At 69.3% G+C, this 109,678-nt stretch carries 107 protein-coding genes and 18 pseudogenes (1 of these 125 cut by a window edge); 55 read left to right on the forward strand and 70 right to left on the reverse strand.

Going from position 1 to position 109,678, the window contains the following annotated elements:
* A protein-coding gene (locus ACZ49J_RS25270) for a hypothetical protein (RefSeq protein WP_467451724.1) crosses the window boundary here: on the reverse strand, positions 1–125 show its 5' end (the start). The gene continues 277 nt to the left of window position 1, outside the view; the window shows 125 of its 402 coding nt (coding positions 1–125); its start codon is at positions 123–125; its stop codon lies beyond the left edge, outside the window.
* Positions 126–367: 242 nt separating this feature from the next.
* On the opposite strand from ACZ49J_RS25270, the pseudogene ACZ49J_RS25275 reads away from it, so the two are divergent.
* Positions 368–616 (forward strand): annotated as a pseudogene (locus ACZ49J_RS25275) (hypothetical protein); the annotation flags it as partial.
* 168 nt (positions 617–784) lie between these two features.
* On the opposite strand, the gene ACZ49J_RS25280 reads toward ACZ49J_RS25275, so the two are convergent.
* The 10 genes from ACZ49J_RS25280 to ACZ49J_RS25325 all read right to left on the reverse strand — a co-directional run bounded on the left by ACZ49J_RS25280 (position 785) and on the right by ACZ49J_RS25325 (position 13,305).
* The gene (locus ACZ49J_RS25280; protein ID WP_467451723.1) at positions 785–2,326 is read right to left on the reverse strand and encodes a sensor histidine kinase; all 1,542 of its coding nucleotides are present in this window, start codon (positions 2,324–2,326) and stop codon (positions 785–787) included.
* Positions 2,323–3,066 carry a response regulator transcription factor gene (locus tag ACZ49J_RS25285; RefSeq protein WP_467451722.1) on the reverse strand — a complete coding sequence of 248 codons (744 nt, stop codon included), beginning with the start codon at positions 3,064–3,066 and terminating at the stop codon, positions 2,323–2,325. The genes ACZ49J_RS25280 and ACZ49J_RS25285 overlap by 4 nt, the downstream gene beginning before the upstream one ends.
* Positions 3,067–3,117: 51 nt before the next feature.
* Complete coding sequence (locus ACZ49J_RS25290; protein ID WP_467451721.1) at positions 3,118–5,349, reverse strand: ArnT family glycosyltransferase; 2,232 nt, start codon at positions 5,347–5,349, stop codon at positions 3,118–3,120.
* 17 nt (positions 5,350–5,366) lie between these two features.
* Positions 5,367–6,656, reverse strand: a complete 1,290-nt coding sequence (locus tag ACZ49J_RS25295; RefSeq protein ID WP_467451720.1) for a bifunctional glycosyltransferase family 2/GtrA family protein — start codon at positions 6,654–6,656, stop codon at positions 5,367–5,369.
* A gap of 152 nt (positions 6,657–6,808) precedes the next feature.
* Positions 6,809–7,645 (reverse strand): fumarylacetoacetate hydrolase family protein, encoded by an 837-nt coding sequence (locus ACZ49J_RS25300; RefSeq protein ID WP_467451719.1) that lies wholly within the window; start codon positions 7,643–7,645, stop codon positions 6,809–6,811.
* 30 nt (positions 7,646–7,675) lie between these two features.
* Positions 7,676–9,247 carry a sensor histidine kinase gene (locus ACZ49J_RS25305; RefSeq protein WP_467451718.1) on the reverse strand — a complete coding sequence of 524 codons (1,572 nt, stop codon included), beginning with the start codon at positions 9,245–9,247 and terminating at the stop codon, positions 7,676–7,678.
* A complete protein-coding gene (locus ACZ49J_RS25310) occupies positions 9,244–9,990 on the reverse strand; it encodes a response regulator transcription factor (protein WP_467451717.1) in 747 nt (248 codons plus the stop codon). Before ACZ49J_RS25310 ends, ACZ49J_RS25305 begins: the two co-directional genes overlap by 4 nt.
* Positions 9,991–10,076: 86 nt before the next feature.
* Positions 10,077–11,816: a CotH kinase family protein gene (locus ACZ49J_RS25315; protein ID WP_467451716.1), complete on the reverse strand. Its 1,740-nt coding sequence runs from the start codon at positions 11,814–11,816 to the stop codon at positions 10,077–10,079.
* Positions 11,816–12,493: a DUF4956 domain-containing protein gene (locus ACZ49J_RS25320; protein WP_031480877.1), complete on the reverse strand. Its 678-nt coding sequence runs from the start codon at positions 12,491–12,493 to the stop codon at positions 11,816–11,818. The genes ACZ49J_RS25315 and ACZ49J_RS25320 overlap by 1 nt, the downstream gene beginning before the upstream one ends.
* Positions 12,490–13,305, reverse strand: a complete 816-nt coding sequence (locus ACZ49J_RS25325) for a VTC domain-containing protein (protein ID WP_467451836.1) — start codon at positions 13,303–13,305, stop codon at positions 12,490–12,492. The genes ACZ49J_RS25320 and ACZ49J_RS25325 overlap by 4 nt, the downstream gene beginning before the upstream one ends.
* Positions 13,306–15,038: 1,733 nt before the next feature.
* Here ACZ49J_RS25325 and ACZ49J_RS25330 point away from each other — a divergent pair.
* Complete coding sequence (locus ACZ49J_RS25330) at positions 15,039–15,170, forward strand: acyl-CoA dehydrogenase family protein (protein WP_467451715.1); 132 nt, start codon at positions 15,039–15,041, stop codon at positions 15,168–15,170.
* Between the two features lie 8 nt (positions 15,171–15,178).
* Here the strand turns inward: ACZ49J_RS25330 and ACZ49J_RS25335 are convergent, their stop codons facing one another.
* The 3 genes from ACZ49J_RS25335 to ACZ49J_RS25345 all read right to left on the reverse strand — a co-directional run bounded on the left by ACZ49J_RS25335 (position 15,179) and on the right by ACZ49J_RS25345 (position 18,289).
* A complete protein-coding gene (locus ACZ49J_RS25335; protein WP_467451714.1) occupies positions 15,179–16,030 on the reverse strand; it encodes a nuclear transport factor 2 family protein in 852 nt (283 codons plus the stop codon).
* Between the two features lie 156 nt (positions 16,031–16,186).
* Positions 16,187–16,789, reverse strand: coding sequence for an ATP-binding cassette domain-containing protein (locus ACZ49J_RS25340; RefSeq protein ID WP_467451713.1), 603 nt, complete (start codon positions 16,787–16,789; stop codon positions 16,187–16,189).
* 129 nt (positions 16,790–16,918) lie between these two features.
* The gene (locus ACZ49J_RS25345; protein ID WP_467451712.1) at positions 16,919–18,289 is read right to left on the reverse strand and encodes an ABC transporter substrate-binding protein; all 1,371 of its coding nucleotides are present in this window, start codon (positions 18,287–18,289) and stop codon (positions 16,919–16,921) included.
* 1,179 nt (positions 18,290–19,468) lie between these two features.
* Between ACZ49J_RS25345 and ACZ49J_RS25350 the strand changes: the two genes are divergently transcribed.
* From ACZ49J_RS25350 to ACZ49J_RS25365, 4 genes are all read left to right on the forward strand, one after another.
* Complete coding sequence (locus ACZ49J_RS25350; RefSeq protein WP_467451711.1) at positions 19,469–20,533, forward strand: sporulation protein; 1,065 nt, start codon at positions 19,469–19,471, stop codon at positions 20,531–20,533.
* 153 nt (positions 20,534–20,686) lie between these two features.
* A complete protein-coding gene (locus tag ACZ49J_RS25355; protein ID WP_467451710.1) occupies positions 20,687–21,142 on the forward strand; it encodes a tellurite resistance TerB family protein in 456 nt (151 codons plus the stop codon).
* A gap of 77 nt (positions 21,143–21,219) precedes the next feature.
* Positions 21,220–21,555 (forward strand): hypothetical protein, encoded by a 336-nt coding sequence (locus ACZ49J_RS25360; protein WP_467451709.1) that lies wholly within the window; start codon positions 21,220–21,222, stop codon positions 21,553–21,555.
* Positions 21,556–21,870: 315 nt separating this feature from the next.
* Positions 21,871–22,065, forward strand: a complete 195-nt coding sequence (locus ACZ49J_RS25365) for a hypothetical protein (protein WP_467451708.1) — start codon at positions 21,871–21,873, stop codon at positions 22,063–22,065.
* A gap of 18 nt (positions 22,066–22,083) precedes the next feature.
* Here ACZ49J_RS25365 and ACZ49J_RS25370 read toward each other — a convergent pair whose 3' ends face one another.
* Together ACZ49J_RS25370 and ACZ49J_RS25375 are read right to left on the reverse strand one after the other, a co-directional pair.
* Positions 22,084–23,019 (reverse strand): M56 family metallopeptidase, encoded by a 936-nt coding sequence (locus ACZ49J_RS25370; RefSeq protein ID WP_467451707.1) that lies wholly within the window; start codon positions 23,017–23,019, stop codon positions 22,084–22,086.
* Positions 23,020–23,025: 6 nt separating this feature from the next.
* On the reverse strand, positions 23,026–23,415 hold the full coding sequence (locus ACZ49J_RS25375; protein ID WP_019753563.1) for a BlaI/MecI/CopY family transcriptional regulator: 390 nt from the start codon (positions 23,413–23,415) through the stop codon (positions 23,026–23,028).
* Between the two features lie 181 nt (positions 23,416–23,596).
* Here ACZ49J_RS25375 and ACZ49J_RS25380 point away from each other — a divergent pair, with 181 nt between their 5' ends.
* The 6 genes from ACZ49J_RS25380 to ACZ49J_RS25405 all read left to right on the forward strand — a co-directional run bounded on the left by ACZ49J_RS25380 (position 23,597) and on the right by ACZ49J_RS25405 (position 26,640).
* Entirely contained in the window at positions 23,597–23,863 is a 267-nt protein-coding gene (locus tag ACZ49J_RS25380) for a GlsB/YeaQ/YmgE family stress response membrane protein (protein ID WP_467451706.1), read from the forward strand.
* A gap of 134 nt (positions 23,864–23,997) precedes the next feature.
* On the forward strand, positions 23,998–24,573 hold the full coding sequence (locus ACZ49J_RS25385) for a TerD family protein (RefSeq protein ID WP_467451705.1): 576 nt from the start codon (positions 23,998–24,000) through the stop codon (positions 24,571–24,573).
* Between the two features lie 108 nt (positions 24,574–24,681).
* On the forward strand, positions 24,682–25,308 hold the full coding sequence (locus ACZ49J_RS25390; protein WP_467451704.1) for a hypothetical protein: 627 nt from the start codon (positions 24,682–24,684) through the stop codon (positions 25,306–25,308).
* 38 nt (positions 25,309–25,346) lie between these two features.
* Positions 25,347–25,931 carry a TerD family protein gene (locus ACZ49J_RS25395; protein WP_467451703.1) on the forward strand — a complete coding sequence of 195 codons (585 nt, stop codon included), beginning with the start codon at positions 25,347–25,349 and terminating at the stop codon, positions 25,929–25,931.
* A 64-nt stretch (positions 25,932–25,995) separates the two neighbouring features.
* On the forward strand, positions 25,996–26,301 hold the full coding sequence (locus tag ACZ49J_RS25400) for a twin-arginine translocase TatA/TatE family subunit (RefSeq protein ID WP_467451702.1): 306 nt from the start codon (positions 25,996–25,998) through the stop codon (positions 26,299–26,301).
* 75 nt (positions 26,302–26,376) lie between these two features.
* Complete coding sequence (locus ACZ49J_RS25405; RefSeq protein WP_467451701.1) at positions 26,377–26,640, forward strand: GlsB/YeaQ/YmgE family stress response membrane protein; 264 nt, start codon at positions 26,377–26,379, stop codon at positions 26,638–26,640.
* A gap of 196 nt (positions 26,641–26,836) precedes the next feature.
* Here ACZ49J_RS25405 and ACZ49J_RS25410 read toward each other — a convergent pair.
* From ACZ49J_RS25410 to ACZ49J_RS25435, 6 genes and pseudogenes are all read right to left on the reverse strand, one after another.
* Positions 26,837–28,006, reverse strand: a pseudogene (locus ACZ49J_RS25410) (DNA polymerase III subunit alpha); the annotation flags it as partial.
* Between the two features lie 27 nt (positions 28,007–28,033).
* Positions 28,034–28,705, reverse strand: coding sequence for a DUF6928 family protein (locus tag ACZ49J_RS25415; RefSeq protein WP_467451700.1), 672 nt, complete (start codon positions 28,703–28,705; stop codon positions 28,034–28,036).
* A 314-nt stretch (positions 28,706–29,019) separates the two neighbouring features.
* Positions 29,020–29,154 carry an Imm52 family immunity protein gene (locus ACZ49J_RS25420; RefSeq protein WP_468350327.1) on the reverse strand — a complete coding sequence of 45 codons (135 nt, stop codon included), beginning with the start codon at positions 29,152–29,154 and terminating at the stop codon, positions 29,020–29,022.
* Between the two features lie 19 nt (positions 29,155–29,173).
* Positions 29,174–30,700, reverse strand: a complete 1,527-nt coding sequence (locus ACZ49J_RS25425) for a flavin monoamine oxidase family protein (RefSeq protein ID WP_467451834.1) — start codon at positions 30,698–30,700, stop codon at positions 29,174–29,176.
* A gap of 152 nt (positions 30,701–30,852) precedes the next feature.
* Complete coding sequence (locus tag ACZ49J_RS25430) at positions 30,853–31,074, reverse strand: hypothetical protein (protein WP_467451699.1); 222 nt, start codon at positions 31,072–31,074, stop codon at positions 30,853–30,855.
* A 37-nt stretch (positions 31,075–31,111) separates the two neighbouring features.
* Positions 31,112–31,525, reverse strand: coding sequence for a hypothetical protein (locus ACZ49J_RS25435; RefSeq protein ID WP_467451698.1), 414 nt, complete (start codon positions 31,523–31,525; stop codon positions 31,112–31,114).
* Positions 31,526–31,562: 37 nt separating this feature from the next.
* Here ACZ49J_RS25435 and ACZ49J_RS25440 point away from each other — a divergent pair.
* Positions 31,563–31,787, forward strand: a pseudogene (locus tag ACZ49J_RS25440) (helix-turn-helix domain-containing protein); the annotation flags it as partial.
* A gap of 30 nt (positions 31,788–31,817) precedes the next feature.
* Here the strand turns inward: ACZ49J_RS25440 and ACZ49J_RS25445 are convergent.
* Positions 31,818–32,207 (reverse strand): annotated as a pseudogene (locus tag ACZ49J_RS25445) (XdhC family protein); the annotation flags it as partial.
* Between the two features lie 239 nt (positions 32,208–32,446).
* On the reverse strand, positions 32,447–33,259 hold the full coding sequence (locus tag ACZ49J_RS25450; RefSeq protein WP_467451697.1) for an alpha/beta fold hydrolase: 813 nt from the start codon (positions 33,257–33,259) through the stop codon (positions 32,447–32,449).
* A gap of 61 nt (positions 33,260–33,320) precedes the next feature.
* Here ACZ49J_RS25450 and ACZ49J_RS25455 point away from each other — a divergent pair, with 61 nt between their 5' ends.
* Complete coding sequence (locus ACZ49J_RS25455) at positions 33,321–33,740, forward strand: MarR family winged helix-turn-helix transcriptional regulator (RefSeq protein ID WP_467451696.1); 420 nt, start codon at positions 33,321–33,323, stop codon at positions 33,738–33,740.
* A gap of 37 nt (positions 33,741–33,777) precedes the next feature.
* On the opposite strand, the pseudogene ACZ49J_RS25460 reads toward ACZ49J_RS25455, so the two are convergent.
* Both ACZ49J_RS25460 and ACZ49J_RS25465 read right to left on the reverse strand, forming a co-directional pair.
* Positions 33,778–33,884, reverse strand: a pseudogene (locus ACZ49J_RS25460) (IS5/IS1182 family transposase); the annotation flags it as partial.
* Positions 33,885–34,088: 204 nt separating this feature from the next.
* Positions 34,089–34,961, reverse strand: a complete 873-nt coding sequence (locus ACZ49J_RS25465; RefSeq protein WP_467451695.1) for an alpha/beta fold hydrolase — start codon at positions 34,959–34,961, stop codon at positions 34,089–34,091.
* 124 nt (positions 34,962–35,085) lie between these two features.
* Here ACZ49J_RS25465 and ACZ49J_RS25470 point away from each other — a divergent pair, with 124 nt between their 5' ends.
* A complete protein-coding gene (locus ACZ49J_RS25470) occupies positions 35,086–35,505 on the forward strand; it encodes a MarR family transcriptional regulator (protein ID WP_071279751.1) in 420 nt (139 codons plus the stop codon).
* 21 nt (positions 35,506–35,526) lie between these two features.
* Here ACZ49J_RS25470 and ACZ49J_RS25475 read toward each other — a convergent pair whose 3' ends face one another.
* Positions 35,527–36,402: an IS5 family transposase gene (locus ACZ49J_RS25475; RefSeq protein WP_467451694.1), complete on the reverse strand. Its 876-nt coding sequence runs from the start codon at positions 36,400–36,402 to the stop codon at positions 35,527–35,529.
* 319 nt (positions 36,403–36,721) lie between these two features.
* Positions 36,722–37,318, reverse strand: coding sequence for an SRPBCC family protein (locus tag ACZ49J_RS25480; RefSeq protein ID WP_467451693.1), 597 nt, complete (start codon positions 37,316–37,318; stop codon positions 36,722–36,724).
* A gap of 640 nt (positions 37,319–37,958) precedes the next feature.
* Here ACZ49J_RS25480 and ACZ49J_RS25485 point away from each other — a divergent pair.
* The 3 genes from ACZ49J_RS25485 (at position 37,959) to ACZ49J_RS25495 (ending at position 41,035) form a co-directional block, all read left to right on the forward strand.
* Positions 37,959–39,386, forward strand: coding sequence for an amidase (locus tag ACZ49J_RS25485; protein WP_467451692.1), 1,428 nt, complete (start codon positions 37,959–37,961; stop codon positions 39,384–39,386).
* 390 nt (positions 39,387–39,776) lie between these two features.
* The gene (locus ACZ49J_RS25490) at positions 39,777–40,193 is read left to right on the forward strand and encodes a hypothetical protein (RefSeq protein ID WP_467451691.1); all 417 of its coding nucleotides are present in this window, start codon (positions 39,777–39,779) and stop codon (positions 40,191–40,193) included.
* Positions 40,193–41,035 (forward strand): endo alpha-1,4 polygalactosaminidase, encoded by an 843-nt coding sequence (locus ACZ49J_RS25495; protein WP_467451690.1) that lies wholly within the window; start codon positions 40,193–40,195, stop codon positions 41,033–41,035. Before ACZ49J_RS25490 ends, ACZ49J_RS25495 begins: the two co-directional genes overlap by 1 nt.
* A 176-nt stretch (positions 41,036–41,211) precedes the next feature.
* Here ACZ49J_RS25495 and ACZ49J_RS25500 read toward each other — a convergent pair whose 3' ends face one another.
* From ACZ49J_RS25500 to ACZ49J_RS25530, 7 genes and pseudogenes are all read right to left on the reverse strand, one after another.
* On the reverse strand, positions 41,212–41,589 hold the full coding sequence (locus tag ACZ49J_RS25500; RefSeq protein ID WP_467451689.1) for a toxin Doc: 378 nt from the start codon (positions 41,587–41,589) through the stop codon (positions 41,212–41,214).
* The gene (locus ACZ49J_RS25505; RefSeq protein ID WP_467451688.1) at positions 41,589–41,828 is read right to left on the reverse strand and encodes a hypothetical protein; all 240 of its coding nucleotides are present in this window, start codon (positions 41,826–41,828) and stop codon (positions 41,589–41,591) included. The genes ACZ49J_RS25500 and ACZ49J_RS25505 overlap by 1 nt, the downstream gene beginning before the upstream one ends.
* A gap of 313 nt (positions 41,829–42,141) precedes the next feature.
* The gene (locus ACZ49J_RS25510) at positions 42,142–43,686 is read right to left on the reverse strand and encodes a type VI secretion protein (RefSeq protein WP_467451687.1); all 1,545 of its coding nucleotides are present in this window, start codon (positions 43,684–43,686) and stop codon (positions 42,142–42,144) included.
* Positions 43,686–45,011, reverse strand: a pseudogene (locus ACZ49J_RS25515) (SCO6880 family protein). Before ACZ49J_RS25515 ends, ACZ49J_RS25510 begins: the two are co-directional and overlap by 1 nt.
* Positions 44,999–46,606, reverse strand: a complete 1,608-nt coding sequence (locus ACZ49J_RS25520; protein ID WP_467451686.1) for a hypothetical protein — start codon at positions 46,604–46,606, stop codon at positions 44,999–45,001. Before ACZ49J_RS25520 ends, ACZ49J_RS25515 begins: the two are co-directional and overlap by 13 nt.
* Positions 46,603–47,028, reverse strand: coding sequence for a hypothetical protein (locus ACZ49J_RS25525; RefSeq protein ID WP_468350338.1), 426 nt, complete (start codon positions 47,026–47,028; stop codon positions 46,603–46,605). Before ACZ49J_RS25525 ends, ACZ49J_RS25520 begins: the two co-directional genes overlap by 4 nt.
* A 22-nt stretch (positions 47,029–47,050) precedes the next feature.
* The gene (locus tag ACZ49J_RS25530) at positions 47,051–47,185 is read right to left on the reverse strand and encodes a hypothetical protein (protein ID WP_467451684.1); all 135 of its coding nucleotides are present in this window, start codon (positions 47,183–47,185) and stop codon (positions 47,051–47,053) included.
* Between the two features lie 53 nt (positions 47,186–47,238).
* On the opposite strand from ACZ49J_RS25530, the gene ACZ49J_RS25535 reads away from it, so the two are divergent.
* Together ACZ49J_RS25535 and ACZ49J_RS25540 are read left to right on the forward strand one after the other, a co-directional pair.
* Positions 47,239–47,748 carry a M23 family metallopeptidase gene (locus ACZ49J_RS25535; protein ID WP_467451683.1) on the forward strand — a complete coding sequence of 170 codons (510 nt, stop codon included), beginning with the start codon at positions 47,239–47,241 and terminating at the stop codon, positions 47,746–47,748.
* Between the two features lie 209 nt (positions 47,749–47,957).
* Positions 47,958–48,644 (forward strand): hypothetical protein, encoded by a 687-nt coding sequence (locus ACZ49J_RS25540; protein ID WP_467451682.1) that lies wholly within the window; start codon positions 47,958–47,960, stop codon positions 48,642–48,644.
* 693 nt (positions 48,645–49,337) lie between these two features.
* Here the strand turns inward: ACZ49J_RS25540 and ACZ49J_RS25545 are convergent.
* On the reverse strand, positions 49,338–49,502 hold the full coding sequence (locus tag ACZ49J_RS25545) for a hypothetical protein (protein WP_467451681.1): 165 nt from the start codon (positions 49,500–49,502) through the stop codon (positions 49,338–49,340).
* Between the two features lie 584 nt (positions 49,503–50,086).
* On the opposite strand from ACZ49J_RS25545, the gene ACZ49J_RS25550 reads away from it, so the two are divergent.
* Positions 50,087–50,998, forward strand: a complete 912-nt coding sequence (locus tag ACZ49J_RS25550) for a helix-turn-helix domain-containing protein (RefSeq protein ID WP_467451680.1) — start codon at positions 50,087–50,089, stop codon at positions 50,996–50,998.
* Between the two features lie 154 nt (positions 50,999–51,152).
* Entirely contained in the window at positions 51,153–51,977 is an 825-nt protein-coding gene (locus tag ACZ49J_RS25555) for an SMP-30/gluconolactonase/LRE family protein (RefSeq protein ID WP_467451679.1), read from the forward strand.
* A 514-nt stretch (positions 51,978–52,491) separates the two neighbouring features.
* Here the strand turns inward: ACZ49J_RS25555 and ACZ49J_RS25560 are convergent.
* A pseudogene (locus ACZ49J_RS25560) lies at positions 52,492–52,743 on the reverse strand (LuxR C-terminal-related transcriptional regulator); the annotation flags it as partial.
* Between the two features lie 652 nt (positions 52,744–53,395).
* Between ACZ49J_RS25560 and ACZ49J_RS25565 the strand changes: the two are divergent.
* Both ACZ49J_RS25565 and ACZ49J_RS25570 read left to right on the forward strand, forming a co-directional pair.
* On the forward strand, positions 53,396–53,749 hold the full coding sequence (locus ACZ49J_RS25565) for an SCO4225 family membrane protein (RefSeq protein ID WP_467451678.1): 354 nt from the start codon (positions 53,396–53,398) through the stop codon (positions 53,747–53,749).
* 185 nt (positions 53,750–53,934) lie between these two features.
* Positions 53,935–54,138, forward strand: coding sequence for a cold-shock protein (locus tag ACZ49J_RS25570; RefSeq protein WP_067275720.1), 204 nt, complete (start codon positions 53,935–53,937; stop codon positions 54,136–54,138).
* Here ACZ49J_RS25570 and ACZ49J_RS25575 read toward each other — a convergent pair.
* The 6 genes from ACZ49J_RS25575 to ACZ49J_RS25600 all read right to left on the reverse strand — a co-directional run bounded on the left by ACZ49J_RS25575 (position 54,060) and on the right by ACZ49J_RS25600 (position 58,573).
* Positions 54,060–54,566, reverse strand: a complete 507-nt coding sequence (locus ACZ49J_RS25575; protein ID WP_467451833.1) for a hypothetical protein — start codon at positions 54,564–54,566, stop codon at positions 54,060–54,062. The two genes, ACZ49J_RS25570 and ACZ49J_RS25575, sit on opposite strands and share 79 nt — an antisense overlap.
* Positions 54,567–54,628: 62 nt before the next feature.
* On the reverse strand, positions 54,629–54,841 hold the full coding sequence (locus ACZ49J_RS25580) for a hypothetical protein (RefSeq protein ID WP_467451677.1): 213 nt from the start codon (positions 54,839–54,841) through the stop codon (positions 54,629–54,631).
* A gap of 156 nt (positions 54,842–54,997) precedes the next feature.
* On the reverse strand, positions 54,998–56,203 hold the full coding sequence (locus ACZ49J_RS25585; protein ID WP_467451676.1) for a CU044_5270 family protein: 1,206 nt from the start codon (positions 56,201–56,203) through the stop codon (positions 54,998–55,000).
* Positions 56,204–56,235: 32 nt separating this feature from the next.
* The gene (locus ACZ49J_RS25590) at positions 56,236–56,784 is read right to left on the reverse strand and encodes an RNA polymerase sigma factor (protein WP_467451675.1); all 549 of its coding nucleotides are present in this window, start codon (positions 56,782–56,784) and stop codon (positions 56,236–56,238) included.
* Positions 56,785–57,253: 469 nt separating this feature from the next.
* Positions 57,254–57,856, reverse strand: a complete 603-nt coding sequence (locus ACZ49J_RS25595) for a helix-turn-helix domain-containing protein (protein WP_467451674.1) — start codon at positions 57,854–57,856, stop codon at positions 57,254–57,256.
* A 336-nt stretch (positions 57,857–58,192) separates the two neighbouring features.
* On the reverse strand, positions 58,193–58,573 hold the full coding sequence (locus tag ACZ49J_RS25600; RefSeq protein WP_467451673.1) for a hypothetical protein: 381 nt from the start codon (positions 58,571–58,573) through the stop codon (positions 58,193–58,195).
* 591 nt (positions 58,574–59,164) lie between these two features.
* Between ACZ49J_RS25600 and ACZ49J_RS25605 the strand changes: the two genes are divergently transcribed.
* Positions 59,165–59,629, forward strand: coding sequence for a cupin domain-containing protein (locus tag ACZ49J_RS25605; RefSeq protein ID WP_467451672.1), 465 nt, complete (start codon positions 59,165–59,167; stop codon positions 59,627–59,629).
* Positions 59,630–59,644: 15 nt separating this feature from the next.
* Here ACZ49J_RS25605 and ACZ49J_RS25610 read toward each other — a convergent pair whose 3' ends face one another.
* Together ACZ49J_RS25610 and ACZ49J_RS25615 are read right to left on the reverse strand one after the other, a co-directional pair.
* Complete coding sequence (locus tag ACZ49J_RS25610) at positions 59,645–59,767, reverse strand: hypothetical protein (RefSeq protein ID WP_467451671.1); 123 nt, start codon at positions 59,765–59,767, stop codon at positions 59,645–59,647.
* A 445-nt stretch (positions 59,768–60,212) separates the two neighbouring features.
* Complete coding sequence (locus tag ACZ49J_RS25615; protein WP_467451670.1) at positions 60,213–60,536, reverse strand: hypothetical protein; 324 nt, start codon at positions 60,534–60,536, stop codon at positions 60,213–60,215.
* A 758-nt stretch (positions 60,537–61,294) separates the two neighbouring features.
* Between ACZ49J_RS25615 and ACZ49J_RS25620 the strand changes: the two genes are divergently transcribed.
* Positions 61,295–61,873, forward strand: a complete 579-nt coding sequence (locus ACZ49J_RS25620) for a TetR/AcrR family transcriptional regulator (RefSeq protein ID WP_467451832.1) — start codon at positions 61,295–61,297, stop codon at positions 61,871–61,873.
* A gap of 202 nt (positions 61,874–62,075) precedes the next feature.
* The gene (locus tag ACZ49J_RS25625) at positions 62,076–62,957 is read left to right on the forward strand and encodes an alpha/beta fold hydrolase (RefSeq protein ID WP_467451669.1); all 882 of its coding nucleotides are present in this window, start codon (positions 62,076–62,078) and stop codon (positions 62,955–62,957) included.
* Between the two features lie 615 nt (positions 62,958–63,572).
* Here ACZ49J_RS25625 and ACZ49J_RS25630 read toward each other — a convergent pair.
* From ACZ49J_RS25630 to ACZ49J_RS25655, 6 genes are all read right to left on the reverse strand, one after another.
* Positions 63,573–64,322, reverse strand: coding sequence for an SDR family NAD(P)-dependent oxidoreductase (locus ACZ49J_RS25630; protein ID WP_467451668.1), 750 nt, complete (start codon positions 64,320–64,322; stop codon positions 63,573–63,575).
* Between the two features lie 97 nt (positions 64,323–64,419).
* Positions 64,420–65,868 (reverse strand): aldehyde dehydrogenase family protein, encoded by a 1,449-nt coding sequence (locus ACZ49J_RS25635; protein WP_467451667.1) that lies wholly within the window; start codon positions 65,866–65,868, stop codon positions 64,420–64,422.
* Positions 65,869–66,290: 422 nt separating this feature from the next.
* Positions 66,291–66,446, reverse strand: coding sequence for a hypothetical protein (locus ACZ49J_RS25640; RefSeq protein ID WP_467451666.1), 156 nt, complete (start codon positions 66,444–66,446; stop codon positions 66,291–66,293).
* Positions 66,447–66,690: 244 nt separating this feature from the next.
* Positions 66,691–67,626 carry an alpha/beta hydrolase family protein gene (locus tag ACZ49J_RS25645; protein ID WP_467451665.1) on the reverse strand — a complete coding sequence of 312 codons (936 nt, stop codon included), beginning with the start codon at positions 67,624–67,626 and terminating at the stop codon, positions 66,691–66,693.
* A gap of 39 nt (positions 67,627–67,665) precedes the next feature.
* On the reverse strand, positions 67,666–68,286 hold the full coding sequence (locus ACZ49J_RS25650; protein WP_467451664.1) for a TetR/AcrR family transcriptional regulator: 621 nt from the start codon (positions 68,284–68,286) through the stop codon (positions 67,666–67,668).
* Positions 68,287–69,039: 753 nt separating this feature from the next.
* Positions 69,040–69,378, reverse strand: coding sequence for a zeta toxin family protein (locus ACZ49J_RS25655; protein WP_467451663.1), 339 nt, complete (start codon positions 69,376–69,378; stop codon positions 69,040–69,042).
* A 66-nt stretch (positions 69,379–69,444) separates the two neighbouring features.
* Between ACZ49J_RS25655 and ACZ49J_RS25660 the strand changes: the two are divergent.
* Positions 69,445–70,296 (forward strand): annotated as a pseudogene (locus tag ACZ49J_RS25660) (ISL3 family transposase); the annotation flags it as partial.
* Between the two features lie 3 nt (positions 70,297–70,299).
* Here the strand turns inward: ACZ49J_RS25660 and ACZ49J_RS25665 are convergent.
* Positions 70,300–70,392: pseudogene (locus ACZ49J_RS25665) on the reverse strand (helix-turn-helix domain-containing protein); the annotation flags it as partial.
* A 95-nt stretch (positions 70,393–70,487) separates the two neighbouring features.
* Between ACZ49J_RS25665 and ACZ49J_RS25670 the strand changes: the two are divergent.
* Entirely contained in the window at positions 70,488–71,048 is a 561-nt protein-coding gene (locus tag ACZ49J_RS25670; protein WP_467451662.1) for a GNAT family N-acetyltransferase, read from the forward strand.
* A 221-nt stretch (positions 71,049–71,269) separates the two neighbouring features.
* Positions 71,270–71,341, forward strand: a pseudogene (locus tag ACZ49J_RS25675) (helix-turn-helix domain-containing protein); the annotation flags it as partial.
* A 193-nt stretch (positions 71,342–71,534) separates the two neighbouring features.
* Here ACZ49J_RS25675 and ACZ49J_RS25680 read toward each other — a convergent pair.
* Together ACZ49J_RS25680 and ACZ49J_RS25685 are read right to left on the reverse strand one after the other, a co-directional pair.
* Positions 71,535–71,741: pseudogene (locus ACZ49J_RS25680) on the reverse strand (hypothetical protein); the annotation flags it as partial.
* A 383-nt stretch (positions 71,742–72,124) separates the two neighbouring features.
* Complete coding sequence (locus ACZ49J_RS25685; protein WP_467451661.1) at positions 72,125–72,976, reverse strand: LysR family transcriptional regulator; 852 nt, start codon at positions 72,974–72,976, stop codon at positions 72,125–72,127.
* A gap of 80 nt (positions 72,977–73,056) precedes the next feature.
* Between ACZ49J_RS25685 and ACZ49J_RS25690 the strand changes: the two genes are divergently transcribed.
* A complete protein-coding gene (locus tag ACZ49J_RS25690; protein WP_467451660.1) occupies positions 73,057–73,590 on the forward strand; it encodes a cupin domain-containing protein in 534 nt (177 codons plus the stop codon).
* Positions 73,591–73,714: 124 nt separating this feature from the next.
* Positions 73,715–74,065: a DoxX family protein gene (locus ACZ49J_RS25695; RefSeq protein WP_467451659.1), complete on the forward strand. Its 351-nt coding sequence runs from the start codon at positions 73,715–73,717 to the stop codon at positions 74,063–74,065.
* A 392-nt stretch (positions 74,066–74,457) separates the two neighbouring features.
* On the opposite strand, the gene ACZ49J_RS25700 is transcribed toward ACZ49J_RS25695, so the two are convergent.
* On the reverse strand, positions 74,458–74,760 hold the full coding sequence (locus ACZ49J_RS25700) for a hypothetical protein (protein ID WP_467451658.1): 303 nt from the start codon (positions 74,758–74,760) through the stop codon (positions 74,458–74,460).
* A gap of 600 nt (positions 74,761–75,360) precedes the next feature.
* On the opposite strand from ACZ49J_RS25700, the gene ACZ49J_RS25705 reads away from it, so the two are divergent.
* Positions 75,361–75,507, forward strand: coding sequence for a hypothetical protein (locus tag ACZ49J_RS25705; RefSeq protein ID WP_467451657.1), 147 nt, complete (start codon positions 75,361–75,363; stop codon positions 75,505–75,507).
* 212 nt (positions 75,508–75,719) lie between these two features.
* Here the strand turns inward: ACZ49J_RS25705 and ACZ49J_RS25710 are convergent, their stop codons facing one another.
* Positions 75,720–76,595: an alpha/beta fold hydrolase gene (locus ACZ49J_RS25710; RefSeq protein ID WP_467451656.1), complete on the reverse strand. Its 876-nt coding sequence runs from the start codon at positions 76,593–76,595 to the stop codon at positions 75,720–75,722.
* A 107-nt stretch (positions 76,596–76,702) separates the two neighbouring features.
* On the opposite strand from ACZ49J_RS25710, the gene ACZ49J_RS25715 reads away from it, so the two are divergent.
* On the forward strand, positions 76,703–77,209 hold the full coding sequence (locus ACZ49J_RS25715; protein ID WP_467451655.1) for a CGNR zinc finger domain-containing protein: 507 nt from the start codon (positions 76,703–76,705) through the stop codon (positions 77,207–77,209).
* 374 nt (positions 77,210–77,583) lie between these two features.
* On the opposite strand, the gene ACZ49J_RS25720 is transcribed toward ACZ49J_RS25715, so the two are convergent.
* Complete coding sequence (locus ACZ49J_RS25720) at positions 77,584–78,180, reverse strand: class I SAM-dependent methyltransferase (RefSeq protein ID WP_467451654.1); 597 nt, start codon at positions 78,178–78,180, stop codon at positions 77,584–77,586.
* Positions 78,181–78,365: 185 nt separating this feature from the next.
* Between ACZ49J_RS25720 and ACZ49J_RS25725 the strand changes: the two genes are divergently transcribed.
* Positions 78,366–78,653 carry a helix-turn-helix domain-containing protein gene (locus tag ACZ49J_RS25725; RefSeq protein ID WP_467451653.1) on the forward strand — a complete coding sequence of 96 codons (288 nt, stop codon included), beginning with the start codon at positions 78,366–78,368 and terminating at the stop codon, positions 78,651–78,653.
* Between the two features lie 89 nt (positions 78,654–78,742).
* Here the strand turns inward: ACZ49J_RS25725 and ACZ49J_RS25730 are convergent, their stop codons facing one another.
* From ACZ49J_RS25730 to ACZ49J_RS25740, 3 genes and pseudogenes are all read right to left on the reverse strand, one after another.
* Entirely contained in the window at positions 78,743–79,723 is a 981-nt protein-coding gene (locus ACZ49J_RS25730; RefSeq protein WP_467451652.1) for an alpha/beta fold hydrolase, read from the reverse strand.
* Between the two features lie 437 nt (positions 79,724–80,160).
* Complete coding sequence (locus tag ACZ49J_RS25735; RefSeq protein WP_467451842.1) at positions 80,161–80,451, reverse strand: MarR family winged helix-turn-helix transcriptional regulator; 291 nt, start codon at positions 80,449–80,451, stop codon at positions 80,161–80,163.
* A gap of 37 nt (positions 80,452–80,488) precedes the next feature.
* Positions 80,489–80,950, reverse strand: a pseudogene (locus ACZ49J_RS25740) (DODA-type extradiol aromatic ring-opening family dioxygenase); the annotation flags it as partial.
* Between the two features lie 533 nt (positions 80,951–81,483).
* Here ACZ49J_RS25740 and ACZ49J_RS25745 point away from each other — a divergent pair.
* Positions 81,484–82,029: a hypothetical protein gene (locus ACZ49J_RS25745; RefSeq protein WP_468350356.1), complete on the forward strand. Its 546-nt coding sequence runs from the start codon at positions 81,484–81,486 to the stop codon at positions 82,027–82,029.
* Positions 82,028–82,827 (forward strand): annotated as a pseudogene (locus ACZ49J_RS25750) (IS701 family transposase); the annotation flags it as partial. The gene ACZ49J_RS25745 and the pseudogene ACZ49J_RS25750, both read left to right, overlap by 2 nt.
* A 454-nt stretch (positions 82,828–83,281) precedes the next feature.
* Here the strand turns inward: ACZ49J_RS25750 and ACZ49J_RS25755 are convergent.
* Positions 83,282–84,820: a glycosyltransferase family 39 protein gene (locus tag ACZ49J_RS25755; RefSeq protein ID WP_467451649.1), complete on the reverse strand. Its 1,539-nt coding sequence runs from the start codon at positions 84,818–84,820 to the stop codon at positions 83,282–83,284.
* 127 nt (positions 84,821–84,947) lie between these two features.
* On the opposite strand from ACZ49J_RS25755, the gene ACZ49J_RS25760 reads away from it, so the two are divergent.
* From ACZ49J_RS25760 to ACZ49J_RS25780, 5 genes and pseudogenes are all read left to right on the forward strand, one after another.
* On the forward strand, positions 84,948–85,628 hold the full coding sequence (locus ACZ49J_RS25760; protein ID WP_467451648.1) for a response regulator transcription factor: 681 nt from the start codon (positions 84,948–84,950) through the stop codon (positions 85,626–85,628).
* The gene (locus ACZ49J_RS25765; RefSeq protein ID WP_467451647.1) at positions 85,615–87,087 is read left to right on the forward strand and encodes a sensor histidine kinase; all 1,473 of its coding nucleotides are present in this window, start codon (positions 85,615–85,617) and stop codon (positions 87,085–87,087) included. Before ACZ49J_RS25760 ends, ACZ49J_RS25765 begins: the two co-directional genes overlap by 14 nt.
* A gap of 138 nt (positions 87,088–87,225) precedes the next feature.
* Positions 87,226–87,396, forward strand: a complete 171-nt coding sequence (locus ACZ49J_RS25770; protein WP_467451646.1) for a DUF3500 domain-containing protein — start codon at positions 87,226–87,228, stop codon at positions 87,394–87,396.
* Positions 87,397–87,443: 47 nt separating this feature from the next.
* Positions 87,444–88,069, forward strand: a pseudogene (locus tag ACZ49J_RS25775) (integrase core domain-containing protein).
* A gap of 283 nt (positions 88,070–88,352) precedes the next feature.
* Positions 88,353–89,051, forward strand: coding sequence for an IS3 family transposase (locus ACZ49J_RS25780; RefSeq protein WP_467451645.1), 699 nt, complete (start codon positions 88,353–88,355; stop codon positions 89,049–89,051).
* A 2-nt stretch (positions 89,052–89,053) separates the two neighbouring features.
* On the opposite strand, the pseudogene ACZ49J_RS25785 reads toward ACZ49J_RS25780, so the two are convergent.
* Positions 89,054–89,191: pseudogene (locus ACZ49J_RS25785) on the reverse strand (alpha/beta hydrolase); the annotation flags it as partial.
* Between the two features lie 170 nt (positions 89,192–89,361).
* Between ACZ49J_RS25785 and ACZ49J_RS25790 the strand changes: the two are divergent.
* Together ACZ49J_RS25790 and ACZ49J_RS25795 are read left to right on the forward strand one after the other, a co-directional pair.
* Entirely contained in the window at positions 89,362–90,264 is a 903-nt protein-coding gene (locus ACZ49J_RS25790) for a S1 family peptidase (protein WP_467451644.1), read from the forward strand.
* Complete coding sequence (locus ACZ49J_RS25795; protein ID WP_467451643.1) at positions 90,255–90,944, forward strand: trypsin-like peptidase domain-containing protein; 690 nt, start codon at positions 90,255–90,257, stop codon at positions 90,942–90,944. Before ACZ49J_RS25790 ends, ACZ49J_RS25795 begins: the two co-directional genes overlap by 10 nt.
* Before the next feature lie 200 nt (positions 90,945–91,144).
* Here ACZ49J_RS25795 and ACZ49J_RS25800 read toward each other — a convergent pair.
* Positions 91,145–91,610, reverse strand: a pseudogene (locus tag ACZ49J_RS25800) (transposase); the annotation flags it as partial.
* A 254-nt stretch (positions 91,611–91,864) separates the two neighbouring features.
* Between ACZ49J_RS25800 and cseB the strand changes: the two are divergent.
* The 5 genes from cseB to ACZ49J_RS25825 all read left to right on the forward strand — a co-directional run bounded on the left by cseB (position 91,865) and on the right by ACZ49J_RS25825 (position 96,199).
* Positions 91,865–92,647, forward strand: a complete 783-nt coding sequence (cseB, locus tag ACZ49J_RS25805) for a two-component system response regulator CseB (RefSeq protein WP_467451642.1) — start codon at positions 91,865–91,867, stop codon at positions 92,645–92,647.
* 1 nt (position 92,648) lies between these two features.
* Positions 92,649–93,887 carry an ATP-binding protein gene (locus tag ACZ49J_RS25810; protein WP_467451641.1) on the forward strand — a complete coding sequence of 413 codons (1,239 nt, stop codon included), beginning with the start codon at positions 92,649–92,651 and terminating at the stop codon, positions 93,885–93,887.
* Positions 93,888–94,263: 376 nt separating this feature from the next.
* Positions 94,264–94,788, forward strand: a complete 525-nt coding sequence (locus ACZ49J_RS25815) for a D-alanyl-D-alanine carboxypeptidase family protein (protein ID WP_467451640.1) — start codon at positions 94,264–94,266, stop codon at positions 94,786–94,788.
* 82 nt (positions 94,789–94,870) lie between these two features.
* Positions 94,871–95,782, forward strand: coding sequence for an endonuclease/exonuclease/phosphatase family protein (locus tag ACZ49J_RS25820; protein ID WP_467451830.1), 912 nt, complete (start codon positions 94,871–94,873; stop codon positions 95,780–95,782).
* Positions 95,783–95,971: 189 nt separating this feature from the next.
* Positions 95,972–96,199, forward strand: coding sequence for a hypothetical protein (locus ACZ49J_RS25825; RefSeq protein WP_467451639.1), 228 nt, complete (start codon positions 95,972–95,974; stop codon positions 96,197–96,199).
* 138 nt (positions 96,200–96,337) lie between these two features.
* Here ACZ49J_RS25825 and ACZ49J_RS25830 read toward each other — a convergent pair.
* Both ACZ49J_RS25830 and ACZ49J_RS25835 read right to left on the reverse strand, forming a co-directional pair.
* A pseudogene (locus ACZ49J_RS25830) lies at positions 96,338–96,457 on the reverse strand (integrase core domain-containing protein); the annotation flags it as partial.
* A 431-nt stretch (positions 96,458–96,888) separates the two neighbouring features.
* Complete coding sequence (locus ACZ49J_RS25835; RefSeq protein ID WP_467451638.1) at positions 96,889–97,521, reverse strand: TetR/AcrR family transcriptional regulator; 633 nt, start codon at positions 97,519–97,521, stop codon at positions 96,889–96,891.
* Between the two features lie 92 nt (positions 97,522–97,613).
* On the opposite strand from ACZ49J_RS25835, the gene ACZ49J_RS25840 reads away from it, so the two are divergent.
* The 4 genes and pseudogenes from ACZ49J_RS25840 to ACZ49J_RS25855 all read left to right on the forward strand — a co-directional run.
* Positions 97,614–98,354 carry an SDR family NAD(P)-dependent oxidoreductase gene (locus ACZ49J_RS25840; RefSeq protein ID WP_467451637.1) on the forward strand — a complete coding sequence of 247 codons (741 nt, stop codon included), beginning with the start codon at positions 97,614–97,616 and terminating at the stop codon, positions 98,352–98,354.
* A gap of 305 nt (positions 98,355–98,659) precedes the next feature.
* Positions 98,660–99,025 (forward strand): ester cyclase, encoded by a 366-nt coding sequence (locus ACZ49J_RS25845; protein ID WP_467451636.1) that lies wholly within the window; start codon positions 98,660–98,662, stop codon positions 99,023–99,025.
* 115 nt (positions 99,026–99,140) lie between these two features.
* Positions 99,141–100,535 (forward strand): tetratricopeptide repeat protein, encoded by a 1,395-nt coding sequence (locus ACZ49J_RS25850; protein WP_467451635.1) that lies wholly within the window; start codon positions 99,141–99,143, stop codon positions 100,533–100,535.
* A gap of 752 nt (positions 100,536–101,287) precedes the next feature.
* Positions 101,288–101,959 (forward strand): annotated as a pseudogene (locus ACZ49J_RS25855) (cytochrome P450); the annotation flags it as partial.
* Between the two features lie 16 nt (positions 101,960–101,975).
* Here ACZ49J_RS25855 and ACZ49J_RS25860 read toward each other — a convergent pair.
* On the reverse strand, positions 101,976–103,091 hold the full coding sequence (locus ACZ49J_RS25860) for an ArsR/SmtB family transcription factor (RefSeq protein ID WP_467451634.1): 1,116 nt from the start codon (positions 103,089–103,091) through the stop codon (positions 101,976–101,978).
* Between ACZ49J_RS25860 and ACZ49J_RS25865 the strand changes: the two genes are divergently transcribed.
* Positions 103,090–103,260, forward strand: coding sequence for a hypothetical protein (locus ACZ49J_RS25865; RefSeq protein ID WP_467451633.1), 171 nt, complete (start codon positions 103,090–103,092; stop codon positions 103,258–103,260). The genes ACZ49J_RS25860 and ACZ49J_RS25865 overlap by 2 nt on opposite strands.
* Before the next feature lie 147 nt (positions 103,261–103,407).
* On the opposite strand, the gene ACZ49J_RS25870 is transcribed toward ACZ49J_RS25865, so the two are convergent.
* Genes ACZ49J_RS25870 through ACZ49J_RS25885 form a run of 4 tightly spaced genes read right to left on the reverse strand, consistent with a single transcriptional unit; the run spans position 103,408 to position 108,267 of the window.
* Positions 103,408–105,060 (reverse strand): glycoside hydrolase family 13 protein, encoded by a 1,653-nt coding sequence (locus tag ACZ49J_RS25870; RefSeq protein ID WP_467451632.1) that lies wholly within the window; start codon positions 105,058–105,060, stop codon positions 103,408–103,410.
* A 42-nt stretch (positions 105,061–105,102) separates the two neighbouring features.
* Complete coding sequence (locus tag ACZ49J_RS25875) at positions 105,103–105,945, reverse strand: carbohydrate ABC transporter permease (RefSeq protein ID WP_467451631.1); 843 nt, start codon at positions 105,943–105,945, stop codon at positions 105,103–105,105.
* A 4-nt stretch (positions 105,946–105,949) separates the two neighbouring features.
* On the reverse strand, positions 105,950–106,867 hold the full coding sequence (locus ACZ49J_RS25880) for a carbohydrate ABC transporter permease (RefSeq protein ID WP_467451630.1): 918 nt from the start codon (positions 106,865–106,867) through the stop codon (positions 105,950–105,952).
* A 5-nt stretch (positions 106,868–106,872) separates the two neighbouring features.
* Positions 106,873–108,267, reverse strand: coding sequence for an ABC transporter substrate-binding protein (locus ACZ49J_RS25885; RefSeq protein ID WP_467451629.1), 1,395 nt, complete (start codon positions 108,265–108,267; stop codon positions 106,873–106,875).
* Between the two features lie 299 nt (positions 108,268–108,566).
* On the opposite strand from ACZ49J_RS25885, the gene ACZ49J_RS25890 reads away from it, so the two are divergent.
* The gene (locus ACZ49J_RS25890) at positions 108,567–109,586 is read left to right on the forward strand and encodes a LacI family DNA-binding transcriptional regulator (protein ID WP_467451628.1); all 1,020 of its coding nucleotides are present in this window, start codon (positions 108,567–108,569) and stop codon (positions 109,584–109,586) included.
* Positions 109,587–109,678: the final 92 nt, after the last annotated feature.

Below are 109,678 nucleotides of genomic sequence, written 5' to 3' on the forward strand. Positions count from 1 at the left end.
TCGGCCAGGGCCGGGATGACGGACGCGAGCAGCTGCCGCGCGTCGGTGTCGTACGCGTTCACGCCCGTGGCGGACAGATGCACCAGACCCACCAGCCGCCCGTGCCGGCGCAGCGCCCCGGTCACTCCGTCGCGGAAGCCCGCGGGCCGTACCCGCTCGGCGTGGAACCATCCGCCACGACGCCCTCCTCCAGCCCGGCGAGCGCACCGGGTTCGCGGTCCGGTTCCCGGCCGGCCACCAGGCGCAGATGGCGTTCCTCCTGACCCGCTACGCCGGCAACGCCTTTCTGGTCGCCGCGCTCTTGGGCACTGGAGTGCCTACGGTGCGCCGCCACTGCCGTGGGTGGCCGGCACCGCCCGGGCTCCGGCTGCGCCGGGCACTGCGCTGCCGTGTCGTGGACCTCGTGTGCCCGCGGTGCGTGTCCGGTATCGCGCGCACCATCCCGGAGAAAACCGACCAGCAACGGCACCGGCTGAGGCGCGGACGCCACGGCGGCCGACCGCCAGGGTTCGACCGGGAGACCTATCGGCGGCGCAAGATGATTGAGCGCTGCTTCAACAGGCTCAAGGGCTTCCGCGGGATCGCCACCCGATACGCCCGTGCGGCCGTTCGGTTTCCGTACGCCGGCTCTGTCAGATCCCTCCGGTACGGTGCGAGCAGCCGGGCCCTCGCAGCGGCACATCAGAAGAAGGTGGCGTGGGAGCCACGTCCCGCCGCAGGCCGGCACGCCGACGAATTCGCCCTCTGATTCTTCCGAGCAGTGGGGCGCTCGGGCAGCAAGGCATCAACGTCGACGGCCCTGCCCGAAGTCGGCTGCGGGGAGGACCAGGCGGAAGGTGCAGCCCTCGCCCGGGACGGTGTCGAGTTCGAGACGGCCGCCGTGGCCCTGGGCGATGGCCGCGGCGATGGCGAGGCCGAGGCCGCTCCCGCCGTGGCTGCGGGAACGGGCGGGGTCGGCCCGGTAGAAGCGATCGAAGACGTGCTCGGCGTCGACGGGGGCGAGGCCCGGTCCTTCGTCCGCCACCTCGATCACGCTGACCGGGAGGCGCTCCGGGAGTGGCGGCGAGGCCGAGGTGCGTCCCGGCCGGTCGGTGCCGCCGGTTCCGGGTCCGGTCTCTGTCGTGCCCACACGTACGTGGACACGGGTGCCCGGCGGGGTGTGGATGCGGGCGTTGGACAGCAGGTTCTCCAGGATCTGGCCCAGTCGGCGCGGGTCGCCGACGGTCTCGGCCACGTCGAGTTCCTCGGTGCCGCCCGGATCGGCCGGAGTGAGCAGCGGACCGAGGTCGACGGGGTGGGACTGGCTGTGGACGGCGGCCGCGCTCACCGCGTCCGCCGCGAGCGCGAGCAGGTCGACCCGTTCTTTGCGGTAGGAGGGTTCGCGGTCCAGGGTGGCGAGCAGTTGGAGGTCGTCGACGAGCAGGCTCATGCGCTCCGCGTTCTGCGCGATGAACCGGTTGGCCTCCCGTAGCTCACGCTCCGGACGCCGCTCCGGACGCAGTGCGAGCTGGGCGTACCCCTGGATGGCGGTGAGCGGAGTGCGCAGTTCGTGCCCGGCGTCCGCGACGAACCGGCGCAGCCGTGCCTCGGAGGCCTCTCGTGCCAGCAGGGCGGACTGCAGCCGGTCGAGCATGGAGTTCAACACCCGGCCGAGCCGTCCGATCTCGGTGCGCGGGTCGGTGTCCGGCAGTCGCAGGTCGAGTCGGCCCGCGGTGATGTCCTGGGCGGTTCGTTCCGTCCTGGTCAGTGGCAGCAGTCCCAGCCTGACCACCCACCGGCCCAGGGCGAGCAGGCCGGCGATCGTGACAGCGAGCAGCACGGCGTTCAGCCACAGCAGCTTCGAGGTGGCGCCGTCGACGGTGTCGAGCGGCAGGGCGACCACCGCGCTCATGCCGTCCGGGCCGGGATTGAGCAACACCCGCCAGTGGCCGTCACCGCTGGTGGCGGACACGGTTTCCGGGTACCCGTCCCGCAAGCCGAGGTCCTGTGCCTGATCGGCCAGCCGAGGCCCCGGCTTTGCCTCCGTGCCGAGGGAGTTGTTCAGGCGATGCCCGGAGGAGTCGTAGAAGTAGACGTGGAAATCCGACGGCAGTACGTCCAGACGCTCGTCCGACGCGGGGAAAGCGCCACGGAGGGCGTCATAGAAGGCCGGGGTCGGGGGGTGGAACTCCACCAGCTGCTGGTCCACGCGATCGAGCAGCCAGGAGCGGAGCACCACGTAGCCGATGGCCTGGGAGGTCAGAACCGCCGCCGTGGCGAGGACGGTGACGCCGAGGATCAGTCGTTGGCGCAGTGAGCCGGGTGGCCGGGGCAGGCGGGGGATCACTGCTCCGGCGTCCCCTCGTGGTCGCGGGGCAGCCGCAGGCAGTAGCCGACGCCGCGCACGGTCTGGATGAGCGGCGGCTCGAAGCAGTCGATCTTCCTGCGCAGGTAGCGGACGTACGTCTCGATGATCCTGGCGTCACCGGCGAAGTCGTAGCTCCAGACGTGGTCGAGGATCTGGACCTTGCTCACCACCTGGCCGGCGTTGGACAGGAGGTAGGCCAGGAGCTTGAACTCGGTCGGGGACAGGGCGATGTACTGTCCCGCGCGGTGCACTTCGTGAGCGCCCTCGTCGAGTTCGAGGTCGGCGTAGCGCAGGACGCTCGGTGGTGGCAGTGCCGCCTCCACCGGTGCCGTGCGGCGCAGGATGGCCTCGATACGCAGCAGCACCTCCTCGATGCTGAACGGTTTGGAGACGTAGTCGTCGCCGCCGACGCTCAGGCCCTGGATGCGCTCGTCGGTGCCGGTGCGGGCGGTCAGGAACAGGATCGGACATTCGTCACCGGCCGCCCGCAGCCTGCGGGTCACCTCGAAGCCGTCCAGGTCGGGCAGCATCACGTCGAGCAGCACCAGGTGCGGTCGCAGGCGTTCGACCTCGACGAGGGCGGACTGTCCGGTGTCGGTGCTGCTCACCTCGTATCCGGTCAGGCGGAGCGTCGCCTCCAGCAGGGTGCGGATGCTGGGCTCGTCCTCGACCACGAGAAGCCGATGTCGCGGACGAGGCGTTGCGGACTGCTCGGTCATGACGTGATGCTGGTCCGTTCTCCCGGGTGGTACCCGTTGCTCCGGCGTCGCCTACGTGGCGGCGCAGTCGTACAGCACGTCGGCTCCTGCTCCGAAGCCCATCGCACTACCGCTGCTCTCCTTCGACGACGTGCCGCCGTACGCCGATGCCGGAACCTTGGTGCAGTTGTCGGCGATCCAGTCGGAACGCTGCTTGCTGTAGTTGCGGGACCCGGTCATGCCCGGCCTGCCGCCGCTGTTCGTGTCGGAGCCCAGGACGTAGCGTAGCTCCCCGCTCTTCGTCCACTCCTTCAACTGGTCCACCGACGGCGCGTTGTCGCTGCTGGTGAAACCGCCCATGCCGATGACGGTCTCGTCGGAGCCCAGGATGAAGGAGCTGGCCGCCATGGCACCGCCTTCGACGGCGAGCTTGATGCGGGCGTGAGGTGCGTGCTCTACGGCGTAGTCGAGGATCTTGCGCTGCTCGTTGGTGAGTTCCCCGCCGCCGAAGCCGCCGCGTCCGCTGGGGGCCTTCCCGGAACCGCCGCCGGGGAACGACGGCATGCCGCTGTCTCCCGAAGTCCAGCCTCCGGGCATGCCGTTCGCTCCCCCTGTGGGCATACCGGACGGCATGCCTGACGGCATTCCCGAAGGAACATCGCCGGAGGAGGGCTGACCGGACTGTCCCGAAGGGGCGTCACCACCAGGGAAGCCCGACGGCATCCCCGACGACGGAAGGTCGCCGTCGCTCCCGCTCTGCCGGGGCATCCGGCCGCCCCCGCCGAACGTCATCGGACCGGCCGTCGGGTTGGAGCCGCCCATCGCGGATGTCGAGCCCGGTACGCTGACCGCCCACGCTCCCGGGGCCACCAGGACCGACGCGACGGCGGCACCCACGGCGACCGTCAGCAGCCGGCCGCGCCGCCGCGCGAGGAGCAGCAGGACGACCGCGGCGCAGCCGAGCAGCAGGACCGGCCACACCAGCCAGCCGTTCCAGTCGGAGTCGCGGCGGACCAGTGCCACCGCCCAGACCGCGCTTACCACGACCGCGGCCACGCCCGCCAGGGGCGCCCAGCGCACACCGGCACGGTGGACACGGGCCAGGGCGGCGATCAGTCCGCCGCACAGGGCCGCGATCGCCGGAGCGAGCTGAGTGGTGTAGTAGGGGTGGAAGATGCCCTTCTGTGTCGAGTACACGGCCGCGCAGACCACCAGCCAGGTCCCCCACAGCAGCCAGCCGGAGGCCGGCAGCAGGGCGTCGGCGGACAGCAGGCCGCGTCGGCGCATCACCACGCCGACCAGGGCGACGGCCAAGGCCAGTGCGCTGACCGGCAGCAGCCAGCTGATCTGGCCGCCCACCTGCGCGTTGAACAAACGGCCCAGGCCGGACTCACCACCGAACCCGCCGCCGAACCCGCCCATGCTCTGGGACATCCCGTCGCTCGAACCGAAGACACGCCCCAGCCCGTTGTAGCCGACCACGAGATCCCAGGCCGAACCGTCCTTGCTGCCGCCGATGTAGGGGCGGTCGCCCGGCCACAGGGCGACCATGGCGACCCACCACAAGGAGGACGCCGCCAGGATGGCCCCCGCGCCCAGCAGACGCCGCACTAGCGGTATCCAGGGGCCGCTTCCTCCCACGAGCCAGGCGAGAGTGAACGCGGGAATGACCATCCAGGCGGCGAGCATTTTGGTGAGGAATCCGCACCCGATCAGGAAGCCGCTCGCACACAGCCACCAGGTCGCGGTCCTGCCCTCGGCCTGCAACGCGCGGGTGAGCGCGTACGCCGCGGACACCAGCAGCAGGACGAGCAGCGTGTCGGGGTTGTTGTCCCGGTTGATGGCCACGGTGATGGGCGTGAGAGTGAGCACCAGCGCGGCGACCAGCGCCGCCCCCTCCCCCGCCCAGCGCCGCACGGTGCGATGCAGGACGAGGACCGCGGCCACGCCCTCGATCATCTGCGGCAGCACCAGCGCCCAGCCGTGCAGCCCGAAGATCTTGCTGCTGATCACCTGCGGCCACAGCGCGGCCGGCGGTTTGTCGACCGTGACCACCCCGGCCGGGTCGTACGAGCCGAAGAGGAAGTTGGTCCAGCTTTTCCCCATCGACTTCACGGCCGCGGAGTAGTAGCTGTTGGCCCATCCCAGAGAGCCCAGTGACCAGCCGTACAGGACGGCCGCGAGCACGAGGATCGCTCCGAGTGCGGCCGGTGCCGCCCAGGCGGGCAGCGAGCGGACGAACGCAGGCGATTCGTCGGCTGTTGAGGCGGTCGGTACGGGCTTGAGGTGCGTGGGATTGCTCATGTCGGAAGTCGCTCTCGTCAACGGGTACGGCGGGGGGCGCTGGTAAAGACGGCCAGCCGCAGCACGGCGAAGCGCACGCAGGTGACCGCGACGGATGCCGTGGCGAGGACCGCGGTCTCCGCGGCTGTCGAGGCCCCGGGATCGAGCCACTTGAACCACAGCACCGCGCTGGAGGTGACCAGGTACCCCAGGACGAACAGGCCCCCGGCGCCCAGGTGCGCTCGCGCGGGCGGAGCAGTGGAGTACCGGAAGGTGAGGCGTCGGTTCGCCTCCGTGTTGAGGACGGTGAGGACGAACAGCGAAACCAGGTTGGCGACAGCCGGGCTCCACCAACCGCGCAGCAGCCAGTACAGCAGGGCCTGCCCGACCGTGGAGACGACACCGATCGCCAGGAAGCAGCCGACCTCCCAGGACAACGCGCCACGTCGGGTGGCGGGTGCGAGGACCGCGTCGGGGTGCTCGGCGGCCGGCGCGGGGCGAGACGGTACGTCGACCCGGGCGCCGCCGGATGCCTTGAACCGCGCCATCCGCCACAGCCCTCGCAGGTCGTCCGTGGCGGTGCCCACGATGTCCACGCGGGTATCGACGTCCTCGACCCAGTCGACGGGGACCTCGTGGACCCGCAGTCCGTTGTGCTCGGCGAGCAGCAGCAGCTCGGTGTCGAAGAACCACGCGTCGTCGCGGGTCACCTGCAGCAACGGCTTCAGCACCTCGGTGCGGGCCGCCTTGAATCCGCACTGGGCGTCGGTGAACCGGACGCCGTGCGTGAGCCGGATGATGCCGTTGTAGCAGCGGGAGATGAACTCGCGCCGCGGTCCGCGCACCGTGCGCGACCCAGGTGCCAGCCGGGAACCGATGGCGAGGTCCGAGTGACCGCTGGCCAGGGGCGCGACCAGCGGCAGCAGCCCGTCGAGGCCGGTGGACAGGTCCACGTCCATGTACGCGACGATGTCCGCGTCGCTGGCGCCCCAGACGGTGCGCAGGGCGAGGCCGCGGCCCTTGCGGTCGAGGTGGACGACGCCGACGCCCGGCAGTTCGTCGGCGAGGCGACGGGCGGTGGCGAGGGTCTCGTCGGTGCTGGCGTTGTCGGCGACCGTGATCCGCCACGGAAAGGGGAAGTCCGCCGCCAGTCGGGCGTGGAGTGTGCGCAGGCAGCCGGGCAGGGCGCGTTCCTCGTTGTAGACCGGCACGACGATGTCGACCGTCGCGGTACCGGCCTGAGCGTGAAGGGACCGCTCGACTTGCTGGAACGGGGCCAAGCGCTCCGGGCGGGCGGTGGTCTCGGTGAGGTGGGGGGTGGGAGTCATGGCTTCCTCAGGCGTGAGGGGACGGCAGACTGCGGCTCTGAGGCCCTGGTCCGGGCCGCGGCCTCACTGTTGCCGCCCTGCCTGTGGAGGCGGGGAAAGAACGCTGAGAACTGACGGTGAGTCAGATCTATGGCCGAAAGCGCTCCCACGGTTCACTGCGAACCCGACCGCACCACGGAGTTCCTGAGTTCCCCGACACCCTTGATCTCGGTGACCATGTCCACACCGGGGTACAGAAGGACCTCGGGTTCGCCAACGGTGCCGGGTCCGGCCGGTCTGCCCATCGTGATCAGGTCTCCGGGCAGCAGCGTGATCGTGGTGCTGACATGGGCGATGACGGTGGCGGCGTCGAAGATCAGCTGTGAGGTGTTCGCCCTCTGGCGGACCCGCCCGTCGATGACACAGCTCATCGTCAGACCCCGGCCGCCCATCGGCACGTCGTCGGTGGTGACCAGGGCGGGGCCCACCAGGGTGACGTCGGTGGACAGGCCCGGCGCGGGGGCGCTTCCCGAGTCGCTGCGCGCGGCCACGCCGTTGACGACGGTGTACCCCGCGACATGGCGCAGCGCAGTCCGGGCGGTGACCCCACGGGTCCGGCACCCGATCACCAGGCCCAACTCCACGCCCCAGTCCACGTTCCGTCCCTCGGCCGGCAGGCAGATGGCGTCGCGGGCACCGGCAACGCCTTGGCCGCCTTGCCGCACGGAGAACACCGGAACGGTGGGGAAGGAGGTGCCCGTCTCCCGTACCCGTGCGGCATAGTTGGGTCCGAGACGAACGATCTTGCTCGGCCGGGTGATGAGGGGCGCGTAGGAGATGTCGTCCAGCCGGTGGCGTTCACCGCTTTCCTCAGCGGCTCGTTCCCGCCAGTTCTCGCCGGAGGCGATCAGCGCCCCGACGTCCGGGTAAGGCAGCACCACGCAGTGCTTCTTCTGCAGACGTGCGGCGGCTGTACGGCCTTGTCCCAGTCGTACGGTGCTGAGCTTCACCGGTGGCACTCCTTTTGTAGCGATGCGGTCCTATACGCAGGTGTGGGGAGCCGGGGCAGCCGTGGCTGCAGCGGCGGGCTGATACGGCAGGAGCAGACGGAAGGTGCAGCCTTCACCTGGCCTGGCCTCGAGTTCCAGACGGCCGCCGTTGGCCTCCGCGGCGCCGGCGGCGATCGCAAGCCCCAGGCCGGACCCCGCTGCCGCGGCCCGCTCGGCCGAATCGGCGCGGTAGAACCGCTCGAACACCCGCCGCGCGTGCGACTCGGCAAGGCCGGCCCCGTCATCGGCGACCTCGACGACACAGACCTGAGTGCCGAGTGTGAGCGGCGCGTTGGCGCTGGTACGGCCCGGTCCAGTCGTGCCCGGCCCGTATGGGCGGACTCGGGAGGTGCCGACGCGCACCTGGATGTGTGTCCCGGTCGGAGTGTGGACGCACGCGTTGGTGAGCAGATTCGACAGGATCTGCGCCAGCTGATGCGGGTCGCCGACGGCGTCGACGACGTCCAGCTCGTTCACGCGGGCGTCGTCCTCGGGGTCGGCGAGAGTGCCAAGTCCTATGCTGCGCCCGGGGTGTCGCACGGCGACGGCAGCGATACCGTCGGCCACGAGAGAGAGGAGGTCGACTGGTTGCCACCGCGTCGCGGGTACCTCACCGAGCTTGGCCAGTTGGGACAGGCTCTCGATGAGACGGCTCATCCGGTCGGCGTTCCGCACGATCAGCTGCTGTGCCTCCTGGCGTCGTTCCAGGCTCATCTCCGGCTCCTGCACCAGGAGTTCGGCGAAGCCCTGCAGAGACGTGAGGGGAGTTCGCAGTTCATGGCCGGCGTCCGCCAGGAAGTGGCGCAGCCGTTGCTCCGACGCCTCGGTGCGACGCAGCGCGGTGCGCAGCCGGTCGAGCATCGTGTTCAGGGCACGGCTGAGGTGGCCGACCTCGGTGACCGCATGCCGGTCCGAAACGCTCAGTTCCAACTCACCTTCGGCGATGCGCCTGGCAGTGCGCTCGACTCCGACCAGCGGCCGCAGTCCCAGCCGCACAACCAGGGTGCCGAAGAGGACGACCCCCGCTGCGACGGCCACCCCGATAGCGAGGCTGAACCACAGCATCCGGGAGGTCGCCTCGTCCACCTCCTTCAGAGGCAGCGCCACCACGACCCGGGTGCCGTCGGTGCCGGACCGGGCGATCACCCGCCAGGTGCTGCCACCGTCGGTCGCGGCGACCGTGGCGGGTCGGCCGTTCTCGAGGCCGAGTTCCGCCTCCGACTTCGGGAGTCGCGGCCCGGCACTCCCCCCGTCGCCGCTCAGCGACACGGCAATCCGGTGGCCGCCTCTGTCGTAGAAGTACACCCGGTAGTCCGAAGGGAGGCCGCCCGTCCTGCCGGGCGCCCCTGCCGCCGTCCGGCCGTCGGCCACGTCCTGATACAGCTGGGGCACCAGCTGGAAACGGGTCAGTCGCCCGTCGACCTGGTCCGTCAGCCAGGAGTGGAGCAGGGCGAGCGATGCCGCCTGACAGAGCAGAACCGCCGAGGTGGCCAGCAGCGTGACGCCGAGCACCAGGCGGGCTCGCAGCGAGCGCGGTTTCAGCCGGCGCAGCCACCGCCTCACAGCGCCGCCGCCCCCGGTCCGGGGCGCGCGGCCCGCAGGCAGTAGCCGACACCGCGGACCGTCTGGATGAGCTGGGGTTCGAACCGGTCTATCTTGCGCCGCAGGTTGCGTACGTAGGTGTCGACGATGCGGGCGTCACCGGCGAAGTCGTAGTGCCAGACCTCGGACAGGATCTCCTTCTTGCCCACTACCCGTTCCGGCTGCGCAAGCAGGCAGACCAGGAGCCGGAACTCGGTGGGCGACAGCTGGATGGGCAGACCGGCCCGGCGCACCTCGTGGGTCTGCTGGTCCAGCACCAGATCCGCGTACCGCAGCGGCGGCGTCCTGGTCCCTCCGCCCGGTGGCATGTCGCTGCGCCGCAGGATGGCACGGATGCGCAGCAGCACCTCCTGCACGTGGAACGGCTTGGTGACGTAGTCGTCGCCGCCGGAGCTGAGGCCGATGATGCGGTCCTCGACGTCCGTACGCGCCGTCAGGAACAGCACCGGCGTATAGACGCCCTCAGCCCGCAGATGACGGGTCACCGCGAAGCCGTCGATGTCCGGAAGGCCGACGTCCAGCACGATCAGGTCGGGTTGACCGCGGCCGGCCTCGAACATGGCGGTCTGGCCCGTGTCGGCGGTGCTCACGGAGTAGCCGGCGGCGTGCAGGGCGGAAGTGAGCAGGGTGCGGATGCTGGGGTCATCTTCGACGACAAGCACATTGTGCTGGGGTGGCGCGAGCGCCGAGGGCGCGACGGGCATGGACCTTCCTTTGCTCGTGAGGCGTTCGCGGTGTGCCGAACGCCCGGACGGCGCCCCACGGGGGACTGCCGTCCGGGCGCCGGTGATCAGCCGGTCACCTCCTTGTTCTTGGCCAGCGCCGCGGTACGCTCGGTGACCGTCTTTCGCAGCTTCTCGACGGCGGAGTCCAGCTCCTTGCCGTCGGCACCGGCCTTCCCCGCCTGCTCGGCGATGGCGTTCAGCGCCTTCAGGGCGGTCCCGGAGCCGTAGAACTTCTGGTACAGCTCCTTGTACGCCTTCTTGTAGACGGGATCGAAGGTGTCCGAGTCCAGGAAGCGCTCCTTCAGCGGGTGGCCCATCATGCCGGCGAACCCACCGCCTTCGCCCTCACCGCCCTGACCGCCTTGGCCGTTCTGACCGCCCGGTAGACCGGAAGGCATTCCGGACGGCATGCCTTCCGGCAGATTCTCGGGCATCCGCGAAGGCATTCCTTCGGGCATTCCTGACGGCATCCCGGAGGGCGTGTTCTGTGCGGCCTGGCCACCTGTGCCCTGGCGGCCCTGCCCAGTGGCATCTCCAGCGCCACCACCGAAGGCACCACCCATGCCCGTGTCGTCGTCCGGGCCCGAGGTCGCGTCACCGCTGAAGGTGAGGTTGTAGTCCCATCCCAGGACCGAGAACTTCTTGGTGTCCAGGTCGTACCACAGCAGGTAGTTCTTGCCGGGTCCGGCCATGTCGTCGAAGTTCAAGAGCAGGTTCTGCGCGGCGAGATACGTCGCCAGGGACTCGACGTCCACGTACTGGTCGAGTTCCTTCTCGAACTCCTCGTCCGACGCCTCGTTTGCCCATTTGATGAGCTTCATGACCGGCTCCAGGTCCTGACTACCCACCTTGTTGAGCTGCTCGAACGACTCCTCATAGTCGGTCGGGTCGTCGCCCTTGTACTCGAAACTGCCGCCCGCCCGCGCCTTGTAGAGCACGCCGTTGCCGTCAGCGATGGACTCCGCGTACTCCGTGTCCGGGCTCTCGACCATCAACCGGGTGGCGACCGGGCGGGTGTTGACCTTTACCGACGTGAAGGCGTATCGCTCGTTCTTCTGACCGGTGGTGTCCGTCAGGCTCAGCGCGAGGGCCTCGTTCACCGGAACCTGGCCGTTGCTTCCGGGGCGCAGCGAGATCTCCCGCTCGCCCTGATAGGCGCGGCCCTCGACGAACTCGTCGATCTTGATGAGCCAGGGCAGTTCCTCGGGCTTCTTCTCGGACAGGTTGTAGTTCGTCATCAGGCCCCCCATGCCGCCGGCCCCGCCGGGACCGCCGCCATTGGCCTGGCCGCGGTCCCGGCCCCCGGTGGCGCCGTCCTGCTGCGCCTCCGGGGCGCCCTGCTCGGCGCCTTCGGGCATGGTCCGGCCGCCACCGGGCATGCCCTGGCCGCTTCCGCGCAGGGACGACAGTGTGGAGTTGCCCTTGAGGCGGATTCCAACGTCCTCGAGGTAGACCCCGTCGATGGTGAGGTCGGCCTCGATGTAGTCCTTGGTCCCGTCCTCGCGGAACTCCTTCATCATCTTGGTGAAGTCGGTCTGGTCGTATTCCAGTTGGATGGAGTGGGAGACCGAGGTGTCGTACAGGTCGACCGTGCCCTCGACGTTCTGCGTGATGGCGTCCGCCTCCACGCGGGAGGAGGAGGTGACGTACGGCGAGATTCGGGCGTCGCCGAAGAAGTAGACCATCACCACCAGTCCCGCGCAGAGGGCGCCGGCCGGCTTCCAGTGGTGCCGCAGCCGTACGGGGATCCGGTCGCGGAGCCGCCGCGGCCTGCGCCGGGGAGCCGCCTCGCTGCCGCCGGCCATCACAGGTCGGTCGAGTCGTAACCGGTGAGCACGGTCACCCGCTGGCCCGATGTCCGCTCCTGCAGCGCGGCCACCAGGTCGCCGGGCTCGGTGCCCTTCTTCATGCGCACCGTGTAGAACACCTCCGTCAACGCCCCGCCGCGGATCGTCTCGGTGCTCACCAGCTCGAACTCCGTGGTGTACCGGATGAGGACGTCACGGATGGCCGAGGTGTAGTCCTCGCCCGCGGGGACCTGGACCTTGACGACCTGGCGCTGGACGCTCAGGGCGAACCAGTTGAACTTGAACATCACGACGACGACCACGGAGATCACCACGGCCGCGACGGCGGCGAGGGTGTAGAAGCGGGCACCGCAGGCCATGCCGATGGCCATGGCCAGGAAGACGAAGCCGACGTCCCTGGTCTCCTTGATGGCGTTCCGGAACCGGATCACCGACAACGCGCCGACCAACGAGAAGGCCCGTGCCAGGTTCGATCCGACCACCAGCATGATCAGGGCGACAACCATCCCGACGATGATGAGCGTCTGGACATAGGACTGGCTGTAGGAGACGTTGCGGTGCGTGTACCGGTACACGTGGCCGATCAACGTGCTCAGAATGAACGACAGCGCCATGGCGACGACGACGTCGGTAACGCTGAACGTACCGCTGAGTTCCTGCAGATCGAAGTTCACTGTGCTCCTGCTTTCAAGGGCGCTTCGTGCGCCGCATACGTGTTCGGCGGCTGGTGGTCCGCCTCGTGGATGTGGAACACGGACCGGGGTGCCAGACCGAAGGCCTCGATGGACTGCACGTACTTGGAGACCCGGATCAGGTTGAGGTTCCGACGCGCCGCGAGGTCCGTGATCCAGTACGGCGTGCGCTCGTTGACCTTGATCTCCATCACCGACAGGTGCGGCGGGATGGTGAACCGGTTCTCGGGGGTCGGTGTCCCGAAGTGGAAGTCCCGGTCCCGGCCACGGATGCGCCGGTCGAAGGTCACCCGCAGTCCGGTGTCCGCGTCTCGGCCGACCAGGGCCTCGCGCTGGTAGCCGGTGATCGCGGTGGGTTGGAGATTCAGCCGTACGACGAGTTCGAGCACCTCCTGGATGAAGGCGCTCTCCTTCGCGGAGTGCTCCACCATCTCCCGGCCGTCGCACAGCTGGCGGGCGACGCCGTACGGAAGGGTGATGCGGCGCTTCTGTGTGACCCGGTTGACGCGCTGCTTGATCTCCACGCACACAGGGGCCTCGTCGGTGACCCCGTCCAGGTTGCCGTAGTGGCGGATGCGCAGCTTTCGCCGGAACTTCAGGCCCTCGATCTTCTCCCAGTAGAACCGCAGCTGCGGGGTGTCGTAGTACAGGCTCCACACGCCGTACCCGCCGACCGGGCTGTTCAGATCGCGGTCCATTCGCTCGGCCAGCTCGTCCCGGATCTCGGCCGCCTCCTCGACCGGTACGAGGTACTTGAGCTCGAACCGGTTGAACGAGTGCAGCCTGCTGGCCACGTGCAACGGATGTTCCTCTGCCGGGCCCTGCTCCTCCTCCCGGCTCTCGGATTTCCGCCACGTGGTCACCGGTAGTGCCACCATGCGCCTCCTTCGTCGTACGGCCCGATCGGGCCACGCAGGACACGAAACCGGTGGGATGTGAGAAGCAGCTGAGAATTGCGGGGTAATTCCAGGAGTACTTGAGATGTCCAATGGATGAACTGCGCGCGTTGACGCGGCGTCCTCACGGTCCGGGACAGCTCTTGTCGGTGCGGACCGTGATGGAGGAAGTGATCGGCTCTGCTTCGACGTGCCTGCCGTGCAGTGCGGTCTGCTCCGCTTCACGCGCTCATCGCGACTCGGATGCGGAGCAACTTTCAGGCGACAGGCCCGGACGCCGAAGTGGTGGGATGCAGCTACTGCGACCTCGACCCGCTCCGGGCGGCGATGCAGGACGTCGAGGGCGTCCACATGATCACTCCGGCCCTCGACAGCATCCGCACCGGTGCCTGGCTGACCGGGACGCCACTCGCGAGCACCCGCACCTCCCGCTTCAGTCGCCTGAGCCCCGGACAGACAACGCCGCATTCGCCTACGGAGTCCTGCAGGGGACCCGACCTGCTTCGCAGCCCTTGTCGGTCTGTTCCTTTCCTTGTGGCCTCAACACGGCCGCAATGAGGCGCATTGCGCCCGGAACGAAGGCAAGGGTGGACGGTCACTCCAGCTCGCGAGCGGGCGTCGAACCCTGTCCGCAGCGGATTCCCCTTCCAACGCGCAGAGGCCCCGCCTCCGGTGTCGGGGCGGCGCCTCTGCGGCCGTTTCCGCAGGCCGAGGTCTGCGGCGCTGGTTATCGCTCAGCGGCGAGCGGCAGGCAGTGATCTCCGAGGTGCGTCCGGGCCGGGCCACCGAGATTCAGGGCAGTCGGCCCCGGTCGTCGGTGAGCGCGATAGGACCGCCCGCCCCGCCACCCGGGCGAGAGCCGGGGCGACGGCGGTTTCCGCCGCGGCCCGGTCCTGCTCGGGCAGCCGGTTCAGCGCCCGCTCCGCGATCACCAGTTCTCCCACTCGGCTGGCCTGGACCTCCTGTCGGCTGCTTGGCCGACTCCGCGGCGTGCACGTCCAGTTCAGTCCGGGCGAGTTTGTGATCCGCTCCAGCCCCCGCATACCGACGCTCCCCGCGACACCCCCCCTACCGCCCCGGTGACGGATGGTAAGAGCGGCACGGTCCTCGGCACGGCAGAACCCGACAACGGCAACGGCCGCCACGGCAGACGATCTTCGCCGTGGACACCCGCCGACGACCAGCATGAGTATCCGCTCGCCCCTCGCACCAGACCTTTGACCTGCGAACTTCACGTCGCACGGGCCTCACTGGAAGTTCGCGGATCTCCCGGGAGGGCATGACGGCGTCATCTCCGCCTCAGGCCCAGCGCGATCCTGACGAAGCTGCGGGCCCATCGCGCTGATGCAGGATGTCGCCGTCGCGGTGCTCGTGGCGCTGTTCACCCTGGCCGAGCGCACCCGCGACCGTCGCTCCTCGCGGTGTGCGCCGCCCTGTCCGCCCTCGCGAGCAGCACTCCGTAGCCCTTGCCGAGGTCGACCGGACCATGAAACTGGTCTTGTTCGCGTACGGCCTGGCCACCAGCGTGGCCCGGTTCCCTTCGGCCGGCTCCTGCAAGCGCAACGGGACTTGGCACGGCGGCTTGTCGAGGTCGAGGAGGCCGGGGAGCACGAGCGGGCCCAGCACAGGCCGTGGCGGCGAAGGCGCTCCAGGTTCACGGTGGATACGGCTGCACCCAGGACTTCGCCGTGGAGAGGCTGTTGCGCGACGCGATGTCCCTATGGGCAGCCACCGGGGTCAAGCGCGCCGCTACGGCGGCGTGATCGTCACGTCACTGCCCAGCATCGAGGGAACCCGGTCTGAGTGCCGGGATGTCCCAGTGCTCCACGATCCGGCGATCGACCAGTCGGAAGATGTCGACACCGAGGCCGGTCAGATTTGCGACGCGGACGCGTTCGAGGAACCAGACCAGGTCGCCTTCAGCGACAGTGGCGACCACCGTGAAGCTCGGCCTGAACTCATCCGGAAGGCCGCCGATTTCCTCCAGGGAGCGACGGATGGCCTCAGGACCGTCGGGGATGTTCTCGTTGTGCTGGAGGTAGACCTCGCCCCAGTGATCAGCCACGACGGTGTGGTCGAACTCGATGAATCGGGCGAAGGCCGCCGACGCCACCTCGCGGTTGATCGCCGTCATCGCGGCTTTCCCGTGGCCCGTACCGTGAGTGCGCTGGTAGGCATCGCTGAACACCGACCTTCCGCTGATGGTGCTCGACGGCACGGCGACGTGGAGCTGCCAGTGCTCCGCGACCTGGTCGCCGACGAAGCGGAAGAATTCACACCAGGACTCGCCGCTGAACTCGTCACGCGGATCCGTTGAAGCCTGCCAGTGCACGGCCACGAACTCATCATCAGAGACGGTTCGCTTCACCGTTGCGACGACTCCGGGAAGGCGAGTCTGCAGCTCGAGGTAGAGCTGACGCGCTCCGGCCGGCCCGTCGCTGAGCGGCTGGGAGGAGCGGTGATGGCGGGCCTCTGGCGAGAAGATCGTCTCAAGGACATCGCCACTGTCGACATGGAGGCGTCCGGCGGTCAGGGCGTCGTAGATGCGCAGTACCGACTGACGTCGGCGTTCGGATTCGAGCATGAGCTGTGATTCTCCGGTCGTAATCTTGAGGTGCGGCACGAGGACTCCCGCCGTCGTGTCCGCGGCGGCGTCATAGCAGTGGCATGCAACGTGTCCGCCGTCGGCCGCGAGGTGGACCGGCGGCTGCTCGACCCGACACCGGTCCTCCGCGAACCCACACCTGGGTGTGAAGGGGCAGCCTCCGCCCCGCGGTGGCTAGGGGCGAGGACCACGCGCGGGGCGCAGCTGATCTGGCTTCGCCGGCCGGTCGAGCTGAGGCGATGCCGCGACCAGGGCCTGGGTGTAAGGATGGTGTGGGTGGCGGGCAACCGTCTGCGCGGGCCCGTCCTCGTCGAGCACCTGGCCACGGTAGAGCTCCACGGTCCAGTCAGACAGGTAGCGCACGACGTCGAGGTCGTGACCGATGAAGCAGTAGGTGAGCGAAGTGGCACGCTGCGCGTCCTTGAGGACATTCAGCACCTGTGCCTGGACTGACACGTCGAGCGCGCTGACCGGCTCATCGGGGGCGAACGCTTCGCTCCTCACGCGCCGACTCGTGGGCACCTCCTCGGCGACGCTGACTGCGACCGGCAGCGACGGATTGAGCGAGCTGTACGGGTCCTGGAAGATCGCCCCAATCCGGTCCGGTTCCTGGCGCCGACGACGATGGGCGTCGCTGCTGACGTCCTGCCTGTCGAACGGGATACGTCCGGCGCTGATGGGCCCCAGCCCGAGGATGGCGTGACCGATCGTCGTCCTTCCCGAGCCGGACTCGCCCACCAGGCCGAGTGTCTGGCTGGCTCGTATTGTGAAATGCACGTCCAAGACCGCGGTGGCCCGGTGGATGCCGCGTCGGTACTCGATCGCCGGGTCGGAGACCTCGAGTTGAGGGACTCAGACACGTTCCGACACTTCCTTCCTACGCAGCGCAGACGGGGACACCCGGTGTCACTTCGCCGGACGCCAGGCCTCGTTCGTGACGGGGCTGAACGGGTTCATTTCGATGGTCCAGAACTTCTCGCTCACGTTGGCGACCTTCGAGCTGATGGCCTGCAGGGTTGGAATGCTGGCGATCGGGACTGCGTAGACCAGCTCGTCAAGGCGCGTCGTGGCCGCCCTCATCTTCACCTCCTCATCCTGAGGGTCTGCGGTAGTGGCAGCTGCCTTCATCAGACTGGTCAGCTTGGGGTCGAGGGGGACGCCCAGCGGGTTCGCCAAACCCCTCGGCCGGAACATGGTGAAGACCGCCTCGGAGAGGCCGTTCGCGCCGGTGGTCATGATCACCGCGTCGTACTTGCCCATCTTTTGGGCGACAACTCCCGGGGACGCGTTGCTGGGCACGATTTTGAGCGTCACGCCGACTTTTTGATAAGCGGCCTTGAGAGCCTGACCAATGGCGCTTGAGGGATCGAAGAAGGCGGGGTCGAAGACCTGGATCTTCAGTCCTTTTGCGTACCCTGCCTCTGCGAGCAGCTTCCGCGCTTTCTGCGGGTTGTACTCGACCCGGTTCACGTTGCCGGCGTCGTAGCCCTCCGCGCCGTCAGCAATGTAGGAACTGGTCGGAACCGCGTCGGTCCCGAAGATCGCCGTGGCGATGTCCTGGCGCGGAGTCGCGTAGGCGAGGGCCTGGCGAACCCGCTCGTCGGCCAAGGGGCCGTTCGCGCGCTTGACCAGCGCCATCGAGGCAAATGATCCGAGCGGACCGCGAGCAATCGAGGCGCCGCTCTGCTTGACGGCGGACACATCTGTCGGGGCGATGTTGAGGGCCCAGTCCACCTCGCCCGACCTGATCGAGTTCAGCCGGGTCTGCGGGTTCATCACGGGCTTCAGGACGATCTTTTCGTACTTGATCGCGTCCTGGTTGTGGTACTGGCGATTCGGGAGGTAGACGTACTTGACCGACTTGATGGTCTGGGTGGGATCAAGCTTGTAAGGCCCGATGCCGTCCGTGTCCGCGAGCAAGTGTTTGCGGTCGGCGGCGCTCTTGGGACCCACCACATATCCGACACCACTCTGGCCGGCGAGCAGGTAGAGGGCGTAGTGGGTGGAGACGGACTCCGCGAACTGCACGTCGACCTTGTCGGACCCGGCGGCCTCAGCCTTCTTCAGCGGGTAGCTCAGGCTGGCGAACGGCCCAGGCGCCTGGAGGTACGAGTTCAGCGACGCAGCCGCGGCCTGGCCGTTCAGCGGTGTGCCGTCACCGAACTTCGCCCCCTGACGAAGCGTCAGGCGGAATCTGCGGTGCTCCTTGTCGGCCCACGCCCAGGAGGTGGCCAGACCCGGCTCCAGCTCGCCAGTGGAGGGAGAGATGTGGATCAAGGAGTCGTACGCGACGCTGCAGAAGACCAACGGGACGCAGGGCACTGACCAGATCCCCTCGACCGGGTCGAGCTCCCCCTGCGCGAGGACGCGGCACTGATCACCGACACCGGCGTGGCTCTCACCGGCCGACGGCCCTCCCGCGCAGGGGCTCGGTCGTGGGCAACAGCCTCGAGTAGCACTCCGATGGCTGCTGCCCAGCCGACGGCCGGGGAAACGGGCTCCCAGGGTGTCGCCGAGCGTGTACCGGCCGATGCCGCGCAACGGTTGGGCCCCCCGAAACCGCCAAGACCCTGCAAAACCGCCTGGCCTGGACCGGGTCACCGAGTCGGCGGAGGCGGCGTCCGGCTCGGCCGCCGGTGCCGGTCAGCCAGGACTTCCAGTCGCTCCAGGGAGTGGCAGTCGTGTTCGGCCTCGTGGTCCGAAGCCCAGGAACGACAGGCCTACGGCGAACTGCAGGCCCAGACCACCAGCAACTGACTCAACAACCAAGATCAGCCGTTGAATGGACGGACCCGGGCCTGGCAGTCGAGGGTGCGATGGTGTAGCCGTGCTCGGCCATGAGGGGCTGGACGGGGATCCCGCTCCAGGTCTTCACCCCGGTCGACGAGGACCGCGAGGTCCCCCTCGGGATCGTGGCGGGGTACGTCGGCGGCTGGGCCGACCGCGTCGTGGAGTCCGGCTCGGCAGCGCAGACATCTAACTCCACTCGTAGGTGCGGGGCAGGTTGAGGAGAAGGTGCCCGTTGAGCCGGGTCCCGTCTGGCAGAACCGCTTGCCGCACCGGAGGACGGCCCCGGCCACACGGAAGCTTCGATTGCTACAAGCTGATTCGGTTCTTGCATGGTCTGCTCCTTGCGTCGTTTCATCACCACGCAGTTGCCCGCAGCCAGCGCCGGCCCCAGCTTCCAGCGCGGGGAGGATAGCGGCCGCTGCGGCTGTGACGGCGACGCAGCAGGGTGGCCGACCCAGGGCCGGGCCTCATCGGAGCCCTCATGATCTGCGTCCGGCGAGTGCGGCAAACCGGAAGAAGCTGCACAGTTCTTCGGACGGCATCCCCGCCGCAAGCCGGACTCCCTCTTCGCCGAAGCAGAGCGTGGCAACGGTACCGGCAACACGTGCGGTGCGGTAGCGCCGCAGGTGACGCGGGACGGCCAAAGCCGCCCTGCGGTGAGACCATGTGGGCAGCGTCGCCGGCGAGCATCACGCGGCCGCTCGCTGGCGCAGCAGCCGGCCACCGCGGCCGGCCGGCTTCCGGGTCAACCTCGCCGATCTCCGGCTCGGGCAGAGCCGCTCCGCGACCAGCCCCGGTAACCCGACGTCGCCAACGACCGGCCAGGTCCATCTCAAGGGTGGAGATGCCGACTTCGACATCGAGCACACCACCCTGGAGCTGGTGGCTCGGGTCGAGGCCGAGCGCAGCGAAAACGAGAGCGAGGGCGTCGTCGCCTTCGAGCGGTTCACCGTCGGTGGCGGTTTCCGGCTGGGCGCGGATCGGCACCACAGCATCCCGTTCACGGTGACGCTGCCGTGGGAGACGCCGATCACCGAGCTGTACGGGCAGGCCCTGGGCATCGTCCTGGGCGTGCGCACCGAGCTGGCGGTGGCCGGCGCCAAGAACAAGGGCGACCTGGACCAGCTGAACATCGCACCACTGCCTGCCCAGGAGGCCATCCTGGAAGCGCTCGGCCAGCTCGGCTTCGGCTTCAAGTCGGCCGACCTGGAGTACGGGCGCATCGGTGGCACCGGGCAGCAGCTGCCCTTCTACCAGGAGATCGAGCTGACCCCGGCGCCGCAGTACGCGCACCAGGTCAACGAGATCGAGGTGACCTTCCTGGCCAACCCGGGCGGTATCGAGGTCGTCCTGGAGGCCGACAAGCGCGGCGGCTTCTTCTCCGGCGACCACGACGCGCTGACCCGCTTCACCGTCGGCCACCACGACTCCCGCGACTGGAACACGGAAGTCGACGGCTGGATCCGGCAGTTGGTCGAGCGCCGGGCGTCGCAGGCCTCCCACGGCGCCTACGGCCACGGTGACCCGTACGCCGGGCACGGGCACGGCGGGCACTACGGGCACGGCGATCACCACCACGACGACCACCGCCGTTCCGGATCTGGCATGGGCACCGCCGTCGCCGCAGGCGCCGCCGGGCTCGCGGTCGGCGTCGTCGGCGGCATGGTCGCAGCCGAAGTCGTCGACGAGGTCGGGGACTTCTTCGAAGGCGACGGGGAGGACGAGGGCTGAGAGCGGGGGCCGACAGACGGTAAAGGATGCATCAGCCGGGGGCGTGGAGACGCACATCTCCCCGCCCCGGCTGATAACTTTTACAGTGTTGTAGAAGAAGCGCTGTCCGGAGCACCTCGGTCCGGGCATCCTCCCGACACGTACGGAGTTCTCATGGCCCTGTGGGACCGCCTCAAGGAGTCCGCATCAACGATGCAGACCCAGCTCATGGCGAAGAAGAACGACCTCAAGAGCGGCGCCTTCCGCGACGCCAGCATGGCGATGTGCGCCCTCGTCGCCGCCGCCGACGGCACAGTCGACCCGTCCGAGCGGCAGCGCGTGGCCCAGCTCATCGCCACCAACGAGGTGTTGCAGAACTTCCCCGCCGACGACCTGCGCCGCCGCTTCGAGAACAACCTCAACAAGCTCACCGCAGACTTCGACTTCGGCAAGGTGAGCGTCATGCAGGAGATCGCCAAGGCGAAAAAGAAGCCCGCCGAAGCACGGGCCGTCATCCAGATCGGAATCGTCATCGGCGGCGCCGACGGCGACTTCGACAAGGACGAGCAGGCCGTGGTCCGCGAAGCGTGCTACGCCCTGGACCTGCCGCCCCACGAGTTCGACCTCTGACCGACCCCGACCGTGCGGCGGGCCGCGCGCCCTTTCGGTACTGGCCCGCCCCACCACCGGTGAGAGCTGGAGTAGTGATGCCGGACATCGGCCGGCCCGAGAGGCAAAGCTCACTGCGGCATCTGCGCACGGCCGCGGTCCTGGCCAGCGCCGGAATGGTGGTCAGCATCGTGCTTTCGGCCCTGCCCCAGGAACCCATCCCGCTGCCGTTCAGCGCCGGGCACCACCAGGACCGGCAGCCGGGCACCGCGACCGTCACCGACGAGGCCGAAACCGTCTTCCGCCTCGTGGAGGGGGCAGGGCTCCCCGTCGAGCACGTGGTCCTCTACGCCCAACGCGAAGAGGACCCCGACGGTCTCCTGGGGGCGCATGACGGCTACCGCAGCAGGCTGACCACCCGTCCCTTGAGGTAGGTGTGCTCGGCGTGGGCCGGTGAGATCCATGTAGAGATAAGGAGGAAAGGGCGGGTGTCTCACCTCGACCGGAGTCCGCGTGGCCGTAACATCCTTGGCTCCGCACGCATGCAGGACACGGAAGCCTTGAGGGACTGGGCGTGAGCAGCACCAACGACGCGCGGACGGCAGTCGGAGAGTCGGCGCGGGCGTTCGGGGAACGGAACCGGGCGGCGAAGGTCAGTGCGTTCTCCGCGCTCGGCGGAGTCGCCTTCCTCGCCAACTTCGCCACCGGCATCGCCTGGATCAACCCCCGGCATCTTCCTCGGCCGGACCATGCTGGGCGCTCTGATCGCCATCCCCGCCGGGCATGTGGGCCGATTGAGGGGCCGGCGGATGGGCGGGGACGGGCGCGGGCTGACCTTGGCGGGCATCCTGGCGGGCTGGCTGGTGTTGTTCGTCTGCTTGCTCGCGCTACTGGCCTTCGCGGGGCTCGTCGCCGGACTCGCCGCGCTCACCGACCATGCCTGACGCCCCACCTCGCCCGGATCAAAGGGGCGTGGCCGCGTGCAGGATGAAGACCATCGTCACGGCGGAGTTCGCCGACGACATCGCCGACACGGCAGCCCCCAACGCCGCGCCCCACGTCGCCACACCCACCGACGTGAACAGCGAAGGCCAGCTGCGCACCGCCGGAGCGGGTTCGAGCAGAGCCGCCACCCGGCGCGGCACCGGTCCCGCCGCGGCCAAGGCGGCCAGCGTCGCCACCGGGGTACCTCGGGATACCAGGGCCGCCTTGCCGATCGCGCACGCCACGGCCCGGCGGCTACCGACCGTCTGGGCCGCATCCTCGTCCGCCCACCGTTCCGCCGTGTACGCCACCGTCGTACGCAGCGGACGCAGGAACGGGTTGGCCCGCGCGGCCAACTGGACCGCGAGAAGGAAGCGGTGGTGGCGCGCGGCCAGATGGGCCCGCTCGTGGGCGAACAACGCCCGGCGCTCGGCCGGTTCGAGGCAGTCCAGCATGGCCGTGGTCACCACCACACGATCCCGCCGACCGCCTCCCGGCAACGCGTACGCGTAGGGAACGTCATCCGGAAGGACGGCCACCTCCGTCTCCCGCAGCCCGGCCAGCGCACGGTGGGCCCGACGGCGCACCCGCCCGTGCCGCCACAGCGCCCGGCCGCACGCCACCAGCACCACAACGAGCGCAGGAATCGCGACCTTACCGACGACCTCGTCGTACGGGACCGCCGCCCGCGCCTCGGGGTCCGACCATCCGTCGGGCAGCGGGTTTCCGGGAAGCTGGGCGGTGCCGACCATCATCGCCAGGCCGAGGCACAGCGTGCTGCAAGCCGCCATCACCGCGGCCACCCCGGTCAGCAACCGCGTCGCGGTCCGTGGATGGAGATGCTGCTCGGCCAGGCGCCCGATCGGCCACGCTGTCAAGGGCAGCACCAGCGGCAGAAAGACGAACACCCCCATGAGGCTTCAGTCTTCCCCTTCGTTCCTCGACTGACCCAGCAGCTCGCGCAGCAGCCGCTCGTCGTCCGGGCCGAGGCCGGTCACGAAGCTGGCCAGCACCGCCTCGCGGTCACCCTCGGAGTCCAGCACCCTGCGCATCTTGTGGGCGGCCAGACCCGCCTGATCCGACGCGGACGTCCAGGCGAAGGACCGGCCCGCGCGCTCCCGCGTGACCGCTCCCTTGGCCAGCAACCGGGTCAAGATGGTGATGACGGTCGTATAGGCGAGGTCGCCGCCCAGGCGCTCCTGCACCCAGCCAGCCGTAGCCGGGCCGTCCGCCTCCCTCAGCGCCGACAGGACCAGCGCCTCCAGCTCACCCTGCCCCCGCCGCCGGGGACGCTGCCGCTGCTCAGTCACGCCCTGTCTTCCTTCCGCCGCCGTCCGTTTCCCAAGCGGACATCGTATAGACGCCCCCAGGGCCATCACGCCGCCCGACGAGCCCCGAAGAGCCCCGCCACACCCTCTACAAAATTGTAGAAGCTCGCTGCCCCCACGGCATGCCCACACACAAGAGGGACCAGGAAAGGAGCGTTGGGGCATGGGTGTCATCGCGTGGCTGGCGCTGGGACTCCTCGCCGGAGCGATCGCCAAGGCCATCCTGCCCGGACGCGATCCGGGCGGTTGCGTCGGCACGACGGCCATCGGCATCGCCGGCGCCTTCCTGGGCGGCTGGCTGTCGGCGCATTTCCTCGACCGGCCGGCGCAGCGGGATTTCTTCGACGCCGCGACCTGGGGCTCGGCCATCGCGGGTGCACTCGTGCTGCTGATCACCTATCGCCTGTTGTTCGGCAACTCACGGGCCTGACGCGGGACATGGCACGGCCGTGCTGAGCCCGAGGCACGGTCGCGCCACCCTCCACCTTCTCTACAGTGATGTAGATTCATGAGCCTGGGCCCGTGCCACGGGCCTCGACCGCACCTGCCGAGAAGGAGTACGCAGTGGGAGTTTCCCTGTCCAAGGGCGGCAACGTCTCGCTCAGCAAGGAGGCACCGGGCCTGACCGCCGTCCTGGTCGGTCTGGGCTGGGACGTCCGTACCACCACCGGCACCGACTACGACCTCGACGCCTCCGCGCTGCTCCTCGACACGTCCGGCAAGGTCCTGTCCGATCAGCACTTCGTCTTCTACAACAACCTCAAGAGCCCCGACGGTTCGGTGGAGCACACCGGCGACAACCTCACCGGTGAAGGTGAGGGTGACGACGAGGTCGTCAAGGTGAACCTCGCGGGCGTACCCGCCGAGGTCGACAGGATCGTGTTCCCGGTGTCCATCCACGACGCCGAGAACCGCGGCCAGAGCTTCGGCCAGGTCCGCAACGCATTCATCCGCATCGTCAACCAGGCCGGCGGCGCCGAGATCGCCCGCTACGACCTGTCCGAGGACGCCTCCACCGAGACTGCGATGGTCTTCGGCGAGCTCTACCACAACGGCGCCGAGTGGAAGTTCCGCGCCGTCGGCCAGGGCTACGCCTCGGGCCTGGCCGGGATCGCCTCCGACTTCGGCGTGGGCGTCTGACACCCCACGGAGGCGGCGCCGGACCGGCCCCTTCCCGGAGCAGGTCCGGCGCCGCCTCCGCACTGCTCCGAGACCGACACCGAAGCCTTCCACCCGTCAGGAGACCATGTGGCCGACCCACTGCGCCTTCGCCAGGAGGACAGGCCGGACTTCGAAGCGGTACTGCACCTGGCCCTCACCACCACGGACATACAGGCGGCCCTGAACGCCGACCCCACCGGCCAGGCCACGGCACGCCTGCGTCTCCGCGCACTCGGGGACGCCGACGAGATAGCCGCCACGGCACGCGCGGAATACGGCACGTACCTCGCCTTGCGTACATCGGGGGAGTCCGACCCGCCGCCACACCGCGCCGCCGGCAGCCTGCTGCCGGCCCTGGCGGTACTCACCCCGCTCATCGCCGCCACATCCGCCGCGGTCCTGCTCGTCCTCGGCTACCTGCTCCAACTGACCGGCACGGAAGACCCGCTCCCCGGCTCACTGATCACCGCCGGATGGGTCCTGACGCTGACCGCCGGCACCAGCGCCCTCCTCGCCTTCGCCGCGATGCTGAGAACGGCGATACGCGGCGGCGACGGACCCACACACGAGGCACGCGTGCAGCAGGCACGGCAGAACTGGCAGCGGGCCCTGCTGGAACGGGGCATGCTGCCCCACCTGCGGCGGTGCCTCCACGAGGATCCGTCCCTCCCGCCCCACCCCGACCCTGGGCGTCCGTACCACCCACTTCCATGACTCCCGCACCGCCACCAACCCGAAGGAGCACCCCTCTCATGTCGGTCAACCTGAGCAAGGGCCAGCAGATCAGCCTCAGTAAGTCCGACGGCACCGCCTTGACGTCCGTCCGCATGGGCCTCGGCTGGCAGGCCGCCCCCCGCAAGGGCTTCCTCGCCAAGCTCACCAGGACGCGCGAGATCGACCTGGACGCCTCCGCCGTCCTCTTCGCCGCCGGGCAGGCCGCGGACGTCGTCTTCTTCCAGCACCTGGTCAGCGACGACGGCTCGGTCCGGCACACCGGCGACAACCTCACCGGCGGCGCGGGCACGGGAGGCGACGACGAGGCCGTCCTGGTCGACCTGGCCCGCGTGCCCGCCCACATCGACCAAATCGTCTTCACCGTCAACTCCTTCACCGGCCAGACCTTCGCCGAGGTGCAGAACGCCTTCTGCCGGCTGGTCGACGAGACGACCGGCGCCGAACTGGCCCGCTACACGCTCACCGGCGGCGGCGCTCACACCGCCCAGATCATGGCGAAGGTCCACCGCTTTGGCGGCGGCTGGCAGATGAAGGCCATCGGCGCACCCGCCACCGGCCGCACCTTCCAGGACCTGCTTCCCGCCGTCACGCCCCACCTTTGAGCGCCACCGCCGCTACGCTCGCGCCGTCCAGGCCCGGGTCCCGGAGAAGAGAGAGCAGGACACCATGTTCGGACTGAGCGAACTCGCCGTCATCCTCATCGTGGTCATAGCCGTCATCCTCGCCAAGAAGGGCCCCGAGCTGGCCCGCTCCGCAGGCAAGTCGGCCCGCATCCTCAAGGCCGAGGCCCACGCCATAAAGAAGGAGGAGGAGAACGAGACGGCGGCAGACACGCCTCCCCGGGCCATCCCGGGTGAGACCGCCGTACCGGGCACCGGCGCGACCGCCCCCGGCACGGAGCGACCGTCGGCCCCGGCACCCGAACGGACCGAGCGCGCGAGTGGTACGCCGCCGCAGGACAGCAGGCCATAGACCGTGCCCCCCGGACTGATTGCCTTTCGAACGGGCACTCGCATGTCACCAACGACTGAGGGGTGACAACCGGCCATGGAGATCTCAGGCATCATCAGCGCGATCGTCATCGGCATCGTGATCGGGGTCCTCGGCCGACTCGTCGTCCCCGGACGCCAGCGCATCGGCGTCCTCTGGACGATCCTGATCGGCATCGTCGCCGCGTTCATCGGCACGGCCATCGCCTCCGGCTTCGGCGTCGCCGACACCCACGGTGTCGACTGGATCGAGTGGCTCTTCCAGATCGCCCTTGCCGCCCTGGGCGTAGCAGCGGTCAGCAAGGTCAAGCTGCGTCGCTGAGCCGCCGCTTGGCCGGGCCTGCTCCTAAACGCAATGTCAGCCGAATGCCTGCGGAGCGGTGCACTCTGCTGATCTTCAGTCGCCCCTCCGCTGCCAAGCTCTCGTCTTCGAACAACTCCGGAAGAGAACCCTGCTCGGCCCCACTACGGCCATGCCGATCGCTGGTCGAGCTCGACACGCTGGACTTGACAGGGAACCGCAGGGCATGCCGCGCCCTGTACGTCTCGGGCATACCGGTGACCGCGGTCCGCTCCCGTCCGAACCGCTCGATGATCGCGTCGTACACCTCCAGGCGCCGCTCGGACTCCACATCGAGGTCGATGTCCGGCAGCGACGTCCGCCGCTCCGAGAGGAAACGCTCAAACAACAACCGGTGCTCAAGAGGGTTGGCGGTGGCCACGAACAGCGCGTGGTTGACCATGGAGCCCGCACCAGCCGCGCGCGGGGCCCGGGTACCCAGCGCCCGGGTATCCGCCACCACCTGGGCCACGGCCAGGAAATACCCCTCGTAGCCCAACCGGCCGATGACGTCCAGTTCGTAGTCGAGCTATCGTACAGCATGCTCATCCCGGTCCAGGCCGCGGGCGACCATGCCGGCCTCGCAGCGCTGACGCAGCAGCCGCATCGCCGAACCCGGCTTGCCGGTGGCGCCCACGACGGACGGCTCGGGGAAGTGCGGCCTGCCCAGTCCGAGATCGGCCGGGGTGAGGGTGCAGGACTGGCCGGTGTCCTCGGTCTCCGCCAGCAGGCGCACGGCCCGGGCGGAGTCGTCACTGACGGCACGGGCGATCCGCTCGGCGGCCGCGGCCATGGCGGCCGGGCCCTTCAGCCACCGCTCGCCGCCGTCCAAGTACCGGCGATCGACGGGACGCAGCAACCGGGCCGCATCCAGGACGTCCGCCAGCCGGTGCTGGTCGGGGTCGGCGTAGCGGACCGCGTTCGTCAGCACCACGCCCACGCCGAGATGGTCGGCCAATCCCACGGTGCGCGCGGCCAGCCGCAGCGAGCCGGCGCCGGTGCCCTGCCGCCCGAGATACACGGCTTCGAACAGCAGCCGTTCCCCGGCCAGCTCCCGCCACGGCGCGAGCAGCCGCTCGGCGATGTCGGGGCGGCCGGCGGACAGGGCCCGCACCGGTTCGGAGGCCGGGCCGAGCAGCACCACCAGGCCCCGGTCGGCGCACGCGCGCAGCGTGGGCCAGCACACGACCGGCGCCGCGCCGTCGGCCTCGGCGTGCGCGGCGGACACCAGGCGGCACAGCCGTGCCCACCCGGTCGCGCTCTGCGCGAGCAGGGTGATCCGCAGCGGCGGCTCCACGCTGCGAGGGGATTGACAACCACACGTGATCGACGGATGCCTGAGTGCCACCGGGCTGTCCTTTGACAGCCTCCCTGGTCAGTTCTTTTCGTCAGGCGGCGTCACTCGAAAGCCCTGCAGTTCGACAGCCCAGACGTCCACCACCGGCTCGGCGGCCTCATACCCAGCCATGCAGCCTTCGACATAGAAGCCGAAGAACTCCATCATCGCCCGCTCACCCAGCTCGAGTGGATGGAACGGCAGCGGATAGGGCTCGTCGTCCTCACCAGGGGCGTCGGGCTGCGCTCGGTGCCGACCCTCCCAGTAGGGCAGCTCGAACGGCAGCCTTTGGCCGATATCCTCGATGATTCCGGTGTCCGGGGACAGACTCAGCGAACGCACCAGTCGGCCATCTTCCCAGATCGCGAGGGCCAGCCAGTCAACGACACTGTGCATCGCGTGGAGGTAGAGGCGTCGACCCCGGCTGGCGGCAACGAGGTACTCAGCGAGCTGCGACGGGCGATCGATCATGAACTCCTGATCGCAGACCAAGTCGAGTCCCGGGACCGACAGAGCGCACACCGTCCCCATCGGCGGGTACACGGCTTCCGCCAACTCCCAGAGCTCCTCGCCGTCCTCCTCAATGCACTGACCTGGGCGAACCCGAGCCACCAGAGCGGCAGCGCGATCGTGGTCACTCTCTGGCGAGGCCTGAAGGATGTCCGCCACGGCGACATCCGCGTAGGCCAGCACGGCTGTCTTCGCCCCCATACGAACCATCCTCCTCTGCCCTGTGGACTGCTGCCGGAGACTACCGATCAGGACTGACAAGCGGAGGAGTGGGCCAGCCAGCGCCTCAAAGAGCCAGCTGCACCGACATCACGAGTTCAACTTCAGTAGCCCCGCAGGTGCTGCTGAACGAGACTGGGACAGGGTTCTTGTTCCACAGTGATACACGGAATCCGAGTTCGTTGATGACGTGACCGTCGATATCTGTGCGGTTACGCCCTCCAGTCAGGAGGTATTCCAACGCATTCGCGTTGGTGTCTACTGAATTCACAGAGGCTGCGGACTTGCTCTTGCCCTTATGGAACCACGTCGCCAGGGGCGGGGTGCGCTGCCGCAAGATTACTCAGGCAGCCAGACAGCCGTTGGGCGCACTCAGTGGCTGATTCAGCGCGTGGCCCCCAATAGGCGCCTACATAGAACATGTCCGCCATGCTTTCAAATGTGTCTGTGCTAATCCGATAGCACACGCGTGTGCAGGGCGGTCACGGCCTTGCGGGCCGAGGTGAACGCACCGTGCATCCAGGCGTCGGTGTAGCTGAGCCAGTCACCGGCGAAGTGGACCCGCCCGGAGGGCTCGTTCAGCGGCTTGTAGCGCGGGGCGTCGGGGCCGCCGGGCGTGTCGTGCCAGGCGGCCTCCAGGTGGGGTGTCTGGCGCCAGTGGTGGGAGAAGGAGGAGACGAGGTCCGTGCGGTACTTCTCGCCGTAGATCTTCACGCCGGCGGCCACCGCGCGCTTCTCGCGCTCCTTGGGGGCGAGCTTGGCGTACGAGTCGGCGTCGTCGCCGTAGTTGTAGTAGCCGATCATGATGCCGCGCTCGCTGTGGAAGCCGTACGAGGGGTGCCAGATGTGCACGACGTCCTGGTCGGTCTCGGTGATGCCGCCGTAGATGTTGTGGTCCAGTTCCCACCAGCGGGAGCGGTACTCCAGGCCGATCTTGGCCGCGGACGAGGGGGTGATGGCCTCCAAGGCGCTCTGCACGCCGGAGCCCAGGTTGTGCGGGATCTTGGCGAGGATGTTGGGCGGCATGGCGGCGACGCAGTAGTCGGCCTCGACGACCTTCGTACGGCCGCCCTGGGTGTAGGTGACGGTGACGCCGCTGCCCTTGTCGGTGATTTTCCTGACGGCCGCCCCGGTACGGATGCGGTGGGCGCCGACGGCCCTGGTCAGCGCTCTCGGTATCTGGTCCATGCCGCCGACCGGCTGGAACATCAGCATGGCCTGGTCGAAACCGAACTCGAAGGAGAAGTAGCGGCCGACGCCGCTGGCGAAGACCTGGGAGGCGGTCGGGAGGTCGCCGAGCAGGACGCCTGGAGTGCCGGCGGCTGCCGGGACGGCGGAGTATCCGCGGCGTTCGCCGCCCTCGTACGTCAGCTTGCCGCCGAGTTCCCCCCAGTCCTGGAGGAAGTCGACGAGCCGTTCCTGGTCCTCGGCCGTCAACTCCTTGTCGAGCGCGCCCTTGTTGGTGGCCTTGGCGAGCAACTCGGAGACATAGCCGTAAACATCGGCTTTCGCGGTCCGGTACCGCACGGGCTTCGTCATTCCGGCCGACTCGTTGAAGAGGTAGGCGTCGGCGTTGACGTTGGTGAACACCTCGATGGGAACGCCGAGTTCACGGCAGTAGTCCAGGGTGACCATCCACTGCGGGATGCGGGCGGGCCCGGCGTTCATGTAGTGGCCCTCGGCGAAGCGGGCGGTCTGCCGGTTGCCGTACAGGTCGGTGGTTGAATCACCGCCGCGTACGGTGAAGTTGCGGCCGCCGGTGCGGTCTCTGGCCTCCAGGACCGTACAGTCGTAGCCGGCCTTGCCGAGTTCGTACGCGGTGGTCAGCCCGGCGATGCCGCCGCCGAGGACGACGACCTTGGCGGCGCTGCGACCGGTGAGGGTGAAGTCGCTCGCCCTGAGGGCACGGAAAGGCTCTTCGTGCTGCGCGGCCTGTGCGGTCGGGGCGAGGCCCAGGGCGCCCATGGTGGCGAACATGGCGCCGGCACCGCTGCTGAGACCGACGTTGCGCAAGAACGAACGCCGACTGGTGGTGGTCCGGCTGTGAGGCTGTGCCATTGCGTGAGGGCTCCCTCCGTCGATCTTGAACGACTCGGGAAGCCTTCCAACTGCCGGTTACAGTCCGTCGGTTACTCGTGTATCCACATGGTTTCTGCAACCGCCCCCGTCCAGCGGGCTGGACGTCCGCGGGTGGACAGACCGAGAGCCCGCACAGAGGGGATGCGGGCGATGTCGGTGATGACCTCCACCCGCTCGATCCGGGCGAATCCCTCGCCGTCCGGCACGCCGTCGACTGCCATCCGTTCCGAAGCGATCTGGAGGTAGTCCCCCGGGTGAGGCGCGGTACTCACGTGCGGAACGGTCATTCCCTACCTCCGGTGCGCCGCCTCACAGTGCGGTGGTCTGTGATCTCCTCAGCGCGGCCAGCAGGACGCCCCCGACCTCGTCCAGAGCGAAGGAGTCCGCGCACGGATCGGCATCGGCCGCCAGGTCCGTGACGGGCAGGATGATGTCCTCAGCCAGCCGCAACAACAGGATGGTCGGCGCCGGAACGGCCCTCGTCCGATCGACGACGGTGGCAGGGCCGTGCTCGCTCCGGTCCTGTATCGCCAGCACGTACCCGAAGGCGAGCTCCACCTCGTACGTCAGCTGCCGGTGGGTGACGTTCCTGCCCGTGACCTGGGTGAGGATGACGGCGATGTCGCCGTACCTCAGCGCCTGCGGTCCGCCGGCTCCGTGTTCGTGGGCATGGGTCCTCCGTCCCGCACGATGCGGACCCTGGGTCCGTTTCGCTTTCGACAATGCGGACCCAGGTCCGCTTTGCAAACGGAGGAACCGCATGCCCGAACGCAGGCCACGTAAGGACGCAGTACGCAACCGGGCGGCTGTCCTCGCGGCGGCCGACAGTCTCTTCGCCCGCTGCGAGAGCCCGGAGTCCGTCACCATGGCCGACATCGCGGCGGAAGCGGGCGTCGGCAAGGCAACGCTCTTCCGTGCCTTCGGTGATCGCACCGGCCTGATCCACGCGCTGTACGCGGCGCGGCTCGAACCGATCCGAAAGGCCGGCTGCCGCGCTCTACAAGGCCGCCGCGAGGAGCCCCACGGGCGCGCTGAGCCGTGCCAGCCGGGCATCCGTCAGGCCCGTGGCCCGCAGTGACGTCTTGCGCTGCTCGACGCTACGGCGCGAGCCCATGGCGCCGACGTAGCCAAGATCCATCCGCAACGCGGCCGCCAGCAGCGGGACCTCGAACTTAGGGTCGTGTGTGAGCGAGACGACGACGGTGCGGGCGTCCACGCGTCGCGCCGCCGCTTCGGCGGTGAGGTGGCGGTGGGGCCAGTCCACGACGACCTCGTCGGCGTCCGGGAAGCGCTCGGGGGTGGTGAAGACGGGGCGAGCGTCGCACACCGTGACCCGGAAGCCGAGCAGAGCGCCCTGGCGGGTGAGGGTCGCGGCGAACTCGCCCGCGCCGTACACCAGCATGCGCGATCAACCCATGGACCATCCCCCTTCAGGTCAACCTGACAGCCCCTCAATCCTCACCCTATGAAGATCAACAACGGCCACGCTTGTACTGCAGCGCCACCTCGGTGGAACATCAGCGCCATCCCAGGGACAGGGGTGCCGTGATGACGGATGCGCGCCGGCGAAGCCGTCAAGGTGCGTTGTCGACGGACGTGTGGTCGCTGGGGAACCACCGCGTCCGTCGGCGCTGCGGAAGCCTCTCATCGCGCGTGTGCGCTGACGGGCCGGTGGGTGGTGTCCGTCTGATCGAGGTAGGCGTCGATCAGGGCGAAGGTGGCGGCCGGCTGTTCGATGTGCGGCAGGTGGCCCGCTTCGGGGATGACCTCGAGTCGGCCGTCGGTGAACGCGTCGGCGTACGTCGCGCCGTAGGCAGGAGTGACGATGCGGTCGCTCTCCCCCCAGAGCAGGAGCGTGGGAAGGCGCACGCGCCCGAGCCGGCGGAGCAGCTTGGGATCGTGCATGTAGGGGTTGCCCGCGAGTACGCGCATGGTGGCCATGTTGGCCTGCCTCTGCGCGAGTTGGTCGGCCGGGACGTCCGCGGGATCGAGGTAGTGACGCCGTGAGTCGTGCCACGCGTACTCGGCGACATTGCGGGCGTCGAGGGCGAAGAAGTCTCGGATCGGTTCGCTCTCGACGTGCACGCCCACGGCGTCGATGAGGACGAGGCCGGTGATGATTCCCGCGGTGTCCCGTACGGCCATTTCGGCGGCGGCCCAGCCGCCGAGGGAGGAACCGACGACGAGAACGTCCCGTAGCCGGAGGTCGTGCAAGCAGTGCAGGTAGGCGAGAGCGAGATCGTCGATACCGGTGAGCCACGGGGGGCGGTGGGTGCCGTCCCAGCCGGGGTGCACGGGCGTGATGGTGTGTGTCGTCCGGGAAAGATGCTCTGCGAGGCCGGCGACCGTGGCGCGGCCCCCACCGCCGTGCAGGAGCAGGGCCGGCCTGCCGCTTCCGGCTTCGGACACAGCGATGGACAGGTCTTCGTACAGGGTGACTTCGTGGTCTTCGGGCATGGCACCCACTCTAACTAAAGATGTTTAATTAATCTAGCTTAGTTTGAGGTAGGCTCTACCCATGCATGGTGAGCTGCAAGTTCTCGGAAGAGCGGTCAAGCAGGTCCAGTACCAACAGCACCGGGCGCTCGAGACCCGCCTTTCGGCGATCGGTACGACGCTCGCTCAGTGGGATGCGCTCAGGGCGATCAGCCGGTCGCCCGGGGCGTCGGCCCGTGCACTGGCCGCGGCGACTTTCCAGAGCGAGCAGGCTTTCGGAACGCTCGCCGGCCGGCTGGTGGCCCAGGGCCTGGTCGAGCGCCGGCCGGGACACGGCCGGCGCATCGAGCATCACCTCACGTCCTCGGGCGAGGAGATCCTGGGGGCTGGACACCGAGTCGCCGACGAGGCGCTGGCCACGTGCTACTCCGCCTTGTCCGAAGAAGACCGCACCACCTTGCTGGATCTGCTCCAACGCCTCACCGCGGGGGAAGACGGCTGAAGGTCGCCCATGGGCGCCGGAGAGCCTGGGCGTTCGCGTGCGGGATGAGTGCGCCGGGTCCCTGGTGGCCACCGCGGCGACAGCGGGCGCACCGCGGCAGGGCCGGTCGACACCTGACTCGGTGAACGCGCGGCTCTCGTTCCGGACGGGCTGAACCCGGGTGCACGTGCACCCGGCACGGGGTGGCGTTCGCCCACCGCACGCGCACGCCGTCGGTGGCAGGCGCTGAGGGCCTGCCGTTTGGATCATGCCTGGGCGGACAGGCCCTAGGCCGTGTATCGGAAGTGCTATCAGCGGAGCTAAACGAGGGTTGATTTTCAGGGTGCGGTGCCCGGGGCGGGCTGAGACTCAGTTACCGGACCGTTCCAGGAAGCCGGCGAGGCTACGGTTCGCCCCGGGCGGGATGGCGTGCGGAAGCGCGTGATGGGACACATCCCGCAGCACGGTCGTTGCGACGCGTGGCAGCAGCGCCTCGGCGCGGGCGGCCACCTTGGAGGGGTCATGGGCCCTGCTGCTTCCGGCGAGGAGCAACAGGACCGGCAGGTCCAGGCCGCGCAGGGCGTCCGGTGCCGGGCGTGGCCCGGTTACGGGTCGGAGAGAGGGGAAACCGGCGGCCGCCTCTTGGAGGGCGAGCCAGTCGGGATCGAGGGCGGAGCCTTTGGTCTCCCACCCCAGGAAGGCGCGGACCCGGCGGGGTGTGTTCCGCAGCAGCATGGGCAGTGCGTGCAGCAGGTAGGCCGGGCTGAACCCGGCGAAGCACTGGGTCGGGTCCAGAAGGGCCAGGCGGCGTATCCGGTCGGGCGCGCGCATGGCGTGATGCAGCGCGATCCAGGCGCCGTACGAGTGTCCGCCCAGGTCGGTCTCGGCCACTCCGAGGCCGTCGAGTAGCGCGTCCAGCCAGGCCGACAGGTCGGCGACCGTACGGGGGCGGCGGTCGCCGTCGGGAGTGCTGCGTCCGGGGGCGCCGATCAAGTCGACGGCGAACACCCGGTGGGTGCGGGACAGTTCGGCGGCCTGCGCGTACCAGGACGCGGAGGTTGCGCCCCCTCCGCCGGGCAGGAGGATGAGCGAGGGCCTGTCGGCCGGGCCGCATACGTTGACGTGTGTCGTGCCGAAGGGCGTGGGAACGGTCGCCGTCTCGCGAGCGGCAGGCCACTTGGTCATGACCTTGTCGTAGGCCATGAGGAAGTTGTCGGCGTCGTACGTATCGCGAGCGTTCATGAACGGCGACTCCTCTATTATCTCGCTCAGCAAGATACTTGTTGGGCGAGATAATACGTGGAGGTGGTCCGTGCCCGATCAGGAGGGTGAGGAACTCGTCGAACGAGCCGAGCCGGGGCCCGAGATGGAGATCGTCCACCTGCTGCGCGCGGTGGCTGTCGACCTGGGCAGGCACAGCACCCGGTTCGCACAGCGCAACGGCATGCACCCCACCGACGTGCGTGCGCTGATCGCCCTGATGGACGCCGCCCGCGCCGGCGAGGAGACCACAGCAGGGCACCTAGGCACCGCTCTCGGGCTCAACTCGGCAGGAACCACAGCACTGGTCGACCGCCTGGAACGGGCCGGGCATGTGCGGCGGGTGCGCGATGCGCGGGACCGCCGCAAGGTCACCATCGAAGTGGACGAGCGGGCGGTCGCCCTCGGCTGGTCCCACTTCGGACCGCTCATCGATCGGGCGGTGGACCTGCTGCGGGGATACGACGAGCGAGAACTGGCCGCGGTCAGGGGCTTTCTGACTGGGATGCGGAAGGCAGCGGTCTAGGATGTATCTCGAATATGCTGGTTACAGCCACTCGTTGATGGCCGCGACGAGAACGGTTGCCTCGTAACGAACCGCGAGTTTGTCGTATCTCGTGGCCACGGCACGATGCCTTTTGAGGCGATTAATGCCGCACTCGACCGCGTGGCGCTCGCGGTAGTCGACCGGGTCGAACTTCGGCGGCCGACCGCCGCGGGAGCCGCGCTGCTTGCGGTGACGCGCATGGTCGGCCTTGTCCGGGATGGTGCAGCGGATACCTCGTCTACGCAGGTGGGCGCGGTTCTTGCGGGAGGCGTAAGCCTTGTCAGCGCGCACGCGGTCCGGGCGAATGCGTGGCCGGCCCACCCCGACGCGGGGCACGCGAATCTTCTCCAGCACGGCCTCGAACTGTGGCGAGTCGCCGCGCTGCCCGGCCGTCACCACGATCGATAGAGGCTTCTGGCCCTGCTCGACAGCCAGGTGCAGTTTGGTGGTGAACCCGCCGCGCGAGCGGCCCAGTCCGTGATCACGAGGCTCGGTGAGGACACCGCCCTGCGGTTCCTTCTGCAGGTCACCGTGCTTTCGGGCCCCGGCCGCATGCTGATGAGCGCGACACACCGTGGAGTCGACGCTCAGGTCCCACGAGATCGCCCCCTGTGCGTCGGGCAGAGCCTGGAGCCGGGTGAGAACCCGGTGCCAGATGCCATCCCGCTGCCACCGGCGGAACAAGTCGTAGATCCGGCCCCACGGCCCGTACTCGACGGGCACATCCCGGCACGGAACACCGGTCCGGACACGGAACCGTATGCCGTCGATCAGCTGCCGCCGCGGCCAGACGGGCGGCCGCCCCACCTTCGTCCCCGTCGGCAACAACGGCTCCAGCACAGCCCACTGTTCATCCGTGAGATCTCCCCGCCCCATGAAACACGATCATTCATAGGTCAAGATCCACTTTCGATACACGGCCTAGTGGACCAAGCCGCAGGCGTGGACCGCGAACAGGCAGTACCGGACGGGGATCGACATATCCGCGTTCGAGGAGCCGCGGGGGAGCAGTGAGGCCAACGGCGAGGTCCGCGTCCGCGCGGGCGTGGCCGCGGCCCTCGTTGTTCGGCGCCCGCCAAGGCCTCAAGGGCGCCCGCAGGAGTTCGCCTCCTTCCTGCTGCGACGGGCCCACCAGAGCCAACGTCGTCCACACCGACCGCGACGATCTGGTCCGCGCCGTCCCGCAACGCGGGCTTCACCCGTCTTCCGCGGGCGCGTTCGTCTGAGGTGCCGCCTGCCGGGGAAGGTGTGAGGACTCCGGAACAGGGCTGCGCGGGGTGCGCAGTGGCCGGCCTTGTTCAGCAACCCATTGGGCCAGGGAGACCAGAGTCATTTCGACGCTGTTCGCCATGTAGTCGCGGAGCGCGTCGAGGTCGGCACGGGTGGTGCCCAACACCGGGTCGGTGCGCAGGAGTTGCCAGGACTGCTGGACGACGGTTCCCCGCCCCTGAGGGTGGAAGGTCCAGCTCCATCGCACGATGCCCTCCTCCGCGCCACCGACCACGAAGCTGAAGGCAGTACCGGGTTCGGCCTGCACCACCTGGGAGCGGCTGGTCCATTCCTTGCCGCCCTTGCGGTTGAGGCCGCTGAACCATGCGCCGACCCATGGGCCGGCGCCCGGGTCGAAGGTGACGTCGGTCGCGTTCGGGCTCCATCGGCCCACCGCGGACACGTCACTGACCAGCGTGTACACGAGGGCGGGTGCGGCGTCGACCCAGACGCGTCTGGCGAAGACGAAATCGGAGGCGTCCACCATCTCGACGGGATCGTGTTCGCTGGCCGTGGCGCTCAAGGCATCCTCCGTGGGTGAGAGCGGCATGTTCGGGCGCCGGGTCGGCAACGCCCACTTCACCGGCTGTCTCGCCGGGAAGCCAGACCCGCTGATGACTACCCCCGGCAGAGGCAGGTTGGGTGGCGCGGGTCGCCCGACGAGCGCGGCACGCGCTGCCTCTTCCCGGAGCGGCCCACGGAGCGGGAGCGACCGCCCGCGGTGTCCGCACCCGAGTGACCTTGCGGTCGCCGCCGGACCACGGTCGGGAACGAGGGTTCCCCTTGGGCCGCCGCACGGGAGTTGGGGAGCCCGGTCAGCCACCTCGCGAAAGCGGTCCGGGGCTTCGAGCGTCACCGATCGGTGCTCCCCACGTCGAATGTCCTGGTGACCGCTGTCCTGGTGAAAGCGGCAGTCCCCGCGGACCGCATGGCGCCCGTGATGGATGGCGGAACGGCTTCGCGGTGATCAGAAGGCGACTTCGACCGCGGCTCGATTATGCGAATGGAGCGGGTGCCCGAGCCAACAGGCGCCCCGTCACAGCCCCTTCGAACGACGTCAGAGCTGGAGGAACTCAGCGGGTCGCGTCCAGAGGCGGCTCCTGTGGGGCGGGGAGCCGCTCTGTAAGGTGTCGGCAGTGCACGGGTGACGTCGTGGGGGAGTGATGACCGTTCTGAACGCTCTGGACGCGACGGAACTGGCACAGTGCATCCGGGCCCGTGAGGCGTCCTCTCGTGAGGTGGTGCAGGCCCATCTCGATCGCATCGCGGCAGTGGATCCGGACATTCGCGGTGTGATCACCCTCCTCGGTGAACGGGCTCTGGCCGCGGCGGACGAGGCGGACTCCGCCGTCGCGCGCGGCGACGACCTCGGTCCGCTGCACGGAGTCCCCTTCACGATCAAGGACTCGCTCGACACCGCCGGCGTGCTGACCACGCGGGGATCGCGGCTGTTCGCCGACCACGTCCCGGCGGCCGACGCGACGGCCGTGGCGCGGATGCGTGCGGCCGGTGCCATCCCACTCGCCAAGACGAGTCTGCCGGAGTTCTCCTACTGGACGGAGACCGACAACCTCCTGGTGGGCCGTACTCGTAACCCCTGGGATCCGCGGCGGACTCCGGGTGGGTCCAGCGGGGGTGAGGCGGCGCTGATCGCGGCCGGTATGTCGCCGCTGGGCCTGGGCAGCGACGTGGCCATCTCGGTCCGTGGCCCCGCGCACTTCACGGGCATCGTCGCCCTGAAGGCCACACACGGCCGTATTCCGAACACGGGGCACTGGCCGCCTGTACTCCGTCGCTACTGGCACGTCGGCCCCATGGCCCGCACCGTCCGTGACATCGCGACCGCCTACCGGATCCTCGCCGGACCTGACGGCATCGACGGATACGCAACCGCGCCGTGTGACATCCCTCAAGGCGCAGCCGACGGCCAACCGCTGCGCGTCGGCGTGCTGCTGTCGTCGGAATTCGGCCCCGTCGACACCGACATCGTGGCCACGGTCCGGGCCGCGTCCGACGCCCTCACCGCGTCGGGGCTCACCGTCGAGCCGGCCCGGATACCCGTCCTGGAGGAGTACAACGCCACCCACCTCAGCGCCACCCTGTACACGGCCGAAGTCCTCCCCTTCCTACGGACGTTGACCGCGGAACACGAGGACAGCCTGCACCGGGCCACGCGCGCCACCTTGCGAGCCACCGAGCCCTCGTCGGCCGATGTGGTCAAGGCCCAAAGCGTCGTGGAACGCATGCGGGACGAGTTCGCGGCCTGCTTCAGCCGCTACGACGCGCTGCTGTGCCCGGTGGTGCCGTTCCCCGCGCCGCTGCCGGCCCAGTCCCGTCACGACCTCGACGGGGTCGAGATCCCGGCGCGGGACGTCATGCGGGCCACCGTCCCGTTCAACCTCACCGGTCTGCCGGCGTTGTCGCTCCCGTTCGGCGCCACCGCGGACGGCTTGCCGACAGGCGTCCAGCTCGTCACCACCTGGTACGCCGAGGACTCGCTGCTGCGGCTGGCATCGCTCCTGGAGTCCGCGAGCCCGGTCCTCGGACGCCGCCCGTCGATGACAACCACCGCGGCGGCCACCGACTCCTGACGCCGAGCCGTTCCGGGAGCGAGCAAGCACGGGGCCGAAGTCCTTCCAGCGGCACGGTCGGCCGCCCCTCCGACGCCCTCGCCGCCAAGCGCGCCACCCAGAACGCGTACTCCTCGCTTGATCTGCGGGTGGTCACCTGGAACGCATTGCGTGCCCGGAACCATCCGGTGGCGTGACACCGACAGGACTGCGCGAGTGGGAGCGACAGGCCGTGAACAGCGCACAGCGTACTGAGCCGGGTGCCGCCGGAGAGCGAAGGACGTTCGCCGTGGACGTCACCGCCGCGAGCGTGAGGCGGGACGGCTTCGACGTCTTACGGCACGAGTGGGACGCACGGGCCGGCGGCGTCTGCCCGCTGCCCCGGGCCCGGCCGATGCCTTCCCATTCCGTGTGCGTGCCTCCAAGCTGGACGACGCGTTGATCGAGGACGTCTATGGCGAGTCGCTTGTCGGCAGGCCCCGCAATCCCCACGACCGGGTGATGATGCATGTGATTCAGCGCGGCAAGTGTCACTTCGCCCGCGAACGGGCTGAAACCACCGTTGTGGCCGGGCAGTTCATGGTCCGGCGCAACGGCCCGCCGTCGCAGTTCAAGGTGGGGCCCCGCTCGGCGACGAAGCTGCTGGCCCTGCCTGCTTGGCCCCGGCGTCTGCTGCGCGGGCGCCGGCCGGCGCCCGCGTGGAGGAACCCGCTGTGCCCGAGGCCCGTCATCCAGTGCGCACCGGCGACGGCGGCCCCCGGTGGGGACGCTGCCGCACCCCTGGAAATTGGTCTGGAAACTGTTCGACGACCCGAAAGGCCTGCCTGATGAGACGCGTTTTATTCCTGCTTCCCCTGTTCGCCCTGCTTCTGCTGCTCCCGGGCCTCCCAACGGACCCGTCATCCTCCCGGAACGACGACGGCACGGCCGTGACAGGGGTCATGGACACCACCTCCGCCAGCGCGAGCGGCCGCCGCTGGCAGCCGCGCCCCGGCCTCACCTGGCAGTGGCAGCTCACCGGCAGGCTGGACACCTCCGTCGACGTCCCGGTCTACGACATCGACGGCTTCGACCACTCCGCGAGGACGGTCGCCGCGTTGCACCGCAAGGGCCGTAAGGTCATCTGTTACATCTCCACCGGTGCCTGGGAGGAGTTCCGCCCGGACGCGAGGAAGTTCCCCAGGTCGGTGCTGGGGAGGGGCAACGGCTGGGAGGGGGAGCGCTGGCTCGACATCCGCCGCATCGACGTCCTGAAGCCGCTGATGGCGGCCCGCTTCGACATGTGCCGCGACAAGGGCTTCGACGCGGTGGAACCGGACAACATGGACGGCTACCGCAACACCACCGGCTTCCGGCTGACCGCCGCGGACCAGCTCCGCTACAACCGGATGATCGCCCGCCTGGCCCATGAGCGCGGCATGTCGGTGGGCCTGAAGAACGACCTGGACCAGATCCCGCAGCTGGTGCGGGACTTCGACTTCGCGGTCAACGAACAGTGCGCTCAGTACGACGAGTGTGAGGCCCTCAAGCCGTTCATCGCGGCCAGGAAGGCCGTCTTCCACGTCGAGTACGAGGTGCCCACCCGTCGCTTCTGCCCCGAGGCGCGCCGGCTGAAGCTGAGCTCGATGCTCAAGAAGTACGAACTGGGGGTCTGGCGGCGGCCATGCTGAGCCCGAGGCGCGAGACCGCTGTCGGCTGACCGCGGCGACGGCCCACGCTGACGCGGCGGCACCTTCTCGGCGCCCGTGCCGACCGCGCCCTCCACGGGTGCGTCCACGGGATCGAGACCTCGTGGGGGGCGGGCGGGAGGCCACCGGGCATCCGGCCCGGTGACGGCGTCGAGCAGTCAGACCCGCCAGGAACGCAGCTGTTCCGCGATGGCCTGGACGCCGAGACGGGTGTCGCGGACCTTTCGTACGAGATCGGAGAGGGCGCCGTAGGGCGGATCGATGCCCTCGCCGGACTGATCCATGTACTGGGCCGCGACGAACGCCGCGTACAGGCTGTTGCGGTGAGGGAGCGGCTCGAGGCGCACGATGGTGTGCAGGAGCGCGGCCGCACGCCAGGAGGCGTCCGGGTCGGCCGCGGCGAGGGTCGGCAGCTTGGTCTTGTGGCGGGCGACGGCCGCGACGAGTGCCGAGTAGTCGGAGACGGTCATGTCTTCCTGGCCGAGGGCGGCCTCCTGGACGTCGAGCAGCCAGGAGACGTCGATGTACAGATGCATCAGGCGGCCGCGGCGCCGTCCCCGCGCTCGGAGGGCGGCACCTCGTCGGGGAAGGCGTCGTCGAACTCGTCGCGCAGCCGGTCGGCCCACGCGCTCGCGCCCGTGACGAACTGCTTGCGCTGCATCTCACGGACGCCGAGGTCGTGCAGGTACTGCTTGAGGCTCTTGCCGTCGGCTGCGGCAGCCGCGCGCACGCCTTCGAGTTCCTCGTCGGTGAAGGACACGTTCAGTGAGGGCATACCCTCATGGTACCTAGTTGGTGCCTGCCGGGCGACACCTTCGCGTCTGCCATCCGTACGAAGCCGGGTCCGCACGGCGGGCGGGCCTGGGCCGTCCCCGCCGGCTGATCCCGCAAGACCGCCCGTGGCGGCGGGGCGGGACGCGGCAGTACTGGCTGAGGGGGCTGTGGTGGGGCTCGCCCGTCCGTTTGCAAGGCGAGCCCGGCCGGCGGCGCACGCAGCGCGCACACCTACCGGGCGGGCCCCGACGGCGGAGACGAACGCCAAGGCCGCCGGAAGTCTCCGCCGTCGATCGAGCGGTGCCTGGCCGAGTTCACACCACCATGCGCTCGTCCGTCTCGAACAGCTCTTCCTCGGTGCGCGAGAGCCGGAGCTGCACCGCGTGGGAGCCGCCGCCCCGGCCGACCTTCCAGAGCGCCCTGCCTCGCTGGCCGGCTCCCCAGGAACCGATCAACTCGCACTCGGCGTCGGTCAGCCCGATGGCCTCGCGGGTCAGGTTCAGCGGTTTGGTGTCCTGGGCGAGCTGGATGCGGGTCTCGCACGAGGCGATCAGGTCCTTGGCGATGGCGACCGCCTCGGACCCCGCCGCGCCGACCGCCTCCAAGTCCGACAGGCGGTGCGTGGCCAGGAGCTGGATCGTGCCGGTCGCGCGGCTCAGGCGCAGATCGGCGTCGATCTTGCGGACCATCGCCGCGCCCCCGGATCGCATCTGCCGCCACAGCTCGTCCCGTACGACGATCCACGGCCGCTCGCCGGGCCGGTCGATCGCCGACTGGGCCCAGGAGGAGACACAGCTCAGGACCATGGCGACCGTCTCGTCCCCGTACTGCTGCAGGGCGGAGATGTCGACGGACTGGATGGGTGCACCCCAGTCCAGGCCGACCGAGGTCTCCTCGTCGAACAACCCGCCCAGGTGCCCGGTGATCATGCTGCCGAGGGAAGACCGCAGGGAAGCCATCTGCTCGCGCGCCATCTGGATGTCGTCCCCGCGGACACGCAGCCCGTGCGCCATCTCCTTGGTCGGGTCCTTGAGCTTCTCGTAGACCAGGGGCAGCGTGGGCGTGCGCAGATGGGTGTGGCCGGACAGCTGGCCGGTGACCTCACGGACGGCGATGTCCAGGCACTCCTCCTCCTGCGGCACCAGGTTGCGTTTCAGCTGGAGTTCCAGCAGCGCCTTCAGCAGGGTGAGCCGGCGGCGGTGGATCTCGGTCAGGCGGGCCTGGAGCTCCTCACCGCCGATCCTGTCCAGGTCGTAGCCGAGCGGCCCGGCGTCCAACGGGTTGAGCCGGCCGGGCAGACCGGGGCCCAGCCGAACCGGCTCGACCCCCAGGTGCTCGCACAGGGCCCGGTACTCGCCCTTGACGTCGCCCGCGATCAGGGCCCGGTGCCCGAGCGCCATCAACCGGAAGCACAGGGCCTTGATGTGCGCGGACTTCCCGCTGCCGGGGATGCCGGTGACCATCACGTTGGGGTTGGTGCACAGCCCTTCGCGGACCCACGCCGCCGGGTGCGCGGAGAAGGCCTGCATGGTCAGGGTGTTGTAGCCGATGTAGACACCGACGGGCGGCAGCGACTCCGCGTGCAGGAACGGGTAGATCCCGCTGGCGCGCTCGGTGTCGGCCCGGAAGACATCGACCTTGGCCCTGGACGCGGCCCGCCCGGCGAAGGGCTGGTTCCACCCCAGCCGGGGAGCCACCCGCATGGCGGTTTCCGGGTCCTCAAGCAACCGGGCCCGCCGCTGTTCACGGGGGCTGAGCTGACGGGGGGACGGGCGCGGCTCGCCGGTGTCGAGCAGCGCTGTCAACGGCTTGGCCTTCAGGGCGCTGTCGACGTCGGAGCGGCGGAAGGGAGACCCCATCAGATGCCCACCCTCCGGTCCGGCAGGCCCAGGCCCAGTGGCAGGGCCGCGATGGCGAAGGCGTCGTCCTGCGAGCCCCACACGCGCCGCAGCTCCAGCCCGGACGCGGAGGCGTCGGCCTGGAGTTCGGCACAGGCGGCCTCCAGCTCCTCGAAGTCGGTGACCGTGACCGCCAGCAGGCAGGTCAGCCGCACCACACCTTGGCCGGAGGCACGCGCGACGTCCTGGGCGCGGGCCGTCAGCTCCTCCCTGCGCTCGTCCTCGCTCTCGGCCCGGCCGGTCTTGGCCCGCAGGCGTCGCGCGGCGTCGCGCCTGGTCTTCTCCCGGGCCAGGTCCTGGCGGGCCTTGGCCGGGGGGACCGGCTCGTACACCAGGCTCATCGACCGGCGCGCGTTGGCCCGCGGTTGCAACAGCGGCTGCAGGAACGTCGCCTACACCTCCGACTGGGGGAAGCCGCGCACCTGGTAGGAGACGGTCCAGGCGCCATCGTGCCGGTAGACCCCCCAGCCGGTCTTCGCCGCGGCGGGCCCAGCCAGTTCGGGGTCGACGCCGCGCTCGGCACCCTGCCAGCCCGGTTCCTCTGCGGCGGCGTTGCGCGCGGCCAGGGCTTGCTGCGCCTCGGGATCGTAGGCGGTGCGGATCACCTGGGCGAGACCGCGCGGAGTGAGCCACTCCTGAACGCTCAGGCCGGCGCTGCCGAGCGCGCCGTGCATCGCGTTGAGCTCCCGTACCAGGACGGCGGCCGCGCCGATCTGGCCGCCGCCGGCACCCTTGACGGCCAGGCGGGCGCGGGCGGAGGAGAGAGTGACCGACAGATACGTCTCGCGGGTGGTGGCGGCCGGACCCGCCCCCTCCATCAGCTCCGACAGGGCCTGCACGGCGGCGGGAGGCGCCTCGGGGGAGGTGTGGCGTGCGGTCCAGGACCACAGCGCCGCCCCGTCGTCGGGCAGCGCCCGCTGGTGCACGCTGATGCGGGTGATCGCCCCGTCCTCGTTGCACTGCGAGCGCAGGAACGCGGACCACGCCTTGACGCGGGCGTTCTGCTTGTCCGTGTCCACCAGCGCCAGACCGGGGTAGGTCACCCGCGCCACGGCGGTGCAGGTGCCGTCGACCGGGTTGTGCGTGATGCCGAGCGTGCCCCCGAGGCCGTCCGGGGCTTCCAGGATGTGCAGGCGTGCCAGCGTCCCCGGCAGGTCCATGGGCTGACGCCCGTCCTTGGTGCGGGGGGCGAACACGCCCGAGGTGAAGATGTTCTTGTTCGTGGCCACGGCGATCTGGTGCCTTACTGCGAGGACGATCCACTGATCCGCGCTCAGCCCCAGCACCCGGCCGAAGGCCAGGAGCAAGGAGCAGGGCTGCGAGGGGCAGGGCGAGGAACGCGCTGGTCCAGCTTCGGGTGTAAAGGGGGATCAGGGCGATGACGGAGGCAGCCGTCATCAGGGCGAAGCCCACGCCGCTGAGGTTGCCCACGAACCCGCTGCGTTCCGACTGCCAGCCGCTGTAGGTTGCGGGCTGCACCTGCGTCATGAGTTGTCCGGCCTCCAGCGCGGCGATGAGTCCGTCCCGTTGTCCGGGACCGGGTGCGGCCGGGGTTCGGGAGACGGTGGGGGAGTGGCTTCGGCAGGCGCGCCCGCGGGGGTGGGCGGCGCCTTGGCGCCGCTCCTGGCGCCACCGCCGTCCTCGCCGCCGCGTTGCGGGCCGGTGACATGGCGGCCGCCCTTCTTCCGGCTTCCGGGGCCGGGCCCGGACCCGGCCGCCCTGGGGGCGAATCCACTCTCCGGCACGTCCCTGCCGACGGCGGCGACCTGCGGACCCATGCCGGCGGTTGTGGTGCCGCGGAAAAGAAGCCGCGGCCGCCGAAGCCCGAGCCGCCACTGGCGGACGCGGAGTTCGAGTTGTCCTCCTCCAGTGCCCGGGTGTAGCCGCCACCGCCACCGACGGTTCCCGGCCCGCCGACGGACGGCTGGTAGCCGCCGAACACGGCGGAGACTCCGGAGCCGACCGAGCTGATCATTCCGGACGCCATCGAGTTTCCGTCCCCGTTCGCCGCGAAGGTCATGAACTTCGCGATGACGGGCCACGCGCATCCGGCGACGATGAAGGGGATCAGGCCGACCAGAACGTTGCGGACGCCTTCCGTGCCGGACATCGCGCTGAAACCGATCGAGAAGACGATCAGAATGACCGGCTTCATGAGGATGAGCGCGATCAGTGCGTTGCGCGCCTTCGGCCACCAATTGCGGGTCGCGTCGGAAAGCTGTCCGGCCAGTACCAACGGCATGACCCCCACGAGGATCATGATTCCCGCCTGCCGGATCAGCATTTCGACCCACAGCGCGCCGGTCGCCGGAATGGACAGAATGGAGATGATGATCACAAAGCCCACGGCGTTCGCGGAGACACCGCTTCCGGTGATCAGGGCCGTACCGGCCCCGGCTGCTCCGCCGTCTCCGACGAGTCCCGCGAACAACGTGCCCAACTGCTCCTTCATGGCCTCGGTGGCGTCCTCGCCGCCGGAGCCGCCACCGTCGAAGGCGTAGTTGATCACCGCTGTGCTGAAGGTGTCGGTCCAGTTCAGCGCGACCTGCGTGGCGAAGAGGTACACGGACAGGATCGCCGCCCATTTGGCCAGGCCGGTGATGGCGGTGACCAGCGGGCCGCCCTGCTGGGAGACCGCCACCTTCCCGAACTGGACGAGCAGCAGGAACGTCGCCACCAGCACCGAGACGCCGGTCGTGATCCCTATGACCGGGCCGATGCCTGACCTGCCCAGCTGGACGGTCGAGATGCTGTTGAAAGCCTCCGTGAACTGCTCCAGCAGCCAGACCACGCTCTCGCCGAGGGTGGCCGCCGTCTCCTCCAAGGCATTGGCCGCCGCCTTCGAGACCTTCCCGGACACCCAGTCGGCCGGTCCCTTCACAGGGGGCGGATCCTTGGCCGTTGCCTCGTCATAGCAGTCCTGGAACGTGCGTTTGCCTCCTCGACGCACTGTGTCAGGAACTTGTTGACTTTCTCGTAGCCGGCAGTGTTGTGGTCGGTTCTTTCCCGCCACCGCTTCAGTTCGTTCAGCTCGAACTGCCGGGCCTCGTTCGGACCGCTCGTTCCCTTGTCGGCGCAGGACGTGTTTCCGGCGGGGTAGTCCTTGCAGCCCTGCGGAGCACGGCAAGCCGCGCGAACGCTTCCGTCACCGCTGTCCATGTCGCAGTATTCGCCGGTCGTTCTGCTGATACCGACGCGCTCGCCGTGGCTGAGCTCCGGCGGATACGGCTGCGGTGGCTTCGCGCCGGCGGCGAGGGCCGCCGACGAGGCCGCGGTCAGCGTGATCAGGAGGGCGGCCAGCACGGCGGCCAGCCGGGCGAGGGTCCTACGCATCGGAGACCTCCCGCCACCCGTCCATGAAGGCCCAGGTGCTGTTCGCGTCGTAGGCGCGGGGGCCGGTCCGCCTGCTGACGTACCGCGGCTCTTCCGTCACCTTCCAGTCGCCCTCTTCCCACTTCATGACCAGGTCGGTCCTTCGCGAGGGGTGAGACGTACAACTACGTCAAGATCATCATGGCGAACGTCGCCAAGCTGACCGGCTCGCAGGCCTCCGGTTCGACCTCCGGCGGTGGCCGGCAGAAGCCGATCGGCTCCGGATCCAACTCCGGTTCCGCTAGTGGAGGTTGGCAGAAGCCGGTCAACGCGCCGCTCGGGACGCCGTACCACCAGGCGGGTTCCCTGTGGTCCAGCGGCTACCACACCGGTATCGACTTCGCGGTGCCGGTCGGCACCCCGATCAGGGCCGCCGGACCCGGCACCGTCGTGAAGGCCGGCTCCGGAGGGGCGTACGGCAACGAGGTCATCATCCGGCACAGCGCCGGGATGTACACGCAGTACGCCCACCATTCCCAGCTCAAGGTGTCCGAAGGACAGACGGTCAAGGGCGGAGAGGTCATAGGCCTCGCGGGCGCCACCGGCAACGTCACCGGCCCCCACCTGCACATGGAGGTCCGCACCACGCCCGACTACGGCTCGGACATCGCCCCCATCCCGTACCTGCGCAGGCACGGCGTGAACATCTGAGACGACCGAGGAACACGTTGACCAGCACCGAATCACCCAAAGCAGTCGTGAATGACGATGTCGCCTACGGCCCTTGGGGCGACGTCAGCCCGACCTACTGGAGGGCGGGGGAGCACAGTTCCGACGAGGCCGCTGCCCGGCCCGCCCGAGCTGTTCTGGCTTCCGTGGCTCCCGTAGCTCCCGTGGAGGACGAACGGGCCGCTGCGCACATGCCGAGTGAACAGCCTGTTCCGGCCGAGGAGACCACTGCCGGCGAGAGCACTGCCACTGCCGGCGAGAGCACTGCCGCTGCCGGCGAGACCACCGCCCACGAGACTCCTGCACACAAGGCGCGGCCCCAGCAGGCTGCGGCGCCCGAGCAGACCGCCGCGTCCGAGCAGACCGCCGCGTCCGAGCAGACCGCCGCGTCCGAGCAGACTGCCGCGTCCGAGCTGGTTCAACCACCGCAGCCGCCCGAGGAGTTCCGCGAGCGGATCTCCTCCGTCGTCGCCGCCTTCGACACCCCCGAAGACCGGGGGCGGCTCACCACGGCGAGGGCCGAGGCCAAGAGGCTCGACGAGGAGATCAGCGCCCGGTTCGGCGAGGCCCACGCGCACACGGTCAACATCCGGGAGCTGAGGGGCTGGTTGGCGTTGCTGCTCGGGCAACCAGTGGTGGCCACCCGCTGGTACGTGCACACCACCCAACTGCAAAGCGAGGTCTGGGGAAGCCGGCACCAGTTCACCCGGGAGTCCGCCAAGCGGGCCGTCGGTGCCTGGATGGACATCACCGATGCCGCCGAGTCCGCGGCTCTGGGACAGGAGCTGCTGGCCATGCTCACGCTCGTGACCGGTGAGGACAGCCGGATGGCACGCCAGGTCCGGCGGCGGCTGAAGAAGACGCAGTCCCAGCAGTAGCCAAGGGCCACCGTCCCCGGGCTGGGGGCCACCCCTCGGGCCGGTGAAAGGGCGCGGGTGCAGGGCGATGTGCCCGTTCGTGCGGTGCCGGCTGCGCGAACGGGCGCGTTTGCGGCCCCATGGGGCCGGAACGGCGGCGACCTGCGCAATCGAGGGCGAACGTTGGGTACGTTGCACTGAGGGTGGCGCCCTGCCGGGGTGCGTCTTGCCGGAGCTCTTCTCGTTTGCTGCCTTTCAAAGGTAAATAGACCGCCTATCTGGTGATCAATGCCTGGACGTGTGGTCGACGGCTTCATTTCAGCACCCGAAGAACACGGTCCCACCACGTTCGTTCCTTTACTGTCCGATGAATGCGGTTCTTTTGCCGGGGAGGAAGTCGTTCTGCCCCCGGTCCGGGCGTGAAAACGACCGACGCACCGCACATCTGCGCGACTGTTCTTGTCCGGTCGAACCATTCCATGAGTGACGACCTGACAGATCCGGCGCCCGTCGTAGCCTGGTGGTCCGCCAACGGCGATATGCGTGCGTGAAATCCACCATCGATCCGCTCTCTCAACGAACTCCCGCAGCGGCTGGGCCGTCACCGTCGTGTCGTCGAGACGGCCGTGTCCCGGCGGGTCGGCGGCCGCCGCCTGCCCAGCCGCCACGAGCGCGAGGTGCCGGCGCCCGGTGAGCGGGCGGAGCAGGAGGAGCTCACACGTCGAAGGGCTGGAAGTGCACGAGGGCGGTGTCCTGCTTCTCGTACTCCACGGTCAGCTCGATCGCCACCGCGCCGCCGTCGGCATGGGGAACCAGATCCAGGTGGCCGCAGGCGTCTACGGCCACCGGGGATCCCGAGCAGTCCGATGTCATCTCCATGCTGGGTGTCCAGCGCGCTCCTGACCTCGCACTTCGCATCGTGCGCTCCGGCTGGCAACCCCTTCTGGTCCGCGAAGCGCATGGCTTCCTCGCACGAGACCGGCTGTGTCCTCGGGGCCATGTCGTCACTCGTCAGGTCGGCAGTGACCTGCCAGGTCACCCAACCCACGTACGCAAGCGGCAGCGCCAGCACTCCCAGCACCCAGTTCCGTCTTCTCATCATTCACCTCGACTCCAGCTCGCCCCAGGCATGGACACCTGAGAGGTCGAGGATGACGCGTACCCCGGGGGACACGGTTCCGCTTCGACCGGATCATGGCCCTGACGACGCGTGTCCACCGCCCCGAGGTCTGCCTCTTCGGGCGGTTCGAGGCCCTGGCGGCAGGACATGGCCTCCGGCCGCCGGATGTGCGCGGAGCGAGCGTGGCGCGAAGGCCGCTGGACAGGGCCATGACGGCGAGTTCGTCTGCGGGGCGTCGTCGCCGCCGGCGCCGGGTGCGTGTGAGGTGGGGCTGCCACGCTCTGCGCTGCCTATCCACGGCAGGGGATGGTTGGTACCGGGGCGGCGCTCCACACTGTGAGGCATGAACGGAAAGCGGCCCCTCGGGGAGTTCCTGCAGAAACGCCGGTCCCAGGTGCGGCCGGAGGACGTGGGGCTCGCCACGTACGGGGAGCAGCGCCGGGTGCCCGGCCTGCGCCGCGAGGAGTTGGCGATCCTGGCCGGTGTGAGTTCCTCGTACTACACCAGGCTCGAACAGGGACGCTCGTCGAACGCCTCACCGGAGGTTCTCGAAGCCATCGCCCGAGCCCTGGGCCTGGACGAGGCCGAGCGCCTGCACCTGCACGATCTCGCCGCGGCGCAGCGCCGCCCGGTGAGGCCGCGCCGGGTGCCGCCCGAGCAGGTGGCGGCGTCGGTTCGCCAGCTGGTGGCGTCCGTGACCGACGTGCCGGTGGTCGTCATCGGCCAGCGGTGCGACGTCCTGGCCTGGAACCGGACGGGGCACCTGCTGTTCGCGGGGCATCTCGACCCCGAGAGCCCGGACCGGCCGTCGGACCGGCCGAACATGGCGGAGCTGGTGTTCTGCGACGGTCATACGCGGGCTCTGTACGCGGACTGGCAGCAGAAGGCACGTGATGTCGTGGGAACTCTGCGGCTTGCGGCCGGGCGCCATCCGGACGATCCGAAAATGGCCTCGCTCATCGGGCGCCTCATGCTGAGAAGCGAGGAGTTCGAATCGCTGTGGGCCGACCACCGGGTGCGTGCCTGCCCCGTCGCGGCCTACACCATGTGTCATCCGCTGGTGGGCTCGATCGAGGTGACCCAGCAGACCCTCCAGGCCGAACTGGACCAGAGGGTCGTCATGGTCACCGCCGTACCCGGATCGGCCTCTGCCGACGCGCTCGCGCTCCTTGCCCGCACTGCCCACTCCGGTCGGGACGGCGGTTCGGCCGCGGAGCCCGCGGCGTGGAACCGCGCAGTCCACAGCGGGAGCTGAGACGCAAGTCGGCCGCACGCCTTCCCCTCCCGCTCTTCCGCCTACGCGCCGACCTCCTGCCGGGAGCCCCCTTCGCTGATCCGGCGTTCCGTCGGCCTGAACAAAAACAGTGCTGTCCCGCGTTTCATCGGCATGTCCGAAAACTGAAGGAATCATGAAGAAAAGACTCACGGGTGTCGTTCTGGCCTCCGTCGCGGCCGGCCTCTCCCTTGCGACGGTCGCCGCGGCGACCCCGGCGCCGACCGGCGCCGCACCCCTGTCCGAACCCCGGATCGTCACCCACTTCGACCTGGCCAAGGGGCAGATGCCGGAGAACGCCGTCATCGAGCCGAACGGCTCCGTGGACGTGACCTTCGCCGCCGCCCGCCAGGTGGCGCGCGTCGACCGGCACGGTGCGACGCGCGTCCTGGCGACCCTGCCGGCCCCCTCCGACAGCGGCGTCAACACCCCCGCGCTCGGCTTCCCGCTGACCACCGGCCTCGTCCGTATCGACGACGGAACCCTCTACGTCCTCTACGCCACCGGCACCGCGGACCTGACCGGGCTGTGGCGGCTGAAGCCGGGGCACAGGACGCCGGAACGCGTCGCCGCCCTCCCGGCCGACGGTCTGCCCAACGGACTGGCCTTCGACCCCCGCTCGCGCGCCTTCTACATCACGGACTCGGTCCTCGGCACCATTTGGTCGGTGCCCGCGCACGGCGGACGGGCAACGGCCTGGTCGACCGCCCCCGAGCTCGCCGCACAGGGATTCCTCGGAGTCAACGGCGCACGCGTGCACAAGGGCGCCCTGTGGGTGACCAACCTCGACCAGGGCACCGTGGTGAGCCTCCCCATCCACAGCGGTCGCCGTGCGGGAACACCGACCGTCAGGGCCACCGGCCTGGCCGGCATCGACGACTTCGCCTTCACCGGCCGCGGCAACGAGATCCTCGCCACCCTCAACCAGCCCAACAAGGTGGTCAGCACCCGCCACCGGTAGTAGTACACGTCCTGCGTCGTCTTGTCCGGCAGGTCCACGAACGGGATGTTCGCCTTGTACCAATCCGGCTCGTTGAAGCCCGACAGGTAGGACGAGTCGTCCAGGAAGTCGGTCCCCGCCCCGACCGGGGGATACGGCGCGGAGGCACCTTGAAGCGGTGCTTTTGTCCGTGGCCACGGCCGGACTGCCGACGTCGCCGAAGGGAAGCAGGGCAGCCGCCGCCAGGGTCGCGCAGGCGATCATCCGACAGGTCAGTTCACGGACAGCTGTCCACCGTCCGCCTGCGTGTAACACCTGATGAGCCACCAGGCCTCCTGAGTTGGTGTGCGACCGGTGTACACAGGGCGACGGAAAACCCCAGCCGGTCGGCCTGCTCGCCCTCATGAGTCGAGGGGGCGTGGTCGTGGCGGTCACAGGGATGGTGCCTGTGCGGCGCCGGTCCGGGCAGGGGTGCCGGGGACGGCGACGGGGCAGACCGTGCTGCCCGCGGGGCCGTTCGTCGGTGCCCGTCCGGTCAGATGCAGCCCTCCCGGGCGTAGGCCACGGTGTGCGCGCGGTTGCGCAGGCGCAGTCGTGTTGTGAGGCCGGAGGGCACTTTGACGGTGCGCTCGGAGGAGGACAGCTTGCGGCGATCCCCGCGGTGTCCAGCCCTTCGGCGGCCAGCCGGCGGCACGTCGATCTCACGCGGCGCGAGACCCGAGCAGGGACGCCGGGACGGCCGACCGCGCTGCAGCACTCCTGCCTGGGCGATCAGCCGGCCGAGCAGACTCCCTGACCGAACTGGGCACCGACCTCACCGGCCCGCTGTGCGTCTTGATCCACTGGGTCGGCGCCCACAGCGATCAACTCCCGCAGGCCCAGGCGGAGCGTGACGCCGAGACCACGGGGGCCGCTCGTCCGACTGCCACGGCCACGTCAGAGTGACTCCGGCTGACCGACGGTGTCCCCGCAGTCCGCAACCGGGACGCCAGAACCACAATGTCCGGGCGCCGTGGGGGGCGGCTCGCGGCGGCGGCTCCGGCGCGGCGGGGCGGGGCGGTTGACCGTCCTGGTCGGCGGGTGAACCGGCGAGGAACGCATCGACATCCCCCATGGCCCCGAACAACCCGACATCACGCGGACACCCCCTGCCGCCGGCTCCGACCGGCCGGGCCGGCACCACCTTTGAGGGAGCCGAGAGCCGGGCCTGGACGACGCCGAGGGCGGTCGTCGAACCGGACGTCGCCGATCACGACGCCTCACGTAGCGGCTGTCCCACAACCTGGTCACGCCGTCCCACAACCTAGTTACGGATGAGTAGCCGTACTCATGCCGGTCCGCGGACGCAGCCGTCATGGTGGTCCCACTGGCCCTCAGGCACCCCGCACAAGGGAACGCCCGGGGGACGCCACTTCGCCAACCCATCGGAGGACACCGCCATGACCACTTCCCACCGTGTGCGCGCTCTTCTCAGCCTCGCCACGGACAACTGGCTCTCTCGCGTCTACTTGGCCTCTGTCGCCGCCGCGGTCGGCTACTTCCTCTACGACTTGGTCATCGCCACGGGCCCCGACGCCTCGATGGCCGCCGCGGTGCCCTGGCTGCTGACCGCACCCCTGAGCCTGCTCTACACCCTTGTGCCCGACGGCGTGTTCCCCGACCTCAACCCCGCCTTGTCCACGACCCTGTTCATCACATCGGTGGCCGCGGCCGCCCTCGCCAACGCCGTCGTCATGGGCGCAGCCGTCCGCAGGCTCTTCCCGCCCGCGACCCGCGCCGCGTCCAGTGCCTGAACTCGCGCTTCCACGCTCACATGGTGACGGACGGCTTCGCCCTGTAGCGTCGTCGGTGGATGTCGTGGTTCGCAGCACCTGCCCGCGCCCCGGTGCGGGCATTTTGCTGTGCGGTACCACAGAGCCAGGACAATCTCCGGGTCCGCGCGGTGCGGACCCGCTCTCGGACTGAGACAGAGGTAGGCATGGCCAGCGGAACCGTGAAGTGGTTCAACTCGGAAAAGGGCTTTGGCTTCATCGCGCAGGACGGCGGCGGCCCCGACGTCTTCGCGCACTACTCCAACATCAACTCCAGCGGCTTCCGTGAGCTTCAGGAAGGCCAGGCGGTCACCTTCGACGTCACCCAGGGCCAGAAGGGCCCGCAGGCCGAGAACATCACCCCCGCCTGACCGGCCCACCGGGTACGACCGGGCCCCCTGGAGCGAGTGCTCCGGGGGGCCCGTACCGCTCGAAGCCGTCCGCAGCGCGATGACCCGGCCATCCAGCAACGCCGGACCGTGAGACTGCCGCGCATCAAGTCGGCCGGAGCCGCGGGTTCACCGCCTGGCGGCCGATGGGCGTCGTTGACCCCCACGGGCCGCCGCCCACGATGCCGCCGCCGGGAATGTGGATCGTTCCCCTCACGGCGACAGCGACGGTGCCGTGGCGGCACCGGCATCGGGGCACGTCGGTGCCAGCGGTCGTCGACGGTGTCGTACGCCTCGGTTTCGGCGAAGACGGCGTCCGGGCCGGTGCCGTCGTGTTTGCACTCCCCGCCGAACGTGTAGATCCTCGTGCCCACGGCTGCGGCGGCGATGCCGCCGCGGGCGGTCGGCATCGGTGCCCGCTCGGTCCACCGGCGGGAGGCCAGGTCGAACGCGTAGACGGTGTCCCCCACGTTCACCTGCCCCGGTCCCGGCCGCCGAGCACGTAGAACGTCGTGCCGACGACGGCCCCGCCGACATGATCGCCGGGAACGCCGTCCACTGCGGCGACTGAACTGCCCACGCTGGTCGAGGTGAGGGCTGCCGGAAGGTCCTCCTGGAGCCAGACGGTGCCTTGCAGCGGGAGTTCCCCGCGTGCGGCTGCCCTCAGGCCGGCCCCCACCCGCACGGCGTCACGCTCCCGGCGTGGAGGTCGCGCTCCAGAGCGTTGTGTTCCGAGACCGGTGCGGCGGCGGTTCGAATACCGGCCGGCCCCTGCGCGCGGGGTTCCTCGAGCGCCCGGGAAGCGAGTGGCCGCCACCGCCGACGCCCGAGGAGACGCAGCTCACCACCGGGCGTTCTCCGGCACGTCGATCTGCCGATCCGCCCAGCCCATCCGGGTCGTCGCCGTGTAGTTCATCGTCGAGCCGGCGTCCAGACCCGCCTCCTGCGCCGCGGCCGACGGTTCGGTCAGTACCAGTTGCTCCGACAGCAGGGCGCCGGTGGACGGGTCCACGATCAGCTGCTGCTCCATTTTCCCCAGCGGGGCCGGCGTCGTGCCGGGGAACGCGACACCGACGCCCTTGCGGCCCACTGGGTCGGTGGTGGCCCCCAGCGCCCGGATGCCGGGCAGGTCCGCGATCACCCGGTACGCGGCGGCCCGTACCGCGGGCTTCACCGGCATGGTGATGAGGTCGGCCGCGCGCCGGAACATCCAGGCCGTGCGGCCGGCGCTGGTCTCGGCGCCGCTGTCCTCCTTGTACAGCCGCTCAAGCAGTCGGCGCAACTCCGCGCTGCCGGTGGGAAGTTCCCCCAGGTACTGGTAGGAGACGTTACGCGGGCCGAGAGCGTAGATCTTGTCATGGGAGTTGGTCCGCATGGCCATCGGCCGCCGGTCGGTGCCCATCGGGAGCGACAGGCTGAGCGATCCGTCCCCGCCCGCCTTGATCTGTACCTCGCGGGGTGAACCGGCGGCTCGCCAACGTGCCTCGTCCGCCTTGGTGCGCGGCGCGGTCTCGGAGTCCAGACCGGTGACCATCAAACTCTGGGTTCCCGGCCGCACACCCACCGACCATTGCTCGGTCTCGTCGGTCCGCACGGCGTAACGCTGTCCCGGCTCACCGACGACATCCACGTTCTGCGACCGTGTGGTGGTCTGCCAGTACGTTCCCTCAGTGTCCGAAGTCTCGATCTTCCTCGCCGCGGCCAGCAGTTCCATACGGCCGTTCAACTGCGTCGCGGTGGCGGACGGCGGACGCGCGCTCGCGCCCTCGTCCGCGATCCCCGTGGGGTCCTGCTGGCCCACGGTGCCCACCACCACTACCGCGGACGCCGCGACGGCCGCCACGGCCCCGAGCGGCAGGACCCAGGTGCGCGGCCGCAGGTGGAAGCGTCCTGCGCGGCTGTCCGGCGTTTCCGCCATGATCCTGGCAAGGTCCTCCCGGTCGCGCAGGGAGCCCGCCAACCGGGACGGGTCCAGCTCGGCGGGCCGGGCGTCCGCGAGCACCTTCATCACGTCGGGCCGCCCGGACCGTTCGTGTGACCTCTTCATTTTGTTCCCCTTCTTCAGGTGAGTGCTTTTCTTCAGGTGAGTGCCTTGGTGCGATTGGCTCGCCCCGTTGGCCGCGCCGGTGGTAGGGACACGTCTTCCATGGCCTTCTCCAGACGGCGACGGGCGCGGTGCAGACGAACGGTCAGCGTCGCTGTGGTGCAGCGCAGGACTCGTGCGGCCTGCTTGGCGCTCAGCCCGTGCCAGGCGATCAGGGTCAGCAACTCCCGGTCGGCGTCGGACAGGCTCGCCAGGGCCTGGAGCGCGGCCTCGCGATCGCTCACGCCCGCGGCCACGTCCTGCGCCTCGGTCAGGGCGCCCATACTGATGCGCTGTGCCTCCTGTGCGGCGAGGGCGTACTGGTGGCTGTCCCGGCGACGCATCTCCCGCACCAGGTTGCGGGTCACTCCCAGGAGCCATGGCAGCTCGGGCTGTGGAAGGTCCCGCATCCGGCGCCAGGCGATGGTGAACGTGTCGCTGGTGAGATCCTCACCGACCTGCCGCCCCACCTGGCTCGTGGCATAGGCGAGTACCCGCGGATAGCACTCCTCGTAGATGGTGCGGAAGCGTTGGGCTTGGGTCACGCGCCGTCTCCTCGTCTCGGCTCCTTCACCAAGCAATGTGCGTGGTGGCCGAGTTCTTACAGGCCGAGCTGAAACCCGTGCGGCGCCCAGAGGTTTCGGGCACCGCACAGGTGATGACGGCTACGGGCCGAGGAGCGTGCCGGACCAGGTGGGGCGGCGACTGCGCCGCAGGGTCGTGCACCAGGTCGCCGCCTGGTCACGTCGGCAGAAGCGGAGCAGCGCACGACAGCTTGCCCGCGACGTTCTGCCCCGCTCCGGGCCGGCGTGGCCCGCAGCGTGCGATCCCGCGTCGGCGGCAGTACCGGTGGGGCCCGGGTGTCATCGGCGGGCACGGTGGTGTTCGTCAGGCCGGACAGGGCGGCGCGGCCCGGGTCTGTCATCCCCGCTACTGCCTGGTTTCCCTGGTCTTCGGGGAGGAGGGGCCGTATGGGCCTCGGGACGCTTCCTGTTCGTGTTGCCCAGTGTCCGCTCAGGTGTGACGGGGGTTGCCGGGCGCGCAGTGGGCCCTGATGTGGACGCGTTCGCCCTGGGGGCCCAGGATGCTGAGGAACTCCACGGGGCTGTCATCGGCGTTGCCGAACCAGTGCGGGAGGTGGGTGTCGAATTCGGCGACCTCGCCGACGGTGAGGACGAAGTCCTCGCCACCGAGTACGACGCGCAGTCTTCCGTTGAGGACGTACAGCCAGTGGTAGCCCTCGTGGGAGCGGGGGTCGGGTTCGCGGCCTTCGGTCAGGCCGGCGGGGAGGATGTGTTTGAACGCCTGGAGGCCGCCGGGTTTGCGGGTCAGTGGGACGACGGTCATGCCGTTGCGGGTGAACGGCTGCGGGTACACCCGGGGGTCCAGATCGGCCGGGGCGCCGACGAGCTCGTCGATCGGCACCCGGTAGGCCCTGGCCAGGGGCAGCAGCAGTTCCAGGCCTGGTTTGCGATGCCCGGACTCCAGCCGGGACAGGGTGCTGATCGAAATGCCGGTGGTCTCCGACAGGGCGGTCAGGGTGGCGCCCCGGCGGCGTCGCAACTCGCGCAGCCGGGGCCCGACCGCTGCCAGCACGGCGTCGACGTCATCACGCATGCGTTCACTGTGTCCGCCCTGGGCACTTTTCACAAAGAGCTTTGCCAGAGAGCCCGGACCCGGGGGCACGTTGGCGGCGGAGGTGGTCCCGATGACCCGGCACCCCCGTGGTGCCTGCTGGTCAACGTGGTGGCCGGCGTCGTGGTCACCGCGGCGGCGTCCGCGCTGGTGCCGGCCGAGGCACCTGAATCAGCACGCTCGCCTCTGGACAAGCCCGGCCGAGCGAGACGGGTGTGCGCCCGAACCGAGCGAGACGGGTGTGCGCCCGAGTGCGCCCCGAAGAGCCGTGCGTCGGTGGGTGCGGCCGCGCGGGGCGTCAGCGGCCCGACACGAGGGTCAGTCCTCGCGACTGAACGCCTCGACCTCGCAGTCCCGCGAGATCTTGGCTGCCTCCTTGCTGTACGGTCGGACCCGGCCCCGGGGGGCGTACATCCAGGAGCCGCCACTGGGGACCCCTTCGGCCGCCAGCCCCTTGTCATTCATGTACTTGATCCGGGCCCGGTAGTCGTCCATGTAGTTCGGATTCTTCGCCGGGTCCAGCTCCGGTGGCTCTATGGGTTTCTTCGACGCCCACGCCTTGGACGCGGCGGGGTACTCGGCGGCTTCTTCGGGGTCGACGGTGATGATGCCGTGGCCCTTGCTGGAGGTCGGCACTCCGTGGTCCCTCAGGCATTGTGCCCAGCGCTGTCTGACGGCATCCATCTCCTCATCGGTCATGTCCAGCCTGATGAGCACACCTTCGTCGGATCCGGTGGACCCTTTGCTCTTGGTGCTGCTAGCCGAAGGACGGTCAAGGGAGGCGACCTGATCCCTCTCCTCGTCCCTGGTGCCGTCTTGCGAACCTGAGCCGCAGGCCACGAGCAGGCACAGAGCCAGTGCGGCCGTGGCCGTGGCATCGCATCAGGTGATGGTGTTCGACATGCCCGGCACCGTAGGGCCAAGATATGGGGGTCCTGTCAGGACACCATCAGAATTCTTGCCCGCCCGGCCTGCGGCAGGGACGCGGTCGACCAGGCCTTCGCTGCGCAGCTGTCGGTAGATGCCCTGTGCGGCTCAGCACAGCGCCCCGCCGGCACTGACGCGCCCTCGCGGGACGCGCTGTGAGCGGCAAGGCCGGCCCGGAGGAGGGCGAGGTCTCCCCGCGTGATGCTCCCCGCTGTTTTCCCGTCCATGCCGTGCACTCAAACAAGCCAAACGGGCCACAGCCTCTGGCGCGTCCCCTCCGCGCGAGCAATGATTGAACGGTAAACTAAATGCCGGGGTCTACGGCGGTCGGCCATCCCTCGCACACAGCAGAGGAAGACTCAGATGAGCATCGCGCTCGTGCGCAACCCGGGCGAAGGCACCCTCTACCGCTACTACGACAGCGTCCAGGAGCAGGTGGTGTCGAACTCCGAGACGCAAGGAGTGGTCAGCGTCCTGCGGCTGACCATGCGTCAGGCGGACGCGCCGCCCCTGCACACCCACAGTCGGGAGGACGAAAGCTGGGTGGTCCTGTCCGGCCGCGTCCGGTTCTGGGTCGGCTCGGCCTCACTCGACGAGTGCGACGTCCATGACGCCGAGCCGGGCGCCTATGTCTTCGGCCCTCGATTGGTTCCTCACACGTTCCAGCCGCTCACCACGACGGCGGAGGTGTTGGTCATCAACAATCCCGGGGCCGTCGAAGGCTACTTCCGGTCGATCGGCCCCGCCGACGCGCGTCAGGACACGGACCACGCCGACATGCTGGCCCAGTACGGGCTGACACTCCTGGACGGCCCGCCGCGCGCCTAGGAATTGCCCGGGTGATCAATTGCGGAGCCAGATGACCAAAGCCGCCGCGGTGGCGGTGCCGAGAGAGACGTAGTCGGGTCTGCCGTAGCGCGTGGGCACAGGCCGGGACTGCTTCAGCCTGTTGATCGTCCACTCCACGGTGTTGCACTTCTTGTACCGCTCAGTCGTCGAAGTGGGGCGGCCGTTCGCCGCGCGAGCCCCTGCGCACGCGCGCGACACGGCTGTCGGACTTCTCCGGAATGGTGTGTCAGGTAGCCCGGTGCCGCAGAAGCGGCGGCACGTCCCGATGCTGTCTGCCTTCTCCGCCGCGAGACGGTCGGGCCTGTCCGCTGCCTGGCCGCCCGAGCCGCGGGCGCGGAACTTCTCCCAGCACCGCCTTGAGTCGCGTACGATCCGCCCGCTGACCCGGCGTGACGACCAGGGACAGCGGGCGGCGGCGGTCGTCCCGCGCTCAGATGGAACGTGCCGGTCAGCCCGCCTCGCGAGCGGCTCAGCCCCTCACCTCCTGCGCCATCTCCATCAGGCGGCCGGCAGGCTCTGCCACGGCGTTTCGCCCGGGCGTTCCGGAACAGGTCCGTGGCGATCAATTACTGGTCGCAGGAGACTGGGCGGCGGACTCGCGCTTCCAGGTAGCGGCGATCGCGATGCCGGTCCCCGCCGTCCCGTACAGCGTGAAGAGCACTCCCTGCCGGTAGAGGCTCCGGCGTTTCAGCTCCTGGGCGAACTTCAGCTGCTCGTACGTGCTCGTGCCGATCGAGCGGCCGCCGGCGTTGTCGTAGGAGAGCAGGCACCTGTCCCCGCGCCTGAAGCGGCCGGGCTCTCCTCGCCGTCCTCGCCCAGCTGGAGCCCCGGGCAGTCCGGGATGCCGTAGGCCGAACCGGCTCTGAGCAGCGACAACACTCCCCACACCAGCGGAATCAGGAACAGGACCAGGAGCACGGCTCTGCATCTCATCGGTTCACCCTGGTGAGGCCAACGAGAAGGGGCCTCCGGCAGTGCGTGATTGCCCGCGGGAGGGCGGCGGCCCGAACCAGACCGCCGGGGCAGGTGATGAGCGGCGCGACCTGCTCCGTGCAGGCCCAGTCCCGTCGGGCGGGCTTTCTGCCGCTGACCGGCCGGAAGGACTGGTATCTGTCTCGAAATGAGCGTTGGGCAAAAGCAGTTCAGGCCGGGCCGGTCGACCGCCACCCGGGCTGTAACGGCGCCGCCCTCGCCCCACCCCCCGCACACTGAACGCGGTGACACGGTGGAGGCCAGGCTGCGGCGACTCGCTTGACGCACCGTCGACCGTGCACTGGCCCGCCGGGGCCTGCCCGCGCGGATGGACGGTGGCCCGGATCAGATGGTGGGCTCGGGCAGCACATGGAGCCCGCACTGGACCCTCGACCAGCCCGCGCCACCCTTTGGTACCACCCTCATCCGCACGGCCGGACGGAAAGGCACGCGCGGCGCCTCGCCGGGGAGTTTCTGAGGGACGACGAGAAGTCCTCCTCCCTTCCGCTACCGAAGAGGCACGGCGTCGACGACCCGCCCGTCATCGTCGTGCGGTTCGACGGCGCTCAGTCCGGCCGCCAGCACTGCCTGACGCAGCGCGTCGGATTCCTCGGCGACCGCAACGTGGGCAGCATTCTTGAGCGGGCGATCCAGATAGGTTACGGTGGCCGCATGGCAAGGACCCGGGAGTTCGACACCGAGGCGGCGGTGAGCCGTGCGATGGACCTGTTCTGGACGCGCGGCTACGAGGCGACCTCGGTGCGCGACCTGACCCGGCACCTCGGGATCGGGCAGGGCTCCCTGTATGCCGCGTTCGGCGACAAGGACGGCCTCTACCAGGCCGCGCTGGAGCACTACCGCGCCACCTTCGCGGCGGCCGCCCTGCGCAGCCTCGAAGAGGGGGCCGGCGCCCGCTCGGCGATCCGTGCGCTGTTGGTCGAGCGGATCCGGATCGCCGTCGAACACGGCGGCCGGGGCTGCCTGCTGGTCAACGCCGCCACCGAGCGCCTGCCGGAGGACCGGCCGACCCGGCGCACCGTGCGCGACGTACTGAGCGCCAACGAGGACGCACTGGCAGATGTGCTGCGCGCGGCGGCGGAGCGCGGCGAGATCTCGACGCGGCACGACCCGCACACCCTCGCCGCCTTCCTCGTCACGTTCCTCAACGGCCTCCTGGTGTCCTCGAAGATCACGCCCGACGCCGACGCCCTCGAACCCCTCGTGGAGGTCGCGCTGACCGCGCTCGACTGATTCTTTCATGCCCTCAATCTGTATCGGACGATCCAGATAAACCGCCTACGGCAACGCGCCCACGGCAACCCGCCCACGGCAACCCGCCCACGGCAACCCGCCGACGGGGCGGCTCACCGCCTGCGATCCCCTCCCGTCATCACCGGTACGGGCTGCGACTGCGGGCGGGCCATGCCCACCACCCCGGAAAATTGGTGAAGCAATGATTCTCGACCATCACGGAGAGCCTGTTCGCACCGGCCGTGCCACCGTCAACGGAACGAGTCTGCACTACCGGACGGGCGGGTCCGGCCCGGCAGTGGTGCTCCTGCACGGCGTGCCGAAGACCAGCTACCACTGGCGGCACCTCGTCCCGAAGCTGACGCCGCGCCACACCGTCGTCGCACCCGACCTGCGTGGTCTCGGTGACTCCGCGCGTCCCGCGGACGGTTACGACTCCGCGACGATGAGCGACGACATCGCCGCACTGATGACCCACCTCGGGCACGACACCTACAGCGTGATCGGGGAGGACTGGGGAGCCGTGATCGGCTACCAACTCGCCGCCCGGCACCGCGATCACGTGGGCGCCCTGATCTTCGCCGAGGCACTGTTCCCCGGGTTCGGCTTCGAGGACCACACCGCACTCACGCAAGAGAACGTCTCAAGCGGCATGCACCTGTGGCACCTGGGCTTCTACTTCCAGCCGGACGTGCCCGAGATGCTCATCTCCGGGCACGAACGCGAGCTGATCACCTACATGATCAAATACGAGCGCAGCCACCCGGACACCGCCACCCCCGACGCGATCGAGGAGTACGTGCGGTGCTACTCCATGCCCGGTGGCATCCGCGCGATGCTGTCGATCTACCGGGCGATGCTCGTCGACGCCGAGCAGAACCGGCAGGCGGCCCGGAAGAAGCTGGACATCCCGGTGCTGGCCCTCGGCGGCTCGGCCTTCATCGGCGACCGCAACGAATCCCAGATGCGGCTGTTCGCCCACGACGTCACCGGCCACGTCTTCGACGCCGGACACGACCTCGCCGAGGAGGTACCCGACGAGATGGCCGAAGTCGTGCTGCCCTTCTTGGCCAAGCAGATGTAGAAACCACGGTGGAGCCCGATGACCCCCTGCCCGGCCTCGTGGCCGAGCGCGGCGCCGGGCTCCCCAGTCGCGTCGAAGCCTCAAGCGTTGGGCGCGCACCCCGCTCCGCGCCGCCTCCGGCTCCACACATCCGCACTGCCGCACGAGGGGGTGAGGGTCCCAGCGGGGGACGGTGCCCGTGGCACCCGCCGGGAGGGGATCGTGCCCATCGGTGCAGCGCACGACCTCGATGCGGTCACCCGCGGTGAACTCGGTTCCCATCAGGGTTCCTTCGCACGGCAAGCGTGCGGGGAGCACGGCTGCGCCGCACGCGAGCCGGGGCGGAGGTCAGGACTCGGTCACGTGCCGACGGTCGGCGCCGTGGCCGGCGGCTTGGGTGTGTGGCCCGTTGTCGCTCTGGCCGTGGTCGTTGTGTTGCCGCGTCGTCGGCGTCGCTGACCGCCGTGGGTCTTCAGGCCGCGGCCCAGGGAGCGGTAGGGGTTGCGGGGCAGCAGGCCCAATGGTGGCGAAGTCGCTGGGCATCGACGGTCTCCTCCTCGTTGGCTTCTGGGGGTGTCTGGCGCGGCCGGGGTGCTTTCGCGATGGTCCACGGCGATGTCGCAGCGGAGCGGGTTGTCAGGCGCCGGTGCGGGTGAGTCCTCCGTCCACGTGGAGGATCTGGCCGGTGATGAAGTCGGCATGATCGGAGGCCAGGAAGCCGAGCAGGTTGGCTGCATCGGCAGGGTCCGCGACGCGTTTGATCGTCTGCGTCGCAGTGACTTTGGTCAGTTGGCCGGGCGCCGCGTGGCCTGCGTAGTCCTTGAACCCTTCGGTCGGCACGATGCCGGGGGCGATGGCGTTGACCGTGATGCCGTAGTCGCCGAGTTCGTTGGCCAGGGCCCGGGTGAGGGCGTGCACGCCTCCCTTGCTGGTGCGGTAGGCGAGGTCGCGGGACTGCCCGAGTGCGATCGACGACCCGGTGTTGATGACGCGGCCCCAGCCTGCGGTCTTCATCCCGGGCGTGAAGGCCAGGGCGAAGTGCAGGATCGACTCGACATTGGTCGCCTGGATTCGGCGCCACGCTTGCAGGGTCACGTTGTCGAGGTTCGTCGGCGAGGAGACGGCGGCGTTGTTGACCAGGATGTCGCAGCGGCCGAAGCGCTTGAGGACCGTGGCGGCGAGCGCCTCTATCTGTGCGGGCTGGCTGACGTCGCAGACCATGCCCGTCTTCGCGCCGTCGCCGGGCAGCCCGGCCAGGCCGGCGCTCGGATCATTGATGTCGACCGCGATGACGTGGGCGCCGTCCGCTGCGAGCCGTCGGCAGTAGGCGTGCCCGATCCCTCGGGCCGCGCCGGTGATCAGTGCGGTCTTTCCCTGAAGAGTCATGGTGGAATCGCTCTCTCTTGACGGGTGCCGCCCCGGATGCGGGGGCGGCACCTGGGGCGGGCAACGCGCAGGGCCGCCTGCGGGTGCCCGCTGCTGGTCAGGCGAACTTCTGGGTGATGGTCTTGTACTGCAGGAAGTGCTCGATGCCGCCGGCGGCGTTGGTCTGACCGACGCCGCTGGACTTGTAGCCGCTGACCTCGAACTGGCTGGACATCTGGGCCCAGTCGTTGATCCAGACCATGCCGGCCTCGACCTTGCGCGCGACCCGCAGCGGAAGATCGACGTCCCGGCTCCACACGCACGCGCCGAGCCCGTATTCGCTGTCGTTGGCCAGGGCGACGGCTTCGTCCTCGGTGTCGAAGACCTGGATGGTCTGCACGGGGCCGAACACCTCCTGTCGCACGATCGGAAGCGAGGAGTCGGTCACCTCCAGCAGGGTCGGGGCGTAGAACGCCCCCTTGGCCAACTCGCCCTCGGTGAACGGGCCGCCGCGCAGCACCGGCGTGGCGCCCGCGGCGATGGACTCCTCGACGAGCCGCTCCACGCGCTCCACGCTCGTCTTGTCGATCAGCGGGCCTATGTCGCTGGCCGGATCGATGCCGGGACCCACACGCACCTTGCCCAGGCGCTCAGCCAGACGTTTCTTGACCTCCCCGTACACGCCGCGCTGGACGATCAGACGGCTCGCGGTGACACAGAACTGACCGGCGAAGATCGTCAGCGACTTCTCGATGACGGGCAGCGCCTTGTCCAGGTCAGCGTCGTCGAAGATGATGTGCGGCGTCTTGCCGCCCAGCTCCAGGCCGACGCTCTTGAGGCCGCGACCGGCAGCCTGGCCTATCTGGCGGCCGGTCGCGGTGCTTCCGGTGAACGCAATGGCGGGCACCTCGGGGGCGGCCACCAGGTGGCGGGCCGCGTCGCCGCCGTCCTCGGTGATGATGTTGATGACGCCCGGCGGGAGGCTGGGCGTGTCTGCGAAGACCCTGCTGATCGCCTCGTTGACCAGCGCGGTCTGTCCGGGCAGCTTGACCACGACGGTGCAGCCGGCGGCCAGGGCGCAGGACATGTCGCGGGCCGCGAGCGCGGTCGGAGCGTTCCACGGGACGATGATCGCCGCGACACCGACCGGCTCGCGCACCAGCGTGGTGTGCTGGTTGGGCGCGACCTCCATGACGCGGCCGTAGGTGGTCTGGGTGAGCGCGGCGGCGTTGATGAAGAACTTCTTGGCGCCGCCCGCATCGAAGGCGGCCTCGGCGACCGGCTTGCCGTTCTCCAGCGTGGTGAGGTGGCTCAGTTCGCTCTCGTGCTTTTCGAAGGCACGCGCGATGTCGAGCAGGACCTGGGTGCGCAGCGTCAGGTCGTTCGGCCAGTTGGTGTTGCGGAAGGCCGCGGCGGCCGCCGCGATGGCGGCTTCGGCCTCGGCGCGGCCGGCATTGGAGTAATGGCCGAGGATCTCGCCGGTGGCGGGGTTGATGCTCTCCTTGGTCTCGGCGGACTCCACCCACTGGCCGTTGATCCAGTTCCGGGCGGTCTTTTCAGTGCTCATGGAATGCGGCTTCCTGTGTCAGAACGGTGGGTTGCAGTCGCAGCCGGCGCGGGGCGCGAACCGGGGCGGATGAGCGAGGGGACGGTCCCGGACTCCTGCGCCGGGCGTCTCGTCGCCTCTGGCACTCCCACACGCACCAGCGTATAGCCAACAACAACGATGTTGTTGGCAAATGCGCACTCGCTGCCACCCGAACGGGGGCCGGTTTCGGCGGTGCCGGGTTGGGGGCCGGGCGAGGGGAGAAGGCTTGGACGATGACTGGAACCTGGCCGACCGGGCCGGGGCGGCGGGCGCGAGGAGCGCGGGACCCGGGGATGAAGCCGAGGGCGAGCATCAGCGCCACACGTCCGACGGGGAAGGTCGCGCCAGAAGATCGAGCGCCAGCCGACCAACTGCACGAGCAGGCCGCCGATAGGGGCCGATCAGGGGGCGGCGGCCATGGTGATGCCGACGACCGCGGCCCACACGCCGAGGCCGCGGGCCCCCGCGCGCCGGTCGGTGAAGGTGTGGATGATGTTCGCAATGGCATCCGGGTTGAGCATCGAGACGCCCACCGCCTGCACCGTCCGGAGCATCACGAGAAGCTCCGGGGCCGGCGCCAGGGAGCACAGAAGGGAGCCGGCCGAAAGAGAACGGCCAACCCAGCCATGAAGACCTTCTTACGAGTGGCGCACGCGGTGCGGCTCCCGGCCTGGGGCGGAGGCGCACCCCGGCACCCCCGCGGGTCCTGCGGCACGCCGCCGTGCACCCGCGCGAGCACGCTCCCTCGGGGCACGACCACCGGCCATCCCCGAGGGGGCGTGACCGCGTCGGGTGATCAGCTCAGGCCATGTAGGTGGCAAACCACTCGAGCATCTGCTCCGGGTCTTTCTGGAAGAAGGTGTAGCCGTCCCAGCGCCGGGTCGAGCCCTCGATCCAGAAAAGCTTCTTCTCGCTGACCGGGATGTTGTCGTACATGGCCTGGACATCGCTGGGCCGCGTGTACAGGTCGTCCCGCACTTGATAGAGGAACGTGGGGACCTTGACATTCTTGGCCCACGGCACCGGGGAGAGTTCGTCGAAGCCGAAGCTGATCTTGCGGCGGACCAGTTCGTTGAGGTCGTCGTAGTACTCAGACAGGCCCAGGCGCTCCAGTCCCCGCTCGGCAGAGACGCCGCTGGACAGGGGCTGGGGCGAGACCATGCAGCGCACCCCCTCGAAGACGTCGGGACGCCGCGTCATGGCGAACATGGTCGAGTTGGCACCGAAACAGCGGCTGAACAGGCCGATGGTCATGTCCCGGGTGTCGGGACGGCTGCGCACGTAGTTGATCGAGCCGACGACGTCGCGGGACTCGAAGCGCCCCACAGTGAAGATGCCGCCGTTCGCCGCTCCGCTGTGTCCGAAGTTGCGCAGGTCGTAGGTGAGGATGTTGTAGCCGGCGTCGTGCAGGATCTTGTAGTCGGGGATGAAGTTGACCTCGAAGTCGTTGCCGGTGGCCCCCGCCAGCGACTTCCAGGGCTCCAGGTGCGAGGGGAGCCCGGCCCGGCTGAACCAGCGCGGGTGATTGGCGATGAGGATCTTGTCGGAGCCGGGGGCGGGGATGTACCAGCCCTCCAGCGGCACGCCGTCCTCGGATGGGAAGGCGACGTCCTCGTACTCCAGGCCGGCCTCGTCGGGACGGTGCAGGATCGGCGAGCGCAGCGAGGTCCCGAAGCCGTCTGCGATCTTCTGCAGGGTGGCGTCGATCTCCTCGCGGGTCATGTCGGTGCTCGACATGGGGTCCTCCTGTGGGGTGGGGTGTCCTGGCCCGATGAGTCAGGAAGCAGTGGGTGAGACCTGCGTGAGCCGCGGGCGGGCGATCTGCGTCGCGGCGTCGACCACCGCGGCGCGGCGTGCGGCCCGTTCTGCGGGATCGTTCGCGTCGCGGCCGCAGAGCATGCGCGCGATCTGAGGCGCGGCGGCCCAGTAGCTGGCCAGTGACAGCACCAGGAACACCAGGTGGGCCGCTTCGACGCTGTTGTCGATCAGGCCCTCTTTCTGGGCGGCGGCGATGGACGTGGTCTTGCTGATGTACAGCTCGGAGCGCGTGGATTCCTCGGCCACGGCGCCCTTGCCCGCCAGCCCCTCCCACAGCAGCAGACGTGCCAGGTCGGGGTGGGCGAGCTGGTAGTCGAAGGAGCGGCCCGCGAACTCGCCGACGTCCTCGGCGCTGGCGACGGCCAGCGGGACAGCTGTGGCGACCTGGTCGAGTTCGCTGTGGATCACGGCGGAGAACAGCTTCTCCTTGCCGCCGAAGTAGTTGTAGACGCGCTCCCGGTTGACCTGGGCGCTCTTGGCGATCCGGTCGATGGTCGTGCCGTGCAGGCCGTGCTCGGCGAACTCGGCCAGCGCGGCCTCGTGGATACGGCGCTTTGTTCTCTCGATGTCCCTAGCCATGACTCAACCATAGCACCAACACCAACGTTGGTGTTGGTATGGTGTGCGCCTGCAGTGTCACCGGTGTCAGCTACAAGCGACCGTTCTCCCCGGCTCCCGCAGTCGGCAGCCGGCCCCGGCGGGCACCCGGAAAGCGAGGAAGCAGCCATGGCAGACCAGACCATCAGCAGGGCAGCGTCGGGCACCTGAGCCGGGCGATCTGGAAGCGAACCGCATCGGCTATGACATCACGCGCCTGCCGCAGACGGGACCGTATACATTCGCCGCCGACGCTGTTCCGCGCGAGCGCAGCCAGGCCCTCCTGTCCTATGCCGCGCGCGAGCTTGGGCACATCGACACCGCCGCTATCTGCTTCTCGCTGACGCGGTCGGCCATGAACTGATCAACACCGCGCTGGCGCCCTATCCAGATGATGACCCTGTCATTGCCGCCAAGATCGGCCCCCGGCCCGTGCTCTCTGGGGAGAGTTCCAGTACACGCTGACCCCGCCGCAGGTGCGTGGGCAGGTCGAGGGGACCCCGCGCCAGCTCGGACGTGATCATCTTGATGTGGCGAACCTCGCGCGTCCAGGGCCGGGTTAGGTCAGCGAGCGCTTCGGTGAGTTCGCCGAGCTGTGCGAGGAAGGGCTCGTCCGGCACCTGGGGCTGTCCAACATCACGGCGACCAGCTCGCAGAGGCCCAAGCCATGGCCCCGGTGGTCTGCGCGCAGAACGCGTACGGCGGCCTGAGCCGTCCTGACGCAGACGCGCTCGTTCAGGTCTGCGAGGAGCGGGGCATCGCCTTCGTTTCGTTCTTCGCCCTCGCCGGTGCGGGAGGCGCGGACGGCATTCCCACGAGTTCGACCGGGTAGCCGTCGGTGGCGAAGGGCGGGGCGCTGTCGAGGAACTCCTGCACGCTGCCGGGGGCGGCCTCGATCAGGACGTCGCCGCGCCGATCGCGTACATACTGTTCGGCGCGGGCGAACCAGGCGCGGTAGTCGGCACGGATCGCCGCACCGGCGCTGCGGGGGTCGTCGCGCAGCAACTGGAAGTAGTCGGGGTGCGAGGCCTTGAAGTCGTCGCCGACCACGGGTCGTGCCAGGCCGCAGCGCACGGGGGCATCCTGGCGGCCAGCAGCTTGCCCCCCCCGGGTTGGCCCAGGACGTACACGGCGCGCGGAGATCACGCTCGGTTCGACGGGATCGCGGTCATCGGGGTCGACGAACACGTCTGGAGGCACACGCGCCGTGGCGACAAGTACGTACCGGTGATCATCGACCTCACCCCGGTCCGAGACGGCACCGGACCGGCACGGCTGTTGGACATGGTCGAGGGCCGCCCCAAGTCGGCGTTCAAGACCTGGCTCGCTGAGCGCGACGAGGCGTGGCGTGGCGCAATCGAGGTCGTCGCGATGGACGGCTTCACCGGCTTCAAGACCGCTGCAGCTGAGGAAGTCCCCGACGCCGTCGCGGTCATGGATCCCTTCCACGGCGTCCGCTTGGCCGGCGACGCTCTCGATCGCTGCCGACGCCGAGTGCAGCTCGCGATCCACGGCCACCGCGGGTAAGCACGACCCGCTCTACAAAACCCGACGCACCCTGCACACCGGTGTCGGGCTGCTCAGCGACAAGCAGACCGACCGACTCCGGACACTGTTTGCCGACGAGGCCCACGTCGAAGTCGAAGCAACCTGGGGCATCTACCAGCGGATGATCACCGCCTACCGCACGAGGACCGTCGCCGCGGCCGGGAACTGATGAACAAACTCATCACCGACCTGAGCAGCGGCGTGCCCGAGCCCCTGAGCGAGTTGATAACCCTGGGCCACACCCTGAGGAAGAGGGCAGCCGACGTGCTCGCCTCCTTCGAGCGCCCCGGCACCAGCAACGGCCCGACCGAGGCGCTCAACGGCCGGCTCGAACACCTCCGCGGTTCCGCCCTTGGATTCCGCAACCTCACCAACTACATCGCCAGAATCCTGCTCGAGACCGGCGGATTCAGGCCCCAACTGCTACACCCTCGATTGGGATGAGCCACTTTCCTCGAAAAGGTCGACGGCCCGCATCCGGACGTCTTCACGGCGCTTGCGCTGCTCGGCGGTCAGCCCGCCCCCATCTGGGTACCGCATGCCTCCGGGGTGCCAGCCAAGGCGGCCGCCGTCACCAGGTCCGACGAAGCCCGAGACCCTACGACGCCGAAGTCAGTATCCGCTAAAGTGACTAGATGAACATTCCGCCCGAAGCGCTGCCCGGCGGCGTCCTGTTGCGACTCGTATCGATGGACGACGCGGAAGCGCTACGGCACGCCTACGCCGCGAACCGGGAGCACTTGGCCCCATCGAACCCCAGCCGCCCGGACAGTTTCTTCACCACTGAGGCCCAGGCCCTGCGCGTCAAGGAGCAATTGGCGCACCTCGCGGAGCGACGAGTCGTACCCTGGGTGCTGGTGAGCGAAGAGGCCGTCGTCGGCACAATCACACTCTCGGACATGTCTTTCGGCCCCTTCCGCAGCGCCTATTTGGGCTATTGGATTTCCGCCGACCAGCAGGGCAAGGGTTTGGCGAGCGCGGCCGTGGCAGCGGTATGCGGTGCGGCTCGCGACATTGTCGGGCTGCACCGTATCGAGGCAGCCACGCTCCTTGACAACACCCGGTCCCAGCATGTTCTGGAGAAGAACGGCTTCGAGCCGATAGGCGTGGCTCCGCGCTATCTCCACATCAACGGGGAATGGCGGGACCACCGTGTCTTTCAGCGCGTTCTGCACGACAACCCGCCGTCGAACTGATTGACCCGGGCTGCTGCGCGGAGCCGGCGTTACCGCTGCCCCCAAGGGGGATCTCGGCCGGTAGCGGCGCGGGGAGCTGTTCCCGGCATCATTCCTGATCGACCACAGTCGGGTCCCGGAGCGCTCCCGGTAGCTGCGTAGATTACTGACTTCGGCGTCGTAGGGTCTGAGGCTTCGTCGGACCTGGTGACGGCGGCCGCCTTGGCTGGCACTCCGGAGGCATGCGGTACCCAGATGGGGGCGGGCTGACCGCCGAGCAGCGCAAGGGCCGTGAGGACGTCCGGATTGGGGCGACCAGCCAGCGATCACGGGTCCGCGATGTCGAGGGTGACCTTGGACAGGGGACAGCCCACGCACGTCAGGACATAGCCGTCGGCTTTCTGCTGTGGCGTGAGGCAGTTCGGCTCGCTCTGCGTGACTTCTCCGCTGCGGAGCTGCGTGCGCCATGCAGTCGCCGCAGTTCCCGACCGTGCAGGAGTGCGGCATCGACAGTCCTGCGGCAAGTCCGGCGTCGAGCAGTGTCTGGCCGGGCTCGAACTCCACCACGCCGACGGGTTGCCCGCTCTCCTCGACGGTCATCTTCTGCGGCACGGTCGCCGTGGTCCCTGAGTCTGCTCCGCTGGTGTAGCGCTCGTGGTGCACCAGCTCGTCCGGGACTCCGAGCCCGGTCAAGACGCCCTGGACGGCGTTCATCAGCGGTTGGGGACCGCAGGCGTAGTAGTGGGCGTCCCGGGCCGGGGACAGGCCGGTGACCCAACGACATACGCCGTCCGCGCCGGCATGGGCGCTGACCACGATATGGCAGTTCGCCCGTTTGCCGACCGCTTCGCGGTGCTGACGGGCAACGCGCACCGAAGCGGTGCCGCACGCATCTGCGCAGGCGTGGCATCCGGGCGGTGATCTCGGTCCCGGCGGATCAGAGTGGCCACCGGCTGTGACGGGGCAGCCGGGGCGGCAGGCCACCGGCCTGTGACCGCCCGCCCGCCTGCCGCTCGTTCACGACGTCGGGAGGCGGTCCGAGGGCTGCGGCGTTCGATTTGTTCACGAGCTGCGGCAGCACCGACGTGCACGCACTCTCAGTGGCGGTACGCGGCTGTCGCGATGTCGGTGAACGACCGGATCAACGGGTTGGTGTCGCCCTCGTTCCACGCCGCCACCACTCGGCTTGGCGGCATGTCGGCCAGCGGCACCGCGGCCAGCTCAGCGGGCAGGCTGTGTCCGAGCGGGGCGAGGCCGACGGTGCCGTTCCACAACACGGCCTGCAGGCATTCCTGGACGACGCGCACCACTGGGCCCTCGCGTGGCTCGCCGCCGTTCCAGTACGACTGCCAGAGCGGGTCCGTTCCCCGCGGGAACTGAAACCAGCGGCGGTCGCCCAGGTCGGCCAGTCGCAGCCGGCCGCGGCGGGCCAGCGGATCGTCGGCGCGCAGGACCACACCCACCGGATCGCTACGCAGCTCACGCACTGTCAGGGCCGTCTCGTCGAACGGCGCCCGAGTCAGGGCGACGTCGACCAGTCCGGCGCGTAGCCCGCAGGTCGGATCGGTCAGATCGGTGTCGCGGATGCGGATGTCGATGCCGGGGTGGTTCCGGCGGTAAGCGGCCGCCAGCCTGGTCACTCCCGGGTCGGTGCCGTCGCCCAGGATGCCGACGGTGATGGTCGCGGCGTCGGCCGCCGCGGTCACGCGTGCGTGGACGCGGTCGGCGTGGTCGAGCAGGGCCCGCGCCTCATCGAGCAGTACCTCGCCCACCGGGGTGAGCGTGACGCCGACAGGTGAGCGGGCGAACAGCAGGGCGCCGACCTCGGTCTCCAACTGCTTGATCGCCCGGCTCAGCGGCGGCTGGCTCATGTGCAGTCGAGCGGCGGCCCGGCCGAAGTGGAGTTCCTCGGCGACTGCCGTGAAGTAGCGCAGGGTACGTAGCTCCACACTGCGACGATACCCACAAGGTATCGGCGTCGCTGAATGGATCTTGGACAGCCGCAGCGCCCTGGCGGTGCACTCGGAACATGAACGACGAAGCGAAGACCAGCGAATCGCAGGCCGACCCCGCCGTGTCGGTGGTCGGTCCCGACGACGGCGAGATCATCGTCATGGGCACCACGCGTATGCGCGTCCTCGAAGACGGCAGCCATACCGGGCACCGCCTCGGAGTCGCCGAGTCCGTCCTCGCCCCGCACACCCCCGGACCGCCGCAGCACCGCCACGCCCAGCACGACGAGGGCTTCTACATCATCTCCGGCACCGTGCGCTTCACCATCGGGGACAAGGACTACGACGCCACCACGGGCACGCTCGTCATGGTCCCGCCCGGCGTCCCGCACACCTTCGCCAACCTGACCGATCTACCCGCCGTCATACTCAGCACCTTCACCCCCGATCTGTACGTGCAGTACTTCCGAGACCTCCAGAGCGTGGCCGCCAGTGGCCAGCCGCTGACGCCGCAGGCCACCATCCAGGTGATGAGCCGCTACGCGACCGAGCCCGCCACCGACCTCGCCCGAAGCCGGCCGGATGCCACCGCCCGGCCGTCCTCCACCTGACCAACGCAGCCGGGCGCTCACACCATTCAACTTCCGGGTCGCAAGGACAACGCCCCGGCCTTCTCCAGGGGGTTGTCCTGGGAATCGCCGGGTCGCCAGCAGCCGGTGACCGTGAAGGGGACTCATGAAGACCGCATATTGGACCGTCGCCGGACTGCTCGCCCTCTTCTACCTCTACGCAGGCGCGATGAAAGTGATCCGCAGCCGCGACCAGCTCCGCCCGATGATGGCCTGGGTCGACCGCATACCCCTGCCCACCCCAGGCGTAGGCGCGGCGGCCGCCGGTGCGGTCGGCGAGGGCGCCCGCGGAGAGCATCAGGGCCGCGAACATCAGGGTGTAGGCGTCCACCACCCACTGCAGCCCGGCCATCCCGCCGCCGAGGGAGTCCCGGATCGCGGGCAGCGCGATGTTCACGGCCGAGACGTCGATGGTGATCACTGTGAAGCCGAGCAGCGAAGCGACCAGCGCGACTGAGCTCCGCCGCGGCACGGCGGGGGCCTCGGCAGGTGACGTGGTGGGTCGGGCCCGGTCGTGCCCAGGGTCGGAGGCGGCGGACGGGGGCGGGGCAGGGGTGGCCGGCATGGTGAACTCCTGTGCGACTGCGGGTGACCGCTCATCACAGGTGACCGGGCGGCCGCAGCCCATCGGGGCCGCGGTCCGGTGTCTCGCACCCCCTGGGCCCCCGGGTGGCCGGGCCGCCCGCTCCGGTATCAACTGTGCCCTCGCGCGCGGCCGCCCGGCAGACCGCGCTGCACCCAGGGTGCGGCGTTCCTGGGGCTGACACGGCCCCTCACGCTCCTTGACCGCCTGCGACAATGACGGTACGGCAGCAGCGGATACGAGGGGCACGGAGCTCGGCCGATACCTTAAGGCCCGCAGGACTCGACGAGACCGCGCTCGCCCGGTTCGGGATTCGCGTCCTCAAGCTCGGCGTGATCCACCCGGTCGAACCTCTCATCATCACCGAGTTCGCCGACGGGCTCGACGAGATCGTGGTGGTCGAGGAGAAGCGGGCGCTCGTCGAGCCCGCGGTCAAGGAGATCCTCTACGGCGGCGCCGACGCTCTCCGGGCATACGGAAAGACCGGCCCGGACGGCCGGGTGCTGTTCACCGAACTGGGCGAGCTCGACCCGGCGTGTTCGCCTCAACGGTTGTTCTGCCACGTCCACGGCCGCTCCCGGTCGGCCGCGCAGCTGGTCCCCGGCCGGCCGTATTCGGTCGTCGTCGCGCCAGCCCCGGACCGCACCTCATGGACCGCCGTGCTGGCGCTCGCCACCCCCGGACGCGCACTACCTGTCGCCTGGGCACGGCGGCGCGGGCGGTCGTGGCCGGCACGTCGGCCAGCACACCGTAGCCGGCTCCGAGCCGCGCGGACGTCTCCACGGCCGGTACCGCCCACACCGTGTATGTGGCGATCCGCAGGGGTGCGGCGGCAGGGGAGAATGGGGTCATGACCATGTGCAAGAAGTGCGGTGCCCGAAAGCGCCGTTGGCCCCGTTCCTGCTCTCGGTGCCGTTCGGAGTCGGACCGAGCGACCGCGGCTGCGGCCGCCGCCGACGTGGCTGTGGCGTACGGAATGCTTGGATGGATCAGGCGAGGAGTCACGGGAGTTCTCCGGCTGGTGCTGCGTACGCTCGACTGATTTGTTTCTTCCGACGCGGTGCGCAGGTCGGAGGTCGGGCAGGCCCTGGCGTGGAAGCCGGCCTCCTGAGCACCCCTGACTTTTAATTCGCAGCGAGGGTGACTGCCGCGAACCGGGAGGATCAGAGGTGGCCGGCAGAGCTGCACGGCGGCCCAACCTGGTGACGGTCGACGGCTACAACCCCTCGGCACAGGCGTGGCTGGACAACGGCGTGGCGTACGCCGCGCTGAACTACCGGGGCTCGGTGACCTTCGGACGGCGCTTCCGCGAGTGAGCGGGAGATCCTGGACTGCGGCCTTGACTTCGGGCCATATACAGGCCAGTCCACCGGGGGTGTGATCCGCGGCGTCTCCCGGACCGGGCGCTCCCATCGGGGGCACGACCAGAGTTCGAGCTACTGCTCCGAGGTGATGGCCGGGCGAACGGCGCGCGCCGACTCGGCCCTGAAGAGCCCGTTCACCCACCCTGGGGAACTCCTCGCCGGCTTCACGCCGGTGATCCGGTGCTGGTCAGGAACCCGCGAATATACCCGGCCACGGTGTCCAGGTGGCTTTCGAGCAGGAAGTGTCCACCCCCGGGAACCAGGTGGACCTCCGCGTCCGGCAGGTCCCTTGTGAACGCGCGTGCTCCGTCCGCGCCGAAGATCTCGTCAGCCGCGCCCCAGACGGCGAGGAGGGGGACCTGGTGTTCCCGAAAGTAGGCGTGCACCTGAGGGTAGAGGGGTGGATTGGTGGCGTAGTCGCGGAACAGGGCGAGCTGTACGAGGTCGTTGCCTGGCCGGTTGACTTCGTGGTGGTCAGCGGCCCAGGTGTCGGGATCGACCAGCTCGGGCCGGTCCACTCCGTGCACGTACTGCCAGCGGATGGCGTCGAGCGAAAGGGCGGCACGAACCGCGGGTTCGGTCTGGGGGCCCGGATTCTCGCAGTACGCCCATACGGGCTCCCAGAAATCCGGTACGAAGCCGTCCTCGTAGGCGTTGCCGTTCTGTGTGATCACCGCGGTGATCGCGTCCGGGTTGCGCAGGGCCAGCCGCCAGCCGATGGGTGCCCCGTAGTCCTGGACGTACACCGCGTAGCGGGTGACGTCGAGCTGGGCCAGAAGGGCTTCTGTGATGTCGGTCAGGGAGTCGAAGGTGTAGGTGAACGCGTCCACGGGCGGGACATCGGAGTTGCCGAAGCCGAGGTGGTCGGGGGCGATGACGTGGAATCGATCGGCCAGCGCGGGAATGAGGTGGCGGAACATGCGTGAGCTGGAGGGGTATCCGTGCAGGAGTACGAGCGTGGGCGCCTCGCGGGCTCCTGCCTCGCGGTAGAAGACGCGGTGTCCCCGCACTGTCGCGTACTGATGGCGGACCTCAACCATGACTAACCCCTTAAATGCGTTTTGGTGGTTATCTCTCGGTGTCCAGTAGACCGCCCTGGGAGTAACCTGTCAAACCACTTGATGGAGTTAGCTGGGAAGGTGGGGCCGTGCTGGACGACCAAGCCCTGATGCAGGCGCTGAACAGCACCCCTGTTGTGGATGGCCGACGCCGGGACCTGTGGCGTGACGACCATGAGGTGGACAGGTGGGCGCGGGAGCACGGGGGTCTGGGCGGCGAGAAGGAGCGCCGGTGGCTGCGCACCGCGCGGGACGTGCTCCAGGCGGTGGAGTCGGGTACGTCGGCGGAGCCCCGTCTGCGCCGAGTCCTCGCAGGTGTTCGCAAGGTCCCGCAGCCCAGCGCGTCGGGCGTCGAATGGCACTTGGAGGTGGAGCCGGAGCGCAGGCTCGCCGTGGAACTCGTGCTCGCGTGGGCGGACGTCAAAGAGCGCATGCCCGGCCGTCTGCGGCCGTGCGAGAACCCTGAATGCCGCCTCTTCCTTCTGGACCGCAGCCGCGCCAATACCGCACGGTGGTGCTCGATGAGAACCTGTGGGAACCGGCTCAAGGCCCGCCGGCACCAGGCTCGGGCACGGGAGACCCCACGGCCCGAGTAGAGCGCCAGGACAAACGTTGCCCCATGCGGCACTGGTCCGGCTGACGGTCGAGCACCGGCTGGACGAGGACCAGCGCACCGCCCTGTGGTGCATGCGCCAGGCGATGCGGCAGCTGCGGCCGGCACGCACGGACGGCAGCGGAGATCCTCCTCTCACACGCCCTGCCGAGCACGGCCTGACACGGCAGGCTCCTGTGCCGCAGGAACTGCCCATTCGCGGAGTTCGTCGTCGAACACGCCGGTGCCGTCGATGACGATGTCGCCGCGCATGCTTGAGGTGTCGGTCGGGATCAGTCCCGAGCGTGCGGCCCCACTTCCTCGGCTGAGCGCGGGGAGACAGGTGTCGGCCCGGCGCGTGGAGGGTGGGACACCGGATCACCGCAGGCGTTGTGCCCGCAGAACGGTGTCGTGGGTGTGGTGTGTGCCGATGGGAGCGGGAGCGGTTCGTGGCCTGGTTTCGTTGATCAGGACGTCCCAGTTGTGGTCGAGAACCCTGGCGATGTCATCGGGCTGGTAGTAGTCACTGGGGTCGAAGCCCTGCTCCGGAGGTGGGGACAGATCGGCGGGGTCATGGGTAGCGAAGAGCAGGGTGCCGCCGGCTGCGACGGCGTCCAGCAGGCCGCGTAGCGCGGTGTGGTCCGGCTGGCGCCGGAGCGGAAAGTAGTGGGCGGAGACCAGGTCGAACGCGCGGGCTGGGGGTGGCGTGGCGGTCAGGTCGGCCTGTGCCCAGGCCACGCGACCAGTGATGTCCGTGGCTGTGGCGGCGGCGCGTCGCAGGGCGGTCCGGGAGATGTCGACCGCGGTGACCTGCCAGCCGTGGCGGGCCAGCCAGTGTGCGTCGGCGCCTTCACCGCATCCCACGTCGAGCGCTTGCCCTGGCGGCAGGCCGGTGACCTCGGCGACGAGAACTCCGTTGGGTTCGCCGCTGAAGACCTGATCGCGGCTGCGGTACATCTCATCCCAGACGTCCATGGTCCTCGTTCTTCGTCGTAGGTGGCGGGCGTGGTCACAGGCCGTGACGCCGTTCACCCATGGCCAGTTCGCGGAGATGGGCTCCTGTTTCGGTGGGACACCGCCTGTGCCACCACTCTGGTCCCGTCCCTGTCGGGCTGCCAAAGTTCTTTGCGAAAGGTGCAAAGCCTGGGCGCGGTGCACGTATGAGCGACGATTCCGCCGCCGTGCCGGCCGCGGTCGGACCACGGCTGCGCGGGTTGCGACACCGCCGCGGAGCTTCCCCCACCGACCTGTCGGAGACCACCGGTACTGCGGTCAGCGCGCTGTCCCGGCTGGAGTCCGGGCGCCGCGAGCCGGGCCTGAAACTGCTGTTGCCCCTGGCCATCACCTGTCAGATGCCGCTCGACGAACTCGTCGGCGCCCCTGCCGGCGTCGCGCCCCCGGGTGTGTCCCCAGCCGATCACGCGCAACGGCATGACCGTCGCTGGTGACCGAGCGTCAGTTGGCTGTTCTGAGCGCCCCGGCCGGCTCCGTGACGATGTTCACGTGGTTCGCGGACACCGGGCAGCGCGCGAGTGCGTCACTCGGGCAAGGCGGCGAGCCAGTCGGTGAGGAGCCGGTTGATCTCGTCGGGGCGTTCTTGCTGGATCCAGTGGCCGCAGCCGTCGAGGATATGGGAGGAGGTCAGGCCCGGCAGCGTGACCGGGTACGCCTTGATCGCGTCGGCCAGCCATGTCGTGGAAGCGTCCAGGCCGCCGCCGATGAACAGGGACGGCTGGGTGAGGGGCGCACCGTCGAAGACGGCGAGATCCTCCCAGTCGCGGTCCATGTTCCGGTAGCGGTTGAGCGCTCCGGTCAGGCCGGTCCGTTCGAACTCCCCGGCGTAGACGTCGAGGTCCCTCTCGCCGAGCCAGGCAGGGAGCCGGCCGATGGGGAACCGGTCCCGCAGCGTCCCGTCCCCGCTGACGAAGTGCGGATCGGGAGCGCCGGGCGCGGGCATGGTGTCGGCGGACAGGGCCGCGTAGAAGCCCGCGAGCCAGCCGCGTACATCGGGCTCGATCTCTGCCTCGGCGCGGCCCGGCTCCTGGAAGTACGAGACGTAGAACTCCTCGTCCCCGCCCATCTGAGCGAAGACGTCGCTGGGGCGGGGGCCGCCGCGCGGGGTGTAGGGAACGCTCAGCAGTCCCACTGCGCGGAAGACCTCCGGCTTGAGCAGGGCGGAGTTCCCGGCGATGGTCGCGCCCCAGTCGTGGCCGATGACGACCGCCGTCTCCTCGCCCAGGGCGTGCACCACCGAGACGTTGTCCTCCACCAGGTCGAGCATCCGGTACGCATGCGTCGCGGCAGGCTTGGAGGAGCGGCCGTAGCCGCGGACATCGATGGCGACGGCACGGTATCCCGCCGCCGCGAGTACCGGCAGCTGGTTGCGCCAGGAGTACCAGGATTCCGGAAAGCCGTGCACGAGCAGCACCAGCGGCCCGCTTCCCTGCTCCGCGAGGTGAATCCGCCCTGCGGGCGAGGAGATCGACCGGTGTGTGGCCTCCGTGACGTGCTGAGACATGCGCTCCTCCAGGACCCTTGTCCGTTGTACGCCCTGACCGGCCCACTTCCACCGATCCGTTGGCTCGACGCCGAGCATTCACAAGCCCGTACGGCGAAGGCGAGTTCGTTTGCCGATTCGGCAACGCCCGCCTACGTCGTCACCCGATAAGAGGCCACGCTGAAAAACCTGCACGCATAGAGCCTCCACCACTCCCGGACCGGTTCAGTCCCAGCATGTGCACGCCATCGGCGCATCGACTTCGCCATCACCCAGGCACCCGAGGACGCCTGGGATCGCCACTCCTGCGGAGCCGGCGCGAGAGGGCCGCGCGTCTTGGTCCCGCTGGCGCCGCCGTCACCAGGAACCGCCCATCGCTGTCACCACCGCCGCCGCACCCGAAGTCACGAGGTCCCGCCACCTGACGGCACTTTGGGCGGTTCACCCGAGGTTGGCGCTCAGCGTTCCTCGAGTTCCCGACGCAGGGTAGTGGCTACGCGGGCGAGTGCGGTCCCGAGGTGGCGGCGCTGGGCGGCGGTGAGCGGATCGAAGACGATCCGCTTGACCTGTGCGACGTGTTCCGGTGCGCTCTCGATGAGCTTCTGCCGACCTGCGTCGCTCAGGGTGGCGAGGGTGTACCGGCCGTTTCCAGGATCGGTCCGGCGGGCGACCCAGCCGCGGGTTTCGAAGCGGTCCATCACCTTCGACAGGCGGGGCAGGGTCAGGCTCATCGGCGGCACCGACGGCAACCAGCAACGGGACGAAGTGCTCGGCCGTCGGATGAGCGATCGCAGCGCCAGGTGCCTTGTTGCGGTAGTCGGTCAGAGCGTCGGCGTCGCCCCGGGCGAGGACCTCAACAGCCCACTCGTCAAAGGCCGCCGTGGCCGCGGCGAGTTCCGGCTGCCGGAAGACGGCGAAGCTGTGCGTCATGAAGCCCGAACCGAGCACGAGGATGCCTTCCTCGCGCAGAGGCCGCAGACGCGCACCGAGCTCAAGCAGAGCACCGGGCTCAGGACTGGGCATCGACAGCTGCACGACCGGGACGTCCGCTGCGGGATACATGGCCATCAGCGGGATAAAGGCGCCATGGTCAAGACCGCGGTCCGCGAACTCGTGCACCCGAGTCCGGCCCAGCAGCCGAGCGAGGACGGGCTCAGCGATGAGCTTTCCAGCCCCGGGGCTGCCTGTCTCGTCCTGATTGACTCGATGCCCTGGCAGAGCCCGATCCCCGGAGGAGTTCACCAGCACGCCACGGGCTGGCGTCGGAGCAACGAATGGAAGGAGTATCGAACGGCGATGAACAGAACGGCAGTGGACACCGACGGATCGCGCGGGGCGTTCTCCCTGGACTTCACCGTCCCAGGCGCCCTAGCGCCAGGATTCGAGGCCTTCCGGCACGAGTGGCAGACGCAGCTCAGCGCCGTCTTCCCGCTGCCGGCCTTGAGCCCGGCCACGATTGAAGACTTCCGGGTCAAGGCCCGCGGCGCCAGGGTGCGCGACGTGGTGACCGTCGATGTCCACGGCGCGTCAGCCGCCCGGGAAAAGCCATCCTGGGCAACGTTGAGGATCAGGTTCGCATGCAGGTGGTACGGCGCGGCGCATGGACTGTGCGTGACCCGCGCGGTCGCGATGAGCAGACCGTACCGGCCGGGCAGTTCCTCATGCGGCACGTCGGGCGGCCGTCGCACTTCGAGTCGGCACCGCACACGACGGCGAAGCTCATCTTCCTGCCCTCTGCGATACTCACACCACTGCTCGGGAATCGCAGCATCACCGGGCCCGTGGACTCCCCCGAGTTGCGTCTGCTGGTGGCCCACGCGAATACGGTCTACGCAACCATAGCCGACCTCGGCCCGGCCGGTGAGCAGGCCGCGCACAGCGCCCTGATCGAACTGGCCAAGGCGGTGGTGAAGGACCGGTTCGACGATGTGGAGCCCAGGCTGGCTCCCGCGCTCGCCCAGGCCGCGAAGGACCTCGCGGACAGCCACCTCGCCCATCCCGAACTCTCTCCCGCGATGCTGGCGCGAGAGCTCAACGTCTCCGTACGCACCCTCCGGCAGGCCTTCGCCACGGTGGGAGAGTCCGTGTCGGCCTACATCCGCCGTCGGCGGCTGGAAGAAGCCCCGCCTCGCCCTCACCGTACCGCCCGTCCGCCTGAGCGTCTCCGAGCTCGCCGCCCGCTGGCACTTCGCCGACAGCAGTCACTTCATCCGGACGTTCAAGAAACACTACGGCCAGACCCCCGCCGAATACGCCCGCGCGACCCGCTCGACCGGAAGCTGAACCGACCCCGACGGTCATCGGGAATGTCAACTCAACTTTCCTGACACCGTCCGGCGCCGGCGGACCGGCGTCCCCGAAGACGTCGGGCACCAGGAGAAGTGGCGCCTGGCCTTGGACGCCCTGGATGAACTGGCCGGCGGGCAGCTGCTGCCGCCGGTGGTGGTGGCCGATGCCGGCTACGGCCAGAACGCCGACTTCCGCGCCGGCCTGGCCGAGCGGGGACACGCGTACGTGGTGGGCATCCGTGGCGATATCACCGTCCAGCCGCATGACGGGCACCCCGATGCCCGGGACTTCTCCGGCAACGGCCGCCCGCCGCTGCCCCGTTACCGACAGCCACCGGTGACGGGGACGGAACTCGCTGCGGGTGCCGGACGGGAAGCCTTCAAGGAGGTGACCTGGCGGGAAGGCTCCCGGTGCCCGATGACCTCGCGCTTCCTCACCGTGAAGGTCCGGCCGGCCGGGGTGCGCCCGCGTCGGCTGGCCCAGGCAGCCGGGGTGGCCGGGCACGGCCACTGGGACGGTGTCCTGCCCCAGGTGCGACTGCTGGCCGAATGGCCGGAGGCGAAGACGAACCGACCCGGTTCTGGCTGACCGACTTGCCCGACGACACACCGATCCCGGAGCTGGTCCGCCTGGCAAAGATCCACTGGCGCATCGAGCACGACTACCGCGAACTCAAGCACGGCCTCGGCCTGGACCATTTCGGAGGGCGCTCCTTCAACGGCTGGCATCACCACGCCACCCTGGTCACCGCCGCCCACGCGTTCCTCACCGAGCAGCGGCTGGCCCCAAAAGCCGAGAGCACGAGTATGGCTGGCACTCCCCAAATCGCTACCTGACTTTCGCTCTGCCCTCGGCCTTTCGGGTTCGGTAGTCAGCTTCGGTTGCCGCCCCATTCATCGTCGCGGTGCGTGTGCGGGCACGCAGGCGGCCCTCTCGTCGCGTCGGGTGGGCGCCGGTTGCCCCGGTCCGGTCGGTGGCTCTGCTGCTCGTCGGGGTTCGAGGAGATCGACATCGCCGACATCCCCGACGTCCCGCATCTTCCCCGGGCTGTTGCCGGTCAGCCTGGGTCCGGGAAGGTGCCGAGCCGACTGATCGTGTCGGTGGTCTCTTCCGTCCCTGGCCAGTGGCGGGTGAATCGCAGGCGCCGTTGGCATGCGGTCGCGATGAGTTGGGCAGCGGCGGAGGCAGCCGCAGCCTCCCATGGCAGCTGGCCGGCAAGTAACGGTCCGTGGCTTCCGGGTCGGGATGGCGTGACGGCGGTGGTGCCGACCGGGCCGGCACCAGTCGTGGTCACCTCATCACCCCACCGCTCGCTCTCGGGCCGTCGGATCCAGGACCGGCCTTCGGAGACGGGGCGTGGTCCCGGACATAGACGGTGACTCGCGCCCCGTTGACGTGGGTTGTTCCGTACTCACGGAAGTAGCGCCGCAGGGTGCTTGTTTTCGCTTCCTCCTGCGGGTTGGTCGGCGAGTTCACACCCACCGCGCGGACCGCGACGATCCGGTCGAATTCCAGCATGCGTGCCGCTATGTCCCGGGCGGGAAGCTCGATACCCGCAAGTGTGTTCGACGAGACGGGATCCTGTGCCAGGGCGAGATCCGTCAGGAAACGGGTGTCCTCGGGGTTGGCCGCGGTCAAGATCCGGTGTCGGCCCGCGAGGTAGAGCAGCCCGTCGCCGGGACGGCCTTCCTTGCGTACGGCGGCGCCGATGGCGGTGACGTCGTTGCTCCGGCTCTGGGGCGTTCTCAGCGACAGGCTCGGCTGGACGAGCGCGGCCAGTACGGCAACCGCCGCAATCCACGCGATCCACGCCTTGCGGGAAGACTGCTGCCGCCGGTGGAAGTAATCCATCCAGGCGCCCAGCAGCAAGGCGATTCCGATATTGCTGTAGAGCACATACCGGTCGACGAAGAGGGGCTTGACCAGTGAGGCGATCAGCAGCACAAGGGCCGGAAGCACCAGAATCGGCACAGCCAGCACGGAAAGCCGCACGGGCCCCCTCCTCCCCAGGGGCGCCAGGGCACACGCCACGCCCACGACCGCCACAACCAGGAAATAATGAAGCCGCACCGGTGCGCCGATCCAAGACACCTGCTCCGACTGCCCGGCACTGAAGATCGCCAGCGGCAACAGCCCGGCCACCACGCCCGCGGCCGTCACACTCCACGCCTTCAGCACCGGTCGTGGAACCCGGGAGACGACCAGTGTGACGCCGTGTGCGACCAGGGCGAGGACCGCGAACTCATGGAGCAGGCAGGCCAGCAGCATGGTGGAGCCGTAGACCGCCCAGCGCCACCGGGCGCGATGCGGGACGCTGACCACGAGCGCGTAGGTGGCCCAAGTGACCAGGGCACAGACCATGGCGTACGAGCGGCCTTCCTGCGCGTACTTCTGCACCTGGGGAAGGAGCGGAAACACCAGCCCGGCGAGCAGTCCGGCACGGGGCCCCGCCAGGCGTAGCCCCAGAAACCCGACTCCGCTCGCCGCCACGGACATCGCCAGCACAGACGGCAGCCGCAGCGTCAGCAGCCCTCCGCCGAAGAGACCGAAGATCTCATGCATCACGGCGTAGTAGAGGGCATGGACCAGATCAACATGCTGGGCGGTGTGCCATATCTGCGAAAGATCGCGGTGCGCGAGCTGATAGGTGACGGACTCGTCCCCCCACATGGTGTTCTGCCTGCGGATACCCCACAGCCCCAGAGCCATGGTCAGCACCAAGGGCGCGATGACGACAACGGCTCTGGCCGGGCTCGGTGATGGCCGACGGGCGGGTACGGGAGGGGAGACCGTCCTGACCATGGTGGGGGCACGTTCATCAAGGGACATCGGCGACCGGGCCTTTCAGCAGTGGCGGAGAAACTCCGTCAGCGTGCCGGGACCTCGTTGACCGGATGCTGACCCAACCTGACCGGCCGATCAGGAAGGCGGACCGGCGCTGTGCGAGGCTGCACCCATGCGCATCCTGGTGGTCGAAGACGAGGTGGACCTTGCTCACACCCTGCACACCGGTCTGACCGCCGAGGGCTACAGCGTCGACCTCGCCCATGACGGCAGGCAGGGACTGTGGATGGCCCGGACCGGCGAATACGCCCTTGTCGTACTGGACTTGATGCTGCCCGGACTCAACGGCTACAAGGTCTGCGCCCAACTGCGCCGGGAGGGCAACGCGACCCCCATCCTGGTACTCACCGCCAAGGACGGGGACTGGGATCAGGCAGAGGCCCTGGACACGGGGGCCGACGACTACCTGGCCAAACCCTTCTCCTACACGGTGCTCGTCGCACGCCTGCGGGCCCTCGCCAGACGTGCCGCCACGGTCGCCCCACCCGTCCTTGCCGTGGGCGACCTCTCGTTGGATGTCGCCGGCCGGATCTGCCGCCGGGCCGGGACCCGGGTGGAACTCACACCCCGGGAGTTCGCCGTCCTTGAGCTGCTGGCCCGCCGGGCGGGCCAGGCGGTCTCCAAAACGGACCTGCTCTATCACGCGTGGCCCGACGAAGCCTGCGATCCCAACCTGGTGGAGGCGCGCGTCAGCGCCCTCCGCAAGAAGGTGGATGCCGCGTTCCACCGGCAGTCCCTGCAGACCGTACGGGGTATCGGCTACCGGCTGGTGGACGACCGTGAACGCGACTGAGCCGCGACGCCGCTGGTGGCCGCGTTCAATACGAGCCCGCACAGCCCTGGCCGCCGCCTCGACCGCCGCCGTCATCCTGGTCAGCATCGGCTGGTGGGTGCACCACGACGCCTACCGCGAGGGCACGCGGATCGCCGAAAAACAGGCCGAGATACAGCTCTGGGCTCTCGTCGATCAGCTGAACGAGGGTGTGGTTCCCGTTCGCAGAAGCGCCGTGCCGTACGAGGTCGTCGCGACCGGCCGGCGCGCCGCTGTCGCCTCCGGCGGAGGCATGGACGACGTCGATCCCGGCACCCATGTGCTGCCCGCCCCATCGGAGGCCAGGGAGCCCGGAGGCCTGACGATCCGTCCCCTCCGCATACCGGCGCACCGCGACGACAACCCCAGGGACAGATTCGATGCCGACATGGCCGGCGGGACCTACATGGTCATGTCCACCGATATCAGCGCCGATGAACTCAGCAGCGACAAAGTCGCCGCTCTGGGCGTCGCCGCCGACGCCACGCTGCGGGTCTACGTGGTGTTGCTCCCGCACACAGCCGAGGCAATCACCAAGACCACCGACCGCCTGCTGCTGCGGGCCGGGCTCGTCGGCCTCGTACTGATCGCCGCCGTCACCTACTTCGCCATCCGGATCGCGCTGCGGCCGGTCGAAGCCATCCGCATCCTCACCGCCTCGGTCACCACAAGCGACGAACGCGTCACCGTCCCCGCCACGGGACACGAGATCACCGCCCTGGCCACCACCATCAACTCCACCCTCCAACGCCTCGACAACGCCGCCGCCCAGCAGCGCCGCTTCGTCGCGGACGCCGCCCACGAACTGCGCAGCCCCCTCACCACACTGCTGGCCAGCCTGGAAGTCGCGCTCGCCTACCCGGAACGCACCGACTGGCCCGCCGCGGTCACCACCGCCGCACGGCAGACCCGCCGCCTCCAGGCCCTCGCCGAAGACCTGCTGCTCCTCGCGCGCCTCGACACCCGCACCCCCACAGCCGGCCCCGAGACCGTCGACCTGACAGCCCTCGCCTCCCGGCTGACCGAGCAATACCCCCTCACCGAACGGCCGTTGACCCTCACCTGCGACAGCACCGCCCCCGCACACGTACACGGAAGCCCCGACGAATACGAACGGCTGCTGCGCAACCTCGTCGACAACGCCGCCCGCCACGCCGCACACCGCATCCAGATCACCGTCCGGAGCGAGGACGACTGGGTCGTCCTGACGGTGCACGACGACGGACCGGGCGTGCCCACCGAGGACGCCGAGCGCATCTTCGAACGCTTCGTCCGGCTCGACGACGCCCGCTCCCGTGACCACGGCGGCACCGGCCTGGGCCTCGCCATCGCCCGCGACCTGGCCCACCGCCACCAAGGCACCCTCACCCTGACCCCCCGGACCCTCGGAGCTTGCTTCCAGCTACGTCTTCCCCAAGCCCCCACCCCGGCCGAGAAATGACGCGCTTCACCGCGGCAGCCCTCCGGAACCGGAAGGCCACCAGATGACCACGCCCATCGCCACTGCCGCAGAAACGATCACACACTTCGCCCGCCACCTGGTTGAGCCCGGCTTTCGGCCACCGGTCAGATGATTTCCATGATCTACAACCCAAGCATCGAGCAGCATCTCGCCGACACGCACATCGCCTGGATCGGCGGGAGCGACGACGATGACGCCTTCTACTACCGCATCCACAGCCCCGTCGTCCTGATCGAATACGACTGCCACCAAGGTGTCTTCCTCGACAACGACCAGCCCGAACCGTGAACCGCTCCGAGTCTGATGGAGGCTCGATTCCCTGAGACGATCGAGTCATGGCACGTCCGTCCCCCTGTCCTGTCGAGCTTCGTGAGCGCGCGGTGCGTATGGTCGCGGAGGTCCGCCCGAATTACCCGACCGAGTGGGCCGCGATGAAGGCGGTCGCCGCGAAGCTCGGGATCGGTGCCGCTGAGACGGTGCGGACCTGGGTCCGCAAAGCCGAAGTCGATGCCGGCCGGCGTCCGGGCGTCACTGCGGACGAGGCAAGCGGGCCAAGCTCGTCCTCGACGCCCTCGACATGGCCCTGTGGCGCCGCGGCCGCGTGGGAACTCCCGCTGGGCCGGGGCTCGTTCATCATTCGGATGCCGGGAGCCAATACACGTCTTTCGCGTTCACCGCGCACCTCCTCGACGCTGGCATCGACGCCTCGATCGGCACGGTCGGCGACGCCTTGGACAACGCGCTCATGGAATCCCGGATCGGCCTCTACAAGACCGAGCTGATCAAGCCTCGCAGGCCCTGGCACGGCCTCGGCGACGTCGAACCCGGCACCGCGGAATGGGTCGACTGGTTCAACAACCAGCGCCTCCACACCGCCATCGGCGACATCCCGCCCCACGAGCACGAGACCAACCACTACGCTCAACACCAGCCCCGACCGGCGGCTGGAGTCAACGCATAGAGCCTCCACCGATCCCGGAGCGGTTCAGTGTGCAAGCGATTCGTGGCCTGGTGGGTGAAGTAGCTGAGGCGGCCCCGGCCGTGGCGGTCGGAGTGATCAGCAGCTGCAAGGCCGAGCAGAAGATTCCGTACCGCGTCGCCTGCCGGGCTCTGGGGGTGTCGGAGTCGTGGTACTACAAGTGGCGTGAGCGCCCGCCGACCGAGCGGGAGACGCGTCGGCAGCACCTGGCGGAGGAGATCAAGGAGATCTTCCGCTGCTCGGGGGTACCTACGGCTCGCCGAAGGTGTTCATCGAGCTGGTGCGCTGGGGCTGGCGGGTGTCGGTGGACACGGTGGCCGAGCTCGGGCTGGCCGACCGCAAGGTCACGCGCCGCCTGTCGCTGACCAGGCCGGGCAAGCGGCCGACCGCCCCGGATTTCGTACGGCGGGACTTCACCGCCGAGGACCCCGACCTCGTCTGGGTTGGCGACATGACCGAGATCGACACCGGTGAGGGCAAGCTGTATCTGGCGACGGTGATCGATCCATTCTCCCGTCGGCTGCTCGGCTACGCGATGGGCGCCCGGCACGACGCGGAGCTGGTGGTGGCCTCACTCAACATGGCCGCGACCACTCGGGGTGGCGATGTCCGCGGCGTGATCATGCACACCGGCAGGGGCAGCGAATACTGCTCCCGCCGGTTCAAGCGGGTCTGCCGCAAGCTGGGCGTCGTCCAGTCCATGGGCAGAGTCGTATCTTGCTTCGACAACGCCGTGAGCGAGGCGTTCAACAGCGTGCTCAAGGTCGAGTACGTCCACCGGCACACCTTCCGCACCCGCACCGAGGCCCGCATCAAGATCGCCACCTGGATCACCGACTTCTACCACCAGGCGGCTCCACAGCGTGTGCGGCTTCAAGAGCCCGATCGACTACGAACGCGAGTACCGAGCCACCCTCGCCGAGGGACTGGCCGCATAGGCGTCTCCACAGTTCGAGGCAACTGACAGGGAAAGCGTCCCCAGCTAGCAGCCCGGCCGACCGCTCGGCCCGCATAAGCGGCGACGGGCTCGTCGGTGTGCATGCCGACCAGTATCCGGCGGAATGCGGCGTCGGGGCAGTCCGCGCAGATCATCTCCTTCAGGAGACAGCGGCGCTCAGCCCTGGGCTGATACACGACTGAGCGGTTGCCGTGGTGCGCCTGATACGCGGGCGAGACCAGCCGGAAGACCTCTGAACCCAGGATCGAGGCCAGATGGAACGGCCCGGTGCTGTTCCTCCGTACAAGCCCGACGGGAGTCACTCATGCGTAAGTGGATGAGCCGAAGAATGGCCGCCGTCCTGACGGCGGGGGGAGCGGCGATCGCGGCCCTGGTTGCCGCGTTACCGGCGCAGGCCATCATCGGTGGCACCGAGTCCACCCAGCTGTATTCGTTCATGGTCTCCCTTCAGTACGACGCTCCTCGCCCGGACGGGCACCGGTGCGGGGCAGTGCTCATCGCGCCGCAGTGGGCGGTGACCGCGGGCCACTGCGCCAACACCCCGACCGGCGCGACGGCGGGCGTTCCCCGCGGGTGGAAGGTTCGCGTCGGGTCGCTGGACACCACCAGCGGTGGCGAAGTCGCCGAGATCGACAAGTTCTACCGGCGCCACAACACGTACGATCCCCCCGGCGAGGACATCGCGGTGCTGCACCTGCGCAACGCGGTGCGAGCCCAGCCCGTGCGGCTCGCCGAGACCACGCCCGCCGTTGGCACGCCCGTCCGCATCCTCGGCTGGGGCGCGGCTTCGGACTCCTGCGGCGACTTCAACGACCCCGACTGCTTTCCCAGCGAACTGCGCGAAGCTGACACCGAGGTGGTGCCGCTCAACCAGTGCTGGGACGACGACGGCCACACCTTGCCCTTGTGCGTCGGTCGCGCCAATCCTCCTGTCGGGCCGGGTATGACAGACTCTGGAGGGCCTGCGCTGGTCCGTGTGGGCGACGAGTGGGTACTGGCCGGAACGGTCATCGGTCCCGGCGACAGGGGCGCCGACTTTCCTGATATGTACACCGATGTCGCGAAGAACGCCGACTGGATCGACGGCATCGTGACCGGAACCGACGTGCCCCCATTCGACCCGATCCCGAACGTGGAAGGCGCGGCCAGGGTGGGCGACTGCCTGGGGTCGGTGGGCGCGGCGCCACTGCGCGCCCCGAAGACCCGGCGTTGGCGCTGACCAACGGCCACTGCGTGCCGAGCGGGCGGCCCGCACCGGGGACAGCGGTGGTGGACCAGCCCGCCGACCTGGAGGGCCCGGTCACCATCAACGACCCCGCCGGCTACACCCAGACCACCGCCCGCGCGACCCGGCTGGTGTACGCGACGATGACAGGCACCGACATCGCGCTGTACCGGCTGGACAAGACCTACGCCCAACTGGCTGCGGAGGGCGCGAAAGTCTTCCAGTTGTCCACCACCCCGATGCGCACGGGTGACCAGCTCTTCATGGCCCACCGGGACAGCCGTCCGCTGTGCACGGTGGAAGCCGTGGTGACGCACCTGCGGGAGGACGGCTACCAGCAAGACAACGCGGTGCGCTACGCCCCCAGCGACACCTGCACCAGCAAGCCCGGTTACTCCGGCACAGCGCTGCTGGCATCCGACGGGAACACGGTCATGGGCATCAACAACACCCACAACCGCGACGGCGAACAGTGCACCAACAACAACCCGTGCGAGGTCGGCCAGGACGGAGCCGTGACCGCAGTGAAGGGTCGCAGCTATGGCCAGCAGGTCCATCGGATTGCCGCCTGCCTGGCCGCGGGCTCTCGGTTGGACCTGTCCCGCCCTGGCTGCGCGTTGACCGGTGTCACACCCCCATCATCCACCATCACAACCGGCACGAGGCAGCCGTGACCACGATCGCCGACCCGATCACCAACGTCCCCGGACAGCACACCTGGCCTCCCTGTTTCGCTTCGGGTGGCGGAACTGGTCTCGTCGCGGTGGACCGTTGATTTTGGTCGCTGTTCTGCCAGTGGGCATGGCGAGGGCCCGGCACTCGGCCGTGTTCTCCACGTTCCTCAATCGTGGGGCGGGCAGGGCGATTCGGCAGATCAGGTGGTCGGCGGTGGCAGAGCTGTCAGGCGGGCAAACGCGTTCGCGAGTTCATGGCGCCAGGGCCAGGTTGCGGCGATCCGTAGGTGCAGACGGCGTCCGCTGCGGCTGATGCGGTCGGCGGCGTGCAGGAGCCGGTAACGGAGCTTCTTCGGCTCGGCGGCGGCGAGTTCGCACTCAGGCAGCAGCATCCGGGTCCAGGCGAGTGGATCGACAGCCGCCAGGGACAGCTCCAGCCAGGCTTGGTTGATGGTGAAACGGCGGGAGGGGGAGCGTCCGAAGCCGGTGGTCCTGCCCGAGCGGATGGTCCTCGACGCGGGCGTGTGTGCGATGACGGCCCTCCAGCAGTTGCACGGAACCCTGGCCGTAGGTGGTGTCGGTGAGGAAGACCAGGTGGCGCATGCCCTCGTCAAGGTCGAACAATGACAGTTGGGCTCCGGGGTGCGGGCGTTCCCGACGGACAATAATGGGGCTTGACCCAAGGCCCCCCTGCTCCCTGCTCCCGCACACCGGACGCGGCGCCGCCGTATCCTGTTCACCGCGCTCGCGGCCTCGACGGCGGCGATGGTCACCTCATACATCGCCAGTTGGCTGTACGGTGAGAAGATCCCGCTCATACCCGGGCACCCGGACTGGGATGCCCCGGAGCCAGGAGCCCTCGAAGGACTCCTGACGGCAATGATGCAGGCCCCGCCACCCCCTCGCACAGGTCGGAGAAGATGTCCCATTTATCCGTCGGTGTCGGCGCTCCCGATCGCGCTCCCGTCACGATCCTCCTCGTCGAGGACGACGAGGTGATCCGTAGATCGGTCGCGATGGCGCTGGAGCGTTACGGCTACCGCGTCACGACGGCCGGCGACGGACTGACCGGTCTCGAACTGTTCCGGGAGGGCATGCACGACCTGCTGTTGCTGGACGTGATGCTGCCGGAGCTCGACGGCATCGGGCTGTGCCGCCGCATCCGGGAGACCAGCATGGACCCGATCCTCATGATGTCGGCACGTGGCGACGGGCTGGACGTCGTCTCCGGCCTGGAGGCGGGCGCCGACGACTACGTGGTCAAGCCGGTCGACACCGCTGTGCTGGTGGCCCGGATCCGCTCATTGCTGCGGCGGGCCACCTTCACTCCGGCCGCCGCACTCACGGGCCGACCGGAGCAGTCAGGCACACCGGCCCGGTCGGGCCGCGTCGACCAGCCCGACCAGTCCGACCAGCGTGCTCTGCTCGTCTTCGGGGATCTGACCATCGACACCGCCGGCTTGGAGGTGTTCCTGGCCGGCGAGCCGGTCGCGCTGGCCCCCACTGAGCTGCGGCTGCTGCTGGAGTTCGGCGCGAATCCCGGCATCGTCCTGGACCGGCAGACCCTTCTGCACAACGTGTGGGAATACGGCTGGGACGGCGACACCCGCGTCGTCGACCTGTGCGTGCAGCGGCTGCGGAAGAAGATCGGGTCCGAGCGGATCGAGACGGTCCGGGGCTTCGGCTACAAGCTGCGGCGCTGACATGGAAACCGTCCGAGTCCTGCTCCACTGGCGCTCGCTGCGCTGGAAGATCGCCCTGCTGGTGGCCGTGGCGTGCTGCGGTATCGCGCTGACGGTCGGCCTGCTGGTGCACCGCAGTACCTACGAGCGGTCGATGAACGACGGTGCGGCCAGGGCGTACACCGCCCTGCACACCGCCCTCACCTCGGACAGCTCGGATACGGCGGCTGGCCTCGTCCACGGCCCCGGGGAGATGCCGCCGGACCTGGCACGGAGGGCGCGGGCCTACGGGAGTGCCGCCGTGTACGACGAGAGCAACCGGTATCAGCCGCGGATGTGGGCCGGGCAACTGCTGTCCGACGGCAGGGTGGCGGCGACCTTCGTCGACATGACCCCCGACCAGCTCAGCCGCAGCGCTCTGGACCGGCACATGTGGAAGTACTCCCTGCTCGCGCTGGCCGTCGTCGTACCCCTCTCGGCCCTCGCCGCCGAACTGCCCAACCGGCGGCTGCGGCGGGTGGCGCGGACCGCCCGTCGGATCGCGGCGGGGGACTTGGCCGCCAGGACCGAGGTGCGCGGCCGGGGCGGCGACGAGATCGCCGAGATCTCGGCCACCGTCGACTCGATGGCCGACAGTCTGCGGGGCCGGCTGCTGAACGAACAGCGCTTCACCGCCGATGTCGCGCACGAGCTGCGCACCCCGCTCATGGGTCTGGTCACGTCCGCCGAACTGCTCCCGGAGAGTGAGGCCACTGATCTGGTCAGGGACCGGGTGCGGGTACTGCGCACCCTCGTCGAGGACCTGCTGGAGATCTCCCGGCTGGACGCGGGCGTGGAACGCGCCGAACTGCGGCACGTCGTCCTCGCCGACGTGGTCCGGGGCTCGTTGGCCCGCACCGGAGGGGAGGCGCGGCTCGTTTTCGGCGGTGCGCCCGTCGTGGCCGAGACCGACCCGCGGCGGCTCGACCGGATCCTCGCCAACCTGGTCATCAACGCCCACCGGCACGGCAGTCCGCCGGTCGAGGTCACCGTCGACGGGACGACGGTCGTCGTCCGTGACCACGGCTCCGGCTTCCCCGGCAGCCTCCTCGCGGAAGGGCCGCAGCGCTTCCGCACCAGCACGGCCGAACGTGGCCGCGGCCACGGTCTCGGGCTGACCATCGCCTCGGGCCAGGCCCAGGTCATCGGCGCGTCGCTGACCTTCTCCAACGCCGCCGACGGCGGAGCCGTCGCCACGCTCCGGCTGCCGCCAGCCGACTGACGCGACAGGGCTGATACACGACGGATGACCGGCCGAGCGGTGCCGGATCCACGACCACGGCCCTGCGGAGACCCGCCCCGGCCAAGGTGGTTGACGTGCGAACGCCGCACGTCAGCCCCTAGGAGGTACCGCCCCCATGCGCCTTTTCCGTGTTCCTGGCCTGCGCGGCCCACGCCAAGTGAGACCACTACGGCGGCGACCGTCGGCGGGCCGCTCGTGGCTCCCTCACCGCCGGACAGACCGGCCGGGCCACTCTTCCGCGGTCCTCCTCGGCGTCGGCATCGCGGCCCTGATCATCGTCACCGTTCTCGGCGTCTCCTTACGGTTCACTTCCGGCGACGGCGACTCGCGCGTCGGCCCGACCACCCTGGGGACGGTGAACTCGGCCGCTGGGAACAACATCGCGCGCCTGCTGGCGCGTTGGGACGCCGGGTCGCAGGAGGCGTTCGTCACGAAGATGAACCAGGCCGCCCACGCTCTGGACATGCGCCGCACCGCCTGCACCAGCTCCAGCGGCTTGGAGCCCACGACCACCAGCACATCCGCCGACCATCTGGCGTGGCAGGTCATGCGCGACGAGGTGATCCGGTCCATCGTCGCGATGCCCAGCACCACCGTCCCCGGCGCACCTGGCCGGATCTCCAACACCAACGCGCTGCTGGGCACGTCCGGTGTGATCGGCCTCAAGACCGGATCCAGCACCCCCGCCGACGGCAACCTGATGTGGGCAGCCACCGCGCCCGACGGCAGCGGACGCGACCTCCTCGTCCTCGGCGTCGTCCTCCACCAGCAGGCAGGCACCAGCCCCCAGCAGCGCCCCCAGGCCGCCTTCGCCAACAGCGGCGCGCTGATCGACGGCGTGCGGCAGTGGCTCGCGCAGACCGAGCCCGGGACGCGGTGAGACCACAGTGACAACGACGCTCGACACCCCTTCCCCACGACCGGCGCCTTCTTCCGTACCCGAGCCCGGCACGGGCACCGACATCTGGCGACGCGGCCGGATCGTCGCCGCCCTCGCACTGCTGGCCGCGCTGCTGATGCTGGGCCACGCCCACATCCCCAACAGCGTCGGCAACCTCGGCAGCCTCACCGAGACCTTCCTGCCCTGGACGGGCCTGGCCGTGCCGCTCCTGTTGCTGTGCGCGCTGGTCCGCCGGTCCGCGACCGCCGCCGTGGCCGTCTTGCTGCCCGCGGTCATCTGGTGCTCGCTCTTCGGCGGGACGCTCGTCGACAAGCAGGCGCGCGGCGGAGATCTGACCGTCGTGACACACAACGTCAACGAGCACAACCCGCACCCGGCGCGTACGGCACGCGCCCTCGCCTCCTCCGGCGCCGACGTAGTGGCCCTCGAAGAGCTGGGCGATGCGGCGACACCGGAGTACGTCAGCACGCTGGCCCGCACCTACCCGTACCACTCGGTGCAGGGCACCGTCGGCCTGTGGAGCAGGTACCCGATCGCCGACACCAGGCCCGTCGACATCTCGCCCTGGACGCGCGCCCTGCGCACCACTGTCCACACGCGCAAGGGACCGGTCGCCGTCTTCGTCGCCCACCTGATGTCGGTCCGCTTCACCTCTTCCGGCTTCACCACCGACGACCGCAACGCCGCAGGGCGGCGCCTCGGCGCGGCCCTGCGCGCCGAAACGCTGCCTCGCATCGTGATCATGGGTGACTTCAACGGCACCCTCGACGACCGGGCGCTGTCCGCCGCCACCTCCCAGCTGCGCTCGGCCCAGTCCGAGGCGGGCGCCGGGTTCGGCCTCACCTGGCCTGCCTCGTTCCCCGTGGTGAGGATCGACCAGATCCTCGTACGCGGCGTGGACCCACGCGCGTCCTGGACGCTGCCCGCCACCGGCAGCGACCACCTGCCGGTGGCGGCCAGGTTGAGGTTGTGAGTAGTTGTTGATGCCCCTGTGGATGTCAACTGGCGGTTCGGCTGGGATCTGCGTGGCATACGGCTGACCTGAGAAGCCATCCGCTTTCCGAACGTGATCGGTTGGTTCGGCTGTGGCGGTTATGAACTGCGCTGGTGACGGGAGAGATGGGCGTGGTTGGTCCGCTCGCGTCGCTCGTGGAGGTGGCTGGTGCCCTCGGTGCTCGGTCTGCTGGAGGCTCGGGAGAAGAAGGTCCGGGAGGAGGTGGCGCGGTTGCGGGTTGCGCTTGACGAGGCGGAAGCTGCGCTTCAGCGGCTGGTGGATGCCCGAGCAACGGTGGCCGAGGTGCTGGCCGAGCCGTCTTGTGTTGTCGCGGAGCCGGCGCGGAGCGCGGTGGTGGGGTCGGTGGTGCCGCACCGGGCCGCACCGGCCGGCTGAAGGCGCCTGGGCGGCGTCCGGCCAGGCGACTGCTCATGAGCATGGCCATCGACCACAGCACCATGGCCTCGTGCATGGCGGCCGGCGTCTCGACATCGCGCACCAAGCGGCGCGAGCGCATCAGCCAGCTCAGCGTTCTCTCCACGGCCCTGAGGTGTAGGGCTGGTGGTAGGCCCACTCGTCGAGCAGGGTGCGGTGGAAGCGTTCGACCTTGCCTTTCGTCTGCGGCCTCCAGGGCCGTGTCCAGCGGGGGCTGATGCCCAGGTCACGGCAGGGCCTGCCTTCCACGCTGCTGACGGTTGGCGGTGTGTATCTGCTGGCCGCGCTGTGCCCGGTGATCTTCCCGGCCTGGAGGCAAATGGACAGTACCGGCTCTCCCCACGACAGGCCGGAGGGCTCGCCGCTGCGGGGCCCGGGATCGAAGCGGGTGTAATGGCGCGGGCCGCTTGTGCCTGGGCTGTCTTCCGCCTGCGGACCACCGCCCGGAGCTGCCCGGCCGCCGCGACGATTGACAATGTTCCGTCGCAACGAAGGTCGATCGTTCTCGCCGAAGGCTGGTCGGCTGAGGTGGGTCGTGGGCGGAGGCGGTGGGCCATGTCACCCGCGCTCATCGCGGAGAGTTGGTCGCAGGACGCGAGTTGGAACGAGGCGCCGTCACTGCCCGAGCCAGCGAAGCGTGCAGTACCAGCTCAGCCGCTCGGCTGAGTCGGGCCTGTGGCTGATGGCCAGCTCCGCAGGGCCATGTCGGCCACCTGCTGGAGGTCTTTGCGAGTGGTGCCGCTGGCGGCTTGGACGGCGATGCCGTTGGCCACGGTCATGAGGTAGCGGGCGAGTAGGTCGGGATCGGTGCCCGGGGGCAGGTCGCCTTCCTCGACGGCTTGCTTGAACCGGTCGCGGAGGAGAGAGGAGTGCTCGTTGCGCCAGACGATGAGGTCGTCGCGGGCATTGCTTCCCGCGGCGCCGGCGGCGAGAGACCCTTGGACGCCGAGGCATCCGGTGGGGCAGCCGGGGCGGGTGGTGGCCCGGACGGAGCCGTTCAGGAACGCGGTGGCCACCTGCCGGGCGGTCGGCTCCCGCAAGGCACGCGCTCCGTACGAGGCGGGACCCTCGGTGTAGCGCTCCAGGGCCTTGCGGAACAGGTCCTCCTTGTTGCCGAAGGCCGCGTACATGCTGGTGCGGTTGATGCCCATGGCGTTGGTCAGGTCGGTGAGGCTGGCGCCTTCGTAGCCCTGTTCCCAGAAGACCCGCATGGCGTGTTCGAGGGCTTGGTCGGTGTCGAAGCCTCTCGGTCGGCCGATCGGTGCCTTCCGTCGCGTCTCCATGTAATCGATCGCACTTCTGCACTGGTCGGTACGGAAGGTGTTACAGTCTCATTCTGTACCGATCGGTACTTGAATTTGTGGAGGTCATGGCCATGGGGCAGCTTGAGGGTAAGACCGCAGTCGTCACCGGCGGCAGCACTGGGATCGGCCTGGCGACTGCGAAGCGACTCGCAGTGGAGGGCGCGCACGTGTTCATCACCGGCCGGCGCGAAACCGAGCTGGAGAAGGCCGTCGCCGCCATCGGCAACGCCACCGCGGTGTCCGGTGACGTCAGCGTCGCGGCCGACGTGGACGGCCTGTACAAGCGCGTGCGGGAGCACGGGCAGGGACTGGACGTGCTGTTCGCCAACGCGGCCATCAACCACCTCGCGACGTTGGACGAGCTCACCGAGGACATCCATGACGCGGTCTTCGACATCAATGTCAAGGGCACCTTCCTCACTGTGCAGAAGGCCCTCCCGCTGCTCAACGACGGCGCCTCGGTGATCCTCTGCGCCTCCACCGCCGCCGAGAGCGGCGCGGCGGGCATGAGCGCCTACGGAGCATCGAAGGCGGCCGTACGGGCTTACGCCCGTGCCTGGGCCGACGAGCTCGGCAGCCGGGGTGTCCGGGTCAACGCGATCTCGCCGGGCCCGGTGAACACCCCGATGTGGGACGCGGCTTTCGGCGATCGCGCCGGGGAGATGCTGAAGGCCGTCGCGGCCGGCCTGCCCCCCAAGCGGTTCGCCGAGCCGGACGAGATCGCCGCCGCCGTGACCTTCCTCGCCTCGTCGGGCAGCAGCTTCGTCTACGGCGCAAATCTCTACGTCGACGGCGGAATGAACCAGATCTGACCGGACCGCGGGGTGGCACGCAGGGAAGCGGATAACCGGGGAAGGGCGCCGCCGAGCTCACCTCCACACGGCGAGCCCGACGCACGTACGTCCCGCGCCGATCGACCGAACCGGCACGTCGCACGGGGACACTGCTGCGGCACCGAACCCTGGGGCGCGACGTGAATTCCGGCCCGCTCAGAGCAGAGGTACCCGCAGTCGAGATTCCTGCCTTCAGCGACGGCCGCCGCGGCGAGACCGTGGAAGGGCATCGCACTTCCTCACCATTCGAATACACCCCCGATCCGGGGCACTGAGAGGCAATCATGCCTGACGCCGAACTGCGCGATTTCTTCCAGCGATACATCGACGCGCTCAACGCTCACGAGTTTCAGCGCATGACCGAGTTCATCCATGACGAACTCACCATGAACGGCCACCCGGTCACGCGAAACGACGTCATTGCGGTCCAGGAGAGTCACACCGACGCGGTTCCGGACTTCACCTGGCGGGTCAAGGACCTCGCCATCGACGGTGATCGAGTGGCGGCCCGTCTGTTCAACAAGGGCACGCCCGCGAAGGAGTGGTTCGGCGTGCCCCCCACCGGCGCCACGGTCGAATATGCCGAGTACGCCTTCCACAAGGTTCGTGACGGGCGCTTCTACGAGATGAACTATCTGATAGATGCCTAGGCAGTGCAGCGACAGCTGGCCGCCTGACCTGCCTCTGGCGGCCCATCGAGGCCATCTGCACGGAGCGTTCGCTCAACCTTCGCTGCGACAGGTCAGACAACACGGAACGGGCGGCATGGTGATCACGATGCCGCCCGTTCCGTCGGTGCGTCAACGGCTCTTGTCGGAGGCAGCACTGTCCGGCGAAGCACGCACCCGATCCGTCAACCTGGCCGCCGCCGAGACCAACAAAGTGCTCCGTTACACGCGTAAGCCGGTTGCGGGCCGGCTCGCGGGCTCGCGGCCGCCGGCGCCGGTCCCCGCACTGGTGGCCGAGATACTGCGGCGCATCGGCCGGCACGTCACGATCCAGGAAACGGGACTGGCGCTCGTCCCCGACGAGCCGATGGACGCGTTGAGGGCGACTGGAGGCAGCGCCCGAGCGGCTCTGACGATGCTGACCGCGGCCGACACCGGGGCCGCTACCCGCGGCCCGTTCCGTGCCCTTCCTTTCCGATTAGCGAACGTTCCTCCGGCCTGGGCCGATACCAGTCCGCAGCCGGCGGCGGGCGACCGGCAGCTGGGTGCCGGGGAACTGGACGCCGTGGCTTACGCCACCAAGTACTACGCGGACACCATCAACACCTTCGGGGGTGCGCACGGGCGCACCGCGCTGGCCGCCTATCTCGCCACCGACGGGGCCGCCTTCCTCACCGCCCGTGCCGACCCGAGGACTCAGGCGCAGATCCTCGGGCAACTGTCGCGGTTGACCCACCTGTTGGCGCGCATGTGTGCGGACTGCGGCCAGTCCGGCGCGTCCCAGCAGTACTTCAACGTCGCGGCCCAGTTGGCGATGGAGGCGCAGGACCGCACCTTGTACGCCGTCACCCTGCGGGCCATGAGCGCGCAGCTCGGCCAGCTGGGTCACCGGAGCACGGATCTCGCCGTCCAGGCCTTGTCGGCCGCGCCCGAGGACTCGCCGCCGCCCATCAGGGCATTCCTGATGAGTCATCTCGCCGTGGCCCATGCCTCGGTCGGCCTCGTCCGTCCGTCACTGTCGGCACTCTCCGACGCGATGGTGCTCCATGGCGGGCGGGACACAGACCCGTCCACTCCCTTCAGCGGCTATCCCGTGGCGGCTCCGCACTACCAAAACGGCGACATACACCAGACTCTCGGCGAGTACGACAAGTCCGCCGCGGCGTTCGCCACCTCGCTGCGGCACCGGCCCGCTCACGCGCACCGTACCCAGGCACTGACGCTCGCCCGGCTCAGCGAAGTTCTCCTTTCGGATGGCCGGGTGGACAAGGCCTGCGCGAGCACGGACCGCCTGCTCGAAACCTTCGGGCGCATCCGGTGCCCGCGCACCGCCGGCAGACTCGTTGACCTGCGCAGGCGACTGGTGTCCCACGTGAGGCGGCCGCAGGTCCGTTCAGTGGTCGGCCGCCTGGACGGTTACATGGCCCACCACTCCCTGTCGACGAACCTCGTCAAGTGGACCTCTCGGCGCCCACGACAGGAGCGAAGGTGATCCGGCACGTCTGCGTCGCGGTGCACAAGCGCACATGCGTTGGTCACGCACGACGCACGGCCGCTGAAGCCCCCTACCGAACACCCTTGGAGCGGCGTGGACTTGAAGGAGAGAGCAGCAGGCCGGTCTCCCGCGCTCCGCGGCGCAGGTGGGCCCGGCGAGCACCGACCAGTTGAGAGGCCGAGGGGATAAGGATGAATCCGATCGAGGTGCCCACTGCCAGCGGACGGCCACTTCTGGGTTCCATGCTGGACCTGGGACGAGACCCCCTGGGGGCTTACGAGCATGCGCGGAAGGAGCACGGCGACGTCGTGCGGATCGTGTCGGGGCCACCCGGCCTGCGTAGGAGATCTACTTCGTCTTCTCTGCTGAGGGCGCCCAGCAGGTTCTCGCCTCGGAAGCCTCCAACTTCCGCAAGGACGACGCCTTCTCGATGGAGATGCCGGAAACCTTCGGCAACGGGCTGCTGAGCAGCTGGACGAGGAACACCTGCGCCAGCGTCGCCTGCTCTCCCCGCTCTTCACCAAACGAAAGGTGGCGGAGTACGCCCGTGCCGTGTACGACGAGGTGGACGCGATGTGCGGGGAGTGGGAGGCGTCCGAAGGGACGGGGGCCGACCTCAACGAGGACATGAGCCGACTGACCGTGCGGATGATCACCGCATCCTGTTCGGTTCGGACGCCGAGGAGGCGGCCGCGGTGGTGCGTCGCTGCATGCCTGTACTGGGCACGTACACTCTCAAGCGCGGTCTCATGCCCGTCAATCTGCCCCGGTCGGCCCCGACTGCCGCAAACCGCCGGGCGTCGGCGGCGCAGGCGGAGCTGTACGCCTTGTGCGACCGCTTCATCGATCAGCGTCGAGGGAGCAGTGACGCCGCCGGGAAGGACGGGGCGGACGATCTCCTGACGCTCCTGATCAGCGCGCGGAGCGATGAGGACACCCCTCTCACCGATCGTGAGCTGCGCGACCAGGCACTCGTCTTCCTGCTGGCCGGTTCCGACACCACCGCCATATCACTCACGTTCGCCATGCACTTGCTGGCACGGCATCAGGACGTGCAGGACAGCACACGCGCAGAGGTGCTGGCTGCGGTGGGTGATCGAAGGCCCACCCCGAAGGATCTGGACGCGATACCCGTCCTTGAGCGGGTGCTGAAGGAGGCCATGCGCCTCTACCCGGCAGCTCCCGTGCTCATCCGACGTGCGGCGCAGGCCGCGGTCATCGACGGACATGCCATACCGGCGGGTTCGTATGTCTACGTGTGTCCCTGGGTGACACACCGCCATCCCTCTTACTGGCCGAATCCTGAACGCTTCGACCCGGATCGCTTTCTGCCCGCGCGGGAGCGCGACCGGTCGTGCTACGCGTGGTTCCCGCTCGGCGGAGGTCCGCGATCCTGCATCGGCAACCACTTTGCGATGCTCCAGATGAAGCACATGGCTAATCAGTCGCCTCGCCGCCGCCGTGCAGGAAGCTTTCCAGGCTGGGGGTCAGGCCCGCCACCTGTCCGGGCGCAAGCCGGTACAGGACGTAGTAGCCCTCGCGGCGGCGCTCCAGCAGGCCCGCGTCCGCCAGCACCCGCAGGTGCTTGGACAGGGCGGCTTCGCTGACGCCGACGAGCGGGGCCAACTCCTGGGTGCTGCGCGGGCGTTCGGCGAGCAGTCGCAGGGCGCGCAGCCGGGTGTCGTCGGCGAGCGCGCGGAGCGTGCCGACGAGCCTGGCCGGGGGAATCCTCGGGCGGGCTTCCTGGACGATAGAGGAGACGGGGAAGACGAGTCCGAGGGGCCACGGACCGTCGCAGTTGACGCGTACGTGCGGCCACACATAGGCGCTGGGGGCGAGCACGAGTGTGTCGTCCGGGCCGATGGCGACCTCGTGGTCGTGCGGTCGCTCCAGCCAGAAGCGTTCGGCCTGCCGGTCGCTGCGCACCTCCGGCCACAGGCCGCGGAGCATCCCGTACAGGCCGCGCTGCTCGATCTGGTGTCCGGCCTCGCTGACGCCGGCGGCGAGTTCGGGTTCGAGCCGTGCCCATTCCTCCTCGAACGCCTCCCGCCAGTAGCGCTCCAGCATGTTCAGGAACCGTTCGAGCAGCGCGCGGGGGTCGTCGAGGAGCATCGCGGCCATCGCTTCGTCGCTTTCCTGTGCGACTCGCTCCCGCAACAGGCGGCGTACCTCCGGTTCGTCCAGCACGTGCGGATCCCTGCCCTCGCCGCTGCCCGGCCAGGGTGTGAGCAGGGGGACGGCGAACTCAAGGCGGACCAGCTCCGGATCCGCCCCGCGCAAGCCGGCCAGTTCGTCCTCGAAGTCCGTCAGTTGGCCGGTCGGCTGCGGAAAGAGGAACTCGGGGAAGTACGAGCGCACCGCGTAGGAGAACGCCTCGATCTCCCGCTTCAGCGCCGGGGACAGCTTGCGCATCGCACGCACCCAGCCGTGCTGGACGGGGTGGTGCTTGGGCTCCACCAGCACATGGAGACTCAGTACGGCTTCCATCGTCGGCGAGTAGGCGAACCCCACCCGCTCCGCACCGTCGGCAGGGACCCGGAACACGATCGTCATGACCCGTCATCCTTGCCGCACGGCGTCCATGACGGGAGCCGCGCTGCCGCCGGACGCCTTCTGCACCGCTGACCTGCGCGCGCCGGGCGGCCAGGCGGCGAGTGAGAATCGCCGCATGGACGTCCGGCAGCTCGAGTACTTCCGCATCCCGTCGATCACCTGTCGGTGATCACGCGACTGCCCGCACCGACCGTAGAACGAGCAAATCAAGCGATGGTCAGGTGGGAGAGCGCGTTCAACGTCCCATGGATGGAACCAGGGCCCGTCCGGTCGGCGGGGAGGAACACCGGACAGGCCCTGGTGGATTGGGGTGTGCTCAGCCCTGGTACAGCAGGGCCGTGGTGTCGGGGGGCAGCAGTCCGTCCTTGTCGAGGGGGCCCGAGATCAGGAGGGGGCTGTGGCGGGCGGGGAGGGGGATGGGCCGGTCGGAGAGGTTGACCGCGCACAGCAGGCCCTCGCCCCGTTCGAAGAGCAGCGTGCCCTCCGGGCTGTCCAGCCAGCGGAAGTCCTCGCCGGTGAGGCCGGGGTGGGTGCGGCGCAGGCGTAGGGCGGTGCGGTACAGCTGGAGCATGGAGGTGGGGTCGGCCTGGTTGGCTTCGGCGGTGTACTCCTTCCAGTCCTCGGGCTGAGGGAGCCACGGGGGTGCTCCGGAGGTGCTGAAGCCGAAGGGTGGGGTGTCGCCGGTCCAGGGGAGGGGGACGCGGCAGCCGTCGCGGCCTCGGATGGTGTGGCCGGTGCGTTCCCAGATGGGGTCCTGGAGGAGTTCCTCCGGGATGTCCTCGACCTCGTAGAGGCCGAGTTCCTCGCCCTGGTAAACGTACGCGCTGCCTGGCAGGACGAACATCAGGAGGGCGGCGGCGCGGGCGCGGCGGGTGCCGAGGGCGCGGTCGGTGGGGATGGGCTTGTCGCGGAACAGGGCCTGGACACCGGTGTCGGCGCGGCCGTAGCGGGTGACGTGGCGGGTCTCGTCGTGGTTGGACAGCACCCAGGTGGCGGGGGCGCCGACGGCGGCGAGGCTGGTGATGCTGCGGTCGATGACCTCGCGCAGCTTGCCGGCGTCCAGGGGGCACTTGAGGAAGTCGAAGTTGAAGGCTGTGTGGAGTTGGTCCGGGCGGAGGTACTCCGGCATGCGGCTGGGGAGGACGTGGGCCTCGGCGACGAAGACGCGGGGGTCGGGGTAGCTGTCGGCGATGGCCCGCCAGCTGCGGAAGATGTCGTGGAGACCGTCGCGGTCCCAGTGCGGGTGGTCGCGCTGGTCGTCCCCCGTGAGGACAGAGAACTCGGTCAGGCCGAGGTCGGGCAGGGCCGGGTCCTTGACCATGCCGTGGGCGACGTCGATGCGGAAGCCGTCGACGCCGAGGTCGAACCAGAAGCGCAGGATCGCCTCGAACTCGGCACGGACCTCGGGATTGTCCCAGTTCAGGTCGGGCTGTTCGGGGGCGAAGAGGTGCAGGTACCACTGGCCGTCGGGGGTGCGGGTCCAGGTACGGCCGCCGAAGGCCGCGTGCCAGTCGTTGGGAGGCTCGCTGCCGTCCTCACCCTTGCCGTCGCGGAAGATGAACCGGTCGCGTTCCGGTGAGCCAGGGCCTGCCATGAGCGCCTCCTGGAACCAGGCGTGCTGGTCGGAGGTGTGGTTGGGGACGATGTCCAGGATCACCCGCAGACCCAGCTCGTGCGCCTCGGTGATCAGCTGCTTCGCCTCGTCGAGCGTGCCGTAGGCGGGGTGGATGTCGCGGTAGTCGGAGACGTCGTAGCCGCCGTCGGCCAGCGGGGACGGGTACCAGGGGTTGATCCAGATCGCGTCGACGCCGAGGTAGGCCAGGTACTGCAGGCGGGAGCGGAGGCCGGTGATGTCGCCGGTGCCGTCGCCGTCGCCGTCGGCGAAGCTGCGGATGTAGACCTGGTAGATCGCCGCGGAGCGCCACCAGGAGTCGTCGGCGGCCGGTGCGGTGGGGGTCGGGTTGGTCACGTAGGGGGTCCTGACTGTTCTGAAGAGAGGAGGGGGTGTGGGTCAGCCCTTGACCGAGCCCTGGAGCAGCGCCTTGACGAAGTGGCGTTGCAGGACGAGGAACACGAGGATCGTGGGGGCCATGATCAGCACGGCGCCGGCGTTCAACAGGACCTGGTCGGTGCTGTATTTCGTGGTGAACGCCTGCAGGGCGCCGGCCATGGTGCGCTTGCTGGGGTCGTCGATGAGCACCAGGGCCAGCAGGAACTGGTTCCAGGTGGACAGGAACATCAGCAGTGCCAGGGAGGCGATCGCGGGGCGGGCCAGCGGCAGGTGGATGTGGAAAAGGGCTCGCCAGGGGCCCGCGCCGTCCATGCCCGCCGCCTCGGACAGTTCGCGGGGTACTCCTGCGAAGTGCGCCCGCATCCAGAACACCGCGAACGGCATGTTCATCCCGATGAGCGGGAGGATGAGCGCCCATTGGGTGCCCAGCAGGCCCATGGCCCTGGTCTGTTCGTAGAGGGGGACGATCACGATCTCGTACGGCAGGGTCAGTGTCAGGACGAGGACCGTGAAGAAGACGCCGCCCAGCGGGATCTCCAGGACGGCGATCGCGTAAGCGGCCATCGTCGCGATCAGGACCGCGACGGGGACGACACCGAGCACGATGAGGATGCTGGACTGCAGCAGAGTCGTGATGTTGGCGACGTTCCAGGCGTCGACGAAGTTGTGCCAGTGCGGGTCGGAGGGCCAGCTCAGTCCCGAGGGGAAGGTGCCCTGGGGTGCGAGGGCCGCGCTGACCATGCTCAACAGTGGTACGACGGAGTAGAGCGCGGCGGCCGTGATGAGGATCAGTCCGGGGGCGCGGCGGCGCAAGGTCCGTACGGTCTGCGTGCGTTCGGGCATCGGACTACTTCTCCCGGAACAGGCGCTGGAGTGGGACGACGACGGCGATCACGACCAGGGCGAGGACGACGGCAAGCGCGGAGGCCGCTCCGAGGCGGGCGTCGTTGAAGGCCAGGCGGTAGACAGCGACGCCGGGGACCATGGTCTGGGTGCCGGGGCCGCCCTGGGTGGCGAGATAGACGACGTCGAAGCTGGCGAGTGCGGCGATGATCGTGATGGTGACGCAGACGCCGATCTCGTTGCGCAGACCGGGCAGGGTGACGGCCAGGAACTGGCGGATGGGACCTGCGCCGTCGATGCGGGCGGCCTCGTACAGGCTGTTGTCGATCTTTCCGATGCCGGCCAGGAGCAGCATCGTGCACAGGCCGGTGGACAGCCAGGTGCCGATGAAGCCGACCGCGGTCAGGGCCCAGGTGTAGTCGGCGAGCCAGGCGCGGGTGACGCCGTCGAGGCCGATGGCGCGCAGGAGTTGGTTGACCACACCGTTGTCGGAGTACATCCAGGTCCACGCGACGCCCGCGGCGGCTCCCGGAATGATCTGCGGCAGGAAGAGGAGTGTGCGGGCCAGGGCGCCGGTGAAACGGCCCTGCAGCTGCCTCAGCACGGAGGCGGTGATCAGGGCCAGGGTCACCGGCAGGATGGTGAAGAACAGGATCAGGTAGAAGGCGTGGAGCAGGGAGGAGAACTGCTCGTTGTCCGTGAAGACCTCGGTGTAGTTCTTCAGGCCCACCCAGGTGGAGGCGCCGACGCCGTCCCAGTCGTAGAACGAGTACTGGACCGACAGCAGGACCGGGTAGAAGTTGAAGACGCCGTAGAAGGCGAGGGCGGGGAGGGCGAAGAGCCAGCCGGCCCACCGCCGGGCCCGGAGCTGGTGGCGGCTGCGGGCAGCGGTGGCGCCGGCGGGCGACTTGGTAGATCGCATGCTGCTCAGCTGGTCTTGAGGGCGTCGGCGTAGGTGGTCTGCAGGGTCTCGACCATCGCAGCGGGCTCGACCTTGCCGGAGACCAGCAGCTGGAGCTGCTGGGTCAGCTTGGTGTTGACGGCCGGAGCGGCGTTCTGCAGCCAGCTGTCGAAGCCGTTGTCGGCGGCGATCGCGGCGTAACCGGTCTGGATCTGCTCCGTCAGCGTGCCGGACAGCGACGGCTTGCCCGGCGCGGCCGTACCGTCGGTCAGGGCGGCATAGCCGTTGTCGACGGCGACCTTCGCGGCCTCGGGGGTGGTGAGGAAGTCCAGGAACAGCGCGGCGGCGTCCTTGTTCTTCGAGCGGGCGGCGATCGAGAAGGCCAGGGTGTTGCTGGTCATGCCCGCGTGCTTGCCGCCCTTCTCGGCCGGCGGCATCGGGAAGACGCCGTACTTGCCCTTGAAGTTCTTGTCGATGGTCTGCGTGATCCAGCTGCCCTGGAAGAAGAACAGCCCCTTACCGCCGGTGAACTGCCCGTACGACGCCTCCTGGTTGAGGGCGTTGACGTCGGAGGCGAAGTAACCGGCCTTGATCCACTTCTGCAGCGTCTCGGTGGCCTTGACCGCCTCCGGGGTGTCCAGGGTGGCGCCCGGCTGGTGATACACGATGTCGCTGAGCTTCTCGGCGCCCATGTAGTCGCCCAACAGCAGGCTGTAGAGGTGGCCGATCAGGCCGTCCTGGTTGGAGGCGACGATCGGGGTGATCCCGGACTTCTTCGCCTTGGCCATAACGGCTTCGAGCTCGGCGATGGAGCCGGGAACGGTCTTCATGCCGACCTTGGCGGCCAGCTCCTTGTTGTAGAAGACGCCGACCAGCGGGCCCGCCGAACCGCCCGCCTGATACAGCGGACCGCCGCCGACCGCGCCGTTCGACACCCGCCCGGGCGCCAGCGCGGAGGCGGGGACCTTCGAGCTCCAGCCGTACGCCTTGTCGTAGGCGTCGAGGTTGGTGAGCAGGTTGTCCCTGACGCCGCCGAGGAGGTCGCTGGGCTGGATGAGGTCGGGCGTGGAGTCGGAGGCCAGCAGCCTCGGCAGCACGGTGTTGTAGTTGTTGTCCGCCTCGACCCGCAGCCTGACCTTGATCTTCGGGTACTTGGCCGTGAAGGCGTCGGCGAGACCCTGCTCGTACTTCTCCAGGCCGGCCGCGGAGAACAGGGTCAGGGTCGCCGGCGTGTCGGCGACGGCGGTGTTGACGGCGGTCGGCGTCGGGTTCGCCGCCGAGCCAGAGTCCGAACCGGAACCGGGAGCACTGCACGCGGCCAGCGCCACCACCAGCGCGGACGCCGCGGCGACGGACGCCAGCGGGGTGCGCAGGCGGCGGCCGGCGGTTCTGACGGGGGAGGTGGGGTGCTGCTCGGGCATGATGCCTCCTCGCATCCATGCGGCTGCCGTTCCGGTGAAGGCCGGCAGTCAGAGGTCGGCGTGCTTCCCGACCGGGCCACAGGGAGCGCGAAGGTCGTTTCGGAAGCGTTTCCGTTCCCGAAAGAGTGAGGCGACCGAGCGAACCTGTCAAGTAACGAACCCGCAACATGCATTTGACGTGCTGAAGCGATCAGATGGCCACGCGGGCAGCGATCGGGCGACGCTGAGAGACCCGGAAACCCTTCCGAAGGTTCCGGAAGCGTTTCCGAAGTGCTCCGGTCGTGGGTTAGCCTTCCGGCATGGCGCAGAGCTCCCAGAAGATCAACATGGCCGACGTGGCACGTGCCGCCGGCGTCTCGATGGCCACCGCCTCACGCGCGCTCAACAACGACTACGGCGTCTCGGAAGCCACCCGCCGCCGCGTCCTCGCGGTCGCCGATGAGCTCTCCTACGTCGTCTCCCCCGAGGCGTCCCGCCTGGCCGGCGGCGCCACCGGCCGCATCGCGGTGGTCGTCCCACACATTTCCCGCTGGTTCTTCGCGGCACTGCTGGAGGGGCTGGAGTCGGTACTGCGCGCGGCCGACCTGGACGTGCTGCTCTACCACGTCGACGGCATCGAGGACCGCCACAACTTCTTCCACCGCCTGCCCGCCCGCCGCAAGGTCGACGCCGTCGTGGTCCTGGCCTTCCCCGTCGGGGAGGAGGAACAGCGCCGCCTGGCACTGATGGGTGTCACGATCATCGCCGCCGGCGGCCAGCACGCGCCCTACCCGAACGTCTCCATCGACGACGAGACCGCCGGCCGCCAGGCCATGGACCACCTGCTCTTCCTCGGCCACCGCCGCATCGCCATGATCGCCGCCGTCGACCCCGACCAACCCGGCGAGCTGCAGCCGTCGGGCCGTTCCAACGCCTACTACGCAGCCCTGCGCGACGCGGGCATCCCCCTCGACGAACGCCTCGTCGTCACCGTCGACTGGGGCGGCGACCAGGGCGCCGACGCCATGGCCAAACTCCTCAGCCAGCCCGAACCGCCCACCGCCGTCTACGCCCACTCCGACGAGGTCGCCCTCGGCGCAGTCCGCACCCTGCGCCGGGCCGGCCTGCGCATCCCCGAGGACCTGTCGGTGATCGGCATCGACGACCACCCCGTCGCCGAACTGACCGACCTGACGACCGTACGGCAGCCGGTACGGGAGCAGGGCGAACTGGCCGGGCGGATGCTGCTGAGCATCCTGAGCGGGGAGGAGACCGAACGCGAGGTGGTCGTACCCACCCAACTCGTCATTCGCGGTAGCACCGCCCCACCCCGTGCCTAGCCAACATCCCCCTGTAGACCATCTCCGCGCATCACACCTCGGCGCAGCCACACCGAACTCCTCGATCGGCTCGAATACTGCGCCGGTCGTGG

It is taken from the genome of Streptomyces sp. NPDC030840 (genome assembly GCF_055572015.1).

Bases quoted from the DNA above. Each gene is read 5' to 3' on its own strand.
- ACZ49J_RS25285 (WP_467451722.1), bottom strand. From the start codon at position 3,066: ATGACCGAGCAGTCCGCAACGCCTCGTCCGCGACATCGGCTTCTCGTG.
- ACZ49J_RS25290 (WP_467451721.1), bottom strand. From the start codon at position 5,349: ATGAGCAATCCCACGCACCTCAAGCCCGTACCGACCGCCTCAACAGCC.
- ACZ49J_RS25295 (WP_467451720.1), bottom strand. From the start codon at position 6,656: ATGACTCCCACCCCCCACCTCACCGAGACCACCGCCCGCCCGGAGCGC.
- ACZ49J_RS25310 (WP_467451717.1), bottom strand. From the start codon at position 9,990: ATGCCCGTCGCGCCCTCGGCGCTCGCGCCACCCCAGCACAATGTGCTT.
- ACZ49J_RS25315 (WP_467451716.1), bottom strand. From the start codon at position 11,816: ATGGCCGGCGGCAGCGAGGCGGCTCCCCGGCGCAGGCCGCGGCGGCTC.
- ACZ49J_RS25355 (WP_467451710.1), top strand. From the start codon at position 20,687: ATGGCCCTGTGGGACCGCCTCAAGGAGTCCGCATCAACGATGCAGACC.
- ACZ49J_RS25360 (WP_467451709.1), top strand. From the start codon at position 21,220: ATGCCGGACATCGGCCGGCCCGAGAGGCAAAGCTCACTGCGGCATCTG.
- ACZ49J_RS25365 (WP_467451708.1), top strand. From the start codon at position 21,871: ATGCTGGGCGCTCTGATCGCCATCCCCGCCGGGCATGTGGGCCGATTG.
- ACZ49J_RS25370 (WP_467451707.1), bottom strand. From the start codon at position 23,019: ATGGGGGTGTTCGTCTTTCTGCCGCTGGTGCTGCCCTTGACAGCGTGG.
- ACZ49J_RS25380 (WP_467451706.1), top strand. From the start codon at position 23,597: ATGGGTGTCATCGCGTGGCTGGCGCTGGGACTCCTCGCCGGAGCGATC.
- ACZ49J_RS25395 (WP_467451703.1), top strand. From the start codon at position 25,347: ATGTCGGTCAACCTGAGCAAGGGCCAGCAGATCAGCCTCAGTAAGTCC.
- ACZ49J_RS25400 (WP_467451702.1), top strand. From the start codon at position 25,996: ATGTTCGGACTGAGCGAACTCGCCGTCATCCTCATCGTGGTCATAGCC.
- ACZ49J_RS25405 (WP_467451701.1), top strand. From the start codon at position 26,377: ATGGAGATCTCAGGCATCATCAGCGCGATCGTCATCGGCATCGTGATC.
- ACZ49J_RS25415 (WP_467451700.1), bottom strand. From the start codon at position 28,705: ATGGGGGCGAAGACAGCCGTGCTGGCCTACGCGGATGTCGCCGTGGCG.
- ACZ49J_RS25420 (WP_468350327.1), bottom strand. From the start codon at position 29,154: ATGGCGGACATGTTCTATGTAGGCGCCTATTGGGGGCCACGCGCTGAA.
- ACZ49J_RS25425 (WP_467451834.1), bottom strand. From the start codon at position 30,700: ATGTTCGCCACCATGGGCGCCCTGGGCCTCGCCCCGACCGCACAGGCC.
- ACZ49J_RS25450 (WP_467451697.1), bottom strand. From the start codon at position 33,259: ATGCCCGAAGACCACGAAGTCACCCTGTACGAAGACCTGTCCATCGCT.
- ACZ49J_RS25455 (WP_467451696.1), top strand. From the start codon at position 33,321: ATGCATGGTGAGCTGCAAGTTCTCGGAAGAGCGGTCAAGCAGGTCCAG.
- ACZ49J_RS25465 (WP_467451695.1), bottom strand. From the start codon at position 34,961: ATGAACGCTCGCGATACGTACGACGCCGACAACTTCCTCATGGCCTAC.
- ACZ49J_RS25470 (WP_071279751.1), top strand. From the start codon at position 35,086: ATGGAGATCGTCCACCTGCTGCGCGCGGTGGCTGTCGACCTGGGCAGG.
- ACZ49J_RS25475 (WP_467451694.1), bottom strand. From the start codon at position 36,402: ATGGGGCGGGGAGATCTCACGGATGAACAGTGGGCTGTGCTGGAGCCG.
- ACZ49J_RS25485 (WP_467451692.1), top strand. From the start codon at position 37,959: ATGACCGTTCTGAACGCTCTGGACGCGACGGAACTGGCACAGTGCATC.
- ACZ49J_RS25495 (WP_467451690.1), top strand. From the start codon at position 40,193: ATGAGACGCGTTTTATTCCTGCTTCCCCTGTTCGCCCTGCTTCTGCTG.
- ACZ49J_RS25500 (WP_467451689.1), bottom strand. From the start codon at position 41,589: ATGCATCTGTACATCGACGTCTCCTGGCTGCTCGACGTCCAGGAGGCC.
- ACZ49J_RS25505 (WP_467451688.1), bottom strand. From the start codon at position 41,828: ATGCCCTCACTGAACGTGTCCTTCACCGACGAGGAACTCGAAGGCGTG.
- ACZ49J_RS25510 (WP_467451687.1), bottom strand. From the start codon at position 43,686: ATGGGGTCTCCCTTCCGCCGCTCCGACGTCGACAGCGCCCTGAAGGCC.
- ACZ49J_RS25530 (WP_467451684.1), bottom strand. From the start codon at position 47,185: ATGAAGTGGGAAGAGGGCGACTGGAAGGTGACGGAAGAGCCGCGGTAC.
- ACZ49J_RS25535 (WP_467451683.1), top strand. From the start codon at position 47,239: ATGGCGAACGTCGCCAAGCTGACCGGCTCGCAGGCCTCCGGTTCGACC.
- ACZ49J_RS25540 (WP_467451682.1), top strand. From the start codon at position 47,958: ATGCCGAGTGAACAGCCTGTTCCGGCCGAGGAGACCACTGCCGGCGAG.
- ACZ49J_RS25545 (WP_467451681.1), bottom strand. From the start codon at position 49,502: ATGGAGATGACATCGGACTGCTCGGGATCCCCGGTGGCCGTAGACGCC.
- ACZ49J_RS25550 (WP_467451680.1), top strand. From the start codon at position 50,087: ATGAACGGAAAGCGGCCCCTCGGGGAGTTCCTGCAGAAACGCCGGTCC.
- ACZ49J_RS25555 (WP_467451679.1), top strand. From the start codon at position 51,153: ATGAAGAAAAGACTCACGGGTGTCGTTCTGGCCTCCGTCGCGGCCGGC.
- ACZ49J_RS25565 (WP_467451678.1), top strand. From the start codon at position 53,396: ATGACCACTTCCCACCGTGTGCGCGCTCTTCTCAGCCTCGCCACGGAC.
- ACZ49J_RS25570 (WP_067275720.1), top strand. From the start codon at position 53,935: ATGGCCAGCGGAACCGTGAAGTGGTTCAACTCGGAAAAGGGCTTTGGC.
- ACZ49J_RS25575 (WP_467451833.1), bottom strand. From the start codon at position 54,566: ATGCCGACCGCCCGCGGCGGCATCGCCGCCGCAGCCGTGGGCACGAGG.
- ACZ49J_RS25585 (WP_467451676.1), bottom strand. From the start codon at position 56,203: ATGAAGAGGTCACACGAACGGTCCGGGCGGCCCGACGTGATGAAGGTG.
- ACZ49J_RS25595 (WP_467451674.1), bottom strand. From the start codon at position 57,856: ATGCGTGATGACGTCGACGCCGTGCTGGCAGCGGTCGGGCCCCGGCTG.
- ACZ49J_RS25600 (WP_467451673.1), bottom strand. From the start codon at position 58,573: ATGACCGATGAGGAGATGGATGCCGTCAGACAGCGCTGGGCACAATGC.
- ACZ49J_RS25605 (WP_467451672.1), top strand. From the start codon at position 59,165: ATGAGCATCGCGCTCGTGCGCAACCCGGGCGAAGGCACCCTCTACCGC.
- ACZ49J_RS25620 (WP_467451832.1), top strand. From the start codon at position 61,295: ATGGCAAGGACCCGGGAGTTCGACACCGAGGCGGCGGTGAGCCGTGCG.
- ACZ49J_RS25625 (WP_467451669.1), top strand. From the start codon at position 62,076: ATGATTCTCGACCATCACGGAGAGCCTGTTCGCACCGGCCGTGCCACC.
- ACZ49J_RS25630 (WP_467451668.1), bottom strand. From the start codon at position 64,322: ATGACTCTTCAGGGAAAGACCGCACTGATCACCGGCGCGGCCCGAGGG.
- ACZ49J_RS25635 (WP_467451667.1), bottom strand. From the start codon at position 65,868: ATGAGCACTGAAAAGACCGCCCGGAACTGGATCAACGGCCAGTGGGTG.
- ACZ49J_RS25645 (WP_467451665.1), bottom strand. From the start codon at position 67,626: ATGTCGAGCACCGACATGACCCGCGAGGAGATCGACGCCACCCTGCAG.
- ACZ49J_RS25650 (WP_467451664.1), bottom strand. From the start codon at position 68,286: ATGGCTAGGGACATCGAGAGAACAAAGCGCCGTATCCACGAGGCCGCG.
- ACZ49J_RS25670 (WP_467451662.1), top strand. From the start codon at position 70,488: ATGAACATTCCGCCCGAAGCGCTGCCCGGCGGCGTCCTGTTGCGACTC.
- ACZ49J_RS25690 (WP_467451660.1), top strand. From the start codon at position 73,057: ATGAACGACGAAGCGAAGACCAGCGAATCGCAGGCCGACCCCGCCGTG.
- ACZ49J_RS25695 (WP_467451659.1), top strand. From the start codon at position 73,715: ATGAAGACCGCATATTGGACCGTCGCCGGACTGCTCGCCCTCTTCTAC.
- ACZ49J_RS25710 (WP_467451656.1), bottom strand. From the start codon at position 76,595: ATGGTTGAGGTCCGCCATCAGTACGCGACAGTGCGGGGACACCGCGTC.
- ACZ49J_RS25720 (WP_467451654.1), bottom strand. From the start codon at position 78,180: ATGGACGTCTGGGATGAGATGTACCGCAGCCGCGATCAGGTCTTCAGC.
- ACZ49J_RS25725 (WP_467451653.1), top strand. From the start codon at position 78,366: ATGAGCGACGATTCCGCCGCCGTGCCGGCCGCGGTCGGACCACGGCTG.
- ACZ49J_RS25730 (WP_467451652.1), bottom strand. From the start codon at position 79,723: ATGTCTCAGCACGTCACGGAGGCCACACACCGGTCGATCTCCTCGCCC.
- ACZ49J_RS25755 (WP_467451649.1), bottom strand. From the start codon at position 84,820: ATGTCCCTTGATGAACGTGCCCCCACCATGGTCAGGACGGTCTCCCCT.
- ACZ49J_RS25760 (WP_467451648.1), top strand. From the start codon at position 84,948: ATGCGCATCCTGGTGGTCGAAGACGAGGTGGACCTTGCTCACACCCTG.
- ACZ49J_RS25770 (WP_467451646.1), top strand. From the start codon at position 87,226: ATGATCTACAACCCAAGCATCGAGCAGCATCTCGCCGACACGCACATC.
- ACZ49J_RS25790 (WP_467451644.1), top strand. From the start codon at position 89,362: ATGAGCCGAAGAATGGCCGCCGTCCTGACGGCGGGGGGAGCGGCGATC.
- cseB (WP_467451642.1), top strand. From the start codon at position 91,865: ATGTCCCATTTATCCGTCGGTGTCGGCGCTCCCGATCGCGCTCCCGTC.
- ACZ49J_RS25810 (WP_467451641.1), top strand. From the start codon at position 92,649: ATGGAAACCGTCCGAGTCCTGCTCCACTGGCGCTCGCTGCGCTGGAAG.
- ACZ49J_RS25835 (WP_467451638.1), bottom strand. From the start codon at position 97,521: ATGGAGACGCGACGGAAGGCACCGATCGGCCGACCGAGAGGCTTCGAC.
- ACZ49J_RS25840 (WP_467451637.1), top strand. From the start codon at position 97,614: ATGGGGCAGCTTGAGGGTAAGACCGCAGTCGTCACCGGCGGCAGCACT.
- ACZ49J_RS25845 (WP_467451636.1), top strand. From the start codon at position 98,660: ATGCCTGACGCCGAACTGCGCGATTTCTTCCAGCGATACATCGACGCG.
- ACZ49J_RS25850 (WP_467451635.1), top strand. From the start codon at position 99,141: ATGGTGATCACGATGCCGCCCGTTCCGTCGGTGCGTCAACGGCTCTTG.
- ACZ49J_RS25865 (WP_467451633.1), top strand. From the start codon at position 103,090: ATGACCCGTCATCCTTGCCGCACGGCGTCCATGACGGGAGCCGCGCTG.
- ACZ49J_RS25860 (WP_467451634.1), bottom strand. From the start codon at position 103,091: ATGACGATCGTGTTCCGGGTCCCTGCCGACGGTGCGGAGCGGGTGGGG.
- ACZ49J_RS25875 (WP_467451631.1), bottom strand. From the start codon at position 105,945: ATGCCCGAACGCACGCAGACCGTACGGACCTTGCGCCGCCGCGCCCCC.
- ACZ49J_RS25880 (WP_467451630.1), bottom strand. From the start codon at position 106,867: ATGCGATCTACCAAGTCGCCCGCCGGCGCCACCGCTGCCCGCAGCCGC.
- ACZ49J_RS25885 (WP_467451629.1), bottom strand. From the start codon at position 108,267: ATGCCCGAGCAGCACCCCACCTCCCCCGTCAGAACCGCCGGCCGCCGC.
- ACZ49J_RS25890 (WP_467451628.1), top strand. From the start codon at position 108,567: ATGGCGCAGAGCTCCCAGAAGATCAACATGGCCGACGTGGCACGTGCC.